Consider the following 85,268-nt stretch of genomic DNA (forward strand, 5'->3'; position numbering starts at 1 on the left):
GGTGGTCTCCTGGAGGTAGTCCAGCAGGTACATCACCACCGTCTTGGGCACGTTGGCGATGACCGCGAGCGCGCCCATCAGGTCCCCGCCGATGGTGGTGTAGCCCACCGACTTCTCGCTCATGTTGCCCGTCTGGAGGAACAGGCCCCCGCAGGAGTTGCTCCAGTTCCACATGCGCTGGGCGCGGATGCGGGCCTGGATGTTCTGCTCGGTGATGGGGGTGAGCTTCGTCGCGCCCAGCATCGTCTGGGCGGCGGCCTTCTCCCGTTCGAAGGCCTCCTCGATGGACACCACCTGGAAGCCGACGCCCAGCTCGCGCGCGATGGTCTCCGCCGCGTCGCGCGTCTGCTGGCTGGAGTAGGGGCTGGGCATGTAGAAGGCCTGGATGAGCGAGCCCGGGTCCTCCGGCCGCGCGCGCTTCGCGTACCGGTGCGCGATGAGCAGCGTGAGCAGCGAGTCCCGCCCCCCCGACAGCGCGATGCCGAACAGCTTGAAGGCGCGCGTCTTCTCGAAGTAGTCGCCCACGCCCAGGGCCAGCGCGTCCAGGATGTCCTCGCACAGCGCCTCGCGCGGGGTGCGGCGGGTATCCGGCGCGGGCAGGAAGAAGCTGCGGTGCGCGGGCACCGGGTAGGACAGCTTCTGGCGCTGGGTCGTCACCGCCTGCGTGCAGTCCACGGTGGGCACCTTGGGGCCGCCGCCAGCCACCCAGGACTCGCGGTCCACGCGCCAGGTGGTGTTCTCCGCGCGCAGGCGCAGCGTGCGGTCCAGGTCCACCACGGCGCAGGTGTAGCCCTGCTGGAAGCGCGGCGTCTCCAGCACGTGGCGGCCGTTCTGGTTGATGAAGCCGCCGCCGTCGAAGATGAGCCCGTCGTTGCTGCCCACCGCGTTCGCGTAGGCGATGGTCACCTGGTGGTCCGACGCGCGCGTGGCGATGAGCTCGCGGCGCGTCTCCCAGAAGCCCAGGCGGAAGGGGGACGCGGACAGGTTCACCACCAGCTCGCCGCCGGAGTACACGCGCCGGCGCATGGGGCCGTCCGCGCTCCAGATGTCCTCGCACACCTCCGGCGCCACCACGCCGAAGTCGAACTGGAAGAGGAAGTCCCCCAGCGGCACGCCCCGGTGCGTCTCCGCCATGCCCGGCTGGCCGTGGCCGAACGTCCGGCCCTCGTAGAAGACGTTGTAGGTGGGCAGCTTCTCCTTGGGGACCAGCCCCAGCACCCGGCCCCCCGCCACCACCGCGGCGCAGTTGAGGCGCACGCCCTGGTGGGCCACGCCCACGCCCACGATGCTGACCAGGGGCAGCGCCGCGGTCTCCTTCGCGAAGCGCTCCAGCTCCGGCCACTGGTGGTCCATGAAGCCCTGCCACTGGACCAGGTCCTCCGCGGGGTAGCCGGCGATGACCTGTTCGGGGAAGACGCCCAGCGTGACGCCCTCGGCCGCCATCCTCCGCGCCATGTCCAGCACCCGGTCGGTGTTCGCCTGGAAGGCGCCCACGGTGGTGTTGACGCTGGCGATGCCAATCTTCACGAGCCGCATGGTGCGTCGCTCTCCCTGGAGGGCTTGAAGGAGCGCCCCGGGGCCCGAGCAATGCGCGGGAGGGGCGGCCAGGGCAAGCGCTTGCTGCGGCCCGGCGCCTCCGGCCGTTCCGCGTCCCTCCCCGCCCTAGTTCAGGGGGCCGCTGGGGCGCACGGGCTGCAACTGGCCCAGCAGGTCGCTCAGGTCCCCCAGCACCTGCTCCAGCCGGCGCCGGACGTCCAGCTCCCCCAACAGCTCCTGCCGCCGCCCGGGCTCCGGCACCACCGCGGACGCCACCACGTCCGCCAGCATGCCCCCGCCGGCGCGGGCGGCCACCGGCAGCAGGCCCTCCGCGAACGAGGGCGGCACCCGGCCGGCCAGCTCGAAGACGGCCTGGCGCAGCTGCTCCTCCTCCGGCCCGGTGTAGGGCAGGTCCGGCAGCACCTGCGCCCGCACCTGGCGGTAGAGCGTGTCCGGCGACAGCTCCTCCACCATCCGCACCCGGCTGACGCCCTGGAGGAGGATGTTGTAGCGCCCGTCCTCCACCTGCTCGTCCCAGATGATGACGCCCGCGCAGAGCAGGGGCTGCAGGGGTGGACGGCCCTCGTAGCTCCCCTCCCACCCGGGCTCCAGCTGGCCCAGCGCCAGCACCCGGTCCGTGGCGAGCGCGTCCTTCACCAGCGCCCGGTAGCGCGGCTCGAAGATGTGCAGGGGAATGACGGTGTGGGGAAACAGGACCGCCGACGGCAGGGGGAACACCTTCAGCGCGCTGGCGGCGCGTTCCACGGTTTCAAGAGCGGTCATGGTCACCCTTCCACGTTTGTAAGCCCCCAGGGTCCAGGGCGCATTCCAATCAGGCAGGCATCCAGGCCCGGTGTCCCACTGGCAAGGGCGCCGGGTTCCGCTAGGGTGCGCCACCGCATGTCCCCTACCGAGCCTCCTGCCCCGTCCTCTCCAGCCACCCCGGCCGCCGCCGAAGCCCCGAAGTCGTCCTGGTACCGCCGGCTGTACCTGCGCGTGGAGGCCGCCGCCTCCACGCCGCACGCGCTCGCCACGATGATGGCCGTGTCGGTGGTGGACGGGTCCGTCTTCCCCATCCCGCCCTTCGCCGTCCTGGTCCCCATGGTGCTCGCCCAGCCGAAGAAGTGGGTGCGCTACTGCCTGATGGGCACCCTGGCGAGCCTCGTGGGCGGCCTCATCGGCTACGGGCTGGGGGCGGGCGTGGGCGAGGGCATCACGCAGCTGCTGCACATCGACCTGAACGTGCGCGTGGACCGCTTCGGCGTGTCCGGCACGGTGGGCGAGCTGCTGGGGCGCAACTTCTGGGTGCTGGCGCTCCTGTGCTCCATCCTGCCCACGCCGTTCAAGATCGTCGCCATCGGCAGCGGGCTGGTGTCCGTGCCGCTGGAGCGCTTCCTGCTCGCGTCCGTCATTGGCCGGTCGGTGCGCTTCTTCCTGGTGGGCAGCGTGGTGCGCTTCTTCGGCCCCACCGCCCGCAAGTGGCTGCGCGTCTGACGCCCGCCTAGCCGCGGCGCGTGCCGCCCACCGCGCCGCGCGCGGCCTCCCCGGGGAGGCCGCCCGCCAGCATGGCCTCCACCGTGGCCAGCAGCACGTCCGGGCGCACCGGCTTCTCCAGCACCCGGTGGGCCAGGGTCTCCACGAACGCCCGCGCCTCCGGCGACGACGCACCGCCGGAGATGAACACCAGCCGGGCCACCAGCGCGGGCGCGTCCTCCACCAGCCGCCGGTACACCGCGATGCCGTCCATGCCCGGCATCTGCAGGTCACAGAGCACCACGTCGAAGGCCTCCCCGGCCGCCACCCTCGCCAGCGCGTCCTCGCCGCGCGTGGCGGTGACCACGTCGTGCGCGGGCTCCAGCAGCAGGCGCATGGACTGCGCCAGCCGGGGCTCGTCGTCCACGATGAGCACCCGGCCGCGCCGCCCGGAGGACGCGAACTCCGTCCGGCAGGCCGCCCCGCTCCACGAGACCGCGCGCAGGGAAGGCGCGGAGGAGCCGGGCCCGGCGCTCCGCACCGGCGCGGGTGGCAGGAGCAGCGTGAAGGTGGCGCCCTGCCCCGGCACGCTGTGCACGCGCAGCTCGCCCCCGTGCGCGCGGACGATCTGCTGGCAGATGGCCAGCCCCAGGCCCGTGCCCTCCTCGCGGCCCTTGGTGGTGAAGAACGGGTCGAAGATGCGCGGCAGCACGTCCGGGGGGATGCCGCCGCCGGTGTCCTCCACCTCCACGCGCGCCTGACCGGACGCGTCCGTGCCGGTGCGCACGCGCACCTCGTGGCGGCCCGGTTCGCCCTCCGGGATGGCCTGCAGGGCGTTCACCAGCAGGTTGAGCAGCACCTGCCCCAGGCGCGCCTCGCTGCCGAGCACGCGGGGCACCGGCCCGAAGTCCTCCACCAGCCGGGCGCGCGAGCGCAGCGCATGGAGCACAACGCGCACCGCGGGCGGCACCAGCGCGTTCAGGTCCAGCAGTCCCCGCTCCGGGGCGTCCTCCCGGCTGAACACCTGCAGGTCCTTCACGATGAGGCGGATCCGCTCCGCCCCCTCCTGGGCGTGGCGCACGCTGTCCAGCGCGTCGCGCATGGCCGGGGGAGGCGCCTCGCCCTCCGCCGTCAGGCTCCGCTCGGCGGCGTCCAGGTTCAGCGCCAGGTAGGCCAGCGGGTTGTTGATTTCATGGCCCACGCCCGCGGCCAGCGTGCCCACCGCGGCCACGCGCTCGGCGGCCACCAGCCGGGCCTGCAGCTCCTTCGTCGCGGTGACGTCGCGGTGGGTGGCCACGAAGTGCGTCACGCCCCGGCCGTCGGCGCGCACCGGGGACAGCTGCATCTCGCTCCACACCCGCGTGCCGTCCGGCCGCGTGAGCGCCACCTCCGCGCGCAGCGAGCGCTCCTCGCGCAGCGCCTCCGCCAGCCGCTGCCGCTCCCCGTCATCGTCGGACGCCAGCAGCGCCCCGGGCGCCGCGCCCACCAGCTCCTCGCGCCGCCGGCCCACCAACCCGCACAGGGCTTCGTTGACGAACACCGTGCGCAGGGCCCCGGACTCGCGCACCTCGCAGATGAGCACGCCCTCGTGCACCGCGCGCACGGTGGTGGCCAGCAGCTCCAGCAGCGCCACCGCCTGGCGGCGCTCCGCGCGCGCCGCCGCGAGCAGCAGGCCCGTCAGCGTGGTGATGCCGATGAAGAGCTGCAGCACCACCAGGCCCCGCGGCGGCGAGTCCGGCGTGGCGAACGGCCCCAGCCCCCGCGCGGTGCCGGCGATGGCCGCCAGCGCGACGAAGAGCGAGGACAGCGCCGCGCCCCGCAGGCCGAAGCGCAGGGCCGCCCACGCCGACAGCGGGAAGAGCAGGAACGCCAGCGCGTGCGCCATGCTGGAGCCCGGCTGCGGGAAGGCGAAGACGCCCACGCTCACCGCCAGCGTCACCGCCGGCAGCACCGCGGCCTCCCAGGAGCGCGCCCCCAGCCGCCCCCTGCGCACCAGCAGCAGCACGGGCGCCACCAGCAGCATCCCCAGCAGGTCCGCCATCCACCACAGCCAGGCCGCGGGCGCCCACTGCTCGCCGGGCACCAGCCCGCCCCGCACCAGGTTCAGCGCGCCCGGCCCCGCGCCCAGGAGGGCCCCCAGCGCCGCCGCCGCGCCCAGCCACGCCACGTCCCGCACGCTGTGCAGCTCCTGGGAGGACTCCACGCGCCGCAGCAGCAGGGCCCCCAGCACGGCCTCCAGCGTGGACCCGACGGCGACGCCCAGCCCCACGCCCGGCGACACGTCCATCGACAGCGTCACCGCCCAGGAGGCCAGCAGCACCGCGGGCCAGCGCGACACGCCCAGCACCAGCAGTCCCCCCAGCGCCACCCCCGAGGGCAGCCACACGGGACAGATGTGGCTGTCCTCCGCCGCCAGCGACAGCGCGCCCCGCGCGGCCAGCAGGTACACGCCCGCCAACGCTAGGACCTCCACGAGGCCCCGGACCGGGAACGCCGCCACACGGGCTGGATGCCGACCTTGGATGATGACTCCCCCCGTCCCTTCCGCGCCGTGACCTCGGGGCTGGAGGAACATGCGTCATGCTAGCGGGGACCGCGAGGCGTTGCACCCCATCCACCGCGCAGGGACACCAGGCAGGCAGGCGTGTCCGTCAGAGGATGCAATGGGCGCCCCACGGGACCGTAGGATGAGGACAAGGAGGAACGAATCCATGTCGCGTCCCGGTCTTGCTGCGCTGCTGTCGTTCTTCATCCCCGGCGTGGGGCAGATCTACAACGGTGACATCCTGCGCGGGGTCTTCTGGCTCATCATCACGCCCGGCTTCTGGCTGGGCACGGGCGGCATCCTGGGCTGGGTGTGCCACGTCATCGCCGCGGCCACCGCGTACAACCGCGCGGAGGACAAGGAACGCCTGAGATACGGGATGGGCTGAAGCGCCCGGTCCCGCTCGCGGACATGAAAAAGGGCCTTACCGGCCCCAACCCCACCGCCCCGGTGCCCTGATGGACCGGGGCGGTGCCGCGTTTGCGTCAGGTGTTGAACGCATCGGGCAGCGGCTGCGGGCCCGGAACGATGCCGGCGATGTCGGGATCCTCCTCGCCCGGCATGCGCGCAGGACGCTGCTCCTTCTCGGTCTTGCGCTCGGCCTTCTTGGTGTCCTTCTCGCGCTGCTTCTGCTGGCGCGCCATCTCCTTCTGCCGCTTCGTGGACCTTCCCTGCATGGAGCCTCCGGGGAAATATTGACCGAAAAAGAGGCCCGGCCCCGTCAAGGCCGGACCTCGTGGATGCGTGAAAAGCAACCGAGCCGGGAAGGGCTCAGCCGACCGGGCGGACGTTCTCCGCCTGGAGCCCCTTGGGGCCCTTCTTCACGTCGAACTCCACCTTCTGGCCCTCGGCCAGGGTGCGGAACCCATCCGCCTGGATCGCCGTGTGGTGGCAGAACACGTCCGGACCACCGCTGTCCTGCGTGATGAAGCCAAAGCCCTTCGCATCGTTAAACCACTTCACCGTACCACTTGCCATGATCTGCTTCCTTGTCCCACTGGCAACCCGGCGTCATCGCCGGACTGCCCGCCCCCATATTTTGGGGCGAAGACCGCGCCTTAACCCTGAACAGGCATGAAGTCGAGCCGGGAACCACTCCCGGCCCCTCCTTCACGTCGTCGAAGGTAACAACCTCGATCTCGCGGTGAAACGCCTTCGCGGGCCGGGGCATTTCCCGCTGGGTGACGCTCCAAGCAGCCAGGGGTGACAGGCCCGGGGGCCCCCCGGTGTTTCGGAATAGTTTCCACCCCTGAACACTTCCGCCTGGACGTGTCCTATCGTGGGGCCGCCCGTCCCGCTCCACCTCCCCGTCGTTTCCATTTCGTGAGGCGTCCCTCCCAGTGACAAACCCTACCCGTGTGACCTTTGGCCAACGCGATGCCTCCTTCGCGGAGGACCTGAAGCGGCGGGTCTCCGAATACTTCGAGACCCGGAACCTCTCGCAGCGGGCCAACGGGGCCATGTACGTGAAGGCCCTCTGCATCCTGGGCTTCACCGCGGGCGTCTACGGGCTGCTGCTCAGCGGGCGGTTCGGCCTCTGGGCCATGCTGGGCCTGGCGGTGCTGATGGGCGTGGCGATCGCGGGCATCGGGTTCTGCATCGGTCATGACGGCGTGCACGGCTCGTACAGCGACAACGCGCGCGTGAACGGCGTGGTGGGCCTCGCGTTCGACCTCATCGGGGCGAACAGCTACATGTGGCGGATCACCCACAATGTCCTTCACCACACGTACACCAACATCCAGGGGATGGACGAGGACCTGACGGTGAGCCCGCAGCTGCGGCTGTCGCCGTATTCCGAGTGGAAGCCGTACCACCGCCTGCAGCACCTGTACGCGTTCACCGCGTACTCCTTCACCACGGTCTTCTGGGTGTTCGCGAAGGACTACAAGTACTTCTTCCAGAAGGACCTGGGCCCCTACAAGGACAAGAAGCACGCGGCCGGCGAGTGGGGCCGCCTCATCGCGATGAAGGCCCTGTACTACGCCTGGACGCTGGTGATTCCGTGGATGGTGCTGAACGTCACCTGGTGGCAGTTCGTGCTGGGGCAGCTGGCCATGCACCTGACGGCGGGCTTCATCCTGGGCATCGTCTTCCAGCTGGCCCACGTGGTGGAGGACGCGGAGTTCCCCGTGCCGGACACGGACGGCAAGGTGGAGGACGCGTGGATGGTGCACCAGCTGCGCACCACGGCGAACTTCGCCCGCAAGAACCGCCTGCTGAGCTGGTACGTGGGCGGGCTCAACTTCCAGGTGGAGCACCACCTGTTCCCCAAGGTGTGCAGCATCCACTACCCGGCGCTCAGTGAAATCGTGAAGGCCACCGCCCACGAGCACGGCCTGCCCTACCTGGAGGCGGAGACCTTCCGGAGCGCCGTGGCGTCGCACTACCGGATGCTCAAGCGGCTGGGCCGCGCGCCCGCCGCGGCCGCGGTGCCCGAGCAGCCCAAGCCGAAGCTCGCCGTGGCGGCCTGATTCGCGCCGTGGCACGGAGCGCCCCGTGGCGCTCCACCTCAGGGGCCGTCCTCCGGGTGTCCGGGAGGCGGCCCCTGCCGCGTTTCAAGGGGCCGCGGTCCGCAGCGCGGTGAGCAGCGCGTCCGCCGAGGAGACGACCGCCCGCGCCCCGTGCGCGTGCAGCTCCGCCTCCGTGCGGAAGCCCCAGGTGACGCCCACGCCGTACATGCCCGCGGCCCTCGCGGTGTCCATGTCCACGGAGGTGTCCCCCACGAAGCCGCACGCGTCTGGCGCCACGCCCAGCTCTCGGGCCAGCGCCAGCGCCGCCGTGGGGTCCGGCTTGCGCGGGATGCCCGGCCGCTCCCCGTACACGCCCGCGAAGGGCACGCCTGGCAGGAACCGGGCGACCAGCCGCTTCACGAAGTCGTCGGATTTGTTGCTGAGCACGCCCAGCCGGAGGCCGTCCCGCGCCAGCACCAGGAGCGCGTCCGCCACGCCTGGGTAGGCCACCGTCCGGTCGAACAGGTGGGTGTCGTAGTACGCGTGGTAGGTGGCCAGCACGCGGCGCTGGAGCTCCGGGATGGCGCCCCCCGTGGCCCGCTCCGCCAGCATCGCCACGCCCTCGCCCACGAAGCGCAGGTAGGCGGCCTCCGGGTGCGGCGGCAGGCCGTGCGCGACGAGCGCGTGGTTCATCGCCGTGGCGATGTCCCCCAGCGAGTCCACCAGCGTCCCATCCAGGTCGAAGAGCACGGCGCGCAGGGGCATGACGGCGGGAAGCCTTTCATCGGAAGAAACGCGAACGCCCCGACCCATGCAGGGTCAGGGCGTCTTTTGTAAAGCGCGGACCCCGGAACCGGCCGGGGTCCGCCGCGAGAAGCCTACGGCGTGGCGGCGGCGGCCTTCTCACCGCTCGCGGCGCCACCGCCCTGGATGACGGCGAAGTTGATGTTGTTGTAGCCGGCCGTGGCGCAGCTGAACATCACCCGCTTGATGACCTTGAACTGGACGTCCTTGTTGGCCTGGATGTTCACGTCGCCCTTGAAGCCGTCCGTGCCGCCCGCCATGGAGTGGAGGTCCTCGAACTGCTTCTTCATGTCCCGCAGCTTCTCTTCCAGCGCGGGGATGTTGAGGTACTCGTCCTTGGTGAGGTCCTCCACCCGGCCCACGATGGTGCCCGACACGCTGACCTGGTCGTTGGACACCATCACCACCGGGTGCATCTCCACTTCCTTCACGTTGACCGCTTCGGGAAGGACGATGTCCTTGGTCATCATCAGCACCTCACCCGTCGCGGAGAAGTTCGCGATGAGGAAGAGCACGATGATGACGAACATGTCGACGAGCGGGGTGATGAGCAGGTCCGCGAACCCGCTCTTCTTGCCGTGCCCGCCGTGGCCGAAGACCTTGGAGTGCTCCAGCCGCTTGCCGTACCGCTTGCCGGGAACCTTGATGCCCATGGCTTGAGTGCTCCTGTTAGCCCATCGCCGCGGAGACCGACACCTGGGGCAACCCGGAGCCGATGCACTCGTCGATGATGCGGACCAGGTCCTCGTAGCGGACCAGGTCCTCGGTCTGAAGGGTGATGGCGGACTGGTCCGGCAGCTGCGCCTTCAACTCCTTGAAGCGCGCCACCAGCTTGGACAGGTCCGGCCGGCCCTTGTCGTCCCGGGTGAGGGGGATGGGGTCGAAGGCGCTCTGGTCCGCGGTGAGGCGCATCTCCGTGGGCGACACCAGGAGGGTGAGCTGGACCGTCTTGGTCTTCTCCTCCTCCTGCTGCTCCTCCGTGGAGGCCCCGCCGGCCTGCGACACCTGGAGACGGCCAATCTGCGTCCAGACCGCCGTCATGATGAGGAAGCTGATGGTCACTGCCATCAGGTCAATGAAGGGGACCAGGTTGATGGCGACATCGAGCGGCTTCTTGCCACCCTTGCCCGAGTTGCCCAGGTCCATTCCGCCGGCCATGGCGACTACCTCCTAGCTGACAGCGCGCTTCGCGCATGCACGACGTTTCAAGAAGGCTACAGGAAAGGCGCGCTGGCGGCTCCCCGGCTTCGGGGCGTCCAGACAGCGCGCCGGTGCTTCCGGTTCCACATCCACCGCGGACCGCGCCTGCCGGAGGAGGACTACTCCTCGGCGTGGTGGGCGGAGGCCGGGATGTTCAGGTTCTTGAACTTGTCGCGGTTGGCCACGATGAGGTTCAGCACGGAGACGCTGGTCTCGTTGATGTCGTTGATGAGGCCCTGGGTGCGGCCCATCAGCACGGAGAAGGCGATGAGCGCCGGGATGGCCGTGAGCAGACCGAAGCCCGTGCAGTTCATGGCTTCGGAGATGCCGTTCGCCAGAATGGTGGCCTTGTCGGCCGGGTTCACGTTCGCCACCGCTTCGAAGCAGGTGATGAGACCGTTCACCGTGCCCAGGAGGCCCGCGAGCATCGCCGCGTTGCCGAGCATCGCCAGGTAGCCCGTGCGCGCCTCCAGCCGCGGCGTCTCACGCAGGCTGGCCTCGTCGAGCGCCGCCTGGACCTCGTCCTGGCCCTTCGGCACGTTCATCAGGCCGGCCTTGATGACGTTGGTCAGCGGCGTGTTCTTCTGGCCGGCCACGTAGTTGATGGCCTTGTCCAGGTCGCCCGCGTAGATGTGCTTCTTGAGGCCGCGCAGGAAGCCCTCCTTGTTGATGGAGGCCTTGAAGAACAGCACGATGCTGCGCTCGATGATGATGGACAGCGCGATCACCAGGCACACCGCGATGGGGTACATGCCGGCCTGACCGGACTCCCAGCGGCGCCCCAGTTCCTGCAAGAAGGTTTCGTTGCCGCTGGCGGCGTTGGCGAGAACGGACAGATTGGTCACAAACCCCAGGTTCATCACTGATGGCCTCCAGATGGCCGGCGCGGCTCGCGCTTGCGAACCATTCCGGACTGCTGCCAGCCGGGTGGACATCCACCCAGGTCAGCGGCAGGAATATTGGATCACGGTGGCGGCGAGTCTAGGAACCGCTCCCAAGCGTGTCAAGGCAGCCACCCTCTGCGTTAGTTACTGAAATCTCACAGGAATTTTGCGTTGGCGCGCGGCTTGCCAAGTCGCTGGACAGGGCACATGGCGGGCACTCCACCGTTGATTGCGCAACGCGCGTGCCACCCCTTTGGGCGTCTCCAGGCGGCGTGCTAGGCGAGGAAACCATGGCCCGAAAGCGCATTGGCGAGCTGCTGGTGGAACGCGGCGCGATCACCCCCGCCCAGCTGGAGGCGGGGCTCGCGGCGCAGCGACAGACGCGGCAGCGGCTGGGCGTGACGCTCATCGGGCAGGGCGCCATCACGGAGGCGACGCTCGCGCAGGCGTTGAGCGAGGCGCTGGAGATGCCCCAGGTGGACCTGGCGGCGATCACCCCGGACTGGGCGGCGGTGCACTTCCTGCGCGCGCGGTTCTGCGAGCAGCACGACCTGTTCCCCTACGCGCTGGAGAACGTGGGCGGCCGGCGCCAGCTGGTGGTGGCCATGGCGGATCCGCTCAACATCACCGCCATCGAGGAGATCGAGTTCACCAGCGGCATGAAGGTGAGCGGCCGGGTGACGGCGCTGTCCGCGGTGCGGGGCGCCATCCTGCGCTACTACCACAAGGTGCCCGTGGCCACGGGCCCCCGTCCCAGCCCGTCCCCGGCGCGGCCGGCCCGGCCCGCGCCGCCGCCCGCGCGCCCCTCGTCGGTGGAGGACGACGACGAGGAGGTCATCGTCGGCGAGGAGCTGCCGGCGTCGGAGAAGACGCAGCGCACGTCGCTGGCGGACCTCATCCGCGAGCGCGAGGAGCAGGCGAAGCGCAAGCGCGGCGGCGCGGGGGCCGCGGGGGACAAGGCCAAGGCGCGCCCGGCCTCCTCCGGGGGCGGCGTGCTGGACGACCTGGACTACCTCTTCGGCCAGGCGGCGCGCGAGGAGCCGGACCGGCTGGAGGAGCTGGAGCGGCGCTTCTGGGCGCTGATGCGCATCATGGCGCGCAAGGGCCTGCTGACGAACGAGGAGTTCCGGCGCGAGCTGGACGACGAAGCCGGCGAGGACTGAAGCCCCGCCCGCTCAGTCCTCCGCCAGCGGCAGCCGCACCGTGAAGAGGGTGCCCTGCCCCACGGTGCTCTCCACGCTCAGCCGTCCGCCGTGGTTCTCCACGATGCCCTGGCAGATGGAGAGGCCCAGGCCGGTGCCGCGCCCCTCCGGCTTGGTGGTGAAGAAGGGCTCGAAGATGCGCGACAGGTTGCGCGGCTCGATGCCGGTGCCGGTGTCGCGCACGCGCACCACCGCCTCCTGCCCCTCCTGGACCGTGGACAGGTGCACCTGTCCGCCCGGCGGCATCGCGTGGCAGGCGTTGGTGACCAGGTTGACGAACACCTGCACCAGGTTGGCCCTCACGGCGGCCACCGGCGGCACGTCCTCCGCGTAGTCGCGGTGCACGGTGACGCGCGCCTGGGACACGACGTGCTCGCAGAAGCCCACCGCCATGTCCACGACGGCGTTGAGCGACACCCGCTCCGGCCGGTCCTGCGCGGGCCGCGCGTAGCTGACCAGGTCGCGGGTGAAGCGCAGGATGCGGTGGCTGCTCTCCAATATCTTCTTCAGCTTCTCCTGGTCCGCCGGGTTCGCGCCCGGCGTCAGCCGCGAGCGCTGGAGCAGCGCGTCCGCGTACGTGGCCACCGCCGTCATCGGGTTGTTGATTTCATGCACCACGCTGGCCGCCAGCTGGCCAATGGAGGCCAGCTTCTCCGCGTGGATGATGCGCTTCTCCAGCTCCTTCACCACCGTGACGTCCTGGCCAATGGCGATGACGCCCTCCACCTCCCCGGGCTGGGTGAGCATGGAGGAGGTGGCGAAGGACACGCGCACCTCGCCGCCGTCGCGGGTGAGCAGGCGCGTCTCGAAGCTGTTCACGGACTCGCCGCGCATGGCCGCGGCCAGCACGGGCGCCATGCGCAGGTGCTCGCTGTCCGGCACGAGCGAGGACAGGTCCCGCCCCAGCACCTGCTCCTTGGAGAGGCCGGTGAGCGCGCTCAGGGCCTGATTGAAGACCACCACCTGCTTGTCCCGGTTGACCACCAGGATGAGCGCGTTGGCCTTCTCCAGCAGCTCCTCCAGGTACTTGCGCACGAACGTCAGCTCGTCGATGAGCTTCGCGTTCTTCACCGCGACCGCGACCTGGCTGGCCAGCTGGAGCAGCACGCGCTCGTCGTGCGCGGGGTCCGCGTCCAGCCCCTCCGGGTACTCCATGTTGATGGCGCCGAAGAGCTGGCCGCTCGCGACCAGGGGGGCGCTCACCGCGCGGGTGCTCCCGTGGAAGAGCAGCGGCACCTCCTCCGAGATGGTCACGCGGCCCTGCGGCAGCGACGTCACCGTCAGGTTCGTCTTCTCCACCGAGCGCTGGAAGAGCACCAGCGGTTCATGCGCGCCCTCCTTGAGGCGCCCCTCCGCGTAGAGCGACGTGAGGCCGCCGGTGCGCGCATCCACGATGCGGATGCAGAAGGCGCGGGCGGGGAACAGCTCCTTCACGCCGCGCGCCACCGCGGCCACCAGCTCCTCCTCGCCGCCCGCCTCCGCCACGCTGCGGCCCAGGTCCAGGAGCACGCCTTCGGTGCGCGCCTGCTCCAGCAGGGCCCGCTCCGCCACCACCAGCCGGCCGCTGATGATCTCCGTGTCCAGCCGGGCGCGCACCGCGACGGTGTCCGCCTTGCGCGACAGGGTGAGCACCAGGGAGGTGCCGCTCGGGAGCACCAGGTCCACTTCGTGGGACTCGCCATCCTCCGGCGGGGTGGCGCCCACCAGGGCCTCCGCCATCCCGTCCACGGTGACGTCGTGTTCGGCGCAGAAGCGGCGCAGCGCGGGGTTCACCGCCGCGATGCGCAGGGCCGCGTCGCAGACCGCCACGGGCTCGTCGAGCGCGTCGAAGAAGGCCTGGAAGGCGTCGGGGGCCAGGGTTCCGGAGGGACGCATGGCACGGACCTCACTCTTCATGGGAGGTCGCCTTGTCGAGGTCGAGGATCTGCTGCGCGCCCACGTACGACTTCGTCTCGTAGCGGGTGATCTTCCCAATCTTGCGGACGATCTCCGCCATGCGCTCCGCCTCGCGGTAGATGATGTCCACCGGCCTCCAGGCGAAGTCCTCCTCCTTGAGCTTGCGCTTGAGCAGCTCCGCGTAGCCCATCACGGAGGTGAGGGGCTGGTTGAGTTCGTGCGCCGCGGTGCCGGCGAGCGCGACGATGACGGCGCTCTTCTCGCTCTCCTCCAGGCGCGTCTCCACGTCCGACAGCTTGCGCTCCAGCTGCACCCGGTCCCGGAGGTCCGTGAAGATGCCCACGCTGAAGGACTCGCGGCCGCCCTCGTAGACGATGGAGGCCGTCATGTTGACGGGCACGCGCTCACCGGAGCGGTGCATCAGCTCCTGGCGCGTGAGGGACAGCCGGCCGCGCCCCCCCATCTCCGGGCTGCGGATCTGCGCCATGATGCGCTGGGCGACACCGGGCGGGTACAGCTGGAGGGCGGTGAGCTTCTCCTGCGCCTCCTGGGCGGTGTAGCCGCACATCGCCTCCGCGCCCTTGTTGAAGAGGATGATGCGCCCCTTCAGGTCCGCGGCGATGATGGCGTCCACCGACGAGTCGATGAGCCGCTCCAGGAAGTCCTTCGTGTTGCGCAGCTCGTCCTCCAGCTTGCGCGCGTGCGTCACGTCGCGGAAGGACAGGATGGTGGCCGCGTCCTCGTCGCGCAGGGGCGCCGCGGACATGGACAGCGTGAGGCAGCGGCCCGCCGGCGTGCGCACCACCACGTCCACGCCCATGCGCGCCTCGCCGCGCGACGCGGAGGTCACCAGCTCCATCAGCACCCCGTCGTCCACCGGCTGGGTGATTTGATTCAGGTGCTTGCCCCGCGCCTCGCTGGCGGTCGTGTCCAGCATCATCGCGCCGGAGGGGTTGAGCGACAGCACGCCCGCCTCGTCGTCGAGGATGGCCACGCCCTCGCTCACGTGGGCGAAGAAGAGCTGGTAGGGCTTGAAGGACGCGGCCTTCTCCTCCGCCGCCAGCCGCGCGGTCTGCACCGACTGGAGCACCGACGCGCTCCGGAGCGCCACCGCCGTCGCGTGCGCCACCGTGGTGAGGAAGTCGATTTCGCGCGTGCTGAAGGCCCGCCGGCGGCCGGCCGCGCGCAGCAGCAGCACGCCGCGCACCTCGCCCCGGATGGGCAGGGGCAGCGCGGCGATGGCGTGGATGCCTCGCGCGGCCACGGCGCGGCGCTCCAGGTCGCCCAGCAGCGGGTGCGTGGCCGCCTCCTGCATCACCACCGGCTTGCCGGTGCGGACCACCTCGCGGATCTCGGGGTAGCGCGCCAGGTCGATGCGCAGGTCCTTCATGCCCGGGTCGTCGCTGGCGGCGACGATGACGCCCTCGTCCACGCCACCGCCCACCATCACCAGCGTGGCGCGCGCGATGTCCAGCTGCTCCGCGAGGCGCCGGGTGACGCCGTGCAGGAGCGCCTCCACGTCGGAGCTCTCCGCGTAGTCGGCGGTGAGCTCCAGGAGCAGCGCCAGGTCCGTCTGGCTGCGGGCCTGCTCCTCGCGCTCGCGGTGTCGCTCCGCGGCGCGCTGCAGGCGCCAGGTGAGCTCGTGCGGCAGCCCCTGGTGGGTGAGGATGTCCGTGGGGCGCAGCGTGTCCACGGCGGCGAAGCCGCGCGGATCCGGCGACACCAGCGCGATGAGCGTGAGGTGCGGCCCGTTGAGCGAGGTGAGCAGCTCCACCACGGCGGGGCCGCAGCCGGGGGCGGTGAGGTCCACCAGCGCGAGGGCGGCGTCGTCCGGGTCGTCCACCACGCGGAGGCCCGCGCGCTCGGCCGCGATGTTCAGGGGTTCTCGGGCCACCGAGCCCGGGGGGACCAGGACGATGCCGAAGGCGGGTTCCGACGGGGCCGACACGGTTCGGAGGACTCCGGAGCGAGGGGCCCCGGAGTCTACACAACCCCCGGGGTCAGGGGCAGCCCGCCGCGAAAGCCCCCGGGTCCGGCGCCGCGCCCCCGGGATGGCTCCCGCCCGGGGCACGGCTTCAAGGCACGCGTCAGGGCGCGGTGGAGTCCCCCGCGCTCCCGCAGAGCAGCGCGTCCAGCTCCCCGCGCTCCTCCAAGGCATACAGGTCGTCGCAGCCGCCGACGTGGCGGCCCGCGATGAAGATCTGCGGCACGGTGTGACGGCCGCAGCGCTCCTCCATCTCAGCGCGCCGCTCCTCGTTCGCGGCGACGTCCACCTTCTGGAACTCGCAGCCCTTCTCGTTGAGCAGGTCCATGGCCTGGCGCGAATAGGGACAGGTGCGCTTCATGTAGACGACGACCTCGAGCATCACGGCCTCCTGTCCCGAAGGATGGGGACGCCCGAGGCCCTTCGCCAGGGCTCGCTCCCCTGCCTGCCCGCCTCAGCGAGCGCCGGGCACGGGGACACCCGCCGGCAGACGCGCGGAGGCCTCGCGGGCACGGCCGCGCAGGTCCCACGCGTACAGCGCGCTCCACTGGAGCACCGCGCTGAAGACGAACAGCAGCGGCCACAGCGGCGTGTAGTGCAGGCGCAGCAGGTACAGGCCCACGTAGTACACGTAGAACTGGAGCATGAACGCGAACAGCGAGTGCCGACCGATGACGCTCGCCGCGCGCAGGTAGCGCGACAGGTACCCGGCCTGCTCCGCGCGCATCAGCAGGCCCATCACCGCGAGCACCGTGCCGCCGTAGAGCGCGACGTAGGCGGGCCCCGGCGGGTACTTCTGCGCCTGGGAGGTGAGCGCCATCAGCGTGGTGAAGCCGGCGCCCTGCCACAGGTGGCGCACCGCGATGTGGAGGACCACCAGGCCGCCGCCGAAGGTGGCGATGCCCAGGCCCACGAATTCGAAGCGCCGCGCCACGCCCTTCACGTCCGCGCGGCCCCAGGTCCCCAGCCACTCCCCGAACATGCTGCCTACCAGGTACACGCCCAGCCACGGCACCACCGGGAAGCTGGAGAGGAGCACGGACAGCTCGCGCTGCCCGAAGAGCGCCTCCTTGAGGGTGCGGGCCACGGCCGCCTCCGGCCACCAGCACAGGCTCACCGTCCAGCTCAGCGCGAACAGCCCCACGCCCAGCCAGGCGCGCGCGCGTCCGTCCAGCCGCGTCACCACCCACGGCCCCACGAGCAGCGCCAGCCCGATGGTGTCCGTCACCGGCAGGATGCGCAGCAGGTACAGGGGCTCGTTCGCCCAGAAGCGACAGGTGGGCACGATGAGCAGGTGGCCCACGGTGAGCAGGAACAGGCCCCGGCGCTGGAGCCGCTCGCGCAGGGGACCGAAGTCCCGGCTTCGCGAGTGCAGCAGCCCCAGCATCAGGCCGCTGATGACCATGAAGCCGGGCGTGGCCATCATCGTCAGCAGGTTCATCCGCTCGCGCAGGTGCGCGGCCTCGCCGCCCAGCGGATACAGATACGCATCCGCGAAGTGCGACAGGAACACGAGCAACATCACCGTGCCCCGCATGGCATCCACCGCTTCCAGCCGTCCAGAGGCGGACCGCGCCCCCGACATCCGCTCGCGTTCCATTGGCTATCCCTTTCGGAAGATGGCGCGCGGCGTTGATGGCATCCCCCACCCGCAAGTCGCGGGTGCCTGCCCGGCGCGCCTGCCTCAGGGGATATCACCCCCGTGATTAATGACAAACATTTGGCCTGCTAAACCTTTCCCACTGGAATCATTGTCGCGCCAATCACCCGTATCGCTTTGGGTGGAGATTGACGGGGTGCGCCGGACGCCTGTCTGGGGGGTGGGCAGACACCGGGGGGAGAGGGACAGCGGAGGTCGTGCTAGGTAGGAGCCATGTCTCCCCGACGCCCCGAAATCCTCGCCCCCGCCGGTGACCTGGAGTCGTTGCGTGCCGCCCTCGCCAGTGGCGCGGACGCTGTCTACTTCGGGCTCGACGAGGGGTTCAACGCGCGGGCCCGCGCGGAAAACTTCTCACTGGAGCGGCTGTCCGAGACGGTGGGCCTCATCCACCGGGCGGGCGCGCGCGCCTACGTGACGCTGAACACGTTGGTGTTCGAGCCGGAGCTGCCGGTGGTGGAGCACCTGCTGCGCGGGGTGGCGCGGGCGGGAGTGGACGCGCTCATCGTGCAGGACCCCGCGGTGGCGCTGCTGGCGCGGGCGGTGTGCCCCCAGTTGGAGCTGCACGCGTCCACGCAGATGACGCTGTCCAGCGCGGAGGGGGCGCGGTTCGCCACGGGGCTGGGCTTCACGCGGATGGTGGTGCCGCGAGAGCTGTCGGTGGCGGAGATTCGCCGGCTCGCGTCACAGACGGACATCGAGTTGGAGGTCTTCATCCACGGGGCGCTCTGCATGTCGTGGAGCGGCCAATGCCTCACGAGCGAGGCGTGGGGGGGCCGGTCCGCCAACCGGGGCCAGTGCGCGCAGTCCTGCCGGCTGCCGTACGACCTGGTGGTGGATGGTGAGACACGCGACCTGGGCGAGGTGAAGTACCTGCTCAGCCCCAAGGACCTGGCGGGCGTGAGGGCGGTGCCGGAGCTGGCGGACATCGGCGTGCACAGCCTGAAGATTGAAGGCCGGCTCAAGGGGCCGCAGTACGTCTCCAGCACGGTGCAGGGCTACCGTCGGTGGCTGGACGGGGTGATGGAGGGGAGGCCCGACGGGGCGCGGCTGGCGAAGGACCTGGCGGAGATGTCGCTGTCATACAGCCGGGGGTTCTCGCACGGGTTCCTGGCGGGGTCGGACCACCAGACGCTGGTGGAGGGGCGCTTTCCCAAGCACCGGGGGCTGTACCTGGGCCGGGTGCACGCCGTGGCGGGCAAGGACGTGCTCGTGGTGCCGGACGACCGGCCGTGGACGGGCGCGCTGGGCCTGGGGGATGCGCGGCCGGAGGCGCCCTCGGGCGCGGTGTCGGCGCCGCTGACCGGCGAGCCGGACCCCGCGGACGTGGATCCGCGCCCGGGCATGGGCGTGGTGTTCGACGCGGGCGCGCCCGAGGACAAGCACGAGCCGGGCGGCCCCATCTTCCGCGTGGAGCGCGAGGGCGACGCGTGGGTGCTGGGCTTCGGCCATCCCGGGCCGGACCTGGGCCGGGTGGCGCCGGGGCAGCGCGTGTGGCTCAACAGCGACCCGGCGCTCGCGCGGCGCACGGAGGGGCTGCTCGCGGAGGGCGAGCCCGAGGGCCGCATCCCGCTGTCGCTCTGGGTGACGGGCGCGGAGGGCACCCCGCTGCGCGTGCGGATGAGCACCGGGCGCTACACGCGGGAGGCGGTGGGAACGACGCTGCTGGCGCCTTCACGCGGCGCGGGCGTGGATGCGGCGCTGCTCAAGGACAAGCTGGCCGCGCTGGGTGGGACGTCGTTCCATCTGGCGGCGCTGGACGCGTCTGGACTGGCGCCGGGGCTGCACCTGCCGGTGTCGGAGCTGAAGGCGCTGCGCCGGCAGCTGGTGGCGGAGCTGACGGCGGACGTGGAGCGCGGGCCCGCGCGGACCGTGAGCACGGAGGCGGTGGAGGACGGCGTGCGCCAGGGATTGCTGGCGCGGGTGGTGGCGCGGCCGGAGCCGGAGGCGCCGCGGTTGCTGCCGCTGTGCCGGAACGCGGCGCAGTTGGAGGCGGCCATCGCGGCCGGGCTGGGCGAGGTGGAGCTGGACTGGATGGAGATGGTGGGGCTCCAGAAGGCGGTGGAGCGGGCGCGCGCGGCGGGGCTGCGCGTCACCATCGCGACGGTGCGCGTGCAGAAGCCGGGCGAGGAGGGCTACGACACGCGGCTGGACCGGCTGCGACCCGACGCGGTGCTGGTGCGGCACTGGGGCGCGATGATGCACTTCCTGGAGCAGCCGGCGGGCGCGGCGCGGCCGGTGCTGCACGGGGACTTCTCCCTCAACGTCACGAACTCGCTGACGGCTTCCCACCTATTGGGGCTGGGGTTGGACACGCTGACGGTGTCGCACGACCTGGACTCGGAGCAGCTCTTCGCCTTGTTGGAGAAGGCGCCAGCGCACCGGTTCGCGGTGGCGCTGCATCACCACATCGCCACGTTCCACACGGAGCACTGCGTGTATTCGCACACGCTGTCCAACGGGCGCGACTACAAGGCCTGTGGGCGGCCGTGTGAGAAGCACGCCATCGCGCTCAAGGACCGGCTGGGATTGGAGCACCCGGTCATCGTGGACGTGGGGTGCCGCAACACGGTGTTCAACGCGCAGGCCCAGAGCGCGGCGTCGCTGGTGCCGCGCTTGCTGGAGCGCGGCGTGCGGCGCTTCCGCGTGGAGTTCGTGCGCGAGACGCGGGAGGAGGCCGCGCGCGTGCTGGCCGCGTATCAGGAGCTGCTCGCGGGCCGGCTGGCACCCGCGGAGGCGGTGAAGCGCGCGGCGGTGCATGAGCAGTTCGGGGTCACGCGCGGCACCATGCAGGTCCTCAAGCACCCAGCTCCAAACACACGCTGAGGTTCATGGGGGCCGGGTCCCCTATCAATGGCAGACCCGGCCCTCTAGACTTGTCAGCCCCTCCTTCAAGGACAAGCGAGATGGGCATGAACAAGCTGCGTGGACTGGTGATGTTCGCGGTGCTGGGTTTCGGTGCGCTGACGGGCTGTGGCGGGGTGAAGGACAGCGCCGCGCCAGAGACGGCCTCGGTGGAGCAGGGCCTGAAGTATTGCGCGGACAACGACGACTGTGAGGAGGGCCTGGGCTGCATCGACTCCGCGTGCAGGCCTGTGACGCCGAACGATCTGCCCTGTGGCGTCAGGGAGAGCACCCCGAATGGGACCATGTACTGTTATTCGGGCCTGCTCTGCTGTCTGAATCACCCCGCCGGAAAGTGCGTGGATGAGCCGGAGCAGTGCTGCGTGAATGCGCCGGAGCCGTGCTAGGCCCCAGGGCATCTCCGCGAGACAGGTCGAGGGGGCCCGGCGAGGAGGTCCTTCGCGGGCACACGCTAACGCGCGCTGCCCGCCGGGGCCCCGAGCCGCTGCTCATAGGCATCCAAGGTCCGCCGCCAGGCGGGCCGTGCCTCACAGCGCTCGCGGTAGGCGGAGACCCGGGGGAAGCGGTCGAGCACGCCCGCGTTGCGCACCTCGCGCAGCACCGTGGTCATCAGGATGTCCGCCACGGTGAAGGCCTCACCGGCGAGATGCGGACGCACCCGAAGCCAGTCCTCGAGCGCTGTCAGATGGAGCTCGGCATGGTTCACCATCCCGGGACGCCGCTGCGCGCCGGTGGGGTCGGCGTCGCCGAGCAGATCGATCATCACGATCTGGAACAGCGGGGGCTCCACGGTGTTGAGCGCGGCGAAGCACCAGCGCGTCACCTGGGCCCGGCCCTGGAAATCCGCGGGCATCAAGCGGCCCGTCTTCTCCGCCAGGTACAGCAGGATCGCCCCCGTCTCGGTGAGCACGAAGCCTTCGTCCTCGAGCACCGGCACCTGAGCGAAGGGGTTCAGCCGCCGGTACTCCTCGCTCCGGGTTTCCCCCGCGGGGTGATCCACGCCATGCACCCGGTAGGGCACACCCAGCTCCTCGAGCGTCCACAGGACGCGCAAGTCGCGCGTGAGCCCCACGACCTTCGAGTTGACGCGGCCGAAGCCGTAGAGCGTGATCATTCGATCATTCTCCTTGGCGGACCCGCCCGCTGTCGAGGAATCACCTCGCTCCGGCTCCTGCGCCGCTGCTGACTCACGCGATGTGGAGCACGTCCTGACGCGTCGAAGCCGTGCGCAGCCACCGCACGCGCAGCAGGCCGAGCAGCAGCGTCATCGCGGCGAACCAGCCCCAGGAGTTGGGTTCGACGCCAACAAGCGTCTCGTCGAAGTGGTCCAGAAACATGCCATCCACGTTGATGAGAAACGCCATGCCGAGCAGCAATGGCCCGATGAACAGGGCCGCGATGCAGGCCCATGACATGAAGTCTTGCAAGGCCGAAAAGAAGCTTCGACCCGACTGCGTCACCGACCGCAGGACATCTTGAGGGGAGACATCCAGTCGTCGCCACGACGCGAGCAGAATCGCAGTGGTCACAAAGACGACGAGAATCATCGCGAAATCCCAAGGCCCGGCACGATCCAGTCCCAGGAGCACGAGGATCCGAGCCGGCGGCGGTCCGAACTGGAAGTAGTAGCACTGCCCGATCGTGACCAAGACGCCGATAAGAGCCCGCACACTGAACAAGCTGGGGACGACGAGCATCGCCGTCACTCCAGTCCAGCCCACCAGGTCACCCAAACGCTGCGCGAGACTGACGCGTCCACGAGAGCCGTCTCGGGACATTCCAGCCCCCTGCCCCAGCCAACGCATGAACAGCAACACGATCACCGGCGTGGCCACGACGAGGCCCGAGAAGAATGCCTCGATGCTCCACGGCTGGATGTCGAAGCGTGCTTCGCCCAGGCCGAGCTTCCGGTATTCCTTCACAACGATGATGGCAAGCCACAACAGCGGTCCCATGAATACGGCGCCCGAGCAGGCCCAACCCATGAGTTCGCGGATGCCCAGGGTGCGGGTCCACGGCGACGGAGCCTTCAGGCTCAATACGTCATGACTGTCCCGAGCGCCCCGCCTCAGCCAGAGCACCAGCGGCAGCGCGACCCACGGCACCAGGAAGAGAAACATCAGCAGAAAAGTTGCCAATAACCCGAACATGGGCGGCGGATCGTCTGTCAGCGTGAACTGCATGGGACTCCCTCCTGTCCCCCGCAGTCTACCGCATGTCAGGCCATGGCCGCTGGCGGGGGCTCGGGGCTGGCGGGCGTCAGGTTCACCGGCTCACCGTCCGCGCCCAGCACCACCGGCGAAATGCCCAGCTTGCGCTCCACCAGCGTGTGCCCCAGGTAGACGAGCGGCGTGAGGCCAATCGCTATCAACAGCTTCACCGCGTACGACGTGAAGATGATCCGGAAGATGACCTCCCGGGGCAACACCCCCGTCCACGCGACGAACTGCACCACCACCGTGTCGATGAGCTGCGACACCACCGTCGAACCCGTGGCCCGCAGCCACAACATCCGATTGTTCGTCACCCGCTTGAGCAGGTTGAAGACCGCGATGTCCGAGAACTGCCCCACCAGATACGCCACCATCGACGCCATCAGGATGCGCTGCGAACCACCGAACACGTTGTTGAACGACGGCGCCACCGTGCCGATGTAGTCCTTCGCCTCCGTCATCGGCGCCCACGGAATCTCGACCGACACGGAGACGATCGCGAACGTGAAGATGGCCATGAAGAAGCCCACCCACGTCACGAACCGCGCGGCCTTCTTGCCGTAGAACTCGTTGAGGATGTCCGTCAGCAGGAACGTCACCGGGAACGGCAACATCCCCATCGACATCACCGCGACCACCGGCCCCAGGTGAACCTCGAACAGCTTCACCCCGATGATGTCACCCACCACCAGCGAGGTGACAAACAGCCCCGCGAGCGCCACGAAAAGCTGAATCCGCCGGTCCAGGTTCATCCATGCGTCCTTCAACAGCGAGCCGCCCCTAGAGCTAGCACACCCTCCAGGCCCCGTCGCTGCGCCACCCACCGCCCGCCCGCTCGCTGTTCCTATTCGGGCAGGTAGTACTGGGCCCCTGGATCCACGGGCTGCACCGCCTCCCCACCCCGCCCCTCCGAGAACACCAGCCGCGGCCGGTACACCCCCACCACCGTCTGCTCCGTCCCTGTCGGGTTGCCGTAGCGGTGCGTGAACACGCCCGGCCCCTGGAACGCCATGCCCCGCCCCACCCCCTGCCCCTGGAGCAGCATCCCCGCGCCCAGCACCAGCTCGCTGCCCTCCGTGTGCCCGTCCGCGCGCGGCGGGATGACCCCACCCGGATCCACCCGCAGCCGGTACACCCCGTACGTGGCCCCCTCGTGGATGACATCCACCCGCCCGAATGGCCGCTCCTCCGTCCGGTACACCATCTCATCGGAGGTCCGGTGCATCTGGAGCGAGGGGATGGCCCACCCGCTCAGCGCCTCCGGCTTGGTGACTCGCACCGTGGCGGCTCGCACCCGCGCGTGCGGCGCCGCGTCCGTGGGCGGCGCCAGCAGGTAGCGGCACACCGCCTCCGCCGCGGACTCCAGCAGCTCGAAGCGGCACGCATCCAGGAGGAAGCGCAGCTCTCCGGCCAGCCGCCCGTAATGCACCGTGTTCGCCAGCTTCCCCCCCACCGCGGCCTGCCGCGCATCCAGGAAGAGCGCCACGTCCAGGCGCAGCGGCTGGGGCGTCACGCGCTCCCGGTTGTAGACGCCCACGATGCAGTCCGCCGTGAGCCCCCGCAGCTGAATCACATCCAGCGGACGGCCTTGCGCGTCGGTCACGATCGGGTGGATCAACGCCGGTTCCTCGCTCATAGCCGCGCGCTCCTTCCGCCATCCACGGCGATGACCTGCCCGGTGAGATACGGCGCCTCGCGCGCGAGGAACACGACCAGGCGCGCCACGTCCTCCACGCTGCCCTCACGCCCCAGCGGAACCTGCTGGAGCACCGCCTCCCGCGCCGCCGCGTCGAAGTCCTCCGGGAAGGCCACCACCCCCGGGGAGATGGCGTTGACCCGCACGTGCGGCGCCAGCTCCACCGCCAGCGCGCGCGTCAACATCACGAGCCCCGCCTTGCTCACCGAGTAGTGCGCGTAGTGGCTCACCGCCCGCTCCCCGCCGATGTCGGTGAGGTGCACGACCACCGGATCCCTCCCCGCGCGAAGCGAGGGCAGCAGCGCCTGCGTGAGGAAGAACGGCGCGTCCAGGTTCACGCCGAGCATGCGGCGGTACTGCTCGCGGTCCACCGCGGCGAAGTCCACCCGCTCGTAGAGCCCCGCGTTGTGGACCACCACGTCCAGCGCCGGATGCGCCTGGCGGATCCGCGCGCCCAGCGCGTCCACGGCGGCCGGGTCGGACAGGTCACCGCTGTACAGCGTGACCTCGCGCCCCAGCGCCCGGAGCTCGGCCGCCAGGGACTCCAGCGGCGCCAGGGAGCGGTGCGCGTGCAGCGCCAGGTCGTAGCCAGCCCGGCCGAGCGCGCGCGCCACCGCGCTTCCAATGCGCACGCCCGCGCCCGTGATGAATGCGGTCCCCATATGCGGGCCCTGCCTAACAGGCCCGCTCGGCGCCTTCACGCACGAAACACCGCGGGGCGGCACCTGGAGAACCCCCTCTCCAGGCACCGCCCCGCGTTCACTGCCCTGCGTCGTCCCCCTGAAGTCCTCGCTACGGGTGGTAGACCACCGTCACCCAGCGGCGCCCGCTGTAGGGCACCCAGACCCACTCCGTCACCGCCTGGTAGCCGCCCGGGACGTAGCGCTGGTCGTAGTAGCCCGGCGTGCAGCGCGTGTGGCGGCCGTGGCGGCCCCGGGACACGCACTGCTCCGGGACCCAGACCTGCTCGTAGCGCGCCGGCACCCAGCGCTCCACCGTCTGCAACTCGTAGCGGCCCCGGGCATCCACCGGGCGCGGCATGGGCCCGTAGTTGCAGTTCGGGCCGCGGCAGCCCATGAAGCGGCGCGTCTTCGCGTCGTCGTCGTCGTAGCGGAACGCCTGGCCCTGGGGCACCTCCCAGCCACCGCGGTGCTCCTGGCCGCCCCACCGCGCATCCGCCTGCGTCGGGCCGCGCCAGTCCGCCGCGAACGACGTGGAGGAACCGAGCAGCAGTGCACCGAAGGCCAGGGTCGCGAGTCCGAGCTTGAAAGCCATGTCTTCCATCCTCCGTCCGAGTTGCTTGTCCTGACTGACGCAGCCCCCAGCAGGACATTCAAATCCGCTCGGGTCTTCGTGAACCCGGGTGGCGGGGCGGGGGGGATGTGGGTACACCTCGGTCCATGTTCCACCGAGACGGCCCCACCCTCCGGGAACTCGCCCGGCAGGCCCTCACCTCCGTCGAGCAGGGCTACGACCTGCTCGCGCCCAAGTTCGAGCACACGCCGTTCCGCACGCCGGATCCGGTGCTCAAGGCGGCGCTCGCGCGGGTGGGCCCGCCTGGAAGCGTGGGGGCCGCGCTGGACGTGTGCTGCGGCACCGGCGCCGCGATGCGCGTGCTGCGCCCGCTGTGCCGCGAGCGCGTCGTCGGCTTCGACCTGAGCCAGGGCATGCTGGACGAAGCGCGCCAGCGCGTCGCGGAGGCGCCGGGCACCGCGGCGTTCGACTTCGTGCGGGGCGACGCGCGGGAGCTGCCCTTCGACGCGGCGTTCGACCTGATCACCAGCTTCGGCGCCTTCGGGCACATCGTGGAGGAGGACGAGCCCCGGCTCGTGCGCGGCATCGCTCGCGCGCTGAAGCCAGGAGGCCGCTTCGTCTTCGTCACCGGACAGCCGCCGTCCGCGCTGAACCCCGGCTACTGGGTGGCGAAGGGCTTCAACGCGGCCATGCGCGTGCGCAACGCGCTCTGGAAGCCGCCGTTCGTCATGTACTACCTGACGTTCCTCGTGCCCCGGGCCCGCGCCCTGCTGGAGGCGGAGGGGCTCGACGTCGAGGTGCGCGAGGGCGACATGCCGGAGCCCTTCGGCCGCCTCGTCACCGTCATCGCGACGAAGCGCTGAGCGCGCCGCTCAAGGGGCGGGCACCGCGGCTTCGGACTCCGCGTACTCCACCGCGAGGAGCTCGTACTCCACCGCGCCGCGCGGGCGCTCCACCTGGACGGCCTCGCCCGCCTCCTTGCCCAGGAGCGCTCGCGCCAGCGGGGACTCCACGCTCAAGCGGCCCGCCTTCACGTCCGCTTCATCCGGGCCGACGATGCGATAGCGCACGCGCGCGCCGTCCTCGTCCTCCAGCACCACCCACGCGCCAAAGAAGACGCGGCCCGCCTGCGAGGGATCCGGCTCCACCACCCGCACGTCCTCCAGGATGGCGGCAAGCTCGCGCGCCCGGCGTTCCCGCTCGCGCCTGCGCACGGCGGCCTCCAGCTCCGGCCAGTCCCGGGGCTCTGGCCCCTGGGACGCCAGCAGCTCCTCCTGGAGCGCGCGGTAGCCTTCCGGGGTGATGTAGCGCCGCGCCGCCGACGCCGGCCGGGGACGCTCGGGGGTCAGCCCCTCGTCACCGCCCCCATCTTCCTTCGTGAATGCCTTCGACATGGGCCCGCCCTCCTCCCAGGAGACTTCTCAACCTTTCCCGGGATTCGCACGCGAGGGCCGCCCGCTCGCCCGCACTCCAGGGGCGGCGCTCACCGGCGGGGGGCCGCGCTCAGGCGCCCATGGAGCAGGCGCCTGATTCAGGGGTTGCCTTGAACCGGGGCTCAGACGCCCGCGTCGGAGCCGGTCTGCTCGGGCGTGGCGGGCGCCGTCTCCGCGGGGGCGATGGTCGCGCCTTCGGGCGCGGGGGCCTCACCGGAGGGGACGAGCTGGAGCTTGTAGCCGTGCACGCCCTTGGGCAGCACGACCTCCACCAGCGGGTTCTCCTTCGCCAGATCCTTGGAGACCTTGAGGGAGATCTCGCCGTTCTCATCGCTGACGGCGTTGAGGTGGTTGCGGTACTCGCCGCCCAGCACCTTGGCGCCCTTCACCGGCTGGCCGGTCTGCGCATCCGTCACGCGCAGCACCACGAGCTGATCCTCCTGGAGTGCCGTGGCGCCATTCGCGTGCACGATGTCGTTGTAGCGCGGGCGCAGCGAGCACGCCGACAGCAGCGCGGAGGAGAGGACAGCGACGGTCAGCAGGTTGCGGCGAAGGCTCATGGAATCCATCCAGGCTGTGAAGACGGTAAGACAGGGGCGCGGCAGCATAGCCGCCAGCCACCGGACGCCAAGTCTCCCGTGCGTCACGGTCGCCGTGTGCGGCATCCGCCCTCACGCCGCGTCGCGGAATTCCCGGCGAGCAGGCATGGCGTGCGCCCTCCTCCCCGGGGACCGGTGGAGCCCTCGGCCCTTCCACCTGCCCGCTTCCAGCACCATCTCAACCATGTCCGGGCACCGTCCTACCCCCGCCCGTACGGAGGCCAAGGCTCCATGGATGAGACCGATACGGACGTCCCCGCGAACCGGGAGCTGGCGCAGCGCGTGGAAGCCCTGCCGCATGAGCGGATCGACTACGTGGAGGTTCCAGCGGACCTCCGCGTGGTGGAGGACAGCTCCATCGCGTGGAAGCACAACCGCTTCAAGGTGAGCGTGTTGACGATGGTGCTCATCAGCCTGAGCACGTTCTTCTTCCCGATGTTCAACGGCCTGCTGGCCGGCGCGTTCGGCGGCTTCCACGCGGGACAGCCACGTCGCGCGCTGAGCGCCGCGCTCGTCACCGCCGTCGTGGTGCCCGTGACGCTCTACGTGGCCTTCGATGTCTTCGGCGTGGGCACCGTGCGCATCTTCTCCGGGCTGGGCTTCACCGCCTGGAGCGTGCTGCACGCCATCTGCGTGTTCATTGGCGCCCTGGCCGGGGCCTCCAGCCGACCGCTGTTCAGCGGCGACATCCCCATCGTCTACGCCCCGCCCGCGCCACTCCTGGCGGAGGGCGAAGTCGAGCCGGCCCTGCCGGAAGGGTCTCGGGACTTCTCCCGGGACCTCCCCCTGGCGACGGCCCTTCCTCCCAACGGACCTGTGCGCGGGGAGTGACGCGCTCCAGGTCACATGCCCTGGAGCACCGCGTCCGCGTCGGAGCGGCGGCGAGGCACCCGGGCGCCGCGGCTTCCACGGCGGCCCCCGGTGCTACGCGAGCCGTGCGCCGCCGGGCTCGCGCCGCGTATGACCGGACCGCTCCTCCAGGAAGAGCCGACGCAGATAGGGATTGAGGAACCGTCCCTCCGGGTCCAGCTGCTCGCGCACGCGCTGGAAGTCATCCCAGCGCGGATACAGGTGCTTCAGCGTCGCCGCCGTCTGCGTGTGCAGCTTGCCCCAGTGCGGCCGGCCGCCATGGTTGCGGAAGATGGCCTCCGCGCCAGAGAAGTACGGCTCCAGCGGCATGCCCCGGTACTGGTGCACCGCGATGAAGGCGCGGTCCCCGCCATGCGCCGGGCTGAGGAACACGTCGTCCCCGCGCACGAAGCGGTACTCCACCGGGAAGTGCACGGGCAGCTTCTCGCGCGTGATGTATTCGGACAGCTCGCGCAGGCAGTCCGGGCCCCGCTCCACCGGCACGCCGTATTCCATCTCCTGGAAGCGCACGAGGCGCGGCGTGGCGAACAGCGCGTGGCTCTGACCCGCCAGCACCCCCTCCGACGCCAGCTTCGCGGACAAGCGGCTCACCGGCGCGCACCACGCGGGCCGCATCCGGCACGCGCGGCTCACCGCGCCGAAGAGCGCGTTCTCCATCACCATCTCGTTGAGCCAGCGACCCACGCCCACCCCGTAGGGGGCCTCGTCCGTGAGGTCCATCGCCTTGGTCATCACGCGGTCCGAGTGCGGGAACCAGAAGAACTCGTAGTGCCGGTGGCGCGTCCGCGCTTCGTCCAGGCCCGCGAGGCACTCCTCCAGCCCCAGGTTCCGGCGCGTCAGCCGCAACCGGTACGCGGGCAGCAACCGCAGCCGCACCCGCGTCACCACCCCCAGCGCCCCCAATGACACACGCGCGGCCTGGAGCAGCTCCGGTGACGCGTCCTCCGAGCACGTCACCTCGTCCCCGCTCGCGGTGACGAGCGTCATCGCCGCCGCCTGCGTGGACAGGATGCCCAGCCCCATGCCCGTCCCGTGCGTGCCCGTGCCCAGCGCGCCGCCCAGCGACTGCTTGTTGATGTCGCCCAGGTTCTCCATCGCCAGGCCGTGCGAGGCGAGCAGCCCCCCCAGCTCCCGCAGGTTCGTGCCCGCCCACACCACGGCCTCGCGCGCGGCGGCGTCCACGGACTCGAGGCCGTGCAGCGCTTCGAGCGACACCATCGTCTCGTCCGTCGCGCACAGCGGCGGGAACGAGTGGCCGCTGCCCACCACCCGCACGGTGGCTCCCGCATCGCGGAGCGCGGCCTTCAGCGCCTCCACGGAGTCCGGCCGGAGGAAGCCGGACGGATGCGCCACCACCGCGCCGGACCAGTTGCGCCACGTCTTCACCTTCACCGCGTCGGTCGTCATGCCGTCATCCCCACTCGCCCCGGTAGGTCGGAACCTCGTCCACCACGCGCCCTCCGGAGATGAGCAGCAGCGTGCGGAAGTGCTCACACAGCTCGCCCGCCTTCGCGTGACGGAAGAACACCGGCGCGCCCAGGGGCAGCGGCACCGGGCCCGCGTACGCGATGGGCGTCTGCACCTCCCCCGCGCCCTCCAGCGACAGGAGCTTCGCGCCCTCCGGCAGATAGGGCACGGGCTGCTTGTCCGAGCCCGCCGAACCAGAGGCCACGTAGCCGCCGCCCTGCAGCGTGAAGAGGCCCGGGCCGGGACGGCGCGTGACGGGGATCGCGAAGGCCGCCGCGGGCTGGTGGTGGAAGCCCTGGTAGCCGTCGAAGAGCGCGGGCGAATACAGGCCGCTGCCCGCGGTGAGCTCGGTCACGCTCGGGTCCTCGCGCGTGGACTCCAGGCTGCCGGTGCCGCCGCCGTTCACGAAGCGCACCGGGAACCCCGCGCCCTTCAGCGCGGCCACCACCGCCTGCCTCCGCGCGTGCACGCGGCCCACCGAGCCCCGCTTGAGCGCGCGGATGGCCAGGTTCTTCGCCCCCGCGTGCGGCGCCGCGTCCGGCACTCCCGCGAGCTGCGCCTCGTAGCCCATGACGCCCGCGAGGAACACGGCGTCCCCTTCCGACGCGATGTGCTTCGCCACCGCCAGCGCGTCCTCTGGCGCGCGGAGCGGCGAGCGGTGCACGCCGAAGCGCAGCCCCGGCAGGTCCACCGACAGGTCCACATCCAGGCACAGCGGGACACGCGTCCCCTGCCGCCGCGCGGCCCTGACGGCGAGCGCCACGTGCTCCACCGAGTCCACCATCAACGTCACGGGCGCTGGCGGACGGCACAGCTCCGCCAGGGCCTCCGCGTCCACCACGGGGTAGCCCATGAGCAGGTCGGTAAAGCCGCGCTCGCGCAGGCGCACGGCCTCTTCGGCGCTGAAGCACATGAGCCCCCGGAAGCCGGGATACCCTTCGAGCACCCGCCGCAGCAGCGCCGCGCACCGCACCGACTTGGTGGCCAGCCGCACCGGCAGCCCCCCCGCGCGCCGCACCAGCGCCGCCGCGTTCTCGCCCAGCAGCTCCAGGTCCACGAAGGCCAACGGCAGCCGCCGCCCCTCCAGGGCACGGGCGTAGAAGGCGTAATCACGCGGCATGTCAGGGCCTCCGGGCGTTGACTCGACGGGAGGCCGCATCATCGCCGCGCCCCGTCATCGCGAGCGAGCGGAGGCACCGGCGCGTGCGCTGGAGGACAGGGCGGGAGGTCAGGGGCGCGAAAGGGGCAGCGCGCCGGACATCCCAGGGGGGACGCCCGGCGCGCGCACACACGGATTCTTCGACTCCTGGGTCGGCCCACCCCCCCGGAAGGGCACGGACAGTCATGGTGCCGTCCACCGAAAGCCATTTCTATTGAGGAAATCACGCGAGTCTTAAACGACTCGGTGCTCAAGAAATCACGCTGCATCTGGGCAGACGGTAGAAGCGCTGATTCCTCTTCTGACCTTACAAGTCTTCCAATTGTCTCCAGCGGATATAGTAAGTAAATCGTGATTGATTTGATTTCCGAGGACCAACGCCTGTTGCGCGAGCTGGAGGGCCTGCTGGAGGGGATGGAGCCAGGCTCCGAGGCCCTGCCCGCGGCCCTGGTCGCGCTCCGGCATGCGCTGCGCGCGGAGCGGACAGCCGCCTACGGCGTGGATGTGGGTTCCGACCGGTATCACACGACCTTCGTGCATGGCGTGGGCTTCACCCAGTCCGCGTCGGTGCTCTTCGAGATGTTCGACGCGTCGCTGCCGCCGGCCGGGACGCGCTTTGGCTATTACGACCCGGAGAAGCCGCCCCCGGCGCAGCGCAACCGGCCGCTCCGCCTCTCTCCGGTCGGGATGTCGGAGTCCTTGCGAGCCCTGCCCATCACGGGAGATGGCACGGGGCCGCTGTGGGAGCGTTTGGAGCTGAGCGAGGCGGAGTGGGAGCAGTCCCGGACCCAGTTCTCCGGACGCATCCTGGAGCTGTACCGGCGTCTGGGATTGGAGCACATGGCGCAGCTGCGGGTGCTGGTCTGCGAGGGTGACACGCTGCTGGGCTGGGTGGGCGCCTTCCGGACGGAGCCGTTCACGGAGCGCGACCAGCGGTTGATGCAAGCGCTGACGCCCGCCTTCCAGCGTCGGATGGCGCAGGAGCGGCGGCTGCGCGAGGCGGGGCTGCTGGGCCCCGCGCTGGGCGCGGCGCTGGAGGTGCTGGGGCGGCCCGCGTGGGTCGTCACGTTCAACGGCCGGGTGATGCACACCAACAAGGCCGGGCAGGCGCGGTGGGAGCAGGACGCCCAGGGCCTGGCGGCGCAGGTGCGCGAGTGTCTGCGCAGCCCGCCGGGCACGGGCCCCCTGTTCTCCTCCGGGCCGCTGCGCACGCCGGGGCTGCCGGACCACTACCTGGTGCTGGACCCGGGCCCGCCCATGGATCCGACGTCGCGGCTGCCGGTGCTGACCCAGCGCTGGGGGCTCACCGCGCGCGAGGCGCAGGTGCTGGAGCACGTGGTGCAGGGAGAGACGAACAAGGCCATCGCCCTGCACCTGGGCTGCGCCGAGCGCACGGTGGAGGTGCACGTCACGCACCTCTTGAACAAGGCCCAGGTGGAGAGCCGCTCGGCGCTCATCTCGCGCTTCTTCCAGTCCTGACGCGGCCCCTTCGCGCCGGTGGGCACGGCGCGGGGCGTGAGTAGGATGGAGGCATGGATGACGCGCTCCTGAAGCAGGCGCTGGCCCGCGCCGACGCGGCCGTGGCGAAGGGGCCGCACGCGGTCCCTGGGGATGGGCACCCCCGCACGCTGCACGTGGCGATGGGGGATCCGCAGGCGGACTTCGACCGGGTGATGTCCATCCTCTCGCTGCATGGGTTGCTGGGCGGGGACGGAGGGCTGCGCCCGGACGTGTGTCTGGTGTCGGTGGGGGACCACTTCGACTGGGGCCCCGCGGCCGACCGCGAGCGGGTGGCCCGAAGCGGCCTGCGGTTCGTGGCGTGGCTCGCGTCCCATCCGGCGGATCAAGCCGTGCTGCTGCTGGGCAATCACGACCTGGGGCGCGTGGGAGAGCTGGCGGACTTCACGGACGCGACCTTCCGCGCCGCCCAGGCCCAGGCGGACCAGGTCTACGCGGGGGACGCCACGGACGCGGCGGCGGAGCGGGCCTTCCTCCAGCGCTGGCCTGGACTGCCCACCGCGGAGCTGGCGGCGCGGGACTTCAGCACCTGGACCGAGGCGCAGCGCGCGTGGGTGGAGCACCTGCTGCGCGCGCGGCGGTTCCGCGTGGCGCACGCGGCCGGCCCTTCCCTGCTGGTGCTGCACGCGGGCGTCACGCGCGAGGATCTCCAGCGGGTGGGGCTCGCGCCTGAACGGTGGGCGGACGCGAGCGCGGTGGCGGCGGCGCTCAACGGGGTGATGGACCGGGCGGTGGCGGACTGGACGGGCGGGCCGCTCGTGCTGCCGGGACTGCACCATCCCGGCAACGCGAAGGACGGCGAGGGGCTGGGCATCTTCTACCAGCGGCCCAGCCTCCAGGCGGAGGACGCGGAGCGCGTGCGGGGCATGCCCCGGCGGCGCTTCGATCCCCGGCGCCTGCCCCTGGGCCTGACGCAGGTGGTGGGCCACACGCGCGACAAGCGGGTGCGGGAATTGGTGTCACCCGGTCCGGCGCGCGACGGCGTGCTGCGCTCCCTGGTGACGGACGGGACGCGCGTGGACTACGCGCACGGCCCGCCGCCCGCGACCGGCCCCGACGAAGCGGTGATGGTCTTCACCGATGGCGCCATGCGCGAGGGCGCGGCGGAGGACTTCCAGTTGTTCGACCTGGACGCCCGGCGCGCGGTGCCGCTGGCCCGGTAGCGGTCGCCGCGCGCACGGCGGAGGGCGCGGGTGCTACGGCGCCGCGCCCGGAACGGCGGCCGGAGCCTTGAGGCCGGCGAGCTTCTTCTCCAGCCCCTCCACCTGACGCGGCGACACCTGCGCCGTGGGCAGCGACTTCGCGAAGGTCAGCGCCTCCTCCAGCGTCTTCGTCGCGGCGGCGGGGTCCTTCCGGGCGACGTAGATGTCCGCGCGGCCGGAGAGGACGGACAGCCTCCGCGCGCCCTGCACGCGCGCCAGGGCCCGGTCGTTCGCGGCGAGCGCGTCGTCCAGCCGGCCCGACAGGCGGTACAGCGTCGCGAGGCGCGCGGGCGGGTTGTAGTCCTGGGGCAGGTCCCGCTCGCTCTGCTCCAGCGCGGGGATGGCCCGCTGCGGCGCCTCCAGCGTCATCGCCGCGAGCATGCGGTGCGAATCGAACACGGTGCGCGACTCGGGGTTGGGCGCCTTCGCGGCCTCGCCCTCCAGGAACGTCAGCCACTCCTGGGCCACCTGCTTCGCGCCCGCGGAGTCGCCGTCCTCCTTGCGCGCCTCCACCAGCACCTCGTACAGGCCGGAGCGGTCATCCGCCGACATCGCGATGGTGGGGGGCGACAGCACGTCGCGCGCCTTCGCCTCCAGCGCGTGGCGCAGGCCCGCGGCCTCGGGGGTGCCACCAGGAATGGCCAGCGCGCAGGTGAGGCCGTTGAGGACGCCGTTGGCCAGGTTGAGCGAGCGCTGCACCTTCGGCAGCTCCGCCACCGCCTTCTGGGCGCAGGGCACGTACTGCTTCGCCCCGTACTGGGCCATCAGCAGCGACTCCAGCGCGCGGCCCCGGCGGGACCAGTCGGCGGGGGCCTCGGCGAGCGCGAGCGACAGGGACTCGGCGGCCTCCGCGGGCTTGCCCTCCCCGTAGAGCGCGTCGCCCCGGGCGAGCAGCGCGTCCGCGCCGGTGGCACCGCCCTGGTACGCGCGCTCGCCGTCCTCGAAGAGGCGCTCCAGCTGCGGCACCGTGGCGCTGCCGGCGAAGCGCAGGAGGGCCTTCTCCTCGCGCGGGTCGATGATGAAGAAGGTGGGCCAGAACTCCACCGGGTACTTCTCCTGGAACGTCGCGTTCTGGGTCAGGTCGGTGTTGAGCTCCAGCCACACGAAGCGGCCCGCGTGCTTCGCCAGGGCGGCGTCCGTGAAGACGTAGGCGCGCATGGAGCGGCACGTGTGACACCACGGCGCCCACGTGTCGACGAAGAGGGGCACGCCCTTCGCCTTCGCCTCCGCGAGCGCGCGGGCGTAGTCGTCCGGGATGAAGGGCAGCGGGCCATCCGCATGGGCCTCCGAGGCCACGGGCGCGTTGGCGTTCGTGGCCGTGCAGGCGATGGACCCCGACAGGAGCAGGCAGGCGAGGAGGGAGCGCATGCGGCGCACCCTAGCGCGCCTCCTCCAGGGTGTCCTTCTCCGACAGTGCGCGCACACTTGTCTGGGCAGCGCGCGGCGTGCGTGCTGTCTTGCGCATGGCCCCTTATGCCCATGAAGGACCCTCGCGCCCTGCGCACCGCCCTCGCGTCCGCCCTGGACGCCCTGCCCGCCTCCGAGCGCTTCCCCGAAGGAAGTGACGCCGACGTCGCGCGCCGCCTGGCTGAGCGCCTGCGCCGCGACCTGCTGCCCCGCCTGGGCTCCGGCGCGGAGGACGCACCGCTGCTCCTCGTGGCCATCGCCGGGCCCAACAACGTCGGCAAGTCCACGCTCTTCAACGCGCTGGCGAAGGCGGCCCTGTCCCCCGCGCGGCCCGAGGGCGGGCTCACCAAGCAGTGCCTGGCCGCGGCGAACCCGGAGACATGGACGGGCGCGCTGAAGGACATGCTCACCCAGCGCTACGACATCCTCCCGGTGGCCGACGGCACCGTGGCGCCGGTCGACGAGGCCGGCCCCGCGGGGCGGCTGTACCTGGTGCTGTCGGGCGCGGTGCCGCGCGGCCTGCTGGTGATGGACACGCCGGACTTCGACAGCGTGTACCGCGACAACCGCGAGCGGGCCGAGGCGCTGCTCGTCACCGTGGACGTGCTGGTGTTCGTGGTGAGCCGGCAGACGTACCAGAACGCGGCGCTGGTGGACTTCCTGCGCGCGGCCGTGGGCCACGGCAAGCCGTACCTCCTCGTCTACAACGAGGCCACGCGCGAGGACGTGGCGCGCGGCCACCTGGACAAGCTGGCCCAGGACGTGGGCCATCCCCCGCTCGCGCGCTACCTGGCGCCCCACCAACCCGAGGTGGAGGCGGGGCTGAAGCCGCTGACCACGGAGCCGCTGGACGGACAGCCCCCGCTCGCCGCGCTGCTGGGTCAGGCCGAGCACGCGCGCGAGCTGAAGGCGCGGGCCCTGGAGGCCTCGCTGTCGGATGCGCGCTCGGAGCTGGACGCGGTCTCGCGCTCGGCGACGCGCGCGGCCCGGGAGCCGGAGCGGCTGCGGCAGCGCCTGCGGCACGACCTGCGAGGGCTTGGCGCGCAGGCGGCCTTGAAGGCCGTGCCCGCGGACGTGCTCGTGGATGCGTTCCGGGACGAACTGGACGCGCGCAGCACCTTCCACCGGTTCGTGCGCCTGCCCTTCCGTGGGCTGGCCACGGCGCTCACGTTCGTGAGCCGCAAGGTGCGCGAGTCCTTCACCGGGCCCCAGCCCCGCGAGGCGCTCCCCACGCAGGCGGTGGACGACGCGCTGAAGGACGGGCTGCGCCGGCTGGTGGATGCCTTCGCGCCGGAGGTGGCCGCGTGGCGCGGCGACGCGGAGACGCGGGAGAAGCTGACCCAGGCCTTCGGGCCCGCGATGCTGGGCCGGCTGGACGCGCCGCTGGAGCTGGGCTCGCTGCACGCGCACGCGGCGGACCGGGTGGCGCTGTATGACTTCTGCCGGGAGCTGGTGGGCACGGAGCTCCAGGGCGGCATGCGCGAGGAGCTGCTCCAGACCTTCACCACGCTGGTGTATTCGGTGCCGTCGGGGGCGGCGGCGGTGGTGACGGTGGCCACGGGCGGGCTGGGCCACGACGCGGTGGTGTGGGCGGGGACGCTGCTGTCCACGCCGCTCCTCGAGCGCTTCGTGGACCTGCTGGGCGCCCAGGTGCGCGCGACGGTGACGCGCAAGTGGGCGGATGCCCACGGGGCCACGCTGGCGCAGGCGCTGGAGACGCGCTTCTTCGCGGAGCTGCTGTCCCACCTGGATGCCCAGGCGGAGGGCTGGCTGCGCACCGCGGCCACGCTGGAGGCGGCGCGCCGGGCGACGGAGTAGGCGGCCGGTTCCGGACAGCACCCCGCCTTCCAGGTGGAGGCAAGACTTCGTGCCACGCCGCCACCGATGCGTCATGCTGGGTCCGCCATGACCGGTCTGGACCCGGAGGCGGGCTCCCCTCTCATCCTTTCGTTCCGTCACCTGCTGACCGAGTCCGTCGCGGCGTTCCTGGACGAGGCGGACATGACGTGCCCGCAGACGGCGGACGCGCTGAGCGAGCTGCTGGTGACGCTGTCGCGCTACCGCGAGGAGGGCGCGCTGCTGTTCCCCACCGCGTTCCTGGGCGACGACCTGGGCGCGATGCTGGAGCTGCTGGGCGGGCACGACCCGATTCCCATCGGTTCGGGGCCGCGCAACCGCGCCACCATCCAGCGGGCGCTCAAGCAGTGCGCGCCGCTGGGCCAGGGGCGCTGGTGGGCGCTGTACCTGCTGCGCGAGCCGGAGGGCCTGACCTACGGCATCTTCCGGACCGACCCGTTCCCCCTGGCGGAGACGCCGCTGGAGCGGCTGCGGCACGCGCCGGACCGGGGCGCGCACGTGGTGGGGGTGTTGCAGCTGGCGGACAACATCATCGAGCTGCGCGGCGGCGGCGGGCTGAGCCGGCACGTGTACCTGTCCGGCGCGCGCATCGACGTGGAGCCGCCGTCGGTGGTCCTGGATACGTTGGCGAGCGCCGTGACCGAGCAGGTGCTGCCCTCCAGCCGCGAGCATGCGCGGGGCTTCTTCCGCCGCGTGCTCTTCGAGGTGATGCAGTCGTCACACGGCACGCTGGTGGCGGTGCTGCCTCGGGAGCGCGCGGGGTCCGCGCTCTTCGTGGACGGCATCCTGTTGCCCCGGCCGATGGACGTGGTGGCGCTGCTGGACCGGCACCACGCGACCCAGGACGGCAGCGCCGCGTCCGCGGTGCGGGCGGCCGCGCAGCTCCTGCGCGGCATGATGGCCACCGACGGCATCACGGTGCTGCGCGCGGACGGGTGCATCCTCGGGTACAACGTCTTCGTCCGTCACCCGGAGACGCTGGCCCGACAGCCGGCCTTCCTTGGCGGAGCCCGGCGGCGCACGTTCGAGGTGCTGTGCGCGGCGCTGGGCAACGAACTCGCCGCGGCGTTCATCCGCTCGCAGGATGGCGATGTCGCGTGCCGTCGGACGTGATGCGCCTGGCGCCGTGATGATTTCCTGTTTTGCTGACTGCGCAGATTGAGTTGGTTCTGCTCCGGGCGGACGTCGTCCGAGGAGAAGTGGACCCTGCAGGTCGCATCCCGCGCGGGGACGCATGACGTGGGCGGGAAGTTGAGAACATCAAGCAAATCTGAAAGGCTGCGCGGCGCTTTGCGCCCCGCTCCCCGCTCCGTCCGCGCGCATGCCGCGCTGCTCCTGCTCGCCGTGTTCCTCGCGAGCGCGCCTGCCGTCGCGCAGAAGCTGCCGGATGTCGTGGTGACGGGAGCACCGGTGGCGCCTTCGCCGAGCAGCGACCAGGGCACTGGCATCTGCATGGCGTCCAACGTGTGGACGCGCACGGCAAATGAGTTTCCGCAGAGTCAGACGAACTACACGGAGAACCTGAACGTATACATGGAAGAGTCCAGCGCGACGCGCGTGACCTCCGTGCTGCGCTCCGAGTTCGACCTGTCGAACAATCTGAACGACGGTCGCGTGCTGAGCTACGGCGACTTCATCAACAGGGTCTCTGGCTGTGCCCAGGGCGGCTGCCCCTTCCACTACAACGATTCGACCACGAAGTTCGTCTCGCGCTTTCGCGGGTACCTGAACGTCACCCAGGACATGGTCGGGCGTGTCCTGCACTTCGGCTTCTACGCCGATGACGCCATCAGCCTCGTGCTGTTCGACCGGACCAGTCGCCGCTACGACGTGGTCATCCGGCCTCCTGAGATTGGCGCGCCGACACGGCGCACCACCAACTCCGTCACCTTCACTCAGTCCGGGCTCTATCCCGTGGAGCTGCTCTACGTGCAGATCGTGGAGCACGCGGCGCTGGAGTTCGCGATACTGGACGGAACATTCACGGACTTCGACCGGCCCGCGAACCAAATTCCTGTCGTTCCGCTCGATCCCGATCGCTTCAAGCTCGTGCAGCCCACGAGGCTCTACCAGACGGAAACCGGCCGGCCCTCCTTCCCGGGCAACCTGGACCAGTGCGTCCAGTGCAACCGCCAGTTCGCCAATCAGCCCGGCAATGGCAGTTGCGGTCCGTCCTACTACTGCAACTCCGCTGCGCTCTGCGCCCCCTGCGACACGTCGCTGCTGTGCGGCGACACCTGCTCGCCTTGCGGACCGGCCGCGCCCATCTGCGCCCAGGTCAGCGGCCAGTTCGCCTGCGTCCAGTGCACCCAGAACAGCGACTGCGCCACCGGCCGCTGCGACCAGACCACCAACACCTGCACCGGCTGCGTCCGCGACTCCGACTGCGGCTCCGGACAGGTCTGCGACGAGCCGAACTTCACCTGCGTCCAGTGCACCTCCAACGCGGAGTGCCCCAACAGCCAGGTCTGCGACCTCGCCGCCAACACCTGCGTCGAGTGCAACGACAACACCCAATGCGCTCGCGGCGAGACGTGCTCCAACCACGTCTGCTCGCCCTGCGACACCAACGACGCCTGCGCCGGCAACTCCTGCAACTGCTGCCCCAAGGGCACCCAGTGCGCCGCGCCCACCCCCGGCGCCCCGCCGTCCTGCGTCGAGTGCACCACCGACAGCCAGTGCGCCAGCGGCAAGCGCTGCGACACCCTGAATGGCGCCTGCGTCGACACCCTCCCCCAGTGCAACACCTCCGACCGCTGCGGCCCCGGCTGCGCCAGGTGCCCCGGCGAGCGCCCCTTCTGCCTCGACGGTCAGGTCTGCGTGCAGTGCCGCAACGACCTGGAATGCGGCGACGGCCAGTTCTGCCTGAGCGGTGAATGCAGCTCGTGCACCACCGACAAGCGCTGCGGCTCCCGCTGCGATGCGTGCGACGGCGCCACCCCGTTCTGCCTCTCCGACGGCACCGTGCAGAACAGCGTCTGCGTGGGCTGCGTCAACGACTCCGACTGCGGCAGCGGCACCTGCGACCCCACCACCCGCACCTGCTCCAACACCGGCGCCTGCGCCGTGACGTGCGCCGAGAACCTCGTCTGCGATGGCACCGCGTGCGTCGAGTGCTTCGCCGACGCCCACTGCCCCTGTGGCGGCACCTGCGACCTGAGCACCAACCGCTGCCTCGAGTCCTGCACCGACAGCGGCGACTGCCTGGGCGTCGAGTTCTGCTCCGCCCAGACCCAGCAGTGCGAGCGCGGACGCCGCAAGCCCGGCACCGAGCCCCAGGGCGGCGCCTTCTGCTGCGGCACCACCGCCGAGGACACCCCCACCGGCAGCACCGCCATGCTGCTCACCCTCGCCCTGGGCTTCCTCTTCCTGCGCTCCGCCCGCCGCGTCCGATGAAGCCCTCCCGCACGCCGCTCCTCGCGCTCCTGCTCGCCCTGGGCCTGTCCGCCACCGCCAGCGCCGCGCCGGATCCGCGCTTCAACATCCAGGTCTTCCGCCCCTCCGGAGCGCCGCAGGACCTGGTGATGGTCACCCAGTCCCGGCCTCTGTCGCACCTGTCCGTCGCCGCCGGGCCCTACTTCAGCTACTCCCTCAACCCGCTCTCGCTCGTCCCCAAGGACGGAGACCTGGGCTCCATCAGCCTCGTGGGCAACCGGCTCCAGCTGGACGTCATGGCCGCGGTGGGCCTCTTCGACTGGGCCGAGGTGGGCGTGGACATGCCCCTCGTGCTCCTCCAGGGCGGCCAGAACCTGGAGGTCATCGGCACGGAGGGCGCCGTCCAGAGCTTCGCCCTGGGCGACCTGCGCCTCACCGGCAAGGTGGCCATCCCCGGCCTGCGCCGCCCCGCGGAGGGCCATGGCTGGGGCGCCGCGCTCACGCTCAACGTCAGCTTCCCCACCGGCGTGCAGGATGCCTTCGCGGGCGACGGCGAGCTCACCTGGGCGCCGGGCCTGGTGCTCGACTACCGCTTCGAGTCCGGCATCCTCCTGGCCTTCAACGGCGGCTTCTGGAAGCGGCCGGACCGCATCTTCAGCGGCGTGCGCCTGGGGGACATGGCGCCCTTCGGCCTGGGCACCGAGGTGCCCCTCTTGCGCGGCAGCGGCATCACCGCGCTCGGCATGGTCAACGGCGCCTTCGGCCTCAAGAAGGAGCCCGGCCAGGAGCGGCAGATCCCCGCGGAGCTGCTCATCGGCCTGCGCTGGTACAGCTCCCTGGGCGTCACCTTCACCTTCGGCGGCGGCCTGGGCTGCGGCTGCTCCCTGGCGTCGCCGAACCTGAGCTTCTTCACGTCCATCATCTGGGTGCCCGCCAAGACGCGCGAGTGGGAGGCCATCGAGCGCTTCAAGGATCCGCAGCCTCCGCCTCCGCCGCCCCCGCCGCCCGTGGACCCCGACGGTGACGGCGTCATTGGCGAGAAGGACCGCTGCCCGGACGTCGCGGGCCCGGTGGAGAACAGCGGCTGCCCGGACATCGACACGGACTCCGACGGCGTGGTGGACCGCATCGACAAGTGCCCGGACGTCCCCATGGGCAAGCGCGGCCGTGACGGCTGTCCGCTCGCGCGCACGTCCGGCAACAAGATCGTCATCCTGGAGCAGGTGAACTTCGCCACCGACCAGGACGTCATCCTCTCCGAGTCCTACCCCGTCCTGGAGGAGGTCGCCCGGGTGATGGAGGTGAACCCGGCGATGGATCGCATCCTCATTGAGGGCCACACCGACTCGCGCGCCAGCGACCAGTACAACCTGGAGCTGTCCAAGCGCCGCGCCGCCAGCGTGAAGCGCTTCCTCATCGAGAGCGGCGTCGCCGCGGAGCGCGTGTGCTCGCAGGGCTTCGGGCGCAGCATGCCGGTGGCGGACAACGCCTCCGAGGAGGGCATGGCCCTCAACCGCCGCGTCGAGTTCACCATCCAGCCGCCGTCCGACGGCCCGCGCCCGCCCTGCCCGGATGACGCGGAGGCCGCCTCCAAGAAGGGCCGCGGCAAGCGCCCGGCGCCCCCCAAGACGCCCGCGCCGCCCGCGCCGAAGAATTAGTCGCCGGGCCCGCCGCTCCAGGGCGGCGGGCCGGGTACGCGGGCGCTACTCGACGATGAAGTCCGCGGCGGTGCGGCGCCGGCCGGCCACCACCGACACCACCGCGCGGCCCGGGCCCACGGCCGTCACGCGGCCCTCGGGCGACACCGTCACCACGGCCGAGTTCGAGCTGAACCACTCCAGCGGCACGCGGTCCAACGCCACGCCGTTGCGGTTGTACGCCTTCGCCTGGACCATCACCGACTGGCCCTTCTTCTTGAAGGTGTACGAGGTGAGGTTCAGGCCCAGGCGGGAGAAGTCCGGCGGCACCACCTGCACGGCGATGGCGCGGTTCAGGTGTCCCAGCGTCGCGGTGACGGTGGCCACGCCCGCCGACGCGGCGATGAGCTCGCCGTTCTCCACGCGCGCCACCTCGTCGTTGCTGGAGCGGAAGAGGGGCGCGGCGTCCGCGATGACGTGGCCCGCCTCGTTTCGCGCCACCACGCGCAGCTTGATGGTGCGCCCCACCTCCACGAAGTCCGCGCCCGGCGCGCGCACGTCCAGCGAGGCGAGGATGGTGAGGTCCAACGGCAGCGCCGCCTTCGCCCGCCCGCCCTGCACGCCGATGATGGTCTTCCCGGACTTGCGCGCCACCACCGTGCCGTCCTCCTGCACGGAGGCCACCTCCGGCGCGGAGCTGGTCCAGCGCAGCCGCGCGTCCATCATCTTGCGTCCATCCGCGTCCAGCACCGTGTAGTTCAGCGGAAGGTTCTGCCCCTGCGTGCGCAGGTAGCGCAGCTCGGGCGGCTCCAGCGTGATGGTCGTGGGCGACGGGCCACACGCGCCGAGCACGCCCAGCGAGAGGAGACCCAACAGGGAAAAGGAGAAGGGACGTGAGGTCTTCACGAAGGCAGGCACGCGGGCGAATGGGGGAGACGTGAGTCTATCGACAGACCCTCCCGGGAGCGGGAAAACCGCGCCCCCGGGCGACGAAGTCCTGCCGCCTGCACGCCTGCTGACGCCTTTTGCCCACTTCAGCGGCGGGGCGTGCGGGCCTCCATCGTCTCCAGCACCTGCGCGGCCAGGGCCTCCCCCTCCCGCCATCCCGCCACCCGGGCGCGCTCCCTCGCCTGCTCCAGCCGCTCGCGGGCCTCCGGGCCCCGGCCTCCCGCCACCAGCAGGCGCCCGGCGTTGAAGTGGATGCGCGCCGCCTCCTGCGCGTCGCCGCCCTGCTCGGCCAGGGTGAGCGCGCGCTCCAGGTCCGCCAGCGCCTGGCCCGGCTCGCCGGAGAGGACGCGCAGACCCGCCAGCTGCGACAGCGCCCGCGCCTGTCCCACCGCGCTGCCCACCGACCGGGACTGCTCCGCGGCGCGCGTGAAGGCCACCCGCGCCCGGTCCAGCTGCCCCAGCCGCTGCTGCAACCGCCCCAGCAGCAGGTAGTGCTCCCAGTAGAAGTCCGGCGCCCGAGGGGTCCGGCTGCCCATGCGCTGGAAGGCCCGCGCCAGCAGCTCCACCGCGGCCGTCGTCTCGCCCTTGGCCTCGCGCACCCGCGCCAGCTCCCCCAGCACGCGGGCCTCGACCTCCGGGTCCGCGCCCGCCGGCCCCTGCGCCATGCTCAGGCGCACCTCCGCGTCCTCCACGCGCCCCAGCTTCAGCTCCGCGGTGGCCAGCCTGCGCGCGGCCTCCGCCCACGGGCCGGGCGTCTGCATCACCGGCACGCGGTCCAGCCACGGCGTCACCAGCCCATCCACGGCCGCGGGCTCCGCGTGTGTCAGGCACTCCGCCGCGCGCGCGAGCACGTCCAGCTGCCAGCGCACCACCGTCGCCGTCGCGCCAGGCGCGCGGCCCAGCGCCCAGCGGTAGAACTCCACCGCCGCGCGCCACTCGCCGCGCGCCGCGAACCAGTCTCCCGCCCGCTCGCACGCGGCCGGCGCGCCCGGCGCATCCGCGCCCAGCAGGTGGTCCGCCAGGCGCACCTCGCGGGCCGGCTCCTGGGCGAAGGCCTCCCGCTCCAGCGCCTCCGCCAGCTCCTCGTGCGCGCTCCGCAGCTGCGAGGGCGAGAGGCGCTCGCGCAGCACCTGCCGCGCCTCCTCGCGCGTGAAGCGGAAGATGCCGGGCTGCTGGGGCACGGGCACCACCCACTCCGCGTCGTCGAGCACCTCCACGCCCACCGGGCCGGGCAGCGACGCGCGCACCAGCTCCGCCGAGAAGAGCGACCCCTCCACCGCGGCGCGCTGGAGGAAGCGCAGCGACGCGGCGGGCAGCAGCTCCAACCGCGCCCCCAGCACCTGCCCCAGGTCCTGCGGCAGCGCCGCGGCGGACAGCGGCCCATTGGTCTGGAAGCCCTCCTCCGTGCGCAGCAGCACGCCCACCGCGACGAGCAGCCGCACCAGCGCCAGCGCATGCGCGGGATTGCCGCGCACCCGGTCCCCCACCGCCCGCTCCAGCGAGGGCGACAAGGGCAGGCCCAGGCTCGCGGTCAGCAGCGCGTTCAGCTCCGAGGACGACAGCCCCTCCAGCACCGTCACCGGAAGGGGCGACAGGGCCGTGGGCACCGCGTCCACGTCGCCCGTGCCCACCAGCGCGACGCGCGTGTCCTTCGCGCCCAACACGCCCGCGAGCAGCTCCAGCGAGGCGCCGTCCACCCGGTGCACGTCGTCCACCAGCAGCAACAGCCCGGACGGCCGCGCCACGCGTTGGATCGCGTCCACCACCGCCACGTCCCCCGCGGCCAGGTGCCCACCCACCGGCGCGCCCCGCGCGAGCCGCCGCCAGAGCGCCGCGGCCTCCGGCTCGGAGAAGCCCAGGCCCACGAGCGACGCCGCACTCGCGTCCGCGCCGGGCCCGGAGCGCGAGAGGGACGCGAACACCGTGCGCCACAGCCCCAGCGCGCCCGCGGAGCGCGGGTCTCCGCCCCACGCGTACACCACCCGCGGCGATGACGCGCCCGCCGCCAGCTCCGCCACCGCCTCCAGGAAGCGGCTGCGGCCCACCCCCGTGGGTCCGACGAAGAGCCGCGCGCCGCCCTCGCCCTTGCGCGCGGACTCCACCACCGCGCGCGCCTGGGCCAGGGCCTCGTCGCGCCCCACCAGCGCGTCGCCTCGGGACGCGGGCACGCCGGACTCCACCCGCCACGCCGGGCCCCCGGGCAGCTCGCGCGCCGCGCCGATGCGCACGCCCCCTGTCTCCAGCAGCAGCGCCTTCACCGACGCGCCCACGAGCAGCTCTCCCGGCGCCGCCGCGTCCGCCAGCGCCAGCGCCCGCGCCAGCCCCATGCCGGACAGCCGGGCGCCGTCCGCGTCCGCGCTCACCCGCACCACGCCGGACTCCAACCCCCGCCGCGCCGCCACCCCCGCGAGCCCCAGCTCCTCCGCGCACGTCAGCGCCCGCGACGCGTCGTCCTGGCGGGCCTGCTGGAGCCCGAAAGGCAGACACCAGTGCGTGCCCGACAGCGCCATCGCCTCCACCTGGTGGCGCACCGCCACGGACGCCACCGCGTCGCGCAGCCGGGCCGCGTCCGCCGGTTCGCAGGCCACCACCAGCAGCGTGAGCCGGCGCATCAGCGCCTGCGCGTCCAGCGCGCGGATCTTCACCGTGGGGCCCGGGGCCTCGTCCCCCAGCGCCGGAGGCGCGTCGTCCTCGTCGGAGGTGAGCGGCGACGCGGAGAGCACGGACACCAGCGGCGCGGGCACCTCCATCGTCGGGTCCGTGGGCGGCTCGTGCACGGCGCCGTCGTCGCGCCGGGCCGCGGGCGCCTTGGCCGTTGGCGCGTCGGGGAGCTCCTCGTCGCCCAGGTGCACGGGCGGCTCGCTCAACACGGGCATCAGCGGAAGCTGCGGCGCGACGGCACCGGCCGCGGGCGTGAGCGAGTTGCCGCACGCGGGACAGAAGCGGTTGGTCGCGCTGGTGGACTGGCCACAGCGCGGACACGACACGCTGGAGGGCTCACGGGCCGGGTGCAGCCCCGGCTCCACGCTGCCCGCGTCGCGCAGCCGCGCGAGCACCGACTCGCCCACCAGCCGCGTCACCACCGCGGAGACGCTCTCCCCCGGCGCCTCCGGCACCTCGTCCAGATAGGCCTGGAGCGCGCGCGCCACGTCGGCGCATCTCGCGAAGCGCTGCGCGGGCGCGCGGTGGAGCATGCGCAGGATGATCTGCTCCAACAGCGGAGACAGCCCCTCCACGAACTGCGACGGCTTGGGCACCGCCGCCAGGGCAATCCTTCGCATCGCCTCCGCGGGGTTGTCCGTGTCGATGAACGGCCGGCGCGTGCACAGCTCCCACAGCACCACGCCCAGCGCGAACTGGTCGCTCGTGCCGGCGACGGGTTCGTTGCGCACCTGCTCGGGCGACATGTAGCGCAGCTTGCCCTTGAGCACGCCGGTGCGCGTGCGGCTGGCGCGGATGGTCGCCTTGGCCACGCCGAAGTCCACCACCTTCGTCACGCCATCCAGGCGCACCATGATGTTCTGTGGGCTGATGTCCCGGTGCACCAGCTCCAGCGACGCGCCCTGGTTGTCCCGCGCGTGGTGCGCGTGGTCCAGGCCCAGCGCCGCGTCGCGGATCAACTGCGCGCACACCCGGTGGGGCAGCGGCGTGGCGGCCCGCTGCGCCGCCTTCGCCAGCCTGCCCAGGTTCTCGCCCTCGATGTACTCCATGGCGATGTAGAACGTGCCCTGCCACGCGCCGACCTCGTACAGCGAGACGACGTTCGGGTGGTTCAGGTGCGCCGCGACCCGGGCCTCGTCGAGGAACATCTCCACCGACCCCTCGTGCTCCAGCAGGTCCGGCAGCAGGCTCTTGAGGATGACGGGGCGCTCGAAGCCGCTCACCCCCACCTGACGGGCCAGGAAGATTTCGCCCATGCCTCCCACGGCCAGGCGGCGGAGGACCGCGTACCTGCCGAAGATGAGGGAAGACGGGGAAGCACCGGACACCATCGCGACTGCCACCGTACCTACCGATCGCCATCCCCCGCCAGTCCCCGTCCCCTCCCTTTGCTCCATGCCCACCTTCCGGCCGGGCCCGTGCCGTGTGGGGGGCCCACGCACCGGGCGTGGTTGGGATTGGGCGGGGCTGCTTCTCAGACGTGCCAGGTCAGCCGGCCGCTCTGTTCAGACGTGCCGGGCGTGAGGGTCAGGGGCGACACATACAGCCCATGCCGTTCCCGCTTCCACCACGCCCCGGTGCGCTGGCGCTCCTCCCGGGACGTCATCCGGTAGTCGTGGAGCACGGCGCGCACGACGCGGGGCGGGTGGTCTGGAAAGGGATTGGCGGCGAACAGCCTCAGGACCTCCGGTGAACCCTCCAGCAGCCGCTCCATCAGGGTGATGAACCAGGAGGGCGGCGACCCCAGCGCGGCGAACCACATCTGCCAGTCCAGCCGGGGCTGGTGGGGCGCCACCTGGCGCGGCGGCCGGTCCAGCGCGGACGTCTTGTAGCGGAACGGGTACTCCACCCAGTGCACGCCATCATCGGAGCCCTCCAGCGTGATCTCCGGCCGCTCCACCGTCATCACGGAGAACAGGCCGTAGGAGTTCACCGAGTGCAACGGCAGCACCCAGTCCTCCAGCCAGTCCACCGCCGCCACCAGGCGCGCGGGGCCCCTCGGCCACCACCCCATCCGGCGGAGGAGCTCCACCGAGCCCAGCGCGAGCACCGGCACCGCCGTGGCCGCCGACAGCGCCGTGCCCAGCGCGGACGGCCTCCGCGCGGGTCCGGCGTCGCGCCACCAGCGCGAGGGGAGCACGCGGCGCAGGGCCGCGTCGTCCAGCAGCCACAGCCCCAGGGCCTGCGACTGGACGTTGAAGAAGCCGTAGTTGCCCGTGGCGACGATGGCCGCCTGCAGCGCGGAGAAGATGCCGAAGGCGACCTGCCGCACGCGCCGGGGACCGAAGGCGAGGAAGGGCACCGCCGTCTCCGCCGCCAGCACCGCCGCCGTGCCCGCGTGACGCACCGGGCGGGGCAGCTGGTGCGCGGCCCAGCCGCCGCGCGTGGGCAGGGGCGCGGTCTCGAAGTAAACGTCGCACGCGCTCAGGTCGCGCCACGTCTGGTCGCGCGAGTGGAACTTGCTCATCCCCGAGCCGAAGTAGAGCCGGAACACGAGCATCCGGAAGAGGAGGACCTCCAGCGCGGACACGTCCCGCTTCCCCAGCCCCGGCCGCACGCCGCCCGGCGCGGTGAGCGCGCCCAGCGCCCCCATCTCCAGGAGCAGCACGTCCCACTGGAACGACAGGAACTCGCGCCCCAGCGACACATAGGACAGGTACAGCCCCCACAGCCCCGCGGCGCTCAGGCGCGGGGCGACGTTGAAGAGCAGCGCCAGCGACAGGCCCTGTCCCACGCGGCAGCCGCGCACCAGCGCCGCGTCGGACGCGTCCCTCCAGAACACGGAGGGGCGCCGCCACCGGCCCTGCGCCGCCCAGCGCTCCGACTGCGCCAGGTCGCGGATGGGGCGGATGCCCTTCTCGCCATAGAGCCCCAGCACCTGCCGGCCCAGCGACGTGAAGGCGATGAGGAAGGTGCCGCCCATCAGCCGCAGGAAGAGCCAGCGCACGCGCCGGTGTTCGGCGGGCTCCGTCACCCGGCTGAACAACCACGTGTCCCACCGCGCCGCGCGGCCCCGGTGCCGCGCGATGACCGAGTACGCCGCGCCCGCCGCCTGCTGGATGCCGGGCAGCAGCCCCAGCCGCGCGGCGAAGCGCGTGCCCCAGCGAGGCGACCAGGCGAGCATCCGGAAGACCGCCTCCGCGCCGGAGGAGCGGCGCCCGGAAGGTTCCACCAGTTGCAGGGCCCGCCGCATGTCCTGACGGGAGATGCCCAGGAGCGCGCGCAGCCATCCGCTGGCGCGCACGAAGCGCACCCGCCCCTGGGTGTCCCCGCGCCAGCGCGCCACCCAGCGCTTGCAGAAGCCACAGTCCCCATCGAACAGCACCAGCGGTCGGGTCATCGCGCGCATCGCGTCTCTCCTGACGTCCAACGACAAAGGTGCGCGCGGCGGGCGGGATGCGAAGGGGGTGGGAGGGGCCGCTGGAGGAGCAGGCGGGCGGAGGGGCGGGCGCCCGTGTCATCCGCGCGCCGGTGCCTAGCTTTGTCCGCATGAGCGAGCCCAAGGCCCAGGCGAAGAAGGCGGACGAGATCGTCCCGGGAGTGCACCACTGGACCGTCGCCGACGACCGGCTCGGCGGCCTGCGCAGCGACGCCTACGCGGTGGTGGACGACGACGGCACCGTCACCCTCATCGACCCGCTGCCCATCGACGAGAAGGCCCTGCGCAAGCTGGGCGACATCGACGCCATCGTGCTCACCGCGGGCAACCACCAGCGCTCCGCGTGGCGCCTGCGCAAGGCGTTCGGCGTGCCCGTCTGGGCCCCGGAGGGCGCGCTGGGCCTGGAGGAGAAGCCGGACTTCGAATACGTGAACGGCACCACCCTGCCCGGCGGCCTCAACACCTTCCAGACGCCAGGGCCCACGGAGGCCATGTACACGCTCTGGCTCCAGAAGAGCCCGCACGCGGTGGTCTTCATCTCCGACCTGCTGTCACGCGAGGGCCGGGGCGCGCCGACGTTCGTCCCCGGCGAGTACCAGGACGAACCCCTGCGCACGCGCACCAGCGTCCAGCGCATCCTGGACCACCTGCCCCTCCAGACCGTCTGCTTCGCGCACGGCGCGCCCATCCTCAAGGAGGGCGCCGCGGCCCTGCGCAAGGCGCTGGAGCAGGACGAGGAGTTCCCCAGCGCCCCGGCGCCCTAAGGCGCCAGCTCACGCACCAGCACGTGGCCGCCGTCCTGGCCGGGAGGCACCAGTTCCAACCGGGCCCCCGCCTCCGCGCGGTCCAGCAGCGTGCCCAGCGCCACCAGGTCGGTGACGGGGATGCGGGTGGCGAAGGCCTGCTCCTCGCCCCGCGACATCGCCTGGGCCACGCGGGCCTCGTCGGCGAGGTCCGTCTCGTAGACGAAGGTGCGCTCGTCGTAGTCGTGCCCGCCGGGGACGCGCCCCACCAGCCGCATGGGCCCCAGCCGCGTGTGCACGCGCACCGCCGGGTTGTCCCACTGGGTGACGCCCCGCAGGCGCTTCGCGCGCACCATGCCGAGCGTGAGCGTCTTCACCCACGAGGACGCGCCCCGCCCCGGCAGGAAGCTGAACAGCGACACGCCCACGAACAGCCCCGGCGTCAGCGACGGCGCCACGTAGCAGGCCGCGCCAATGGCCAGCTCCTCGTCCGCCAGCAGCAGCCGCTCGCGCGCCGGCGCCTTCAACAGCCGCGCGGGGCAGCGCAAGAGCCCGATGGCGCCGGGCAGCAGGTACAAGTCCGACAGCACCCAGCGCGGCACGCCGATGCCACCGAACGCGAGCTGGTTGAGCGTCAGGTATTGCCGCGCCAGCTCCGCGTTGTGCTCCGCCAGCAGGTGCGTCACCGGGATGCCATGCGGGGCCAGGTCCAGCGACGGCACGTGCACGCCGGAGCCCAGCGCCTGCAAGGACAGCTCCGGGTTCGCTGCGAAGAACGCCTGAGCCAGCGACGCGAGCTCACCCGCCATCGGCTTCGATGTCCTTCGCCACGACGTCCAGCCGGCACTCGGGAGGAAGGTGGAGGCGGGAGGCGTCCACCGACGCGCGCGACACCAGACAGCGCGACGAACCACCGCCCTTCTCCGTCAGCTCCGGCATCGGCATGGACACCACGCGCATGCCCAACCCCTCCAACAACGCCACCACGTGCGCGGGCATCACCGTGGGCGCGAGCAGGTCCCGGCCCAAAGGCAGACCATTGGTCGCGTAGCGGCGGATGTCCGCCTCCGTCACCCTCACCAGCCGGTTCGCGCCGAAGCGCTGCTCCAGCAGCGCCACGGACTCCGGCGCCATCACGTCCGGGCAGACGACCAGCCGGTCCACCGCGGGCAAGGGCAGCACCGCCATGTTCCCGTGGAACGCGGGCTCGCGCACCTGGACGCGCAGCACCTCGCCGGGGAAGAACGGCTCCGCCGCCGCCAGGCCGTCCAGCGTGGTGCGCCCGCCCCAGAACAGCAGCGTCACGCCGTCGAACGTCGCCACGTCGCCGTGCGCCTCCCAGATGCCCACGCCCGGGTCCACGACCTCCAGGCCCATGCGCCGGGCCAGCGGGGTCCAGTGGTCGCGCTCCGCGAAGCGGTGCGCGCTCATCATGCGAGGCAGCAGGAACAGCGGAGCCTGCCCCTCGCGGGCCACCACCTGGCCGCACTCGGCCGCGTACGGCATGCCCGTCAGCGCGTCCGAGGGCGAGGGCAGCGCCACCACCGTGCCCCCGCGCGACTCGATGTGCCGGGCCAGCGTCAGCCACTCCCGCCGCGCGCCGCGCGCATCCGCCGGGGCGGCCTCGCGGCTGCGGAAGTTCGACCGGCCTCGCAGCGCCCAGCCCCGGCCCGGCGGCGACATCAGGAAGAGGTCCATCATCCGTTCGACTCTAGGCCACCCGGGGCAGGTCCTGTCAGAGGTAACAGGACCGCTCATCGCCGGTCGTCTCGTGGAGCGCGCAGGCCGCTCTCCGCCGGAAAGCACGACCGGAGACCCGAGACGACGACCCGGTCGCCACGCGAAGGGACGTCCTTGAGAGGGAATGCAAACTCACGTTCACGCGGCAACAATTCTATTTCAGGGGTGATCCGTGACACGACCGGGATGTCCGTCCCTTTGCCTCACCACCGGCATAGCGTGAACCTTCCCGGGCTCCTCCATCGACGCGCCCGGCTCCGGCGAACGCACCCTCTTCCGAGCATCGATTCCCTTCCCATATGCCCATGCCTTCACGCTCCTGGCACCGCATCGTCGGCCTCGCCGCCACCCTGGGCCTCTGCGCTTGCGGAGGTCCCGACAACACCTACCTGCTCGACTTCGGCTACCACTCGGACACTCTCCTGGTGGCCTCGGACTACAGCAGCTTCACCCTGGCCCCGAGCACCTTCTTCTCGCTCGACCGCACCTTCTTCACGTTGGAGACCCTGACCTTCAGGCTGGAGGACCTGCGGATGGACCTTCCGCCCACGGCGCGCTGCGAGGACTACGAGGAGGTGCTCTCCCCGCAGATGTCCTGTCAGGACTCCAGACCGGGGACCCCTGGCAGGGGCCCCATCGAAGACCCCGTGCGCCCGCGTGGCGCGCTTCACCTCCCGGGCCCCGTGGAGTTGGGCACCGGCAAGCGCCTGTCCGTGGGGGGAGAGCAGGTGTTCATCCCCCGCGTCTACTATCCCGCCATCGACACGCGGTGGGTCCCAGGGACACCAGAGCACCCCAGCTTCCAGCTTCGCGCACACTTCATCTACCAGGCGAAATTCCACGTGCTGGAGTTCTCCTTCCAGTCGGACGAGCCCATGCGCTTCGAACACCGGGGCGTGCCGACGGGACTGCCCAAGGAGTTCTCGGAGCATCCCGCCGCCTTCGGTGGAAGTCTGGACATGGGCGACTGGCTCGCGGGCATCGACATCTCGGGCTGTCTGACGACGGGGGACCTGACCCTGGACGGGAACGTGCTGCGGCTGGAGACCGGACGGGGCGCCTGCGCGAATGCCGCCACGAACCTGCGGCGCAACATCCAGCGGAGTGGCGACCTGTTCACCGGGCTGCGCCTGTAGACACGCCTCCCGCTTCCGGCACGCACGCCAGCACCTTGCCGCGACGCTCACCGAGAACCGCGTGAGTCTGGTGGACGGCGGAGACCTCCCCGTCACCGAGCGCGTGCAATCCGTCGGGGGGAGGAGCACGGCGACCGGGCCCCCGCCCACGAGAGGCAGCGCCAGCCTCCCCGCACCCTCTCGTTTTTCGCCCGAAGGGGGTCCTCAAACGCCCCGCGCGCATGGCATCCTCACCCTCTTTGAGCACAAACGTGGCTGGGGATTCATGCACTTCGAGTTGGCCTTCGTGCTGCTCTTCTCCATCGCGACAGCGGTGGCGATCGCGGCGCGCTACTTCAAGTTTCCGTACACGGTGGCGCTGGTGCTGGCGGGCCTGGGCCTGGGCATCGTGCACGTCTTCGAGCCGCCGCACCTGACGAAGGAGCTGCTGTTCGCGGTCCTCCTGCCGGGGCTCTTGTTCGAGGCGGCCTTCCACGTCGACTTCCGCAAGTTCTGGAAGAACAAGCTGGCCATCACCTCGCTGGCGATTCCGGGGGTGGTGGCGTCCATGGGGCTCACGGCGCTGCTGTTGTCCCCGGCGATGAAGGGGATGAACGCGCTGGAGGGCTTCGGGCTCATCCACGCGATGGTGTTCGCGTCGCTCATCGTGTCCACGGACCCCATCGCGGTGGTGGGCCTGTTCAAGGCGCTGGGGGCGCCCAAGCGGCTGGCCATCCTGGTGGAGGGGGAGAGCCTGCTCAACGACGGCACCTCCGTGGTGCTGTTCACGCTGGTGGTGGGCGTGGCCAACGGCGCGCAGTTCACCGCGGGCGGCGCGATCCTGGACTTCATCAAGGTCGCCGGCATGGGGGCCTTCATCGGCATCGCGGTGGGCTTCGCGGTGGCGAAGGTCATCCTGCGCGTGGAGGACGCGATGGTGGAGATCACCTGCACCGTCATCGCCGCGTACGGGTCCTTCGTGGTGGCGGAGCACTTCCACTATTCGGGCGTCATCGCGACGGTGGTGGCCGGCATGCTGTGCGGCAACTGGGCGGCGCAGGAGGGCATGGGCCCCACGACGCGCATCGCGGTGGAGAGCTTCTGGGAGTACCTGGCCTTCGCGCTCAACTCCGTGGTGTTCCTGCTCATTGGCCTGGAGGTGCAGCTCAGCTCGCTGCTCGCGTCATGGCTGCCCATCCTGCTGGCGTACGGGGCGGTGATGCTGGGCCGCGCGGTGGTCGTCTACGGCGTGTCCGGCCTGCTGCGGCTCACGCCGGAGCGCATGCCGTGGAAGTGGAGCGCGGTGCTCACCTGGAGCGGCCTGCGCGGCGCGGTGTCCATGGTGCTGGTGCTCGGCCTCCCGGACGACTTCGCCCACCGGGAGCTGCTGGTGAACATGACGTTCGGCGTGGTGGTGCTGTCCATCATCTTCCAGGGCCTCACCATGGCGCCGGTGCTCAAGAAGCTGGGCATCACCGGCCTCAAGGACGTGTACCAGGAGCAGTACGAGCTGGCCCGGGGCAAGCTGGGCGCCATCCACGCGGCGCTCGCGGCGCTGGAGGCCATGCGCCGCTCGCGCGAGATTCCGGTGGACGTGCTGGAGCCCCTGGAGCGCGACTACCAGCAGAAGGCCCAGGCGGTGACCCAGGAGCTCACGGGGCTCAAGCAGCAGTCCAACCGCTTCCATGAGGAGGAGCAGCAGGAGGCCATCCGCCGCGTCCTCATCGTGGAGAAGGACGCCCTCTTCAGCGCCTACCAGAAGGGCACGCTCAACAAGGAGGTCTTCGAGCACCTCACCGCGGAGCTGGACGAGCGCATCTCGAAGGCGAAGGACGCGGAGGCCCACGTCCCCCTGGAGGACGCCCACGCCCCTCCCCCGGAGGCGCTGGCGTCCTGAGCAGGGCTTCGCTCCGACGACCCGGGCGGGCCCTTCCCGTCGTATGAAGGGAACCGGGCCCGGTGTCGTCGCGGCGTCGCGAGCGAACCGGTGCGCAGGAGAAGCGACCCATGCGGCGGACCTGGAACACCTGGATGGCCCTCTGCCTCATCGCGGCGGGGTGCGCGCCGCTCGACCTGACGCCCTTCACCCCCCAGGCCCGCTCCCGGGTCCTGGTTGAACCCCCGGGCACCGCGTGTCCCCACGGCGGGAAGGCCATCCAGACGGGCCTGGACCGCGATGGGGACGGCGTGCTGGGGGACGACGAGGTCACCCACACCGAGTACGTCTGCGCGGAGGCCACCGCGGTGCTGTTGCGGACGGTGCCGCTCGCGCCCGGTGCCCAGTGCCCGGAGGGTGGGCAGGTCACCCAGGCGGGGCTGGACCTGAACGGCGACGGCGTGCTGGACGACACGGAGGTCACTCGCGAGGTCCCCGCCTGCACGCGCTCCGCGACCGTGCGCACCCGGACCCGTACGGTGCTGAGCAGCGAGGTCTGTCGCTCCGCCGCGACCATCCTGGAGGTGGGCGAGGACGTGGATGGCAATGGCGTCCTCGGCACCTCGGAGGTCCAGGCCTCCCATCACTTCTGCCTCCTGAACGACACGCAGCGCCAAGTGCAGGTGCAGGTCCAGCCCGAGCCCGCTGGCGGAATCTGCGGACGACCCGGCGTCCGCGTGGATGCCTTCATCGACCTGAACGACAACGGCCAGCGGGACCCCGACATGGAGGAGCTGATCACCCTCCCGGTGTGTCAGCCCGTCCGCGTCCACGAGGGGAGCTACGTGGTGCGCAACGCGACGGACCTCGCGGCGCTCCGGGGTGTCACCCGCGTGAACGGGGACCTGTTCGTCAACTCGGAGACCCTTTCGGAGTTCGCGTTGCCGGAGCTGTCCGTCGTGGTCGGCAGCCTGCGCATCGATACCAACCCCCTGCTCACCCGCGTGGACCTGCCCGGCCTCCGCTTCGCCACGACCGTGGCCCTGGACAGGAACGCGGAGCTGACCACGGCCTCCATGGGCGACCCGGCCGGAATGGTCTCCGTGCAATGGGACCTGTTCGTGCAGCACAATCCGCTGCTCACCACGCTCGATGGGCTGCGAGCCCTGGCGCCAGGTGGGGCGCTGACCGTGCTGGACAACGCGCGGCTGGAGACCCTTGGGTTCCCCGCCATCATCGGTCTCGCAAAAGCCCTCACCGTGGAGGAGAACCCGCGGCTGCGCACGCTGTCCCTGCCCCGGCTCCAAACCACGGGCTCGGTCTCGCTGATCGGCGCCACGGCGCTGGAGTCCCTGGCCGGGCTGTCCGAGCTGCGCACCGTCGAGAGCCTGTCCCTCATCGGCAACGGCGCGCTGACCCGCCTGGACGGACTGGACAGCCTCGTCTCCGCGGGCGCCATCACGCTCGACAACAACGCGAGGCTCCAGACGACGGCGGGCTTCCCCCAGCTCGTCCGCGCGGGCTCCGTGACCATCAGCAACAACGCCCTGCTGGAGTCCGCGGGCGGCATGCCCCTCCTGCGGACCGTGTCGGAGTCGTTCACGGTCCTCAACAACCCGAAGCTGCGGACGGTGTCGGGCCTGGACCTGCTCGACTTCGCCCACAGCGTCAGCGTGGAGCAGAACCCGATGCTCAACGACCTGATCGGCTTCGGCAACCTGATGCGGCTGGACCGCCTGTCGGTCCGCGACAACGAGCGCCTGGAGACGCTGGCTCGCTTGATGGACCTGCGCCGGCTCGAGTTCCTCGTCGTGACGGACAACGTGAACCTGAAGGAGCTGCGCCTGGACGGGCTGGAGGCCGTGGAGCAGGGCTTCACCATGACGGGCAACCTCACGCTGCCCACGTGCCTCGCGCGGGACCTGGCGAACCGGACCTTCAGCGGGAAGCCGGGCAACGTCACCATCGCGGGCAACGGCGACTTCCCGAGCGCCTGCACCAACCCCTAGCCCCGCCTCAGCGGTCGCTCGTCTCCACACGCGACTGGAGCACCGCGCCCAGCGCCGCCGCCGTGTCCTCCGGCAGCCGGGACAGGTGCGCGTAGAGCACCTCCTCCACCCGGGCCACCTCCTCCTTCGGGGCGCCCGCCTCACGCAGGCCGGCCAGCACCGCGTACGCGGCCACCGCCAGCGGCCCCACGTAGCCGCGCGACTCCTCCCAGAACTCCTCGAAGCACGGCACCGGCTCGCCCCCCACCACGCGCGCCAGCCGTCCCAGGCACGCCTCCCAGTAGCCGCGGTGCGCGTCCCGGGCCGCGTCGTCCGCGAAGGGCCCCTGGCGCAGCTCCAGCCGTGTGCCGCCCTCCTCGGGATGGAAGGTCAGCACCGCCCGCGTGCGCCCCGGCGGCACCGGGCCCCCCTCCCAGTCCATCTCCAGTTCCAGGGACTGCCCCGGCTCCACCGCCATGATGCAGCCCACCTGCGTGAACGCGCGACCCGCCGCGTCCCGCAGCCCTACCCGGTAGGGCTGGCCCAGCGCGCCGGGATCCGGCGCGTGCGTGCGGTGACAGCCCGGCGGCGCGCCGAACCAGCGGCGGATGAGCGCCGGCCGTTCAAAGGCGGGGAACACCTGGTCCGGCGGCGCGGGCAGCTTCCACTCCATCTTCAGGTCGCTCACGCCCGGACCCCCGAGCGCGTGCGCAGCTCATAGCGCGGCACGGCGGACAGCTCCGACTCCGGCGCCCGGTACTGCTCCACCACCAGGCTGATCCGCGACTCCCCCAGCCCCTCCACGCCGGAGGTGATGGCCTCCACCTCATGCAGCAGGTCACCCCGGAACATCACCAGCGCCCGCTCCTGGGGCGCGAGCTCCGCCACCGGACCTCCCCGGTGGTACAGCCGCAGCGCCCCGCCCCGGAGTTCCTTCGGAACCTGGACATACAAGACACTCACCGCCACCGGGCAGCCGATACTCGGACCGTAGAATTCAAGACTCCGGTCGATGTGCGCCGCGACGCCCCGGCCCCGCCCCACCAGCAGCGGGTTGAGCAGGAAGGCGTTGCACTCCGGCAGGAGCGTCTTCGCCAGGAACGGCGCGAACGCGGGGAAGCGCCGCGTGACGTCCGGCAGCGCCTCCCGGCGGAACGTCAGCGAGAAGCCGTACGTCCCGGAGAACTGCCCCGACAGGTTCGACTCTCCCAGGAGCGACGAGCCCAGGATGGCCGAGCGGATGGTCGCCGTCGTCTCCTCGGACAGGGCCTCGGGAGTGCGGTGGAAGAAGGTGTCGAGCCGGAAGGCCCCACCCCACGGTGGCTGGAAGCGCATGGCCCCGCAGTCTACCCACCCCCGCCGCGCCGCCCCATCCCCCGCCGCCCTCGCACGCCGCCCTTCGCGGAGGGAATCCCAACACGACGCGTCAAACCAAGACAACGCGGCGCATCATGGATGACATCAATTTCGCTTATTTATCAGTTATCACGCCTAAGTCGAATTCTCCGACCTCCCACCTTGCAGCGGGGATCGATCCCGACTTTCTTCGGACGAGCTACGAAGTCCCCTTCGCAGCACTGCCGTCCCACGCTCCATCCACCCCACTGGAGTTCGCAACCATGAGCCGAATCAGACTCACGGGAACCGTGCTCGCGTTCCTGGCCGTCAGTTGTCTGGCGGTTGAATCAGAAGCCGCCACCTATGGCGTGACGCCCTCGGGCGCGTCCGCCATCTTCTACGTCGATACGACGGATTGGGCAGACATCCACTACAAGCTGAACGACGGCCAGCAGCTCAACATCCGCATGACGGTGACGGGTGGCCGCAACCAGTACACGGTCACCGGCCTGAGCGCTGGCAATTACATCGACTACAGCTACACGTACTGGGACGTGTCATGCGCCTGTGCGCGAGACACGACCTGGACGCGCTATACGCACAGCGGCACCGGGGGTGGCACCGACGCGGGCACCGGCACCGACGCGGGCACGGGCGTGGACGCCGGTCCTCCTCCCAACGGAGACGCGGGGCCCGTGGTGCCGCTGTTCACCAGCACCACGGCGCTGGAGCCGGCCACGGTCGAGACCACCGGCACGGCCATCATCACCCGCGTGGGCGACCGCGTTCGCGACCGCCACATGCGCGAGGACATGTATCAGGCGTACGACCACTACCTGAGGCTGTACTTCGAGAAGCGCACCCACTGGGTCGAGATCGTGGACGAGGTGGCGAAGGGCGGCAGCAACATCACCGTCAACCTCTACACCATCTATCCCTACGACGCGCCGAACTTCCGCGCGTTCTTCCGCGGCATCAACACGGTGGCGGAGTACTGGCACAACGCGGACTTCGCGCGGGTGAATGACTACAAGTACACGGCGTCGGTGAACTACAACGCCAAGGAAGGCCGCGCCATCCGCGTGGGTGACCGGATGGAGCTGGAGGTTGGCGTGTTCCTCCAGCAGCCGGTGGAAGGCCGCTTCAACTACTACGCCACGGCGATGCTCTACATCGTGGGACAGGGCGGCATCGTGCCCTTCGAGGGCCAGGGCAGCCTGCGCGACTCCTACCCGCTGCCGGAGAAGGCCTGGGCGGGCGGCCGCGGCACGCTGCACACGCCGTTCTCCAACGAGCCGGACAACCGCTTCCTCCAGATGGCCACCAACCTGGCCCCGGTGAACGCGCAGCCCTTCGTGGAGGGTCGCCGCCTGCACCACACGAACTTCCGCGACGGCAGCCACTCGGAGCCGGACAACCCCATCTTCACGGCGCAGGTGGGCAAGCTGGGCAACAGCTACGTCAACGTGTCCTGCGTCTCCTGCCACAAGCAGAACGGCCGGGGCCTGCCGCCCACGACCACGAACACCACGCTCGACAACTACGTGGTGAAGGTGGGCAAGGTGAACGGCACCACCGTGACGGTGGACCCGGCGCTGGGCTTCCGGCTGCAGTCGCGCGCGGTCAGCGGCACGCCGGAGGCGGACGTGCGCATCGCCAGCTGGACGACGACGAGCGGCACGCTGCGCGACGGCACGGGGTATCAGCTGCGCAAGCCCAACTACAGCTTCCTCAACGTGACGCCGACGAACTTCTCGCCGCGCATCACGCCGCAGCTGATTGGCATGGGCCTGCTGGAGGCGGTGCCGGAGTCGCAGATCGCCGGCCTGGCGGACCCGAACGACGCCAATGGCGACGGCATCTCCGGCCGCATGCAGACGGTGCAGGACCCGGAGACGGGCGTCACGCGCCTGGGCCGCTTCGGCTGGAAGGCGGCGTCCGCGCGCGTGAAGCACCAGGTGGCCGAGGCGCTCAACAGCGACATGGGCGTGACGTCCAACGTGTTCAAGACGCTGGACTGCGGCACGTCGCAGCAGGGCTGCGCGGGCAGCAGCGTGGAGCTCTCCGACTCCGACCTGGACAAGCTCACCCGCTACATCAGCCTGCTGGGCGTCCCGGCGCGCCGCGACCACTCGGACGCGACGGCGCTCCAGGGGGAGACGGTGTTCACCAACGCGGGCTGCGCGAAGTGCCACGCGCCCACGCTGACCACCAGCCCGTACGCCGCGATGAACGAGTTCCGCAACCAGACCATCCACCCGTACACGGACCTGCTGCTGCATGACATGGGCACGGGGCTGGCGGACAACCTCCCGGAAGGGCAGGCCACGGGCGCCGAGTGGCGCACGCCGCCGCTCTGGGGCATTGGCCTGACGGCGGGCGTCAGCGGCGGTGAGGCGTACCTGCACGACGGCCGCGCGCGCAGCGTCACCGAGGCCATCCTCTGGCACGGCGGCGAGGGCGAGGCCGCCAAGCAGGCCTTCGTGAACCTCAGCGCCGCGGATCGCAACGCGCTGTTGAAGTTCGTCAACTCGCTGTAGGCCTCACGGCCGTGAAGACAGACGCCGGGCGGAGGCCACCGCGCCGTCCGCCCGGCGTCCGTGTTTCAGGGGGCACCGACGGTCATGGCGCGGAGTTTGAACGGGCGAACGCGCACCGGAACGCCGCTGACCTTCCTGAAGCGGGTCCCCCCTTCCCGCCATGAGAAAGAGTGCACGCTGGCGCACCGTCCCCTCGCATCGCGGTAGCCAGCGCGCGTCCGTCGCGCCACGCTGGCGCTTCCGTGGACGACACCCGCCTCCCCGACCCTGAAGCCCTCCGCCCGCTGCTCACCGACGCGCTGTCGCTGCCCGCGCTGAGTCCCCACGGCCCGCGCCTGGAGCGCCTGCTCGCGGACTACGCCCGGGGCGTCGCCCGCAAGGACGCGCCGCTCGTCGTCGCCCTCGTCGGCGCCACCGGCGCGGGCAAGTCCACCCTGCTCAACGCCCTCGCCGGGCAGTCCCTCTCCCGCGAGGGCGTGGACCGCCCCACCAGCACCGCGTCCACCCTCTTCGCGCCCGAAGGCACGCCCGTGGAGGAGCTGGCCCGCACCGGCGCGCGCGTCGTGCGCTACTCGCCCGGCCCCCAGGGCCTGTGGAGCGGGCAGGTCTTCATCGACACGCCCGACCTCAACAGCGTCGCCACCCAGCACCGCGACGTCGCCCGCGCCGCGCTGGACAAGGCCGATGTCGCCCTCGTCGTCATGCACCGGGGCAGCGTCGCGGAGGCCACCCAGGTGGAGTTCCTGGCCGAGTTCGCCCGCCGCCGCGCCCTCGTCTTCATCCTCAACTTCGCCGACGAGCTCTCCGCCGACTCGCGCGACGCGCTGAAGTCACAGGTCCGCCGCGTCGCCACCCAGCACTACGGCCTCGCCGCGGAGGACGTCCCCGTCTTCGCCATCAGCGCCCGCGCCGCGAAGGACGGCCAGGATGTCTCCGGCGAGTTCGGCCCGCTCCTCTTCCACCTGCGCGGCCTCGCCACCCAGGCCGTCGCCGCGCGCGTGCGCCACACCAACGCCCTGGGCGCGCTGGAGGAGATCGCCTCCACCGTCCAGGCCGCGCTCAGCGAAACGGACGCCCTGCTCGCGAAGACGCGCGCCGCGCTCGACACGGGCCTCGCGCGCGCGGCCGAGGCGCTCCAGGGAGACTTCGACGCGCGGCTGGCCCTGGCCCACGGCCACCTGGCGTCGGAGGTGCGCCGGCAGGCCGCGGGCCGCTTCTGGGGACCCGCCGCGTGGGGCCTGCGCCTGTCGCTGTGGGGCGCCTCCGGCATGGGCGCCGGCGCGCTGGTGGCCCGCCGCAGCCTGCCCGCGGGGCTCGCGGTGGCCGCCGCCTCCACCGTGGTGGACGCCGTGAGGGACCGCACCCGCGCCCGCGCCGCGGAGGTCGCCGTGGTGGAGCCCTTCGAGGACGACTTCCTCGCGGAGTCCGCCGCGCGCACCGCCCTGGCCGAGGCGCGCAGCGTGGCGCGCACCCAGGGCCTGGAGGCGGGGCTGCTCGGCGTGCCCGACGTGGAGGCGATGCTGGCGGAGCTGCGCCTGGCCCGCGCGGGCGCCTGGCGCTACACGGCCTCCACCGCCGTCGCGGAGGCCGTGGCCCGCTGGTGGCGCACGGCCCGGTGGCTGGTGCTGCCGCTCATCAACCTGCCCTTGCTCGCGCTGCTGGGGCACGTGGGCTACCGCGTGGTGCGGGGCTACGTGGAAGGCCCCCTGCTGCCGCTGGAGTACTTCGTCAACGCGGGGGCCTTCTTCGGGCTGCTCGCGGGCGCCGGAGCGCTGCTCGCGTCAGCGAGTCTCGTCGGAGCCGCTCGCCATGCGGGGAGCGCGGGCCGGCGCCGGTTTGTCGAGTCCCTCGCCGCCCTGGGCGGGAGGCTGGGAGAGGCCGTCGATGAGGGCCTTGGCACCGGGCGGCAGGCCGCGCGACGCATCCTGGAGCGGATTCGGGCTGTCGGGTGACATGGACATCACCGCCTGGCCCGGCACGTGGACGCCGCCGTTGGAGGCCAGCATCGGCTGCGCGGAGTCCTTGCACAGCGGCGCCGACACCAGCGTGTCCCGCACCGGATCTCCAAAGCCCACGATGCGCGCGGGCACCGACGGGTTGTTCCACCCGGAGCCCTGCTCCTTCGCGACCTTGAAGTGCAGGTGCGCGCCGCACGCCCAGCCCGTCGCGCCGGAGAAGCCGATGAGCTGCCCCTCCTTCACGCGCTCGCCGGCCTTCACCACCACGGCGCTGAAGTGCAGGTACTGCGTCTCCAGCCCGTCGCCGTGCGAGATGACGACGTAGTTGGCCATCGGCGCGAACTGCTCGCCGCAGCCGCCCTGCTTGCTGTCGCCGCGCGCCATGCGCACCAGGCCGTCATGCGCCGCCACGATGGGCGTGCCCTCCGGCATCCGGAAGTCCCACGCGAAGGTGTCGTTGTGCTGGTGGCTGCCTGTCTCATGGCCCTGGCTCACCGTGTAGATGCGTCCACAGGCGAAGGGCACGCCCACCTCGGGCATGTTCGAGGCCGCCCGGGCGGCGGGGGGGACAGCGGGAGCCGAAGCAAGGAGGGAGCCGACGAGAAGAGCGGAGAAGTTCATATCGGGGCGGGCGGACAACCGGCGCAAGGGCTTGCGGTATTTCCCATCCATTTTCGCCCAATCCCGAACGGATCACTAGCAGGCGAGCCGCGCCCCGCCCTGTCTCACGGGGGCGACCCTTGACCACACTCCAGAGGAGAAAAGGGTCCGAAGCACAAGAGCGCCTGCCTCTCCGCCTGCTTGATGGGCGGGCCGTTTGTCTCTGAACTCAAGCCATCCCAATCCCTGTCATCCGTACGGCCGCAAAGACAGACGCTCGCCCGCTCCCACGCCCCACCAGCGGGCCCGGGCTCCCCCTTCCGCGGCGCGCCTCCACCCCCACGGCCCGGCCCCAACAAAGTGACTGGTCACTTTTTAAGTGACCGGTTATCCTCCCAGGCATGCCCCCGAAGTCCCCCCCCAGGAAGGCCGCGAGGCCGGTGCGCCGCACGCAGGCGGAGCGCCGGGAGACGACGCGGCGCAAGCTGCTGGACGCGACCATCGAGGCGCTGGTGGAGCAGGGCTACGCGCGGCTGACGACGGTGGAGGTGGCGAAGCGGGCGGGGGTGTCCCAGGGGGCGCTCTTCACGCACTTCGACACGAAGGAGGAGCTGCTGGCGGTGGCGGTGGAGCACCTCTTCCCGCGCATCATCCAGGACTACCTGGCGGGCGTGGGGGCGCGGCCTTCGGGGAAGGACCGGGTGGGGGCGGCCGTGGACATGCTGTGGGCGGTGTACCAGCGGCCGGAGCTGCAGGCGGCCGTGGAGCTGTACGTCGCGGCGCGCACCGTGCCGGAGCTGCAGAAGGCGCTGGCGGTGGTGGACGGCCCGCACCGCCAGAACCTGCACCGCGTGGCGCGCGAGCTGTTCCCGGACGTGGCCGCCACGCACCCGGACTTCGACGACGTGGTGGAGCTGGCGTTGGACGCGGTGCAGGGCGCCGCGGTGGGCGGCGCGGCCCGTCCTTCCGACCCGGCGCACCGCCGCATGCTGGACACGCTGGCGCGCTTCATGCGCACCGCCTTCGCGCCCAGGGATTGAGCTTCAGGAGCAGCACGGCAGGAGGTCTTCCATGGACATGACGCACATCCCCGACCTCATCACCCCGGCCATCCCGGTGTTCGTCCTCACCGTCATCGCCGAGGCCCTGTGGGTGAAGAAGCAGCGCGAGGAGGGCGGCGCCAGCACCCTCAAGGGCCACACCTGGAAGGACACCTTCGCCAGCCTCTCCATGGGCCTGGGCAACGTGGCGGTGGGCGTGTTCTGGAAGGGCGTGGCGTTCGCGGGCTACGCGGCGCTCTACCACCTGACGCCGCTGCGCATGGGCGCGGGGGTGTTCGCGTGGGTGCTGCTCTTCTTCCTGGAAGACCTCTGCTACTACGCCTTCCACCGGGTCCACCACGAGAGCCGCCTGTTCTGGGCGTCGCACGTGGTGCACCACTCCAGCCAGCACTACAACCTGTCCACGGCGCTGCGCCAGACGTGGACGCCGATGTCGGGCTGGGCGTTCTGGGCGCCGCTGGCGCTGCTGGGCTTCTCCCCGGAGATGATCGTCACCCAGCAGGCGGTGAGCCTGCTGTACCAGTATTGGATCCACACGGAGGCCATTGGCCAGCTGCCCCGCCCGGTGGAGTGGCTGTTCAACACGCCCTCCCACCACCGCGTGCACCACGCGTCCAACACGGCCTACCTGGACACCAACTACGCGGGCATCCTCATCCTCTGGGACCGGCTCTTCGGCACCTTCACCCCGGAGGGCGAGCGCCCCGTCTACGGGCTGACGAAGAACCTCTCCACGTACAACCCGGTGCGCATCGCGTTCCACGAGTACGCCGCCATCGCGAAGGACGCGGCCCGCCGGGGTCCGCTCAGCCAGCGGCTGGGCTACATCTTCCGCAACCCGGCGTGGAAGCCCAAGGGGGCGCTCCCGCCGCCCATGGAGGCCGCGCACCCCGCTCCGTGAGGCCCCCGACACGCGGGGGCGTGAACCGACCTCCAGGCAACGCGCCCGGTGACATCGTTGCGTCCGCGCCGTGCGGGCCTTGCTACGGTGCGGCGCGACGATTTTCGCGGGCCCGCGGGCTGAAGGCCGGGCCCTCCTGCCAGGGAGTCGGAACATGACGGAGCGCGAGTTGTGGGAGCGGTACCAGCGGCACCTGTGCGTCGTCCCCTCCGTGGGGCTCACGCTGGACATCTCCCGCATGGCCTTCGGCGCGGACTTCCTGGAGGGGATGCGCCCGCGCATGGACGCGGCGTTCCAGGCCATGGACGCGCTGGAGAAGGGCGCCATCGCCAACCCGGATGAGAAGCGCCGCGTGGGCCACTACTGGCTGCGCGCCCCGGAGCTGGCGCCGGACGCGGAGCTGAAGACGGCCATCACCGACATGCAGGCCCAGGTGGCCGCGTTCGCCCGGGACGTGCACGCCGGCAAGGTGAAGCCCCCGAAGGCGGCGAAGTTCACGCAGGTGCTGCTGGTGGGCATCGGCGGTTCCGCGCTGGGGCCGCAGCTGGTCGCGGACGCGCTGGGCTCCCGCCGCGACGCGATGCAGGTGCACTTCCTGGACAACACGGATCCGGACGGCATGGACCGCGTGCTGGGCGCCCTGGGCGAGCGGCTGTCGGAGACGCTGACCGTGGTCATCAGCAAGTCCGGCGGCACCAAGGAGACGCGCAACGGCATGCTGGAGGCGCAGGCCGCCTACACGCAGCGGGGCCTGGACTTCGGCGCGCACGCGGTGGCGGTGACGGGCGACGGCAGCGAGCTGGACCAGTACGCGAAGGCCCACCACTGGCTGCGCACCTTCCCCATGTGGGACTGGGTTGGCGGGCGCACGTCGGTGATGTCCGCGGTGGGGCTGGTGCCGGCGCGGCTGCAGGGGCTGGACGTGGACGGCTTCCTCGCGGGCGCGAAGGCCATGGACGCGGCGACGCGCGTGCATGACGTGGCCCAGAACCCGGCGGCGCTGCTCGCGCTGATGTGGTTCCACGCGGGCGGCGGCAAGGGCCAGAAGGACATGGTCATCCTGCCGTACAAGGACCGGCTGATGCTGATGTCCAAGTACCTCCAGCAGCTGGTGATGGAGTCGCTGGGCAAGGAGCTGTCGCTGGACGGCAAGGTGGTGAACCAGGGCATCGCCGTCTACGGCAACAAGGGCTCCACGGACCAGCACGCGTACGTGCAGCAGCTGCGCGAGGGCGTGAACAACTTCTTCGTCACCTTCGTGGAGGTGCTGAAGGACCGGGACGGCAAGTCGCTGGCGGTGGAGGGCGACAACACCAGCGGCGACTACCTGCTGGGCTTCCTCCTGGGCACGCGCCGGGCGCTGTTCGAGAAGGGCCGCGAGTCCATGACGCTCACCGTGCAGGACGTGAGCGCGCGCACGGTGGGGGCCCTGATTGCCCTGTACGAGCGGGCGGTGGGCCTCTACGCCAGCCTCGTGAACATCAATGCCTATCATCAGCCGGGCGTGGAGGCGGGCAAGAAGGCCGCGGGCCGCGTGCTGGAGCTGCAGGGCAAGCTGCTGGCGCGGCTGCAGGCGGCCCAGGCGGAGGCGCGCTCGGCGGATCAGCTGGCCCAGGACATCGGCGCGGCGGATGAGGTGGAGACGGTGTTCAAGCTGCTGGAGCACCTGTCCGCCAACGGCGACCACGGCGTGAAGCGCTCCGGCGGGGCGCGTCCGGCGGAGGCCCGCTTCCAGGCCGGCTGAGCGCCCAGGGTGGCCGCGCGTCCGCATCCCGACGCGCCGCCCGCCCCCGGGTGCCACGCCGCCCCCACGCCGTGTGAAGGACCGACACCCGCACGGCCCCGGACGGACGGGATGTGGAGGTGCCACGGCGGACGCATGGTGCGGGCTCGCGATCCCGGGAGCCCCTTGATGAAGCCGTCGCCGCCCGACTTCCAGCCCCCTCCGCCTCCGCCCCTGCTGGCGGAGGAGGACCCCTGGCGCTTCGACGCGCTGGGCTGCGTGCGCAGCCGCGACAGCGTCACCCTGGAGGCGCTGCCCCGCGCGCGCTACCGCTCCGCCCTGGAGATCGGGGGCGCCATCGGCGTCTTCACGGAGAAGCTCCAGGCCCGGTGCGACGCCCTGCTCTCCCTGGAGTCCTCCGAGTCCGCCCAGGCCCGCGCCATCCACCGCTGCCGCCACCTGCCTCACGTGCGCTTCCAGCGGCTGGCCGTGCCGGACAGCTACCCGGAAGGGACCTTCGACCTCACCCTGCTCTCCGAGCGCGCCGCCTACTGGAGCCCCGCGGAGCTGGCGCGCGCGCAGGAGCACATCCTCGAACACCTGGAGCCCGGCGGGCACCTGGTGCTGGTCCACTGGACCGGCCAGACGCGCGACATGCGCCTCAACGGCCATGAGGTCCACGACGCCTTCCGCCACCTCTCCCCCAGGTCCCTGCGCCACCTGCGCGGCGAGATGGAGGGCACCTGGCGCCTGGACGTCTTCGAGCGCCTCTGACACGCCCTTCCGTCGAGCGCCCGACCCCCGCGTGAATCCACCGCCCCTCCCGGCCTGGGTCGGCGGTAGAACGCGCGAATGGAACTCGGAATCGCGGGAAAAACGGCGCTCGTCACCGGCAGCAGCCGGGGCATCGGGAAGGCCATCGCCACGGTGCTCTCACGCGAGGGCGCGCGGGTGTGCGTGTGCGGGCGGAACCTGGAGCCGGTGGAGGCCATCGCGAAGGACCTGCGTTCGGAGGGCGCGCAGGTGGCCACGGTGGTGGCGGACGTGGCGACGCAGGAGGGCGCGTACGCGGCGGTGGACTCGGCGGTGCGCGCGTTCGGTTCGCTGGACATGCTGGTGAACAACGTGGGCGGCAGCGGGGGCGCGGGCGGCTTCGACGCGGCCAGCTCGCAGCAGTGGGCGGACGTGCTCCAGCGCAACCTGATGTCCGCGGTGTGGTGCAGCCAGCGCGCGGTGAACGTGATGCGCGCGCGGGGGGGCGGCAGCATCGTGCACCTGAGCTCCATCTTCGGCCGCGAGTACGCCACCAGCGCGCCCTACAGCGCCGCCAAGGCGGGCCTCATCGCGCTGACCAAGGAGATGGCGGTGGACCTGGCCCCCCACCGCATCCGGGTCAACTCCGTGGCGCCGGGCGCCATCCTCTTCCCCGGGGGCAGCTGGGACAAACGCCAGCAGCACGACCCGGAGGCGGTGGCCCGCATGGTGCGCGAGCAGATTCCCTGGGGCCGCTTCGGCACGCCCGAGGAGGTGGCGGACGTGGTGGCGTTCCTGTGCTCGGAGCGGGCGAAGTGGGTCACGGGCTCCACCGTCCCCGTGGACGGCGGGCAGGGCCGCGCCTTCTGAGCCGCGTTCCGCCGCGCAGGCGATAGAGTCCGCGCGCATGAGGCCAACGGAGTGCTGAAGCTCTACAAGAAGGACGGCGACACCCTGCGCTACTGGGAGGCCTGGGAGCACGAGGGGGTCGTCACCGTGCATTGGGGCACCGTGGGCGACGGCGGCGAGCAGAAGGCCGTCCCCGTCCCCCCGGAGGAGGACCCCGACATGGTCATCGCCCAGGAGGCCGAGTCCCTGGTGGACGCCGGCTATGACGAGCCCGAACCGGACGCCATGGCCGTGCTGCTGGTGGAGTACGCCGTGCAGGGCAAGGGCACCGGCCACGACTTCGAGCAGCGCAGCGCCGTGGAGGAGCTGCTGATGGACGCGCTCGGCTGGACGGGCAACGGCGAGGTGGAGGGCGGCGAGACGGAGGAAGGCGTCATGCGCGTGCACTGCCGCGTGATGGACCCGGAGATGGCCGCCCGCACGGTGGTGGAGGCGCTGGACGCGGAGGAGCTGCTGGAGGGCGCGCGCGTGCTGGTGGCCCGGGGCGACGAGAAGCCCCGCGTCGTGCACCCGCCCCTCTTCCCCGTGCTCAAGACGTAGGCGCGCCGGGGGCCGGGGCTCGGGGACGGAAGACGCGGAACAGCAGCACCAGCGACGGCACCACCGTCACCAGCCCCACCGCGAGCGCGACGAACAGCACCCGCTGCACCGCCGGCGGCGCCGCCGCGGCCTGGAGCGTCAGGGTCGGATAGACCAGGTACGGCGCCTGCGACACCGCCCACCCCAGCACGATGAGCCCGCCCTGGGTGGCCGCCGCCACCCGCGCGGCCCGGAAGCGCCGCGTCCACAGCAGCGCGAACGCCGTCACCGCCGCCACGGCCGTGCCCGCGTGCAGCGCCAGCGCGAACGGCGTCTGGGACAGGCCCGTCCACACCCGGGGCGCGCCCTGCCGCGACAAGAGCAGGGCCGCCAGCGCCAGCGGGAACAAGAGCCCGCCCGTCACCAGCGCCCGGCGCCGGAAGTCCTCCGCCAGCTCGCGCGTGGGCGCCTCGTGCGTGAGGTACACCGCCGCCAGGAACGCGAACAGCCCCAGCGTCAGCACGCCGACGGACAGCGCGAAGGGCGACAGCCACGAGGCGAAGAAGCTGCTCACCACCGCGTGCCCCTGCATCCGGATGGCGTCGCTGGCCACCGCGCCCACGCACATGCCCAATAGCAGCGGCGCCACCACGCTCGCGACGCTGAAGACGACGCCCCAGTTCCGCTCCACCGCGTCGCCGCGCGTGTCGTAGGCGCGGAACGTGAACGCCGTGCCTCGGAACACGATGCCCAGCACCAGCAGCGTCAGGGGCACGTGCAGGGCCACGCTCAGCGCCGCGAAGGCGCGCGGAAAGCCGCTGAAGAGCAGCACCAGCCCGACGATGAGCCAGACGTGGTTCACCTCCCACACCGGCCCGATGGCGCGGGCGATGAGCGCGCGCTGCTCCGCCTTGCGCGGCCCGGCCGCCAGGAGGTCCCACACCCCGCCTCCGAAGTCCGCTCCGCCCAGGAGCGCGTACAGCACGAAGGTGCCCGCCACCGCGAACCCCAGCACGTCCTCAGTGGGCATGGGCCCCTCCCCCTTCCACGGCGCCGGGCGGCTTGGGCAGCGTGGCCGCCACCTGCCGCCAGAGCACGAAGAGCACCATCACGCCCAGGAACAGGTACACCGCCGTGAAGGTGAAGAAGGGCGCGGCCAGGTGCGGCACCGGCGTCACCGCCTCGCCCGTGCGCATCACGCCCCGGACGATCCAGGGCTGCCGGCCCCACTCGGTGACCAGCCACCCGGACTCCAGCGCCACCAGCCCCAGCGGCCCCGCCGCGAGCCACGCGCGCATCATCCCCGTGCCGTGCGGCCACTCGCGCCCCCGCCACCGGCGCCACAGCGTCACCGCCGCGAGCAGCGCCATCAGGCTGCCCGTGCCCACCATCACCTGGAAGGCCACGTGCACCTTCGCCACCGGAGGCCAGACGTCGCGGGGGAACGCATTCAGGCCCTTCACCTCCGCGTCCGGGTCGCCAAAGGCCAGGATGGACAGCCCCTTGGGCACGTCGATGGCGCCCCTCACCGTGCGCGTCTCCACGTCCGGCAGGCCGCCCAACCGCAGGGGCGCGCCCACCTCCGTGTCGAACTGCCCCTCCATCGCGGCCAGCTTCACCGGCTGCGCACGGGCCACGTGCTTCGCGGACAGGTCCCCCACCAGCGGCTGCGCGAGCGCGGTGAGGCACGCCAGCGGCAGCGCGACGGACAGCGCCTTCCTGTGGAACGCCGCGCCGGGGTGCCGGAGCAGGATGAAGGCGTGGATGCCCGCCATCGCGAACGCGGTGGCCTGGTAGCTGGACAAGAGCACGTGCGTCGTCTGGTACTGCCAGCCGGGGCTGAACATCGCCACCAGCGGCTGCACGTCCGTGGGCCCCGCGGCCGTGGCCGTGAAGCCGGACGGGTTGTTCATGAACGTGTTCACCAGCGTGACGAAGAACGCGCTCGCCGCGCCGCTCACCGCCACCATCACGCCGCTGAACAGGTGCAGGCCCGGCGACACCCGCTCGCGCCCGTACAGGTAGATGCCCAGGAAGATGGCCTCGGTGAAGAAGGCCACGCCCTCCAGGCTGAACGGCAGGCCAATGACCTCGCCGTAGCGGCCCATGAACTCCGGCCACAGGAGGCCCAGTTCGAAGGAGAGCACCGTCCCCGACACCGCCCCCACCGCGAACAGGATGGCGGTGCCCTTGGCCAGCTTCTCGCTGAGCCTCCGGTAGTCCGCGTCCTGCGTGCGCCGGTGCTTCAGGTCGCTCAACACCATCAAGACCGGCAACGCCACGCCCGCCGCCGCGAACACGATGTGGAACGCGAGCGACAGCCCCATCTGCGCACGCGCATAGAGCAGGTCCGTCATGCGCATCAGTATGTTTTATGTTCGCATTTCACGCATTCACGATTTCTTATCAGTGTTCACAGGCGCCTTGGCAAGGGCCCTGGAGGGCACCAGGGACTGCATGGAGTTGCGGGCCACGGCGGTGGCGAGCGTGGTGGCGAAGATCATCACCAGCTTGCGGCCCAGCTCGGTGCCCAGCGGCCGGTCCTCGATGCTGGTGGCCAGCCGGTCCGGGTGGGCCCAGGCGCGCTCCAGGGCCTTGCGGCGCTGGCGGCGCACGCGCTCGTCGTGGTGCCGGGCGCGGTAGAGGGCGAAGCCCAGGCCCGCGCCCAGCACCACCAGCGCGGCGGCGCCCGCGACGAGGAGCAGGTCGCGGTGCTGGTTGACGTGGTAGCGCAGGTCGGTGGCGCGGGCGCGCCGGCGGTCCAGCTCCTCCAGCGTGAGGAGCAGCTCGTCGCGGATGCGGTCCGCGGTCTGCTCCACCTGCTCGCGGTCGCCCATGCGGCGGGTGATGGCGTGTTCGGCGTGCGCGTCCGTGTCGGGTCCCTGGCTCATTGCAGCGTCTCCCGGGTCAGCTGGAGGTCCGTCTTCAAGCGCTCCTGGGTGTGGACCAGCGGCTTCTTGGGGATCCGCTTCGAGCCCAGGAACAGGAGGAGGCCGGCCAGCGCCAGCAGCACCACGCCCACGATGGCGACGCCCAGGGCGGCCACCACGGGGATGGCCAGCCCCAGCGCGACGAGGAGCACCGCCAGGGACGTGAGGGCCAGCACCGCCCCCGCGCCCAGGAAGATGCCCGCCATCTTGGCGGCCTGGAGCTCCTGCTTGAGCTCCTTCTTGGCGTGCATGACCTCCGCCCTCACCAACAGGCGGGTCTCCGACAGCGCGTGCCGGATGAGCTCCGGGGTGGAGAGCGTCTCCAGCTGGCTGCGCTCCAGGCGTTCCGATTCGAGGTCCACGACCGTGCCTCCGACAGAATGGCGCCAGGGACAACGGCCAGCGGACGCCTGACAGGCATCCCGGCCGCCCCCGGTCTGTCCCTCAAGGTGGTCAGGAAGGGTGGGCGGGAGAAGTCCCGGCGCACACCCCTTCATCGTCCGGCTGCCTGCCTGGTGCCCCCGCCTCGTGGGACGGGGGGCCTGGGCGGCGGCTAACGGCGGCGCTGCTGGTGGGCGAGCGCGGTGGCCAGCGTCTCGCGCACCTGGCGGGCCCGGAACAGCCGGTCCGCGGTGTCCAGCAGGTTCTCCGCGTACAGGACCTGCTTGCGCAGGCGGGCGGGGATGGCGCGCGTGCCCAGGTGCGCGCCCAGGAGCGCGCCGGTGAGGGCCGCGGCCACGTCCGCCTCGCCGCCGCAGCGCAGCGTGAGGACGACGGCCTCGCGGAAGTCGTGCGGCACCTTCAGCGTCGCGTACAGGGAGGTGAGCAGCACCGGCACCACGTGGCACGGCAGGCCGTCCACGCCCTTCAGCTCGCTGGGGGGCACGCCCACCTTGCGCAGCTGGTTGAGGGCGCGCTGGGTGTCCCAGGTGAGCAGGCGCGGCAGGTGGCGGATCTCCTCCGCCAGGTTCTTGTCGTGCACCGCGGCGGCCAGGGACAGGGCCTCGCAGAAGGCGGCGGGGGTGAGGGCCTCCTCCTCCATGCCCAGCGCCACCGCCTGCGCGAACGCGGCGGCGGCGGCGGCGCAGACGGGGTCCTTGTGCGTGATGACGGTGAGCACGCCCGCGTCGTGCGGCATGCGCGCGCGCTGGCCGCTCTCGAAGAGGCCCACCACCAGCGCGCGGCTGAGCACCGACGCGCACTTCGTGCCCAGGGGCGCGCCCGCGCTCATCCAGGGCGTGCCGCCCGCGAGCCGCTGGAGCGACTCGGAGAGGCTGCGCGGCGGCTGGAGGATGATGCCCTCCTGCCACAGCCACGCCAGGTGCGCCGCCGCGCTGCGGCCGTCCACCTTGCCCTCGCGGATGACGCTCTCCGCGGCGGCGAGCAGCAGCTGCGTGTCGTCGCTGAACTGGCCCTTGGCGAACTTGCCGCGCGGCCGGGGGGCGAAGTCCTCCGCGAGCCCTGGCAGCCGCGCCAGGCTCGCCGGGGGGATGCCCCTCAGCGGGAAGCCGAGCGCATCCCCGATGGCGAGCCCGAGAAACGCCGCATGGAACCTGTCCTGGCGGTCTGCGGGAGTCAGCGGCATCGGAGGGGTTGAGATTACCCGAGCCTCAGCCAAGGACGAGCACCGAGATGAACGCTGCGTGGGCGCGCGACGCGACGGCGTTTCGATCATGGGGCCTTGACGTGCAGGCAGCGGGTGCGGTGGAGCGATGGACAAGAAAGGTCCCGCCGAATTGCACCGCGCGCGTCGACACTGTCCGCCTCCTCCGCCGTCACCGCGGCACAACCGGGGGCGCGGTAGCTATCGCATCCCGCTGCGTTTCAGCAAGCAGGCGAGCCCGATGACGTGCGCGAGTTCCCCGCCATGTCCAACTTCGGAAGCTGTGCATGGACCGAAAGGAACGCACGGGTGGCCGCGCGTGGGTGCGCAAGGCGCCGTGCGCGTGCACCGCACACGGGATCAGGTGTTCACCTTGACGCGCGCGCCCTCCCGCTGCCCACGTGAGCCACCGCCCATCCATGCCGCGCATGGGGAGCGCGAGGCCATCCACGCGGCGCATGCGCGGCGCGCGGCTCACCCTCCGTCGCGGCCCAGGTTGACCACCGCGAGCAGCCGCGCCACCACGGCCTCCGCGCCCTGGTGCAGCCGCGTGCCGTCCCACAGCGCGGGGGACGTGTGGCCGCCGCGCTCCCGCCAGTCCTGCTCCACCTCCGCGTAGGTGAGGTTGCGGAAGCGCACGCGGTCCTCCAGCGCGTGGTCGGTGACGAAGCGACGCGCGGTGGCGGACGGGGGATCCGCGATGCGGTGGAACAGCTCCAGCACGGGAGAGACGGAGTCGGTCATGGCGGCGCCGCATCATGCCTTCGGCGCGGCGGCGGCGCGCGCGCGCCCGGAAACGCGAAAAGGGTGGAGCGCCGTGCCCCGGTGTCACGGGGCCTCAGGCTCCACCCTTCCGGTCCATCAGGCGCCCTCACGCGAGGGCGCGGGAGGGCTCAGCGGGACTCGGCGGCGCCGATGCGCGCGGCCTCGCGGCGCACCGCGGCCTGCTCCAGCGCGTAGCGCGCGTCCGCGCTGTTCAGGTCCTTGAGGCGCGCCTCGGCCTCCGCCATGCGGCGGCGGGCGCCGGAGACGTCGATGCCGGTGACGTGCTCGGCGGCGTCCGCGAGCACCAGCACCTTGTCGTTGCTCACCTCCACGAAGCCACCGGCCACGAAGTAGCGGTCCTGGCGGCCGGCCTCGATGAGGGTCAGCGTGCCGGGCTCCACCAGCGACAGGAACGGCGTGTGGCCGGGACGCACGCCGAACAGGCCCTCTCCGCCCGGCACGATGGCCTCGTCGGCCTGCACGGACAGGATGCGCTTCTCGGGGGTGACGATCTCGACAGTCAGCTTGGCCATGAAGGTCCTCGTGCTACCGCATCAGAAAGTCAGCCGCTGGGTCTGCACGCCCACCGGCTCGAACTCCAACATCCCGGCGTCCGTCAGGCGGGGGCCCTTGCCCGGAATGCCCAGCGTGCCTTCCAGCCACTTGAGGTGGTGCGCCATCTGCCGCACCTCCGGGAGCTGCCTGGTCGTCATCAGCTCCGTCAGCCGGCGCTCCTGGAGCTTCTGCCCGGTGCGGTCGAACTGGGCCGCCACCATCACCCGCGCCCAGGACAGGTCCACGCCGCGCTTCTTCTTCTTGCTCTTGCTGGGGAGCGGCTTGCCCTTCTCCACCAGCGGGTAGAGCACCCAGACCTTCTCCCCGTCGTTGGACGCGAAGTACAGGTCATCCACCGTCCCCACGCACACGTCCGCCGCCCAGAGAGGCCCGTTCTCCTTGAGCATCTCCAGCCGGCACTTCCCCACGCCCACGTCCACCGTGCGCACGCTGTAGAGGCCGTTCGCGCTCACCCGTGCCCGGCTGCCGCGCTCCTCCGCCAGGGCGGAAGGCGCGGCACCACAGACGAGCAGGACGAGCGCGGCGGTCAGGCGCATGGGGCTCTCGGAGGGCGCGGTTAGGCGGCCGCCAGCTTGCGGGCCTTCTCCTGCGCCTCTTCGATGGCGCCCACCATGTAGAAGGCGGACTCCGGCAGGTCGTCGTGCTTGCCTTCCGCGATCTCCTTGAAGCTGCGGATGGTGTCCTTCAGCGACACGTAGCGGCCGTCCAGGCCGGTGAAGACCTTGGCGACGAAGAAGGGCTGGGACAGGAAGCGCTGGATCTTGCGGGCGCGCGCCACGGACAGCTTGTCCTCTTCGGACAGCTCGTCCATGCCGAGGATGGCGATGATGTCCTGGAGCTCCTTGTAGCGCTGCAGGATGCCCTGGATGCGGCGGGCCACGGCGTAGTGCTCCGCGCCCAGCACGTCCGCGGAGAGGATGCGGCTGGTGGAGTCCAGCGGATCCACGGCGGGGAAGATGGCGAGCTCCGCGATGGAGCGGTTGAGCACCGTGGTCGCGTCCAGGTGGGCGAACGCGGTGGCGGGCGCCGGGTCCGTCAGGTCGTCCGCGGGCACGTAGATGGCCTGCACGGAGGTGATGGAGCCCTTGGTGGTGGAGGTGATGCGCTCCTGCAGGCCGCCCATCTCCGTGGCGAGCGTGGGCTGGTAACCCACCGCGCTGGGGATGCGGCCCAGGAGGGCGGACACTTCCGAGCCGGCCTGGGTGAAGCGGAAGATGTTGTCCACGAAGAGGAGCACGTCACGGCCCTCCACGTCGCGGAAGTACTCCGCCATGGTGAGCGCGGAGAGGGCCACGCGGGCGCGGGCGCCGGGCGGCTCGTTCATCTGGCCGTACACGAGGACCGCCTGGCTCTTCTCCAGGTTGTCGGTCTGGATGACCTTGGTCTCCTGCATCTCGTGGTACAGGTCGTTGCCTTCGCGGGTGCGCTCGCCGACGCCGGCGAACACGGAGAAGCCGCCGCGCTCCACCGCCACGTTGCGGATGAGCTCCTGCAGGAGCACCGTCTTGCCCACGCCGGCGCCGCCGAACAGGCCGATCTTGCCGCCACGGGTGTAGGGGGCGAGCAGGTCGATGACCTTGATGCCGGTCTCGAACATCTGCACGCGCACGTCCTGCTCCGTGAACGGCGGGGGCGCGCGGTGGATGGGCCAGTACTCGGTGGCGTTCACCGGGCCCATCTCGTCCACCGGATCGCCGGTGACGTTCATGATGCGGCCCAGGGTGGCCTTGCCCACCGGCACCTGGATGGGGGCGCCCGTGCTGCGCACCGCCATGCCGCGGCCCAGGCCCTCCGTGGAGTCCATGGCGATGCAGCGCACCGTGTTCTCACCCAGGTGCTGAGCGACCTCGACGGTGAGGTTGTCCTTCTCCGCGTTCAGGTTGGGGTTGGTCACCTTGAGGGCGGCGTACACCTCAGGGAGCCCGCCGGGCGGGAACTCCACGTCGACCACGGGGCCGAGAACCTGCGTGATCTTGCCAGTCGTCGGGACTTGAGCGCTCATGGGACTCCTCTGCCTTGTCTCGTATGGCGAGCGGCCGGGGCGCCGCCGCCCGTCAGGAAATCGACCCCGAAGAGGGGTGTGGGCGGGCCCCCTTTACCGGGGGGGGCCCGGCAGGGTCAAGCCTCCCGGGTCCGCGCACGTAAGTCCCGCTTAGCGGAGCGGTGTCCGGCGCGCCAGCCCCCCCTGTGCATCCTTGCCCTCCGCCTGCCCGGACGCCCTCCTGGAACGACGAAGGGCCCGCCTTCCGCGCCGTGAGGCGGGAAGCGGGCCCTCGTGGGCTGAGGCGGGGCGGCGGACCGTCCCCCTGGCGGAGCTACTTGAGGGCTTCCGCGCCGGAGACGATCTCCATCAGCTCCTTGGTGATGACCGCCTGACGGGTGCGGTTGTAGAGCAGGGTGTAGCTGGAGATCATGTCCGTGGCGTTGTTGGTGGCGTTCTCCATGGCGCTCATGCGCGCGCCCTGCTCGCTGGCCACGCTCTCCAGCAGCGCCCGGTACAGCTTGATGTTGACCGCCTGGGGCACCAGCCGGTCCAGCACGGCCTGGCGGGACGGCTCGTACTTGAAGTCCACCAGCGCGGGCTCCGCGGTCACCGTCTCCGGGGTGGGCGCGGGCTCGGCGGCCTTCGTGGTGGCGGGCTGCAGGGGCAGCAGCTGCGACACGACGACGTTCTGGGTGATGGCGGAGACGAACTCGTTGTAGACGACGTAGACCGCGTCGACCTCGTCGTTGAGGAAGGCGGCGGCCAGCTCCTCCGCGACGTTGGCGGCGGCGCGGTAGTTGAGCGTCGCGTACAGGCCGGCGAAGTCCTTGCGGATGGACTGGCCGCGGTTGCGGAAGAAGTCGTTGCCCTTGCGGCCCACCGTCGAGACGCGCACCTGGAGCTCGCTGTGCTCGTACAGGAAGCGGTTGGCGCGGCGGATGACGTTGGAGTTGAAGCCGCCGGCGAGGCCGCGGTCGGAGGTGAGCAGCAGCAGCTCCACGCGGCGCACCGGGCGGGAGGCCAGCAGCGGGTGGGCCAGCTCCTGGTCGGCGGAGCGGACGGCCAGCTCGGAGATGATCTGCTCCAGCGTCTGCGCGTACGGGCGCGCGGCGAGGATGGCGTCCTGCGCCTTCCGCAGCTTCGCGGCGGAGACCATCTTCATGGCCTTGGTGATCTGCCGCGTGTTCTTCACCGAGCGGATGCGCTTGCGGATGTCGCGAAGGGACGCCATGGACCGGAAACTCCTCTGGGACGACGTGCGGCGCGCGCCCCGGAAACGGCCCGGGCTGGCCTTAATGGGACGGCGGGCCCCCTATATAGGCGGGGCGGAGGCCGGTCAACGGCGGGGTGCCCGGAACGGGCCTGGCCACCGGCCGTCCAGGGGCCGGGCGGGCGTGAACAGTTCCCGGCGCCGGGCCGCACGGTGCGCTTTTCGTGGGTCGCTCGCCGGAAGAGAATGGCTCCTTCCGAGCGTTTCGTGGGGTCCATGAGGGCAGGCGGCACGACCAGGGTGTGGGTGCGCAGGGGCCTGGGGCTGCTCGGGCTGGCCCTGGCCGTGGTGCTGGGGCTGTCTCACTTCGTGCGCCTGCGCTACCAGGGCCGCATCGTGCCGCTGGCCGTGGCCCCGGAGGCGCCCCTGGCGCTGGTGTTCGGGGCGGGGCTGGCGCCGGGCGCGGTGCCCTCGCCGGTGCTGGCGCAGCGGCTGGACGCGGCCATCGCGCTGTGGCGGCAGGGCAAGGTGCAGGCGCTGCTGGTGAGCGGGGACAACTCCGCGCCCTTCCACGCCGAGACGCGGGCCATGCGGCGCTACCTGCTGGAGCGCGGGGTGCCGGAGGCGGCGGTGCTGGGCGACGAGGCGGGGCTGTCCACCTATGACAGCTGCCTGAGGGCCCACACGGTGTTCGGCGCGACCCGGGCGGTGCTCGTCACGCAGCGCTTCCACCTGTCGCGGGCGCTGTTCATCGCCAATTCGGTGGGCATCGACGCGTGGGGCGTGGCGGCGGACGAGGGCCGCGCGACCCCCTGGCGCTACACGCTGCGCGAGACGCTTTCCCGCGTGCTCGCGCTGGGGATGGTGCTGCTGGACGTGAAGCCCGGCAGCCCCGACAGCCGGCCGCCGACGGCCCCTCGCTGACGGAGCAGGGCCCGGCAGGCAGGCGGGCGGCGTGGATTGCCGGTGCCCCGCGGGGGGCTCATTTTCGAGGGGACACGGAAGCTTTCTCAACCGTCCCTGTCGAGGAGACCCCCATGCGGTTCAACAAGCTCGGAGACGAGGATGTGGGCGAGTCCAGCTCGCTGCGCCACCGGAACCCTGAAACCGGGGAGGACGAGATCAACATCTCGGATCAGGACATGGCCCTGTCCCCACCGATGGAGGAAGAGGCGGATGCGCGGGACATCCTGCCGGATCAGATCCAGCGCTTCGGCCGGGGCGAGGAGGAAGAGGAGCGAGAGCTGACCGCTCAGCCGGACGAGCCGGGGCCCCGCGCGCAGACGCCCGATCTGCTCCCCGAGGAGTAGCCGGCCCGGAGCTTGATGACTGCCGCCCCGACCGGGCGGTTTCCAGCAGGGCGCGTCCCCGAGTGGGACGCGCCCGTTTTTTCAGGGGGCTGGCCGCGTGTGGCCAACCGCGTGTGGAGGGAGGAGCCCGTGGGCTTCCTCCCATCCACCGGTGAGGCTCAGGACCGCCGGCTCGCGGGCTTCTTCACCGTGGGCTTGCGGGCCCCGGCCTTCGTCGCGGTGGCAGCCTTGCCTGGGCCCTTCTTCGCGGCGGCGCCCTTCGTGGCGGCGCCACGCGTCGAGGCGGCGCCCTTCTTCACGGTGGTGGCCCCACGCGTCGAGGCAGCGGCGTTCTTCGCGGCGCCGACCCCGCGCGTCGAGGCAGCGCCCTTCTTCGCGGCGCTCGCTCCACGCTTCGAGGCAGCAGCGTTCTTCGCGGCGGCGTTCTTCGCGACGGAGGCCCCGCGCGTCGAGGCAGTGCCCTTCTTCGCGGCGCTGGCTCCACGCTTCGAGGCAGCGCCCTTCTTCGCGGCGCTGGCTCCACGCTTCGAGGCAGCGCCCTTCTTCGCGGCGGCGCTCTTCTCGGCGGCGGCGCTCTTCTCGGCGGCGCTCTTCGCGGCGGCGTTCTTCTCGGTGGCGCTCTTCGCGGCGGGGGCCCCGCGCGTCGACGTATCGCCCTTCTTGGCGGCGTTCTTCGCGGCGCTGGCTCCACGCGTCGGGACAGCGGTCTTGCCCGGGGCCTTCTTCGCGGCACCGCGCGCGGGCGCGGACTTCGCAGCCGCCTTGCTCGCGGCCGTCCCCGTCGCGGACCCACCCGCGGGCACGGAGCCCTTCGCAGCGGACTTCTTCGCGGCCGCCTTGCCTGTTCCCGCGCCTGCCACGGGCTCGCCGGTGGACACGGGCTTCGTCGCGGTCGGCCTCTTCACCGTGGCCCCACGGGGCCTCGCGGCCACGGGTGGAGCCTCCAAGGGCGCCGGGGCGGCCCTCTTCACGGCGGGGCGGGTCACCTCCGTCTCCGTGAACAGCTCCTCCTGCTCGACGGCCTCGGACTCCTCGTCCTCGTCACGAGCAAGGTCCTCCAGGTCGCTCGCGGAGCCACCGCCGCCCTCGTCCTCGTCCCCCGTGTCGGCCGCGGCGCCGGACAGCGCGCCCTGGAGCACGGCGTTCATGGCGCGCGCGAAGGTCCGCTCCCCGAAGCTCTCCACCTCTTCCACCGGCGGGACCAGCACCTCGAGCATGTCCTTGAGCGTGCGGTACAGCCGCATCTCCCGCTTCTCGCCGTCCCAGGTGCCGAAGACCCAGTCGTCGCCGTCCAGGGCGCTCATCCAGCCGGGCAGCGGCCCACCACCATCCCCCTGCTCCTCCATCGCGGACTTGCGCGCGACGAACAGGTGCCGGTGCGCCCCCTTCAGCCCGAAGCGCCAGACGCCCGCGGCCGGGAGCCCCACCACCATCAGCCGGCTCTTCTCCAGGACGCTGGGCGCGCCCGCCTCGCCGCGCAGCGGATACAGGCGCACCTCGCCCTGGAACTCACCGCCGTTCAGCGCCAGGTACAGGTCCGCGAGATCCGCGGGGAACGGGACGCCGCACTCCGTCTCGGCGCGGCGGACCTCCTCCGCCAGCACCCCCTCCGAGGTCGCCTTCGCCGACTTGCGCAGTGCCTCCAACCACTCGTGCATGACCCCTCCATGACATCGACAGCCACCGGGGTCCGCACCTTATGGCGCCTGGGCCCCCGTGCGCAGTGTGCATGTCGGGTTTCGTCGACCCGACACCTGTAGACATATCTGGAGAACCTGACACGCCCGCCCCCTCCATCCCCCCTGCCCGCCTGCCCCGGGGGCCTCCAGGCTGGATGGAAGCCCGGCCCCCAGGGGGTTAGGAAGGACGCCATGGCGCATCCCGTGAGCTACGAGGCGACGACCGAGACCTTCGACTCGCTCGTCATGGAACCCCGCGACGAGCTGGTGGTGGTGGACTTCTGGGGCCCCGGCTGCCCCAACTGCGACATCTACGCGGCGGCCGAACCCGACCTGCTGGCGGAGCTGGACGGCGCGCCCCTGCGTGTCGTCAAGGTCAACGCCTACGAGCACGAGGCCCTGGCCACCCGCTTCGGCCTGTTCGGCATCCCCACCTTCCTGCTGTTCCGCAACGGGAAGCTGCTGGGGAAGATGAGCCAGTACTACGGCAAGCCGTACTTCCTGGGCGTCATCCGCGACCACCTGCCCGGGGGCGCCGCGGCCGGGGCCTGACGGCCCGGCTTGCCCTACTCCCGGTAGCCGCGCGCCTGGAGGCGGAACAGGTGCGCATACCGCCCGTCGAGCGCCATCAGCTCGTCGTGGCTGCCCAGCTCCTGCACCGTCCCGTTGTGCAGCACGGCGATCTGATCCGCCATGCGCACCGTGGAGAAGCGGTGCGAAATCACGATGGCGATGCGGTCCGCGGCCAGCGCCTGGAAGCGCTCGAAGAGCGCGTGCTCCGCCTCCGCGTCGATGCTCGCGGTGGGCTCGTCCAGGATGAGCACCTCCGCGTCGTCCCGCATGAAGGCCCGCGACACCGCCAGCTTCTGCCACTGGCCGCTGGACAGCTCCTGGCCCTTCTCGAACCAGCCACCCAGCATCGTGTCGTACTGGCCGGGCAGCGCCGCGATGACCGTGTTCGCCCCGCCCTGCTCCGCCGCGCGGTGGATGCGCGGCCGGTCCTCCAGCGCGTCCACGTGCCCCAGGCCGATGTTCTCCGCCACGCTGAACTGGTAGCGCACGAAGTCCTGGAACACCGCCCCGAAGCGGCTGCGCAGGTCGCCCGCCTCCATCGAGGACGTGTCCACGCCGCCGTAGAGGATGGTCCCCTCCGTGGGCTCGTACATGCGCAGCAGCAGCTTCACCAGCGTGCTCTTCCCCGCGCCGTTCTCCCCCACCAGCGCGAGCTTCTGGCCCGGCTTGAGCGTGAGCGACACGTTGCGCAGCGCCCACGCGTCCTTGCCCGCGTAGCGGAAGGACACGTCCCTCAGCTCGATGGCGTTGCCGCGCCCGCGCGGCGGCGTGACGGCGGGCAGCACCTTCGGCGTCTCCCCCAGGGTGGGGATGTCCAGGTAGGCGAAGAGGTTGCTCATGAAGAGCGCGTCCTCGTACATGGAGCCCACGCTGGTGAGGATGCCCTGGAACGCGGCCTGCCCCTGCCGGAACACGGACAGGTACAGCACCATGTCGCCCACGGTGATGCCGCCGGCCGCCGCGCGGCTCGCCACGAAGAGGTAGCAGCCGTAGAAGGCCGCCAGCGACACCAGGCCCAGGCCCAGGCCCCACGCCATGCGCTTGCGCGCGAGCGCCCGGTCCTCCGCGAAGAACTTCTGGAACAGCGCGCGGTAGCGGCCCAGCACCAGCGGCCCCAACCCGAAGAGCTTCACCTCCTTCACGGTGCTGTCGCGCGTGAGGATCCACTCCAGGTAGTTGAGCTTGCGGCCCTCCGGCGCGCGCCACGAGTACAGCCGGAAGCCCTCCGCCGCCAGCCGCGCCTCCGCGATGAACGCGGGGATGGACGCCAGCAGCAGCACGCCCACGCTCCACGGCGACAGCGACACCAGCAGCACCGCGTAGGTGGACAGGGTGATGACGTTGCGCACGATGCTGAACGCCTGCATCACCAGCGACAGCGGCCGCGCGTTCGCCTCGCGCCGCGCGTTCTGCATCTTGTCGTAGGTGTCCGAGTCCTCGAAGTGCTGGAGCTCCAGCTCCAGGGCCTTCTGGAGGATGCGCTCGTTGAGCAGGTTGCCCAGGTGCGCGCGCAGCAGGTCCCGGGTGAGCGTCAGCGCGCGGTCCACCACGGCCGAGCCCACCATCAGCCCGAACTCCGTGGCCACCAGCCCCAGCACCCGCGAGTGCGCCTGGGCGTCGCCCTTCGCCGCGGCCACCACCGTGTCCACGATGAGCTTGCCCACCCACGCGATGCTCGCCGGCAGCACCGCCGCCACCAGCGTGAGCGCGCCCAGCACCACCGCGCCCCGGGGGCTCGCCTGCCAGAAGAGGCGGAAGGTGCCCGGCAGCTGCTTGAACAGGACGCCCGCGTTCTTCAGGCGGGCGCGGAGCGACGGCGGTGTCTGCGGCGAGGGAGGTGGCAAGGTGCCGCCCCTCATAACGCGCCGACGCCCGCCGCGCTGGGCTCCCGGGCTTCTCCCGCCTCAGTCGTGGACGATGGGGCGGGACGGCGCCTCACCGTCCCCCAGGGCGGCGGGCGGGGCGGCGTGACGCGAGATGAGCACGTCGCAGTGCGAGCGCGCCAGCACCCCTTCGGTGAGCGGCGAGGGCGGGTTCGCCGTGGACATGCCCAGCGTCAGCAGGTCGGATTCGCGCTCGATGGACTCCGCGTGGATGCACTCCAGCGGGTCGCCCATGCGCACGCGCAGCTCCAGGGCCCGGCCCGTCTCGCGGTAGGGCGCCAGGAAGCGCCCGAGCGCCGCGCGGGCGGCGTCCTCGCGCTCCTGCCGCGACCGCAGCCACTGCGCCAGCGGGGCCGCCTGGCCGGGCGGCGCGGCGTCCTCCTCCCGCAGGTCCACCACGTGCAGCACCTCGATGGGCGTCGAGGCCGGGCACAGGCGCATGGTCAGCTCCAGCGCCCGGCGCGACTCGCGGGAGAAGTTCACCGCGACGAGGGGCCGGTGGTACACGCGGCCCGGGTGCGGCACCACCACCAGCACCGACGCGTCCACCTCGCGCACCAGCCGCATCACCACGGACGTGTCGGGCAGCGGCTTCGCGGGATACGTGGGATGCGGCCGGCCCACCACCAGCACCTCCACGCCCTCGTCCTTCGCCAGCGCCGCCGCCACGTGCGGCGCGTCACCGGTGCGCAGCTCCTCGCGCACGTCCACGTCCGGGCGCTGCCGCAGCCGCCGGACAGCCGACGCCACCGAACGGCGCAGACAGCGCTCTCCGGCCAGCGTGCCATCCGGCCCGGTGTGGCCGTCCAGCGGCGGGCTCGCGTGCAGGACGATGAAGGACGCCCCGTGCGCCAGGGGGAGCCGCAGCGCTCGAGCCAGCGCGAACTCGGACTGGAGGGAGAAGTCCACCCCCACCACGACCCGCTTCAGGCCGCGCTGGGCGCGCAGCAGCCCTTCGGGCAACAGGGGCAGGCCGCCCCCTCTGGAAGACACGTTCGCTCTCATCTCGGCACCCTTCCTTCCACCACCTGACCGCATGGACGTCCGGGGCGTGGCGGCGTCGCCACTCACGCGCGCGGGCGGAACCTCCGACGTACGGCCTCACGGGCTCCGCCTCACGCAGGCCCTCATGCACATACATTCAGGCCGGCCGCCGGATGTGCCACCCGTCTCGCAGGGACGCCACTCCCGCGGCCGGGCAGGCGAGCGCAAGGCGTCATCGGGCGGCGGTCCAGGTCGTCCAGACGGACGCACGTGTCAGTGCGACACCTCCCCTGCTGTAACGTTTTCAGGGCATGGCTCCGTTTCGTGCAACGGGTCCGGGGCAGGCATGCGGTCAGGGCAGGCACATCAAGGCGTTGGGACGTTCACCGCTGGACCCTGACGGACGGGGGCGCTTTCCGAGGCTCGGCCAGCCCTTTGCAAAGGCCTCGGTCTGGCCGGTGACGTGGCCGTGGGTGGCGGGTCGGACGGCAGGAAGCAAGGGAGCGGGACATGCGCGGCGTCATCACCGGACGTGAGGTGGTTGCCAACCTGGGGCTCATCTACCGGGAGTTTGGAACAGCCTGTGTGCTGCGCTGTCTCTGGGTGATGGTCAGCGGCAAGTCCACCACCTTCCTCGAAGTGGCGTGCCCCTGCGAGAAGCTGCGGCAGTAGGCGCCCGCCGAAGCAAACAGCCCGGGCCGCGAAGAAGCACACAGGCTTCCGCGGCCCGAACGGTTCCAGCCCTGGAATGCTGGCCTAGGCCGTGTCTGATGGATGTGGGAGCGCCGGTTGTTGTCTCCGCAAGGAGGCAAGGCGAGATGATGCGCTACGAG

74 protein-coding genes and 1 pseudogene (1 of these 75 only partly in view) are annotated in these 85,268 nt (G+C 71.6%); 30 read left to right on the forward strand and 45 right to left on the reverse strand.

From position 1 onward, the window contains the following. Together nadE and FOF48_RS17520 are read right to left on the reverse strand one after the other, a co-directional pair. Positions 1 to 1,536: the 5' portion of an NAD(+) synthase gene (nadE, locus tag FOF48_RS17515; protein WP_143903113.1), read on the reverse strand. Its footprint begins 357 nt before the window's first position; 1,536 of the gene's 1,893 nt are visible here — the first part of the coding sequence; the start codon lies at positions 1,534 to 1,536; its stop codon lies beyond the left edge, outside the window. 126 nt (positions 1,537 to 1,662) lie between these two features. After that, on the reverse strand, positions 1,663 to 2,319 hold the full coding sequence (locus FOF48_RS17520) for an LON peptidase substrate-binding domain-containing protein (protein WP_143903115.1): 657 nt from the start codon (positions 2,317 to 2,319) through the stop codon (positions 1,663 to 1,665). A gap of 117 nt (positions 2,320 to 2,436) precedes the next feature. Between FOF48_RS17520 and FOF48_RS17525 the strand changes: the two genes are divergently transcribed. Continuing rightward, a complete protein-coding gene (locus FOF48_RS17525; RefSeq protein ID WP_143903117.1) occupies positions 2,437 to 3,030 on the forward strand; it encodes a YqaA family protein in 594 nt (197 codons plus the stop codon). A 7-nt stretch (positions 3,031 to 3,037) separates the two neighbouring features. On the opposite strand, the gene FOF48_RS17530 is transcribed toward FOF48_RS17525, so the two are convergent. Then, entirely contained in the window at positions 3,038 to 5,467 is a 2,430-nt protein-coding gene (locus tag FOF48_RS17530) for an MASE1 domain-containing protein (protein WP_304503223.1), read from the reverse strand. A 253-nt stretch (positions 5,468 to 5,720) separates the two neighbouring features. On the opposite strand from FOF48_RS17530, the gene FOF48_RS17535 reads away from it, so the two are divergent. Continuing rightward, the gene (locus tag FOF48_RS17535; protein WP_143903121.1) at positions 5,721 to 5,942 is read left to right on the forward strand and encodes a hypothetical protein; all 222 of its coding nucleotides are present in this window, start codon (positions 5,721 to 5,723) and stop codon (positions 5,940 to 5,942) included. A gap of 97 nt (positions 5,943 to 6,039) precedes the next feature. Here the strand turns inward: FOF48_RS17535 and FOF48_RS17540 are convergent, their stop codons facing one another. Both FOF48_RS17540 and FOF48_RS17545 read right to left on the reverse strand, forming a co-directional pair. Next, complete coding sequence (locus tag FOF48_RS17540) at positions 6,040 to 6,231, reverse strand: hypothetical protein (RefSeq protein WP_143903123.1); 192 nt, start codon at positions 6,229 to 6,231, stop codon at positions 6,040 to 6,042. A gap of 94 nt (positions 6,232 to 6,325) precedes the next feature. Further along, the gene (locus tag FOF48_RS17545; protein WP_143903125.1) at positions 6,326 to 6,532 is read right to left on the reverse strand and encodes a cold-shock protein; all 207 of its coding nucleotides are present in this window, start codon (positions 6,530 to 6,532) and stop codon (positions 6,326 to 6,328) included. A gap of 380 nt (positions 6,533 to 6,912) precedes the next feature. On the opposite strand from FOF48_RS17545, the gene FOF48_RS17550 reads away from it, so the two are divergent. Further along, positions 6,913 to 8,028: an acyl-CoA desaturase gene (locus tag FOF48_RS17550; protein WP_255442309.1), complete on the forward strand. Its 1,116-nt coding sequence runs from the start codon at positions 6,913 to 6,915 to the stop codon at positions 8,026 to 8,028. 84 nt (positions 8,029 to 8,112) lie between these two features. Here FOF48_RS17550 and FOF48_RS17555 read toward each other — a convergent pair whose 3' ends face one another. The 4 genes from FOF48_RS17555 to FOF48_RS17570 all read right to left on the reverse strand — a co-directional run bounded on the left by FOF48_RS17555 (position 8,113) and on the right by FOF48_RS17570 (position 10,871). After that, on the reverse strand, positions 8,113 to 8,772 hold the full coding sequence (locus FOF48_RS17555; protein WP_143903129.1) for an HAD family hydrolase: 660 nt from the start codon (positions 8,770 to 8,772) through the stop codon (positions 8,113 to 8,115). Between the two features lie 113 nt (positions 8,773 to 8,885). Continuing rightward, on the reverse strand, positions 8,886 to 9,464 hold the full coding sequence (locus tag FOF48_RS17560) for a biopolymer transporter ExbD (RefSeq protein ID WP_143903131.1): 579 nt from the start codon (positions 9,462 to 9,464) through the stop codon (positions 8,886 to 8,888). Between the two features lie 16 nt (positions 9,465 to 9,480). Further along, complete coding sequence (locus FOF48_RS17565; protein WP_143903133.1) at positions 9,481 to 9,969, reverse strand: biopolymer transporter ExbD; 489 nt, start codon at positions 9,967 to 9,969, stop codon at positions 9,481 to 9,483. A 161-nt stretch (positions 9,970 to 10,130) separates the two neighbouring features. Further along, the gene (locus tag FOF48_RS17570; RefSeq protein WP_143903135.1) at positions 10,131 to 10,871 is read right to left on the reverse strand and encodes a MotA/TolQ/ExbB proton channel family protein; all 741 of its coding nucleotides are present in this window, start codon (positions 10,869 to 10,871) and stop codon (positions 10,131 to 10,133) included. Positions 10,872 to 11,185: 314 nt separating this feature from the next. Here FOF48_RS17570 and FOF48_RS17575 point away from each other — a divergent pair, with 314 nt between their 5' ends. After that, on the forward strand, positions 11,186 to 12,058 hold the full coding sequence (locus tag FOF48_RS17575) for a general secretion pathway protein GspE (protein ID WP_143903137.1): 873 nt from the start codon (positions 11,186 to 11,188) through the stop codon (positions 12,056 to 12,058). Positions 12,059 to 12,070: 12 nt separating this feature from the next. On the opposite strand, the gene FOF48_RS17580 is transcribed toward FOF48_RS17575, so the two are convergent. The 4 genes from FOF48_RS17580 to FOF48_RS17595 all read right to left on the reverse strand — a co-directional run bounded on the left by FOF48_RS17580 (position 12,071) and on the right by FOF48_RS17595 (position 17,577). Further along, positions 12,071 to 13,972, reverse strand: a complete 1,902-nt coding sequence (locus tag FOF48_RS17580) for an ATP-binding protein (RefSeq protein WP_143903139.1) — start codon at positions 13,970 to 13,972, stop codon at positions 12,071 to 12,073. A gap of 10 nt (positions 13,973 to 13,982) precedes the next feature. Further along, a complete protein-coding gene (locus tag FOF48_RS17585) occupies positions 13,983 to 15,941 on the reverse strand; it encodes a PAS domain S-box protein (RefSeq protein WP_186001955.1) in 1,959 nt (652 codons plus the stop codon). A 139-nt stretch (positions 15,942 to 16,080) separates the two neighbouring features. Further along, a complete protein-coding gene (gene grxC, locus FOF48_RS17590) occupies positions 16,081 to 16,359 on the reverse strand; it encodes a glutaredoxin 3 (RefSeq protein ID WP_143903141.1) in 279 nt (92 codons plus the stop codon). Between the two features lie 72 nt (positions 16,360 to 16,431). Next, a complete protein-coding gene (locus FOF48_RS17595; protein ID WP_143903143.1) occupies positions 16,432 to 17,577 on the reverse strand; it encodes a heparan-alpha-glucosaminide N-acetyltransferase domain-containing protein in 1,146 nt (381 codons plus the stop codon). A 273-nt stretch (positions 17,578 to 17,850) separates the two neighbouring features. Between FOF48_RS17595 and FOF48_RS17600 the strand changes: the two genes are divergently transcribed. Both FOF48_RS17600 and FOF48_RS17605 read left to right on the forward strand, forming a co-directional pair. Then, entirely contained in the window at positions 17,851 to 20,460 is a 2,610-nt protein-coding gene (locus FOF48_RS17600) for a U32 family peptidase (RefSeq protein ID WP_143903145.1), read from the forward strand. Positions 20,461 to 20,546: 86 nt separating this feature from the next. Then, positions 20,547 to 20,885 (forward strand): hypothetical protein, encoded by a 339-nt coding sequence (locus FOF48_RS17605; RefSeq protein WP_143903147.1) that lies wholly within the window; start codon positions 20,547 to 20,549, stop codon positions 20,883 to 20,885. 65 nt (positions 20,886 to 20,950) lie between these two features. On the opposite strand, the gene FOF48_RS17610 is transcribed toward FOF48_RS17605, so the two are convergent. From FOF48_RS17610 to FOF48_RS17635, 6 genes are all read right to left on the reverse strand, one after another. Further along, positions 20,951 to 21,613: a glutathione S-transferase family protein gene (locus FOF48_RS17610; RefSeq protein WP_143903149.1), complete on the reverse strand. Its 663-nt coding sequence runs from the start codon at positions 21,611 to 21,613 to the stop codon at positions 20,951 to 20,953. 73 nt (positions 21,614 to 21,686) lie between these two features. After that, positions 21,687 to 22,682 carry a hypothetical protein gene (locus FOF48_RS17615; RefSeq protein WP_143903151.1) on the reverse strand — a complete coding sequence of 332 codons (996 nt, stop codon included), beginning with the start codon at positions 22,680 to 22,682 and terminating at the stop codon, positions 21,687 to 21,689. A 35-nt stretch (positions 22,683 to 22,717) separates the two neighbouring features. Next, entirely contained in the window at positions 22,718 to 23,464 is a 747-nt protein-coding gene (locus FOF48_RS17620) for a queuosine precursor transporter (protein WP_143903153.1), read from the reverse strand. Between the two features lie 92 nt (positions 23,465 to 23,556). Next, on the reverse strand, positions 23,557 to 24,348 hold the full coding sequence (locus FOF48_RS17625; RefSeq protein WP_143903155.1) for a dihydroneopterin aldolase: 792 nt from the start codon (positions 24,346 to 24,348) through the stop codon (positions 23,557 to 23,559). Further along, a complete protein-coding gene (locus FOF48_RS17630) occupies positions 24,345 to 25,070 on the reverse strand; it encodes an SDR family oxidoreductase (RefSeq protein ID WP_143903157.1) in 726 nt (241 codons plus the stop codon). Before FOF48_RS17630 ends, FOF48_RS17625 begins: the two co-directional genes overlap by 4 nt. Positions 25,071 to 25,200: 130 nt before the next feature. Beyond that, on the reverse strand, positions 25,201 to 25,683 hold the full coding sequence (locus tag FOF48_RS17635; protein WP_143903159.1) for a hypothetical protein: 483 nt from the start codon (positions 25,681 to 25,683) through the stop codon (positions 25,201 to 25,203). A gap of 125 nt (positions 25,684 to 25,808) precedes the next feature. Between FOF48_RS17635 and FOF48_RS17640 the strand changes: the two genes are divergently transcribed. After that, positions 25,809 to 26,525 (forward strand): class I SAM-dependent methyltransferase, encoded by a 717-nt coding sequence (locus FOF48_RS17640; RefSeq protein WP_143903161.1) that lies wholly within the window; start codon positions 25,809 to 25,811, stop codon positions 26,523 to 26,525. 9 nt (positions 26,526 to 26,534) lie between these two features. On the opposite strand, the gene FOF48_RS17645 is transcribed toward FOF48_RS17640, so the two are convergent. Together FOF48_RS17645 and FOF48_RS17650 are read right to left on the reverse strand one after the other, a co-directional pair. Continuing rightward, the gene (locus FOF48_RS17645; protein WP_143903163.1) at positions 26,535 to 27,056 is read right to left on the reverse strand and encodes a GreA/GreB family elongation factor; all 522 of its coding nucleotides are present in this window, start codon (positions 27,054 to 27,056) and stop codon (positions 26,535 to 26,537) included. Positions 27,057 to 27,217: 161 nt separating this feature from the next. Further along, positions 27,218 to 27,655 (reverse strand): hypothetical protein, encoded by a 438-nt coding sequence (locus FOF48_RS17650; RefSeq protein ID WP_255442311.1) that lies wholly within the window; start codon positions 27,653 to 27,655, stop codon positions 27,218 to 27,220. A 270-nt stretch (positions 27,656 to 27,925) separates the two neighbouring features. Between FOF48_RS17650 and FOF48_RS17655 the strand changes: the two genes are divergently transcribed. Beyond that, positions 27,926 to 28,525 carry a hypothetical protein gene (locus FOF48_RS17655; protein WP_143903165.1) on the forward strand — a complete coding sequence of 200 codons (600 nt, stop codon included), beginning with the start codon at positions 27,926 to 27,928 and terminating at the stop codon, positions 28,523 to 28,525. Between the two features lie 93 nt (positions 28,526 to 28,618). On the opposite strand, the gene FOF48_RS17660 is transcribed toward FOF48_RS17655, so the two are convergent. After that, positions 28,619 to 29,971 carry a D-arabinono-1,4-lactone oxidase gene (locus FOF48_RS17660; protein WP_143903167.1) on the reverse strand — a complete coding sequence of 451 codons (1,353 nt, stop codon included), beginning with the start codon at positions 29,969 to 29,971 and terminating at the stop codon, positions 28,619 to 28,621. 4 nt (positions 29,972 to 29,975) lie between these two features. Beyond that, positions 29,976 to 31,151 (reverse strand): amino acid deaminase/aldolase, encoded by a 1,176-nt coding sequence (locus FOF48_RS17665; protein ID WP_143903169.1) that lies wholly within the window; start codon positions 31,149 to 31,151, stop codon positions 29,976 to 29,978. A gap of 390 nt (positions 31,152 to 31,541) precedes the next feature. Here FOF48_RS17665 and FOF48_RS17670 point away from each other — a divergent pair, with 390 nt between their 5' ends. Both FOF48_RS17670 and FOF48_RS17675 read left to right on the forward strand, forming a co-directional pair. After that, a complete protein-coding gene (locus tag FOF48_RS17670) occupies positions 31,542 to 32,669 on the forward strand; it encodes a LuxR family transcriptional regulator (RefSeq protein ID WP_255442313.1) in 1,128 nt (375 codons plus the stop codon). 53 nt (positions 32,670 to 32,722) lie between these two features. Further along, a complete protein-coding gene (locus tag FOF48_RS17675; protein WP_143903171.1) occupies positions 32,723 to 33,871 on the forward strand; it encodes a metallophosphoesterase in 1,149 nt (382 codons plus the stop codon). Between the two features lie 33 nt (positions 33,872 to 33,904). Here the strand turns inward: FOF48_RS17675 and FOF48_RS17680 are convergent, their stop codons facing one another. Continuing rightward, a complete protein-coding gene (locus FOF48_RS17680; RefSeq protein ID WP_143903173.1) occupies positions 33,905 to 35,278 on the reverse strand; it encodes a thioredoxin family protein in 1,374 nt (457 codons plus the stop codon). A gap of 111 nt (positions 35,279 to 35,389) precedes the next feature. Here FOF48_RS17680 and FOF48_RS17685 point away from each other — a divergent pair, with 111 nt between their 5' ends. The 4 genes from FOF48_RS17685 to traB all read left to right on the forward strand — a co-directional run bounded on the left by FOF48_RS17685 (position 35,390) and on the right by traB (position 42,207). Further along, entirely contained in the window at positions 35,390 to 37,135 is a 1,746-nt protein-coding gene (locus tag FOF48_RS17685) for a GTPase (RefSeq protein WP_143903175.1), read from the forward strand. Positions 37,136 to 37,222: 87 nt separating this feature from the next. Next, complete coding sequence (locus tag FOF48_RS17690) at positions 37,223 to 38,287, forward strand: hypothetical protein (protein WP_235685579.1); 1,065 nt, start codon at positions 37,223 to 37,225, stop codon at positions 38,285 to 38,287. A 177-nt stretch (positions 38,288 to 38,464) separates the two neighbouring features. Continuing rightward, entirely contained in the window at positions 38,465 to 40,570 is a 2,106-nt protein-coding gene (gene traA, locus FOF48_RS17695) for an outer membrane exchange protein TraA (protein ID WP_255442316.1), read from the forward strand. Next, positions 40,567 to 42,207 (forward strand): outer membrane exchange protein TraB, encoded by a 1,641-nt coding sequence (gene traB, locus FOF48_RS17700; RefSeq protein ID WP_143903178.1) that lies wholly within the window; start codon positions 40,567 to 40,569, stop codon positions 42,205 to 42,207. The genes traA and traB overlap by 4 nt, the downstream gene beginning before the upstream one ends. Positions 42,208 to 42,252: 45 nt before the next feature. On the opposite strand, the gene FOF48_RS17705 is transcribed toward traB, so the two are convergent. The 3 genes from FOF48_RS17705 to FOF48_RS17715 form a co-directional block, all read right to left on the reverse strand. Beyond that, positions 42,253 to 43,092, reverse strand: coding sequence for an Ig-like domain-containing protein (locus FOF48_RS17705; RefSeq protein ID WP_143903180.1), 840 nt, complete (start codon positions 43,090 to 43,092; stop codon positions 42,253 to 42,255). Positions 43,093 to 43,220: 128 nt separating this feature from the next. Beyond that, positions 43,221 to 47,126 carry a protein kinase gene (locus tag FOF48_RS17710; RefSeq protein ID WP_143903269.1) on the reverse strand — a complete coding sequence of 1,302 codons (3,906 nt, stop codon included), beginning with the start codon at positions 47,124 to 47,126 and terminating at the stop codon, positions 43,221 to 43,223. Positions 47,127 to 47,269: 143 nt separating this feature from the next. Further along, entirely contained in the window at positions 47,270 to 49,144 is a 1,875-nt protein-coding gene (locus tag FOF48_RS17715) for a lipase maturation factor family protein (RefSeq protein ID WP_143903182.1), read from the reverse strand. Positions 49,145 to 49,284: 140 nt separating this feature from the next. On the opposite strand from FOF48_RS17715, the gene FOF48_RS17720 reads away from it, so the two are divergent. Next, positions 49,285 to 49,938 carry an MBL fold metallo-hydrolase gene (locus tag FOF48_RS17720; protein WP_255442318.1) on the forward strand — a complete coding sequence of 218 codons (654 nt, stop codon included), beginning with the start codon at positions 49,285 to 49,287 and terminating at the stop codon, positions 49,936 to 49,938. On the opposite strand, the gene FOF48_RS17725 is transcribed toward FOF48_RS17720, so the two are convergent. Beyond that, entirely contained in the window at positions 49,935 to 50,726 is a 792-nt protein-coding gene (locus FOF48_RS17725) for a hypothetical protein (RefSeq protein ID WP_143903186.1), read from the reverse strand. The genes FOF48_RS17720 and FOF48_RS17725 overlap by 4 nt on opposite strands. Beyond that, positions 50,716 to 51,618 (reverse strand): dimethylarginine dimethylaminohydrolase family protein, encoded by a 903-nt coding sequence (locus FOF48_RS17730; RefSeq protein ID WP_235685576.1) that lies wholly within the window; start codon positions 51,616 to 51,618, stop codon positions 50,716 to 50,718. The genes FOF48_RS17725 and FOF48_RS17730 overlap by 11 nt, the downstream gene beginning before the upstream one ends. Positions 51,619 to 51,956: 338 nt before the next feature. On the opposite strand from FOF48_RS17730, the gene FOF48_RS17735 reads away from it, so the two are divergent. The 3 genes from FOF48_RS17735 (at position 51,957) to FOF48_RS17745 (ending at position 56,657) form a co-directional block, all read left to right on the forward strand. Continuing rightward, the gene (locus FOF48_RS17735) at positions 51,957 to 52,793 is read left to right on the forward strand and encodes a hypothetical protein (protein ID WP_143903188.1); all 837 of its coding nucleotides are present in this window, start codon (positions 51,957 to 51,959) and stop codon (positions 52,791 to 52,793) included. A 265-nt stretch (positions 52,794 to 53,058) separates the two neighbouring features. Further along, entirely contained in the window at positions 53,059 to 54,669 is a 1,611-nt protein-coding gene (locus FOF48_RS17740; protein ID WP_143903190.1) for a sodium:proton antiporter, read from the forward strand. Between the two features lie 110 nt (positions 54,670 to 54,779). Further along, a complete protein-coding gene (locus FOF48_RS17745; RefSeq protein WP_161664941.1) occupies positions 54,780 to 56,657 on the forward strand; it encodes a leucine-rich repeat domain-containing protein in 1,878 nt (625 codons plus the stop codon). A gap of 7 nt (positions 56,658 to 56,664) precedes the next feature. Here FOF48_RS17745 and FOF48_RS17750 read toward each other — a convergent pair whose 3' ends face one another. Beyond that, positions 56,665 to 57,324: an SRPBCC domain-containing protein gene (locus FOF48_RS17750; protein WP_143903194.1), complete on the reverse strand. Its 660-nt coding sequence runs from the start codon at positions 57,322 to 57,324 to the stop codon at positions 56,665 to 56,667. Beyond that, positions 57,321 to 57,971 carry a 2OG-Fe(II) oxygenase gene (locus FOF48_RS17755; RefSeq protein WP_143903196.1) on the reverse strand — a complete coding sequence of 217 codons (651 nt, stop codon included), beginning with the start codon at positions 57,969 to 57,971 and terminating at the stop codon, positions 57,321 to 57,323. The genes FOF48_RS17750 and FOF48_RS17755 overlap by 4 nt, the downstream gene beginning before the upstream one ends. Before the next feature lie 284 nt (positions 57,972 to 58,255). Here FOF48_RS17755 and FOF48_RS17760 point away from each other — a divergent pair, with 284 nt between their 5' ends. After that, positions 58,256 to 60,514, forward strand: a complete 2,259-nt coding sequence (locus tag FOF48_RS17760) for a di-heme oxidoredictase family protein (protein ID WP_143903198.1) — start codon at positions 58,256 to 58,258, stop codon at positions 60,512 to 60,514. Between the two features lie 242 nt (positions 60,515 to 60,756). Next, positions 60,757 to 62,466, forward strand: coding sequence for a GTPase (locus FOF48_RS17765; protein WP_143903200.1), 1,710 nt, complete (start codon positions 60,757 to 60,759; stop codon positions 62,464 to 62,466). 225 nt (positions 62,467 to 62,691) lie between these two features. On the opposite strand, the pseudogene FOF48_RS37740 reads toward FOF48_RS17765, so the two are convergent. Next, a pseudogene (locus tag FOF48_RS37740) lies at positions 62,692 to 63,144 on the reverse strand (M23 family metallopeptidase); the annotation flags it as partial. A 329-nt stretch (positions 63,145 to 63,473) separates the two neighbouring features. Between FOF48_RS37740 and FOF48_RS17775 the strand changes: the two are divergent. From FOF48_RS17775 to FOF48_RS17800, 6 genes are all read left to right on the forward strand, one after another. After that, a complete protein-coding gene (locus FOF48_RS17775; RefSeq protein WP_143903202.1) occupies positions 63,474 to 64,112 on the forward strand; it encodes a TetR/AcrR family transcriptional regulator in 639 nt (212 codons plus the stop codon). A 31-nt stretch (positions 64,113 to 64,143) separates the two neighbouring features. Continuing rightward, complete coding sequence (locus FOF48_RS17780; protein WP_143903204.1) at positions 64,144 to 65,034, forward strand: sterol desaturase family protein; 891 nt, start codon at positions 64,144 to 64,146, stop codon at positions 65,032 to 65,034. Between the two features lie 154 nt (positions 65,035 to 65,188). Then, positions 65,189 to 66,778 (forward strand): glucose-6-phosphate isomerase, encoded by a 1,590-nt coding sequence (locus tag FOF48_RS17785; RefSeq protein ID WP_143903206.1) that lies wholly within the window; start codon positions 65,189 to 65,191, stop codon positions 66,776 to 66,778. 168 nt (positions 66,779 to 66,946) lie between these two features. Continuing rightward, positions 66,947 to 67,531 carry an SAM-dependent methyltransferase gene (locus FOF48_RS17790; protein WP_143903208.1) on the forward strand — a complete coding sequence of 195 codons (585 nt, stop codon included), beginning with the start codon at positions 66,947 to 66,949 and terminating at the stop codon, positions 67,529 to 67,531. A 78-nt stretch (positions 67,532 to 67,609) separates the two neighbouring features. Then, positions 67,610 to 68,380: an SDR family NAD(P)-dependent oxidoreductase gene (locus FOF48_RS17795; protein ID WP_143903210.1), complete on the forward strand. Its 771-nt coding sequence runs from the start codon at positions 67,610 to 67,612 to the stop codon at positions 68,378 to 68,380. A 51-nt stretch (positions 68,381 to 68,431) separates the two neighbouring features. Then, complete coding sequence (locus FOF48_RS17800) at positions 68,432 to 68,959, forward strand: hypothetical protein (RefSeq protein WP_143903212.1); 528 nt, start codon at positions 68,432 to 68,434, stop codon at positions 68,957 to 68,959. Here FOF48_RS17800 and FOF48_RS17805 read toward each other — a convergent pair. The 10 genes from FOF48_RS17805 to atpG form a co-directional block, all read right to left on the reverse strand. Further along, positions 68,949 to 69,968 (reverse strand): cytochrome d ubiquinol oxidase subunit II, encoded by a 1,020-nt coding sequence (locus FOF48_RS17805; protein WP_143903214.1) that lies wholly within the window; start codon positions 69,966 to 69,968, stop codon positions 68,949 to 68,951. The genes FOF48_RS17800 and FOF48_RS17805 overlap by 11 nt on opposite strands. Then, positions 69,958 to 71,295: a cytochrome ubiquinol oxidase subunit I gene (locus tag FOF48_RS17810; protein WP_235685613.1), complete on the reverse strand. Its 1,338-nt coding sequence runs from the start codon at positions 71,293 to 71,295 to the stop codon at positions 69,958 to 69,960. The genes FOF48_RS17805 and FOF48_RS17810 overlap by 11 nt, the downstream gene beginning before the upstream one ends. A 36-nt stretch (positions 71,296 to 71,331) precedes the next feature. After that, a complete protein-coding gene (locus tag FOF48_RS17815; RefSeq protein WP_143903218.1) occupies positions 71,332 to 71,829 on the reverse strand; it encodes a hypothetical protein in 498 nt (165 codons plus the stop codon). Continuing rightward, positions 71,826 to 72,230 (reverse strand): phage holin family protein, encoded by a 405-nt coding sequence (locus tag FOF48_RS17820; protein WP_143903220.1) that lies wholly within the window; start codon positions 72,228 to 72,230, stop codon positions 71,826 to 71,828. The genes FOF48_RS17815 and FOF48_RS17820 overlap by 4 nt, the downstream gene beginning before the upstream one ends. 191 nt (positions 72,231 to 72,421) lie before the next feature. Beyond that, complete coding sequence (locus FOF48_RS17825; protein ID WP_143903222.1) at positions 72,422 to 73,453, reverse strand: ADP-ribosylglycohydrolase family protein; 1,032 nt, start codon at positions 73,451 to 73,453, stop codon at positions 72,422 to 72,424. A gap of 492 nt (positions 73,454 to 73,945) precedes the next feature. Further along, positions 73,946 to 74,215 carry a hypothetical protein gene (locus FOF48_RS17830; RefSeq protein WP_143903224.1) on the reverse strand — a complete coding sequence of 90 codons (270 nt, stop codon included), beginning with the start codon at positions 74,213 to 74,215 and terminating at the stop codon, positions 73,946 to 73,948. A 149-nt stretch (positions 74,216 to 74,364) separates the two neighbouring features. Continuing rightward, the gene (locus tag FOF48_RS17835; RefSeq protein WP_143903226.1) at positions 74,365 to 74,769 is read right to left on the reverse strand and encodes a F0F1 ATP synthase subunit epsilon; all 405 of its coding nucleotides are present in this window, start codon (positions 74,767 to 74,769) and stop codon (positions 74,365 to 74,367) included. Positions 74,770 to 74,790: 21 nt separating this feature from the next. Next, on the reverse strand, positions 74,791 to 75,348 hold the full coding sequence (locus tag FOF48_RS17840) for a hypothetical protein (RefSeq protein ID WP_143903228.1): 558 nt from the start codon (positions 75,346 to 75,348) through the stop codon (positions 74,791 to 74,793). Positions 75,349 to 75,368: 20 nt separating this feature from the next. Then, positions 75,369 to 76,814: a F0F1 ATP synthase subunit beta gene (atpD, locus tag FOF48_RS17845; protein WP_143903230.1), complete on the reverse strand. Its 1,446-nt coding sequence runs from the start codon at positions 76,812 to 76,814 to the stop codon at positions 75,369 to 75,371. 313 nt (positions 76,815 to 77,127) lie between these two features. Further along, a complete protein-coding gene (atpG, locus tag FOF48_RS17850; protein WP_143903232.1) occupies positions 77,128 to 78,027 on the reverse strand; it encodes an ATP synthase F1 subunit gamma in 900 nt (299 codons plus the stop codon). A 225-nt stretch (positions 78,028 to 78,252) separates the two neighbouring features. Between atpG and FOF48_RS17855 the strand changes: the two genes are divergently transcribed. Continuing rightward, positions 78,253 to 78,930 (forward strand): vancomycin high temperature exclusion protein, encoded by a 678-nt coding sequence (locus FOF48_RS17855; RefSeq protein ID WP_143903234.1) that lies wholly within the window; start codon positions 78,253 to 78,255, stop codon positions 78,928 to 78,930. 113 nt (positions 78,931 to 79,043) lie between these two features. Continuing rightward, complete coding sequence (locus FOF48_RS17860; RefSeq protein ID WP_143903236.1) at positions 79,044 to 79,316, forward strand: hypothetical protein; 273 nt, start codon at positions 79,044 to 79,046, stop codon at positions 79,314 to 79,316. 158 nt (positions 79,317 to 79,474) lie between these two features. Here FOF48_RS17860 and FOF48_RS17865 read toward each other — a convergent pair whose 3' ends face one another. Then, positions 79,475 to 80,974, reverse strand: coding sequence for an SMI1/KNR4 family protein (locus tag FOF48_RS17865; protein WP_186001956.1), 1,500 nt, complete (start codon positions 80,972 to 80,974; stop codon positions 79,475 to 79,477). Positions 80,975 to 81,187: 213 nt separating this feature from the next. Between FOF48_RS17865 and FOF48_RS17870 the strand changes: the two genes are divergently transcribed. After that, on the forward strand, positions 81,188 to 81,547 hold the full coding sequence (locus FOF48_RS17870; RefSeq protein WP_143903238.1) for a co-chaperone YbbN: 360 nt from the start codon (positions 81,188 to 81,190) through the stop codon (positions 81,545 to 81,547). Between the two features lie 14 nt (positions 81,548 to 81,561). On the opposite strand, the gene FOF48_RS17875 is transcribed toward FOF48_RS17870, so the two are convergent. Beyond that, positions 81,562 to 83,427: an ABC transporter ATP-binding protein gene (locus tag FOF48_RS17875; RefSeq protein WP_143903240.1), complete on the reverse strand. Its 1,866-nt coding sequence runs from the start codon at positions 83,425 to 83,427 to the stop codon at positions 81,562 to 81,564. A gap of 45 nt (positions 83,428 to 83,472) precedes the next feature. Continuing rightward, on the reverse strand, positions 83,473 to 84,444 hold the full coding sequence (locus FOF48_RS17880; protein WP_255442320.1) for a universal stress protein: 972 nt from the start codon (positions 84,442 to 84,444) through the stop codon (positions 83,473 to 83,475). A gap of 501 nt (positions 84,445 to 84,945) precedes the next feature. Here FOF48_RS17880 and FOF48_RS36485 point away from each other — a divergent pair. Next, complete coding sequence (locus FOF48_RS36485) at positions 84,946 to 85,107, forward strand: hypothetical protein (protein WP_186001957.1); 162 nt, start codon at positions 84,946 to 84,948, stop codon at positions 85,105 to 85,107. The last annotated feature ends 161 nt before the right edge of the window (positions 85,108 to 85,268 follow it).

The sequence above is a fragment of the Corallococcus sp. Z5C101001 genome (assembly GCF_007352635.1).
GTDB classification, from domain to species: domain Bacteria; phylum Myxococcota; class Myxococcia; order Myxococcales; family Myxococcaceae; genus Corallococcus; species Corallococcus silvisoli.

Excerpts from the sequence above, each read along its gene's own strand:
- FOF48_RS17520 (WP_143903115.1), bottom strand. The coding sequence starts at position 2,319 with ATGACCGCTCTTGAAACCGTGGAACGCGCCGCCAGCGCGCTGAAGGTG.
- FOF48_RS17525 (WP_143903117.1), top strand. The coding sequence starts at position 2,437 with ATGTCCCCTACCGAGCCTCCTGCCCCGTCCTCTCCAGCCACCCCGGCC.
- FOF48_RS17535 (WP_143903121.1), top strand. The coding sequence starts at position 5,721 with ATGTCGCGTCCCGGTCTTGCTGCGCTGCTGTCGTTCTTCATCCCCGGC.
- FOF48_RS17540 (WP_143903123.1), bottom strand. The coding sequence starts at position 6,231 with ATGCAGGGAAGGTCCACGAAGCGGCAGAAGGAGATGGCGCGCCAGCAG.
- FOF48_RS17545 (WP_143903125.1), bottom strand. The coding sequence starts at position 6,532 with ATGGCAAGTGGTACGGTGAAGTGGTTTAACGATGCGAAGGGCTTTGGC.
- FOF48_RS17555 (WP_143903129.1), bottom strand. The coding sequence starts at position 8,772 with ATGCCCCTGCGCGCCGTGCTCTTCGACCTGGATGGGACGCTGGTGGAC.
- FOF48_RS17560 (WP_143903131.1), bottom strand. The coding sequence starts at position 9,464 with ATGGGCATCAAGGTTCCCGGCAAGCGGTACGGCAAGCGGCTGGAGCAC.
- FOF48_RS17565 (WP_143903133.1), bottom strand. The coding sequence starts at position 9,969 with ATGGCCGGCGGAATGGACCTGGGCAACTCGGGCAAGGGTGGCAAGAAG.
- FOF48_RS17570 (WP_143903135.1), bottom strand. The coding sequence starts at position 10,871 with ATGAACCTGGGGTTTGTGACCAATCTGTCCGTTCTCGCCAACGCCGCC.
- FOF48_RS17575 (WP_143903137.1), top strand. The coding sequence starts at position 11,186 with ATGGCCCGAAAGCGCATTGGCGAGCTGCTGGTGGAACGCGGCGCGATC.
- FOF48_RS17580 (WP_143903139.1), bottom strand. The coding sequence starts at position 13,972 with ATGCGTCCCTCCGGAACCCTGGCCCCCGACGCCTTCCAGGCCTTCTTC.
- grxC (WP_143903141.1), bottom strand. The coding sequence starts at position 16,359 with ATGCTCGAGGTCGTCGTCTACATGAAGCGCACCTGTCCCTATTCGCGC.
- FOF48_RS17595 (WP_143903143.1), bottom strand. The coding sequence starts at position 17,577 with ATGGAACGCGAGCGGATGTCGGGGGCGCGGTCCGCCTCTGGACGGCTG.
- FOF48_RS17600 (WP_143903145.1), top strand. The coding sequence starts at position 17,851 with ATGTCTCCCCGACGCCCCGAAATCCTCGCCCCCGCCGGTGACCTGGAG.
- FOF48_RS17605 (WP_143903147.1), top strand. The coding sequence starts at position 20,547 with ATGAACAAGCTGCGTGGACTGGTGATGTTCGCGGTGCTGGGTTTCGGT.
- FOF48_RS17610 (WP_143903149.1), bottom strand. The coding sequence starts at position 21,613 with ATGATCACGCTCTACGGCTTCGGCCGCGTCAACTCGAAGGTCGTGGGG.
- FOF48_RS17615 (WP_143903151.1), bottom strand. The coding sequence starts at position 22,682 with ATGCAGTTCACGCTGACAGACGATCCGCCGCCCATGTTCGGGTTATTG.
- FOF48_RS17620 (WP_143903153.1), bottom strand. The coding sequence starts at position 23,464 with ATGAACCTGGACCGGCGGATTCAGCTTTTCGTGGCGCTCGCGGGGCTG.
- FOF48_RS17625 (WP_143903155.1), bottom strand. The coding sequence starts at position 24,348 with ATGAGCGAGGAACCGGCGTTGATCCACCCGATCGTGACCGACGCGCAA.
- FOF48_RS17630 (WP_143903157.1), bottom strand. The coding sequence starts at position 25,070 with ATGGGGACCGCATTCATCACGGGCGCGGGCGTGCGCATTGGAAGCGCG.
- FOF48_RS17635 (WP_143903159.1), bottom strand. The coding sequence starts at position 25,683 with ATGGCTTTCAAGCTCGGACTCGCGACCCTGGCCTTCGGTGCACTGCTG.
- FOF48_RS17640 (WP_143903161.1), top strand. The coding sequence starts at position 25,809 with ATGTTCCACCGAGACGGCCCCACCCTCCGGGAACTCGCCCGGCAGGCC.
- FOF48_RS17645 (WP_143903163.1), bottom strand. The coding sequence starts at position 27,056 with ATGTCGAAGGCATTCACGAAGGAAGATGGGGGCGGTGACGAGGGGCTG.
- FOF48_RS17650 (WP_255442311.1), bottom strand. The coding sequence starts at position 27,655 with ATGAGCCTTCGCCGCAACCTGCTGACCGTCGCTGTCCTCTCCTCCGCG.
- FOF48_RS17655 (WP_143903165.1), top strand. The coding sequence starts at position 27,926 with ATGGATGAGACCGATACGGACGTCCCCGCGAACCGGGAGCTGGCGCAG.
- FOF48_RS17660 (WP_143903167.1), bottom strand. The coding sequence starts at position 29,971 with ATGACGACCGACGCGGTGAAGGTGAAGACGTGGCGCAACTGGTCCGGC.
- FOF48_RS17665 (WP_143903169.1), bottom strand. The coding sequence starts at position 31,151 with ATGCCGCGTGATTACGCCTTCTACGCCCGTGCCCTGGAGGGGCGGCGG.
- FOF48_RS17675 (WP_143903171.1), top strand. The coding sequence starts at position 32,723 with ATGGATGACGCGCTCCTGAAGCAGGCGCTGGCCCGCGCCGACGCGGCC.
- FOF48_RS17680 (WP_143903173.1), bottom strand. The coding sequence starts at position 35,278 with ATGCGCTCCCTCCTCGCCTGCCTGCTCCTGTCGGGGTCCATCGCCTGC.
- FOF48_RS17685 (WP_143903175.1), top strand. The coding sequence starts at position 35,390 with ATGAAGGACCCTCGCGCCCTGCGCACCGCCCTCGCGTCCGCCCTGGAC.
- FOF48_RS17690 (WP_235685579.1), top strand. The coding sequence starts at position 37,223 with ATGACCGGTCTGGACCCGGAGGCGGGCTCCCCTCTCATCCTTTCGTTC.
- traB (WP_143903178.1), top strand. The coding sequence starts at position 40,567 with ATGAAGCCCTCCCGCACGCCGCTCCTCGCGCTCCTGCTCGCCCTGGGC.
- FOF48_RS17710 (WP_143903269.1), bottom strand. The coding sequence starts at position 47,126 with ATGGTGTCCGGTGCTTCCCCGTCTTCCCTCATCTTCGGCAGGTACGCG.
- FOF48_RS17715 (WP_143903182.1), bottom strand. The coding sequence starts at position 49,144 with ATGCGCGCGATGACCCGACCGCTGGTGCTGTTCGATGGGGACTGTGGC.
- FOF48_RS17720 (WP_255442318.1), top strand. The coding sequence starts at position 49,285 with ATGAGCGAGCCCAAGGCCCAGGCGAAGAAGGCGGACGAGATCGTCCCG.
- FOF48_RS17725 (WP_143903186.1), bottom strand. The coding sequence starts at position 50,726 with ATGGCGGGTGAGCTCGCGTCGCTGGCTCAGGCGTTCTTCGCAGCGAAC.
- FOF48_RS17730 (WP_235685576.1), bottom strand. The coding sequence starts at position 51,618 with ATGATGGACCTCTTCCTGATGTCGCCGCCGGGCCGGGGCTGGGCGCTG.
- FOF48_RS17735 (WP_143903188.1), top strand. The coding sequence starts at position 51,957 with ATGCCCATGCCTTCACGCTCCTGGCACCGCATCGTCGGCCTCGCCGCC.
- FOF48_RS17740 (WP_143903190.1), top strand. The coding sequence starts at position 53,059 with ATGCACTTCGAGTTGGCCTTCGTGCTGCTCTTCTCCATCGCGACAGCG.
- FOF48_RS17745 (WP_161664941.1), top strand. The coding sequence starts at position 54,780 with ATGCGGCGGACCTGGAACACCTGGATGGCCCTCTGCCTCATCGCGGCG.
- FOF48_RS17755 (WP_143903196.1), bottom strand. The coding sequence starts at position 57,971 with ATGCGCTTCCAGCCACCGTGGGGTGGGGCCTTCCGGCTCGACACCTTC.
- FOF48_RS17760 (WP_143903198.1), top strand. The coding sequence starts at position 58,256 with ATGAGCCGAATCAGACTCACGGGAACCGTGCTCGCGTTCCTGGCCGTC.
- FOF48_RS17775 (WP_143903202.1), top strand. The coding sequence starts at position 63,474 with ATGCCCCCGAAGTCCCCCCCCAGGAAGGCCGCGAGGCCGGTGCGCCGC.
- FOF48_RS17780 (WP_143903204.1), top strand. The coding sequence starts at position 64,144 with ATGGACATGACGCACATCCCCGACCTCATCACCCCGGCCATCCCGGTG.
- FOF48_RS17785 (WP_143903206.1), top strand. The coding sequence starts at position 65,189 with ATGACGGAGCGCGAGTTGTGGGAGCGGTACCAGCGGCACCTGTGCGTC.
- FOF48_RS17790 (WP_143903208.1), top strand. The coding sequence starts at position 66,947 with ATGAAGCCGTCGCCGCCCGACTTCCAGCCCCCTCCGCCTCCGCCCCTG.
- FOF48_RS17795 (WP_143903210.1), top strand. The coding sequence starts at position 67,610 with ATGGAACTCGGAATCGCGGGAAAAACGGCGCTCGTCACCGGCAGCAGC.
- FOF48_RS17805 (WP_143903214.1), bottom strand. The coding sequence starts at position 69,968 with ATGCCCACTGAGGACGTGCTGGGGTTCGCGGTGGCGGGCACCTTCGTG.
- FOF48_RS17810 (WP_235685613.1), bottom strand. The coding sequence starts at position 71,295 with ATGACGGACCTGCTCTATGCGCGTGCGCAGATGGGGCTGTCGCTCGCG.
- FOF48_RS17815 (WP_143903218.1), bottom strand. The coding sequence starts at position 71,829 with ATGAGCCAGGGACCCGACACGGACGCGCACGCCGAACACGCCATCACC.
- FOF48_RS17825 (WP_143903222.1), bottom strand. The coding sequence starts at position 73,453 with ATGCCGCTGACTCCCGCAGACCGCCAGGACAGGTTCCATGCGGCGTTT.
- FOF48_RS17830 (WP_143903224.1), bottom strand. The coding sequence starts at position 74,215 with ATGACCGACTCCGTCTCTCCCGTGCTGGAGCTGTTCCACCGCATCGCG.
- FOF48_RS17835 (WP_143903226.1), bottom strand. The coding sequence starts at position 74,769 with ATGGCCAAGCTGACTGTCGAGATCGTCACCCCCGAGAAGCGCATCCTG.
- FOF48_RS17840 (WP_143903228.1), bottom strand. The coding sequence starts at position 75,348 with ATGCGCCTGACCGCCGCGCTCGTCCTGCTCGTCTGTGGTGCCGCGCCT.
- atpD (WP_143903230.1), bottom strand. The coding sequence starts at position 76,814 with ATGAGCGCTCAAGTCCCGACGACTGGCAAGATCACGCAGGTTCTCGGC.
- atpG (WP_143903232.1), bottom strand. The coding sequence starts at position 78,027 with ATGGCGTCCCTTCGCGACATCCGCAAGCGCATCCGCTCGGTGAAGAAC.
- FOF48_RS17855 (WP_143903234.1), top strand. The coding sequence starts at position 78,253 with ATGGCTCCTTCCGAGCGTTTCGTGGGGTCCATGAGGGCAGGCGGCACG.
- FOF48_RS17860 (WP_143903236.1), top strand. The coding sequence starts at position 79,044 with ATGCGGTTCAACAAGCTCGGAGACGAGGATGTGGGCGAGTCCAGCTCG.
- FOF48_RS17865 (WP_186001956.1), bottom strand. The coding sequence starts at position 80,974 with ATGCACGAGTGGTTGGAGGCACTGCGCAAGTCGGCGAAGGCGACCTCG.
- FOF48_RS17870 (WP_143903238.1), top strand. The coding sequence starts at position 81,188 with ATGGCGCATCCCGTGAGCTACGAGGCGACGACCGAGACCTTCGACTCG.
- FOF48_RS17875 (WP_143903240.1), bottom strand. The coding sequence starts at position 83,427 with ATGAGGGGCGGCACCTTGCCACCTCCCTCGCCGCAGACACCGCCGTCG.
- FOF48_RS36485 (WP_186001957.1), top strand. The coding sequence starts at position 84,946 with ATGCGCGGCGTCATCACCGGACGTGAGGTGGTTGCCAACCTGGGGCTC.